Annotated in this window: 97 protein-coding genes and 3 pseudogenes (2 of these 100 cut by a window edge); 46 read left to right on the top strand and 54 right to left on the bottom strand. The window is 62.3% G+C overall.

Going from position 1 to position 115,343, the window contains the following annotated elements:
• Positions 1-275: the 5' portion of a nuclear transport factor 2 family protein gene (locus tag G5V57_RS10795; protein WP_165167500.1), read on the bottom strand. 109 nt of this gene lie to the left of the window's left edge; 275 of the gene's 384 nt are visible here — the first part of the coding sequence; its start codon is at positions 273-275; the stop codon falls past the left edge of the window.
• Positions 276-433: 158 nt separating this feature from the next.
• On the opposite strand from G5V57_RS10795, the gene G5V57_RS10790 reads away from it, so the two are divergent.
• The 3 genes from G5V57_RS10790 (at position 434) to G5V57_RS10780 (ending at position 3,964) form a co-directional block, all read left to right on the top strand.
• Entirely contained in the window at positions 434-1,108 is a 675-nt protein-coding gene (locus tag G5V57_RS10790) for an NYN domain-containing protein (protein WP_165167499.1), read from the top strand.
• A gap of 75 nt (positions 1,109-1,183) precedes the next feature.
• The gene (locus G5V57_RS10785) at positions 1,184-3,493 is read left to right on the top strand and encodes an adenosylcobalamin-dependent ribonucleoside-diphosphate reductase (RefSeq protein WP_165167498.1); all 2,310 of its coding nucleotides are present in this window, start codon (positions 1,184-1,186) and stop codon (positions 3,491-3,493) included.
• 72 nt (positions 3,494-3,565) lie between these two features.
• A complete protein-coding gene (locus G5V57_RS10780) occupies positions 3,566-3,964 on the top strand; it encodes a hypothetical protein (RefSeq protein ID WP_165167497.1) in 399 nt (132 codons plus the stop codon).
• A 168-nt stretch (positions 3,965-4,132) separates the two neighbouring features.
• On the opposite strand, the gene G5V57_RS10775 is transcribed toward G5V57_RS10780, so the two are convergent.
• Positions 4,133-4,660, bottom strand: coding sequence for a gamma-glutamylcyclotransferase (locus G5V57_RS10775; protein ID WP_165167496.1), 528 nt, complete (start codon positions 4,658-4,660; stop codon positions 4,133-4,135).
• A gap of 151 nt (positions 4,661-4,811) precedes the next feature.
• Between G5V57_RS10775 and G5V57_RS10770 the strand changes: the two genes are divergently transcribed.
• The gene (locus G5V57_RS10770) at positions 4,812-5,762 is read left to right on the top strand and encodes a DUF2125 domain-containing protein (RefSeq protein WP_165167495.1); all 951 of its coding nucleotides are present in this window, start codon (positions 4,812-4,814) and stop codon (positions 5,760-5,762) included.
• 1,010 nt (positions 5,763-6,772) lie between these two features.
• On the opposite strand, the gene G5V57_RS10765 is transcribed toward G5V57_RS10770, so the two are convergent.
• From G5V57_RS10765 to G5V57_RS34325, 12 genes and pseudogenes are all read right to left on the bottom strand, one after another.
• Entirely contained in the window at positions 6,773-7,693 is a 921-nt protein-coding gene (locus tag G5V57_RS10765; protein WP_165167494.1) for a prephenate/arogenate dehydrogenase family protein, read from the bottom strand.
• Positions 7,690-8,793, bottom strand: coding sequence for a histidinol-phosphate transaminase (gene hisC / locus G5V57_RS10760; protein ID WP_165167493.1), 1,104 nt, complete (start codon positions 8,791-8,793; stop codon positions 7,690-7,692). The genes G5V57_RS10765 and hisC overlap by 4 nt, the downstream gene beginning before the upstream one ends.
• A complete protein-coding gene (locus tag G5V57_RS10755; protein WP_165167492.1) occupies positions 8,790-9,578 on the bottom strand; it encodes a chorismate mutase in 789 nt (262 codons plus the stop codon). The genes hisC and G5V57_RS10755 overlap by 4 nt, the downstream gene beginning before the upstream one ends.
• A gap of 330 nt (positions 9,579-9,908) precedes the next feature.
• The gene (locus tag G5V57_RS10750) at positions 9,909-12,407 is read right to left on the bottom strand and encodes a TIGR02302 family protein (protein ID WP_165167491.1); all 2,499 of its coding nucleotides are present in this window, start codon (positions 12,405-12,407) and stop codon (positions 9,909-9,911) included.
• Between the two features lie 667 nt (positions 12,408-13,074).
• Positions 13,075-14,205, bottom strand: a complete 1,131-nt coding sequence (locus G5V57_RS10745) for an isoprenylcysteine carboxylmethyltransferase family protein (RefSeq protein WP_165167490.1) — start codon at positions 14,203-14,205, stop codon at positions 13,075-13,077.
• Between the two features lie 666 nt (positions 14,206-14,871).
• Complete coding sequence (locus G5V57_RS10740; RefSeq protein ID WP_165167489.1) at positions 14,872-15,123, bottom strand: hypothetical protein; 252 nt, start codon at positions 15,121-15,123, stop codon at positions 14,872-14,874.
• Between the two features lie 202 nt (positions 15,124-15,325).
• Entirely contained in the window at positions 15,326-16,765 is a 1,440-nt protein-coding gene (locus tag G5V57_RS10735) for a response regulator (RefSeq protein ID WP_165167488.1), read from the bottom strand.
• 10 nt (positions 16,766-16,775) lie between these two features.
• Positions 16,776-22,235: a HAMP domain-containing protein gene (locus G5V57_RS10730; RefSeq protein WP_165167487.1), complete on the bottom strand. Its 5,460-nt coding sequence runs from the start codon at positions 22,233-22,235 to the stop codon at positions 16,776-16,778.
• Positions 22,236-22,381: 146 nt separating this feature from the next.
• Positions 22,382-22,633 (bottom strand): hypothetical protein, encoded by a 252-nt coding sequence (locus G5V57_RS10725; protein WP_165167486.1) that lies wholly within the window; start codon positions 22,631-22,633, stop codon positions 22,382-22,384.
• A gap of 526 nt (positions 22,634-23,159) precedes the next feature.
• Complete coding sequence (locus G5V57_RS35185; protein WP_371744814.1) at positions 23,160-23,813, bottom strand: helix-turn-helix domain-containing protein; 654 nt, start codon at positions 23,811-23,813, stop codon at positions 23,160-23,162.
• Between the two features lie 2 nt (positions 23,814-23,815).
• A complete protein-coding gene (locus G5V57_RS35180; RefSeq protein WP_165167485.1) occupies positions 23,816-24,193 on the bottom strand; it encodes an AraC family transcriptional regulator ligand-binding domain-containing protein in 378 nt (125 codons plus the stop codon).
• A 234-nt stretch (positions 24,194-24,427) separates the two neighbouring features.
• Positions 24,428-24,592: pseudogene (locus G5V57_RS34325) on the bottom strand (transposase); the annotation flags it as partial.
• Between the two features lie 339 nt (positions 24,593-24,931).
• On the opposite strand from G5V57_RS34325, the gene G5V57_RS10705 reads away from it, so the two are divergent.
• The 3 genes and pseudogenes from G5V57_RS10705 to G5V57_RS34820 all read left to right on the top strand — a co-directional run bounded on the left by G5V57_RS10705 (position 24,932) and on the right by G5V57_RS34820 (position 32,419).
• The gene (locus G5V57_RS10705; protein WP_165167484.1) at positions 24,932-31,276 is read left to right on the top strand and encodes a cadherin domain-containing protein; all 6,345 of its coding nucleotides are present in this window, start codon (positions 24,932-24,934) and stop codon (positions 31,274-31,276) included.
• Between the two features lie 44 nt (positions 31,277-31,320).
• Positions 31,321-32,190 (top strand): annotated as a pseudogene (locus tag G5V57_RS10700) (ABC transporter transmembrane domain-containing protein); the annotation flags it as partial.
• Between the two features lie 103 nt (positions 32,191-32,293).
• Entirely contained in the window at positions 32,294-32,419 is a 126-nt protein-coding gene (locus G5V57_RS34820; protein WP_256378662.1) for a hypothetical protein, read from the top strand.
• A gap of 61 nt (positions 32,420-32,480) precedes the next feature.
• Here the strand turns inward: G5V57_RS34820 and lysA are convergent, their stop codons facing one another.
• The 3 genes from lysA to G5V57_RS10685 form a co-directional block, all read right to left on the bottom strand.
• Positions 32,481-33,758: a diaminopimelate decarboxylase gene (gene lysA, locus G5V57_RS10695; protein WP_165167483.1), complete on the bottom strand. Its 1,278-nt coding sequence runs from the start codon at positions 33,756-33,758 to the stop codon at positions 32,481-32,483.
• A gap of 31 nt (positions 33,759-33,789) precedes the next feature.
• Positions 33,790-33,927, bottom strand: coding sequence for a hypothetical protein (locus G5V57_RS10690; RefSeq protein ID WP_165167482.1), 138 nt, complete (start codon positions 33,925-33,927; stop codon positions 33,790-33,792).
• Positions 33,928-34,280: 353 nt separating this feature from the next.
• On the bottom strand, positions 34,281-35,495 hold the full coding sequence (locus tag G5V57_RS10685; RefSeq protein WP_165167481.1) for an adenylate/guanylate cyclase domain-containing protein: 1,215 nt from the start codon (positions 35,493-35,495) through the stop codon (positions 34,281-34,283).
• Positions 35,496-35,886: 391 nt separating this feature from the next.
• Here G5V57_RS10685 and G5V57_RS10680 point away from each other — a divergent pair, with 391 nt between their 5' ends.
• A complete protein-coding gene (locus G5V57_RS10680) occupies positions 35,887-36,495 on the top strand; it encodes a hypothetical protein (protein WP_165167480.1) in 609 nt (202 codons plus the stop codon).
• Here the strand turns inward: G5V57_RS10680 and argH are convergent.
• Complete coding sequence (gene argH, locus G5V57_RS10675) at positions 36,381-37,763, bottom strand: argininosuccinate lyase (protein WP_165167479.1); 1,383 nt, start codon at positions 37,761-37,763, stop codon at positions 36,381-36,383. The genes G5V57_RS10680 and argH overlap by 115 nt on opposite strands.
• 27 nt (positions 37,764-37,790) lie before the next feature.
• Between argH and G5V57_RS10670 the strand changes: the two genes are divergently transcribed.
• A complete protein-coding gene (locus G5V57_RS10670; RefSeq protein ID WP_165167478.1) occupies positions 37,791-38,423 on the top strand; it encodes a TlpA disulfide reductase family protein in 633 nt (210 codons plus the stop codon).
• Between the two features lie 87 nt (positions 38,424-38,510).
• On the opposite strand, the gene G5V57_RS10665 is transcribed toward G5V57_RS10670, so the two are convergent.
• Complete coding sequence (locus G5V57_RS10665) at positions 38,511-39,386, bottom strand: 3-hydroxybutyryl-CoA dehydrogenase (RefSeq protein ID WP_206530242.1); 876 nt, start codon at positions 39,384-39,386, stop codon at positions 38,511-38,513.
• A 144-nt stretch (positions 39,387-39,530) separates the two neighbouring features.
• Between G5V57_RS10665 and G5V57_RS10660 the strand changes: the two genes are divergently transcribed.
• On the top strand, positions 39,531-40,706 hold the full coding sequence (locus G5V57_RS10660; RefSeq protein ID WP_165167477.1) for an MFS transporter: 1,176 nt from the start codon (positions 39,531-39,533) through the stop codon (positions 40,704-40,706).
• Between the two features lie 44 nt (positions 40,707-40,750).
• On the opposite strand, the gene G5V57_RS10655 is transcribed toward G5V57_RS10660, so the two are convergent.
• The 4 genes from G5V57_RS10655 to G5V57_RS10640 all read right to left on the bottom strand — a co-directional run bounded on the left by G5V57_RS10655 (position 40,751) and on the right by G5V57_RS10640 (position 44,166).
• Positions 40,751-41,692, bottom strand: coding sequence for an electron transfer flavoprotein subunit alpha/FixB family protein (locus G5V57_RS10655; protein WP_165167476.1), 942 nt, complete (start codon positions 41,690-41,692; stop codon positions 40,751-40,753).
• A gap of 1 nt (position 41,693) precedes the next feature.
• Positions 41,694-42,440, bottom strand: a complete 747-nt coding sequence (locus G5V57_RS10650; RefSeq protein WP_165167475.1) for an electron transfer flavoprotein subunit beta/FixA family protein — start codon at positions 42,438-42,440, stop codon at positions 41,694-41,696.
• A 203-nt stretch (positions 42,441-42,643) separates the two neighbouring features.
• The gene (locus G5V57_RS10645) at positions 42,644-43,411 is read right to left on the bottom strand and encodes a FadR/GntR family transcriptional regulator (protein ID WP_165167474.1); all 768 of its coding nucleotides are present in this window, start codon (positions 43,409-43,411) and stop codon (positions 42,644-42,646) included.
• A complete protein-coding gene (locus G5V57_RS10640) occupies positions 43,381-44,166 on the bottom strand; it encodes a creatininase family protein (RefSeq protein WP_165167473.1) in 786 nt (261 codons plus the stop codon). Before G5V57_RS10640 ends, G5V57_RS10645 begins: the two co-directional genes overlap by 31 nt.
• Positions 44,167-44,356: 190 nt before the next feature.
• Here G5V57_RS10640 and G5V57_RS10635 point away from each other — a divergent pair, with 190 nt between their 5' ends.
• From G5V57_RS10635 to G5V57_RS10620, 4 genes are all read left to right on the top strand, one after another.
• Positions 44,357-45,640: an ABC transporter substrate-binding protein gene (locus G5V57_RS10635; RefSeq protein WP_165167472.1), complete on the top strand. Its 1,284-nt coding sequence runs from the start codon at positions 44,357-44,359 to the stop codon at positions 45,638-45,640.
• Between the two features lie 175 nt (positions 45,641-45,815).
• Entirely contained in the window at positions 45,816-46,703 is an 888-nt protein-coding gene (locus G5V57_RS10630) for a carbohydrate ABC transporter permease (protein ID WP_165167471.1), read from the top strand.
• Positions 46,700-47,587, top strand: coding sequence for a carbohydrate ABC transporter permease (locus G5V57_RS10625; protein WP_165167470.1), 888 nt, complete (start codon positions 46,700-46,702; stop codon positions 47,585-47,587). Before G5V57_RS10630 ends, G5V57_RS10625 begins: the two co-directional genes overlap by 4 nt.
• 27 nt (positions 47,588-47,614) lie before the next feature.
• The gene (locus G5V57_RS10620) at positions 47,615-48,688 is read left to right on the top strand and encodes an ABC transporter ATP-binding protein (protein ID WP_165167469.1); all 1,074 of its coding nucleotides are present in this window, start codon (positions 47,615-47,617) and stop codon (positions 48,686-48,688) included.
• Here the strand turns inward: G5V57_RS10620 and G5V57_RS10615 are convergent.
• From G5V57_RS10615 to G5V57_RS10605, 3 genes are read right to left on the bottom strand one after another with little or no spacing between them, the layout of a single operon-like run.
• The gene (locus G5V57_RS10615) at positions 48,683-49,372 is read right to left on the bottom strand and encodes a rhomboid family intramembrane serine protease (protein WP_165167468.1); all 690 of its coding nucleotides are present in this window, start codon (positions 49,370-49,372) and stop codon (positions 48,683-48,685) included. The two genes, G5V57_RS10620 and G5V57_RS10615, sit on opposite strands and share 6 nt — an antisense overlap.
• The gene (locus tag G5V57_RS10610) at positions 49,372-49,956 is read right to left on the bottom strand and encodes a cob(I)yrinic acid a,c-diamide adenosyltransferase (protein ID WP_165167467.1); all 585 of its coding nucleotides are present in this window, start codon (positions 49,954-49,956) and stop codon (positions 49,372-49,374) included. Before G5V57_RS10610 ends, G5V57_RS10615 begins: the two co-directional genes overlap by 1 nt.
• A 20-nt stretch (positions 49,957-49,976) precedes the next feature.
• Positions 49,977-50,828, bottom strand: coding sequence for a LysR family transcriptional regulator (locus G5V57_RS10605; RefSeq protein ID WP_206530302.1), 852 nt, complete (start codon positions 50,826-50,828; stop codon positions 49,977-49,979).
• 109 nt (positions 50,829-50,937) lie between these two features.
• Between G5V57_RS10605 and G5V57_RS10600 the strand changes: the two genes are divergently transcribed.
• Positions 50,938-52,455 (top strand): MFS transporter, encoded by a 1,518-nt coding sequence (locus G5V57_RS10600; RefSeq protein WP_165167465.1) that lies wholly within the window; start codon positions 50,938-50,940, stop codon positions 52,453-52,455.
• 222 nt (positions 52,456-52,677) lie between these two features.
• On the opposite strand, the gene G5V57_RS10595 is transcribed toward G5V57_RS10600, so the two are convergent.
• Genes G5V57_RS10595 through G5V57_RS10585 form a run of 3 tightly spaced genes read right to left on the bottom strand, consistent with a single transcriptional unit; the run spans position 52,678 to position 55,867 of the window.
• The gene (locus G5V57_RS10595; RefSeq protein ID WP_165167464.1) at positions 52,678-53,121 is read right to left on the bottom strand and encodes an FtsX-like permease family protein; all 444 of its coding nucleotides are present in this window, start codon (positions 53,119-53,121) and stop codon (positions 52,678-52,680) included.
• The gene (locus tag G5V57_RS10590) at positions 53,118-55,187 is read right to left on the bottom strand and encodes an ABC transporter permease (protein ID WP_165167463.1); all 2,070 of its coding nucleotides are present in this window, start codon (positions 55,185-55,187) and stop codon (positions 53,118-53,120) included. Before G5V57_RS10590 ends, G5V57_RS10595 begins: the two co-directional genes overlap by 4 nt.
• A complete protein-coding gene (locus tag G5V57_RS10585; protein ID WP_165167462.1) occupies positions 55,184-55,867 on the bottom strand; it encodes an ABC transporter ATP-binding protein in 684 nt (227 codons plus the stop codon). The genes G5V57_RS10590 and G5V57_RS10585 overlap by 4 nt, the downstream gene beginning before the upstream one ends.
• A gap of 85 nt (positions 55,868-55,952) precedes the next feature.
• Here G5V57_RS10585 and G5V57_RS10580 point away from each other — a divergent pair, with 85 nt between their 5' ends.
• The 4 genes from G5V57_RS10580 (at position 55,953) to G5V57_RS10565 (ending at position 58,317) form a co-directional block, all read left to right on the top strand.
• Positions 55,953-56,579, top strand: a complete 627-nt coding sequence (locus tag G5V57_RS10580; protein ID WP_165167461.1) for an arylesterase — start codon at positions 55,953-55,955, stop codon at positions 56,577-56,579.
• Positions 56,580-56,659: 80 nt separating this feature from the next.
• Positions 56,660-57,202, top strand: a complete 543-nt coding sequence (gene thpR, locus G5V57_RS10575; protein WP_165167460.1) for an RNA 2',3'-cyclic phosphodiesterase — start codon at positions 56,660-56,662, stop codon at positions 57,200-57,202.
• 2 nt (positions 57,203-57,204) lie between these two features.
• Positions 57,205-57,498, top strand: a complete 294-nt coding sequence (locus G5V57_RS10570) for a 4a-hydroxytetrahydrobiopterin dehydratase (RefSeq protein ID WP_165167459.1) — start codon at positions 57,205-57,207, stop codon at positions 57,496-57,498.
• Between the two features lie 81 nt (positions 57,499-57,579).
• Positions 57,580-58,317 (top strand): Bax inhibitor-1/YccA family protein, encoded by a 738-nt coding sequence (locus G5V57_RS10565; RefSeq protein WP_165167458.1) that lies wholly within the window; start codon positions 57,580-57,582, stop codon positions 58,315-58,317.
• An 83-nt stretch (positions 58,318-58,400) separates the two neighbouring features.
• Here the strand turns inward: G5V57_RS10565 and G5V57_RS10560 are convergent, their stop codons facing one another.
• The gene (locus tag G5V57_RS10560) at positions 58,401-58,703 is read right to left on the bottom strand and encodes a DUF2794 domain-containing protein (RefSeq protein WP_371744765.1); all 303 of its coding nucleotides are present in this window, start codon (positions 58,701-58,703) and stop codon (positions 58,401-58,403) included.
• A gap of 688 nt (positions 58,704-59,391) precedes the next feature.
• Here G5V57_RS10560 and htpG point away from each other — a divergent pair.
• Positions 59,392-61,287, top strand: a complete 1,896-nt coding sequence (htpG, locus tag G5V57_RS10555) for a molecular chaperone HtpG (protein ID WP_165167457.1) — start codon at positions 59,392-59,394, stop codon at positions 61,285-61,287.
• Between the two features lie 25 nt (positions 61,288-61,312).
• On the opposite strand, the gene G5V57_RS10550 is transcribed toward htpG, so the two are convergent.
• On the bottom strand, positions 61,313-61,642 hold the full coding sequence (locus tag G5V57_RS10550) for a hypothetical protein (protein ID WP_165167456.1): 330 nt from the start codon (positions 61,640-61,642) through the stop codon (positions 61,313-61,315).
• A gap of 189 nt (positions 61,643-61,831) precedes the next feature.
• Positions 61,832-63,022 carry a TMEM43 family protein gene (locus G5V57_RS10545; RefSeq protein WP_165167455.1) on the bottom strand — a complete coding sequence of 397 codons (1,191 nt, stop codon included), beginning with the start codon at positions 63,020-63,022 and terminating at the stop codon, positions 61,832-61,834.
• A gap of 191 nt (positions 63,023-63,213) precedes the next feature.
• On the opposite strand from G5V57_RS10545, the gene leuC reads away from it, so the two are divergent.
• The 4 genes from leuC to G5V57_RS10525 all read left to right on the top strand — a co-directional run bounded on the left by leuC (position 63,214) and on the right by G5V57_RS10525 (position 65,621).
• On the top strand, positions 63,214-64,617 hold the full coding sequence (gene leuC, locus G5V57_RS10540; protein ID WP_165167454.1) for a 3-isopropylmalate dehydratase large subunit: 1,404 nt from the start codon (positions 63,214-63,216) through the stop codon (positions 64,615-64,617).
• A gap of 226 nt (positions 64,618-64,843) precedes the next feature.
• Complete coding sequence (locus G5V57_RS10535; RefSeq protein WP_165167453.1) at positions 64,844-65,011, top strand: hypothetical protein; 168 nt, start codon at positions 64,844-64,846, stop codon at positions 65,009-65,011.
• Complete coding sequence (locus G5V57_RS10530; protein ID WP_165174008.1) at positions 64,999-65,406, top strand: metallopeptidase family protein; 408 nt, start codon at positions 64,999-65,001, stop codon at positions 65,404-65,406. Before G5V57_RS10535 ends, G5V57_RS10530 begins: the two co-directional genes overlap by 13 nt.
• Complete coding sequence (locus tag G5V57_RS10525; protein ID WP_165167452.1) at positions 65,406-65,621, top strand: hypothetical protein; 216 nt, start codon at positions 65,406-65,408, stop codon at positions 65,619-65,621. The genes G5V57_RS10530 and G5V57_RS10525 overlap by 1 nt, the downstream gene beginning before the upstream one ends.
• Here G5V57_RS10525 and G5V57_RS10520 read toward each other — a convergent pair.
• Both G5V57_RS10520 and G5V57_RS10515 read right to left on the bottom strand, forming a co-directional pair.
• On the bottom strand, positions 65,606-66,688 hold the full coding sequence (locus tag G5V57_RS10520; protein ID WP_165167451.1) for a nitronate monooxygenase family protein: 1,083 nt from the start codon (positions 66,686-66,688) through the stop codon (positions 65,606-65,608). The genes G5V57_RS10525 and G5V57_RS10520 overlap by 16 nt on opposite strands.
• Before the next feature lie 29 nt (positions 66,689-66,717).
• Positions 66,718-68,409 (bottom strand): NAD(P)/FAD-dependent oxidoreductase, encoded by a 1,692-nt coding sequence (locus tag G5V57_RS10515; RefSeq protein WP_210256115.1) that lies wholly within the window; start codon positions 68,407-68,409, stop codon positions 66,718-66,720.
• A gap of 242 nt (positions 68,410-68,651) precedes the next feature.
• On the opposite strand from G5V57_RS10515, the gene leuD reads away from it, so the two are divergent.
• The gene (leuD, locus tag G5V57_RS10510) at positions 68,652-69,257 is read left to right on the top strand and encodes a 3-isopropylmalate dehydratase small subunit (protein ID WP_165167450.1); all 606 of its coding nucleotides are present in this window, start codon (positions 68,652-68,654) and stop codon (positions 69,255-69,257) included.
• A gap of 34 nt (positions 69,258-69,291) precedes the next feature.
• On the top strand, positions 69,292-70,401 hold the full coding sequence (leuB, locus tag G5V57_RS10505; RefSeq protein WP_165167449.1) for a 3-isopropylmalate dehydrogenase: 1,110 nt from the start codon (positions 69,292-69,294) through the stop codon (positions 70,399-70,401).
• 81 nt (positions 70,402-70,482) lie between these two features.
• Here the strand turns inward: leuB and G5V57_RS10500 are convergent, their stop codons facing one another.
• Entirely contained in the window at positions 70,483-71,511 is a 1,029-nt protein-coding gene (locus G5V57_RS10500) for a GlxA family transcriptional regulator (RefSeq protein ID WP_165167448.1), read from the bottom strand.
• A gap of 85 nt (positions 71,512-71,596) precedes the next feature.
• Here G5V57_RS10500 and G5V57_RS10495 point away from each other — a divergent pair, with 85 nt between their 5' ends.
• On the top strand, positions 71,597-73,009 hold the full coding sequence (locus G5V57_RS10495; RefSeq protein ID WP_165167447.1) for an FAD-binding oxidoreductase: 1,413 nt from the start codon (positions 71,597-71,599) through the stop codon (positions 73,007-73,009).
• 105 nt (positions 73,010-73,114) lie between these two features.
• Here the strand turns inward: G5V57_RS10495 and G5V57_RS10490 are convergent, their stop codons facing one another.
• Positions 73,115-73,864 carry a TerC family protein gene (locus G5V57_RS10490; RefSeq protein ID WP_165167446.1) on the bottom strand — a complete coding sequence of 250 codons (750 nt, stop codon included), beginning with the start codon at positions 73,862-73,864 and terminating at the stop codon, positions 73,115-73,117.
• A 433-nt stretch (positions 73,865-74,297) separates the two neighbouring features.
• Here G5V57_RS10490 and G5V57_RS10485 point away from each other — a divergent pair, with 433 nt between their 5' ends.
• Positions 74,298-75,335, top strand: a complete 1,038-nt coding sequence (locus tag G5V57_RS10485; protein WP_165167445.1) for an aspartate-semialdehyde dehydrogenase — start codon at positions 74,298-74,300, stop codon at positions 75,333-75,335.
• A gap of 399 nt (positions 75,336-75,734) precedes the next feature.
• Positions 75,735-75,935 carry a hypothetical protein gene (locus tag G5V57_RS10480; protein ID WP_165167444.1) on the top strand — a complete coding sequence of 67 codons (201 nt, stop codon included), beginning with the start codon at positions 75,735-75,737 and terminating at the stop codon, positions 75,933-75,935.
• Here G5V57_RS10480 and G5V57_RS10475 read toward each other — a convergent pair.
• Genes G5V57_RS10475 through G5V57_RS10465 form a run of 4 tightly spaced genes read right to left on the bottom strand, consistent with a single transcriptional unit; the run spans position 75,928 to position 78,379 of the window.
• Entirely contained in the window at positions 75,928-76,872 is a 945-nt protein-coding gene (locus G5V57_RS10475) for a threonine/serine dehydratase (RefSeq protein ID WP_165167443.1), read from the bottom strand. The two genes, G5V57_RS10480 and G5V57_RS10475, sit on opposite strands and share 8 nt — an antisense overlap.
• Entirely contained in the window at positions 76,865-77,254 is a 390-nt protein-coding gene (locus G5V57_RS35175; RefSeq protein WP_371744764.1) for a DUF429 domain-containing protein, read from the bottom strand. Before G5V57_RS35175 ends, G5V57_RS10475 begins: the two co-directional genes overlap by 8 nt.
• Positions 77,200-77,571 (bottom strand): DUF429 domain-containing protein, encoded by a 372-nt coding sequence (locus G5V57_RS35170; RefSeq protein WP_371744763.1) that lies wholly within the window; start codon positions 77,569-77,571, stop codon positions 77,200-77,202. The genes G5V57_RS35175 and G5V57_RS35170 overlap by 55 nt, the downstream gene beginning before the upstream one ends.
• Positions 77,564-78,379 (bottom strand): PfkB family carbohydrate kinase, encoded by an 816-nt coding sequence (locus tag G5V57_RS10465; protein ID WP_165167442.1) that lies wholly within the window; start codon positions 78,377-78,379, stop codon positions 77,564-77,566. The genes G5V57_RS35170 and G5V57_RS10465 overlap by 8 nt, the downstream gene beginning before the upstream one ends.
• Before the next feature lie 456 nt (positions 78,380-78,835).
• Between G5V57_RS10465 and G5V57_RS10460 the strand changes: the two genes are divergently transcribed.
• Together G5V57_RS10460 and pbpC are read left to right on the top strand one after the other, a co-directional pair.
• The gene (locus G5V57_RS10460; protein ID WP_165167441.1) at positions 78,836-84,046 is read left to right on the top strand and encodes an alpha-2-macroglobulin; all 5,211 of its coding nucleotides are present in this window, start codon (positions 78,836-78,838) and stop codon (positions 84,044-84,046) included.
• A 131-nt stretch (positions 84,047-84,177) separates the two neighbouring features.
• The gene (gene pbpC, locus G5V57_RS10455) at positions 84,178-86,313 is read left to right on the top strand and encodes a penicillin-binding protein 1C (protein ID WP_165167440.1); all 2,136 of its coding nucleotides are present in this window, start codon (positions 84,178-84,180) and stop codon (positions 86,311-86,313) included.
• A 156-nt stretch (positions 86,314-86,469) separates the two neighbouring features.
• Here pbpC and G5V57_RS10450 read toward each other — a convergent pair whose 3' ends face one another.
• Positions 86,470-87,642, bottom strand: coding sequence for an FAD-binding oxidoreductase (locus G5V57_RS10450; RefSeq protein WP_165167439.1), 1,173 nt, complete (start codon positions 87,640-87,642; stop codon positions 86,470-86,472).
• A gap of 118 nt (positions 87,643-87,760) precedes the next feature.
• On the opposite strand from G5V57_RS10450, the gene G5V57_RS10445 reads away from it, so the two are divergent.
• The 3 genes from G5V57_RS10445 to G5V57_RS10435 are packed head-to-tail and all read left to right on the top strand — an operon-like array spanning position 87,761 to position 90,160.
• Entirely contained in the window at positions 87,761-88,633 is an 873-nt protein-coding gene (locus G5V57_RS10445) for a CoA ester lyase (RefSeq protein ID WP_165167438.1), read from the top strand.
• Positions 88,630-89,112, top strand: a complete 483-nt coding sequence (locus G5V57_RS10440) for a hypothetical protein (RefSeq protein ID WP_165167437.1) — start codon at positions 88,630-88,632, stop codon at positions 89,110-89,112. Before G5V57_RS10445 ends, G5V57_RS10440 begins: the two co-directional genes overlap by 4 nt.
• Positions 89,105-90,160 (top strand): MaoC family dehydratase, encoded by a 1,056-nt coding sequence (locus tag G5V57_RS10435; protein WP_165167436.1) that lies wholly within the window; start codon positions 89,105-89,107, stop codon positions 90,158-90,160. The genes G5V57_RS10440 and G5V57_RS10435 overlap by 8 nt, the downstream gene beginning before the upstream one ends.
• 3 nt (positions 90,161-90,163) lie before the next feature.
• On the opposite strand, the gene G5V57_RS10430 is transcribed toward G5V57_RS10435, so the two are convergent.
• The 5 genes from G5V57_RS10430 to G5V57_RS10410 form a co-directional block, all read right to left on the bottom strand.
• Complete coding sequence (locus G5V57_RS10430) at positions 90,164-91,342, bottom strand: hypothetical protein (RefSeq protein ID WP_165167435.1); 1,179 nt, start codon at positions 91,340-91,342, stop codon at positions 90,164-90,166.
• 85 nt (positions 91,343-91,427) lie between these two features.
• The gene (locus G5V57_RS10425) at positions 91,428-92,372 is read right to left on the bottom strand and encodes an AEC family transporter (protein ID WP_165167434.1); all 945 of its coding nucleotides are present in this window, start codon (positions 92,370-92,372) and stop codon (positions 91,428-91,430) included.
• A gap of 81 nt (positions 92,373-92,453) precedes the next feature.
• Positions 92,454-92,768 (bottom strand): hypothetical protein, encoded by a 315-nt coding sequence (locus G5V57_RS10420; RefSeq protein WP_165167433.1) that lies wholly within the window; start codon positions 92,766-92,768, stop codon positions 92,454-92,456.
• Between the two features lie 35 nt (positions 92,769-92,803).
• Positions 92,804-94,792 (bottom strand): protein meaA, encoded by a 1,989-nt coding sequence (locus G5V57_RS10415; RefSeq protein ID WP_206530241.1) that lies wholly within the window; start codon positions 94,790-94,792, stop codon positions 92,804-92,806.
• A gap of 42 nt (positions 94,793-94,834) precedes the next feature.
• The gene (locus G5V57_RS10410) at positions 94,835-95,158 is read right to left on the bottom strand and encodes a hypothetical protein (protein ID WP_165167431.1); all 324 of its coding nucleotides are present in this window, start codon (positions 95,156-95,158) and stop codon (positions 94,835-94,837) included.
• A 178-nt stretch (positions 95,159-95,336) separates the two neighbouring features.
• Here G5V57_RS10410 and ccrA point away from each other — a divergent pair, with 178 nt between their 5' ends.
• Together ccrA and G5V57_RS10400 are read left to right on the top strand one after the other, a co-directional pair.
• The gene (gene ccrA, locus G5V57_RS10405; protein ID WP_165167430.1) at positions 95,337-96,635 is read left to right on the top strand and encodes a crotonyl-CoA carboxylase/reductase; all 1,299 of its coding nucleotides are present in this window, start codon (positions 95,337-95,339) and stop codon (positions 96,633-96,635) included.
• A gap of 176 nt (positions 96,636-96,811) precedes the next feature.
• Positions 96,812-97,069 carry a TfoX/Sxy family protein gene (locus G5V57_RS10400; RefSeq protein WP_165167429.1) on the top strand — a complete coding sequence of 86 codons (258 nt, stop codon included), beginning with the start codon at positions 96,812-96,814 and terminating at the stop codon, positions 97,067-97,069.
• Here G5V57_RS10400 and G5V57_RS10395 read toward each other — a convergent pair.
• Positions 97,037-97,915, bottom strand: coding sequence for a YihY/virulence factor BrkB family protein (locus G5V57_RS10395; protein WP_165167428.1), 879 nt, complete (start codon positions 97,913-97,915; stop codon positions 97,037-97,039). The genes G5V57_RS10400 and G5V57_RS10395 overlap by 33 nt on opposite strands.
• Positions 97,916-98,052: 137 nt before the next feature.
• Positions 98,053-98,781, bottom strand: a complete 729-nt coding sequence (locus tag G5V57_RS10390) for a tellurite resistance TerB family protein (protein WP_165167427.1) — start codon at positions 98,779-98,781, stop codon at positions 98,053-98,055.
• Between the two features lie 90 nt (positions 98,782-98,871).
• On the opposite strand from G5V57_RS10390, the gene G5V57_RS10385 reads away from it, so the two are divergent.
• From G5V57_RS10385 to G5V57_RS10370, 4 genes are all read left to right on the top strand, one after another.
• Positions 98,872-99,762: a DMT family transporter gene (locus tag G5V57_RS10385; protein ID WP_165167426.1), complete on the top strand. Its 891-nt coding sequence runs from the start codon at positions 98,872-98,874 to the stop codon at positions 99,760-99,762.
• Entirely contained in the window at positions 99,759-100,730 is a 972-nt protein-coding gene (locus G5V57_RS10380) for an NADPH:quinone oxidoreductase family protein (RefSeq protein ID WP_165167425.1), read from the top strand. The genes G5V57_RS10385 and G5V57_RS10380 overlap by 4 nt, the downstream gene beginning before the upstream one ends.
• A gap of 16 nt (positions 100,731-100,746) precedes the next feature.
• Positions 100,747-101,154: an ACT domain-containing protein gene (locus tag G5V57_RS10375; RefSeq protein WP_246737588.1), complete on the top strand. Its 408-nt coding sequence runs from the start codon at positions 100,747-100,749 to the stop codon at positions 101,152-101,154.
• Between the two features lie 174 nt (positions 101,155-101,328).
• Positions 101,329-103,209: an adenylate/guanylate cyclase domain-containing protein gene (locus tag G5V57_RS10370; RefSeq protein WP_165167424.1), complete on the top strand. Its 1,881-nt coding sequence runs from the start codon at positions 101,329-101,331 to the stop codon at positions 103,207-103,209.
• Positions 103,210-103,350: 141 nt separating this feature from the next.
• On the opposite strand, the gene G5V57_RS10365 is transcribed toward G5V57_RS10370, so the two are convergent.
• Positions 103,351-104,865: a winged helix-turn-helix domain-containing tetratricopeptide repeat protein gene (locus tag G5V57_RS10365; protein WP_165167423.1), complete on the bottom strand. Its 1,515-nt coding sequence runs from the start codon at positions 104,863-104,865 to the stop codon at positions 103,351-103,353.
• A 142-nt stretch (positions 104,866-105,007) separates the two neighbouring features.
• Between G5V57_RS10365 and G5V57_RS10360 the strand changes: the two genes are divergently transcribed.
• A complete protein-coding gene (locus G5V57_RS10360; RefSeq protein WP_165167422.1) occupies positions 105,008-105,226 on the top strand; it encodes a hypothetical protein in 219 nt (72 codons plus the stop codon).
• Positions 105,227-105,231: 5 nt separating this feature from the next.
• Here G5V57_RS10360 and G5V57_RS10355 read toward each other — a convergent pair whose 3' ends face one another.
• The 4 genes from G5V57_RS10355 to G5V57_RS10340 form a co-directional block, all read right to left on the bottom strand.
• The gene (locus G5V57_RS10355) at positions 105,232-105,579 is read right to left on the bottom strand and encodes a YkvA family protein (RefSeq protein WP_371744762.1); all 348 of its coding nucleotides are present in this window, start codon (positions 105,577-105,579) and stop codon (positions 105,232-105,234) included.
• Between the two features lie 95 nt (positions 105,580-105,674).
• Entirely contained in the window at positions 105,675-105,863 is a 189-nt protein-coding gene (locus G5V57_RS10350) for a twin transmembrane helix small protein (protein ID WP_165167420.1), read from the bottom strand.
• A complete protein-coding gene (locus G5V57_RS10345) occupies positions 105,860-106,696 on the bottom strand; it encodes an SDR family oxidoreductase (RefSeq protein WP_165167419.1) in 837 nt (278 codons plus the stop codon). Before G5V57_RS10345 ends, G5V57_RS10350 begins: the two co-directional genes overlap by 4 nt.
• The gene (locus G5V57_RS10340) at positions 106,693-108,381 is read right to left on the bottom strand and encodes an acyl-CoA dehydrogenase family protein (RefSeq protein WP_165167418.1); all 1,689 of its coding nucleotides are present in this window, start codon (positions 108,379-108,381) and stop codon (positions 106,693-106,695) included. Before G5V57_RS10340 ends, G5V57_RS10345 begins: the two co-directional genes overlap by 4 nt.
• A 365-nt stretch (positions 108,382-108,746) precedes the next feature.
• On the opposite strand from G5V57_RS10340, the gene G5V57_RS10335 reads away from it, so the two are divergent.
• Both G5V57_RS10335 and rlmN read left to right on the top strand, forming a co-directional pair.
• A complete protein-coding gene (locus tag G5V57_RS10335; RefSeq protein ID WP_165167417.1) occupies positions 108,747-109,271 on the top strand; it encodes an invasion associated locus B family protein in 525 nt (174 codons plus the stop codon).
• 117 nt (positions 109,272-109,388) lie between these two features.
• Complete coding sequence (rlmN, locus tag G5V57_RS10330; protein WP_165167416.1) at positions 109,389-110,600, top strand: 23S rRNA (adenine(2503)-C(2))-methyltransferase RlmN; 1,212 nt, start codon at positions 109,389-109,391, stop codon at positions 110,598-110,600.
• Here rlmN and G5V57_RS10325 read toward each other — a convergent pair.
• Complete coding sequence (locus tag G5V57_RS10325; RefSeq protein WP_165167415.1) at positions 110,597-111,211, bottom strand: 2-hydroxychromene-2-carboxylate isomerase; 615 nt, start codon at positions 111,209-111,211, stop codon at positions 110,597-110,599. The two genes, rlmN and G5V57_RS10325, sit on opposite strands and share 4 nt — an antisense overlap.
• Before the next feature lie 58 nt (positions 111,212-111,269).
• Between G5V57_RS10325 and G5V57_RS10320 the strand changes: the two genes are divergently transcribed.
• From G5V57_RS10320 to G5V57_RS10310, 3 genes and pseudogenes are all read left to right on the top strand, one after another.
• A complete protein-coding gene (locus tag G5V57_RS10320; protein WP_165167414.1) occupies positions 111,270-112,493 on the top strand; it encodes an argininosuccinate synthase in 1,224 nt (407 codons plus the stop codon).
• Between the two features lie 334 nt (positions 112,494-112,827).
• The gene (locus tag G5V57_RS10315; RefSeq protein ID WP_165167413.1) at positions 112,828-113,982 is read left to right on the top strand and encodes an efflux RND transporter periplasmic adaptor subunit; all 1,155 of its coding nucleotides are present in this window, start codon (positions 112,828-112,830) and stop codon (positions 113,980-113,982) included.
• Positions 113,979-115,343 (top strand): annotated as a pseudogene (locus G5V57_RS10310) (efflux RND transporter permease subunit); it runs 1,822 nt beyond the window's last position. The gene G5V57_RS10315 and the pseudogene G5V57_RS10310 overlap by 4 nt, the downstream one beginning before the upstream one ends.

Here is a 115,343-nt window from a genome sequence, read left to right as displayed (position 1 = left end):
CAGACATGATCGCCCGGCCAGTCCTGCCGGCAATGTAGCACCACGAGATCGCCCTCGGCGATCACCCGTTTGAACTCGACACTTTTGCCCGGATAGTCGCGCGCCGCCTCTTCGAAATACGCGATGAAGCCTTCCTTGCCGTCGGCGACGCCCGGATTGTGCTGGGTATAGCTCGCGCCCGCATAACGTTCGATCGCCTCGCGCGGCCGGCACCGGTTGAACATCAGATCATAGAAGGCCACGACACTGCGCTTGTTGCGCTCCAGGTCGGGCATGGTCGCCTCCGATCAGGAAGGTGAGCACGGAGCGAAAAAAGAGGTCCATAAAAAATTAAACCCCGAGCCGAGGCCCGGGGGTTGCTAGCGGCGTACCGCATCGCGTTGACACCATGCTATATACGTTTTTGGCGCTGGTATGTCAAGGCTAAGAGGGCATGTTGAAAGCGGCATTTTACTATGATGGCTTCAATTTATACCATGCAATCAATGACTTGGGTGAACCGTATCTAAAATGGTGCAATCTCTGGGAGTTGGGTGAACGCCTCATCCCCAAGCAAACCGAAGAGCTCGTAAAGGCGGTCTTTTGCACCGCCTTCTACCCCGGCGACGAAAGAAAAAAATGGCGGCACCAGCAATATCTGAACGCGCTTGAGAATGTCGGAGTCACGACCGTCAGAGGTCACTACGTCCATGAGGATTTGGATTGCAGCAAATGCGGTCGAGCCTGGAAAAGGCCGACCGAGAAGGAGACGGATATCAATGTGGCCCTGAGCCTGATAACCGATGCTCAGGATGACGTATTCGATAAGGCGTATCTGGTAACTGCGGATTCAGATCAAGCGGCGACAGCGCGGATATTCAGGGATCGGTTCCCGAACAAGCAGCTGGTCACAGTCGCGCCGCCTGGCCGAAATTTCTCGGTGGATATAGCGCGCTACACCAATGGCAACAGACTTGCTATCACGAAAGACCATCTCGACTGGTGCGTTTTCCCCGCGATTGTCATGAGAGGGACTAACCCCGCCGGAAGGCGCCCCCGCGAATATGATCCGCCAGTGTGGTGGATCCCCCCACAAGATCGCCCGCAAAGTTCGGCTAGGGCAGTATAACATCGCCTAAAACAGGCATGTCCAAAACGAGAACAATACTATATACTGTGGCTTGGTCAGTTCAGCGAGCAGCCCATGTCCGTCACCGAGCGTCATGATCTTGATCCGATCTCGGCCGAGATCTGGGACATGAAATACCGGTTCAAGCGGCCGGACGGCGCCGCCGTCGATGCGACGGTGGAGGCGAGCTGGCAGCGTGTGGCCAAGGCGGTGGCGGAAGCCGAAAAACCGGCGGAGCGCGCCAGATGGGCGCGCGAATTCGAGGGTCTCCTGAAGGATTACCGGTTCCTTCCCGCCGGGCGAATCCTGTCGGGCGCGGGCACGGCGCGCACCGTCACGCTCTTCAACTGTTTCGTCATGGGCCGGATCGAGGATTCGCTTTCCGGCATCTTCGACGCGCTGAAGGAAGCGGCGCTGACCATGCAGCAGGGCGGCGGCGTCGGCATGGATTTCTCCACCATCAGGCCCAAAGGCGCCGCCGTCAAAGGCGTTGGCGCCGACGCGTCGGGCCCGTTGAGCTTCATGGACGTATGGGATGCGATGTGCCGCACCATCATGTCGGCGGGCTCGCGTCGCGGCGCCATGATGGGAACCTTGCGCTGCGATCACCCCGATATCGAGGACTTCATCGCCGCCAAGGCAGACCCCAAGCGCCTGCGCATGTTCAATCTCTCGGTCCTCGTCACCGACGACTTCATGAAGGCCGTGAAGGCCGACAGCGACTGGCCGCTCGTCTTCGCCGGCCAGACCTACAAAACGATCCGCGCCCGCCCGTTGTGGGACCAGATCATGCGCTCGACCTATGACTATGCCGAGCCCGGCGTGATCTTCATCGACCGCATCAACGCGCTCAATAATCTCTCTTATTGCGAGACGATCCAGGCGACAAATCCTTGCGGAGAGCAACCCCTGCCGCCTTATGGCGCCTGCCTCCTCGGCTCGATTAATCTCGCCGCGCTGGTGAGTGACCCGTTCACGGAGCAGGCGCGGCTCGACGAGGCCGAGCTGGCGCGGCTGGTGCCGCTCGCGGTGCGCTTCATGGACAATGTCGTCGACGTCTCGAACTATCCCTTGCCCGAGCAGCGCCGCGAAGCGCTGGCGAAGCGGCGCATCGGGCTTGGCATCACCGGGCTCGCCGATGCGCTCGCCATGTGCGGCCTGCGCTATGGCAGCGACGAGGCGTCGGCGCGGGCGAAGGACTGGATGGCCGGGATCGAGCGCCACGCCTATCTCGCCAGCGCCGCGCTTGCGGCCGAGAAGGGCGCCTTCCCGCTTTATGACGCGGAGGCCTATCTCGCCGGCGGGCATGTGAAGGGGCTTGGCCCCGACATCAAGGCGGCGATCGCCCGGACCGGCATCCGCAACGCACTCCTCACCTCGATCGCGCCGACCGGCACGATCTCGCTCTTCGCCGGCAATGTGTCGAGCGGTATCGAGCCGATCTTCAGCGTCGCCTATGAACGGAAGGTCTTGCAGCCCAATGGTGAGCGCGTCACCCAGAAGGTCGTGGATTACGCGGCGCGGCTCTGGCGCGGACTGAAGGGCGCGGACGCGCCGCTCCCCTCCAGCTTCGTCACCGTCAATGATCTCGAGCCGCATGAGCATCTGGTGATGCAGGCGGCGATCCAGCCGCATATCGATTCGTCGATCTCCAAGACGATCAACTGCCCGCCCGATCTCTCCTTCGAGGCGTTCAAGGCGGTCTATCTCGAAGCCTATGACCGGGGCCTAAAAGGCTGCACCACGTTCCGGCCGAACGAGGTGACGGGGGCGGTCCTGTCGCTCGGCGAACCTGCCAAGGCGGAGCCGGTGCAGGCCGCCTTGCCGCTCGAGGCGGTGCGCGATCCGGTGCTCCATGCCGAGCCCGGCGAGGTCGTCTACATGAAGCAGCCTTTGGCGCGCCATGAGGTGCTGCCGGGCTTCACCTACAAGCTCAAATGGGCCGATTCCGACCACGCCATCTACATCACCATCAACGACATCCTGCAGGACGGACGGCGCCGGCCCTTCGAGATCTTCATCAACTCGAAGAACATGGAGCATTTCGCCTGGACGGTGGCGCTGACGCGCATGATCTCGGCGGTGTTCCGGCGCGGCGGCGACGTCTCCTTCGTGGTCGAGGAGCTCAAAGCCGTGTTCGACCCGCGCGGCGGCCAGTGGATGGACGGACGTTATGTGCCGAGCCTGCTCGCCGCCATCGGCGGGGTCATCGAGCGCCACATGATCGACACCGGCTTCCTCAAGCCCGATGCGAAACCGGGCCTGGCGCTGGCCGTCAACGACCAGCAGCGCGGCGCCCAATGCCCGCGCTGTGGCGAGGCGACACTCGTCTTCCAGGAAGGCTGCGCCACCTGTCTCAGCTGCGGCTATTCGAAATGCAGCTGATTAGCCTCAGCCCTCGAGGGACAGGGTAACAACCCGATTGACAGTTCCGGCAGTTTGTTCTATATTCGTTCCATGTTGATTCATGGAACACCCCTGCAAATCCCGTTTTCCGGCGGCACCGAGACCGAGCCGGCCTTCTGGTACTGGCATGGTGCTTCTGGCCGCCGCTACATTCACTCCGTTTACTCGCCGGACAAGTGCGCGCCACTTCCCGGCGCTGTCTTCCTCGCGGTGCGCCGCTTCGGCACCTTGCGCACTGTTCTAGGGGCCGGCCGTTTCGCCGGCTTTTGGGACATCAATCTCGCCACCGGGGACGCGGCGCATTGGCGCGATCTCGGCGCCAACGAGATCCATGTCCATCTCCTGAGCCGCGACGCCGAGGAGGCGCAGGTCATCGCCGCCGATCTCAAGGCCGCGCTCAAGGACGGCACCGCGACACCCATCTGCGAGCCGGGCAAGCTCGCGGCCTAGCGCAAGCGGATTTTAGTTTTCCCGGTTGATCATGCGCCGGCAGGAAATGCGTCAGTTGAGTTCAGCGTAGTCAAGAGGGTGGGATGCACATTCCGCCCTCTTAAATTTTTGGCACTGATGTGTGTCTGGATTGAAGAGCGGCGAAGCTCGCTGATCTGCATTGGCAGCTCATATCCGCATCAGCGCATGCGCCAGCTTCTCCAGCGGGTGGTCGCGAATGCCGGCCTCGCGCAGATGCTGCACCGTGCTCAGCACATAGTCGCTGCAGGCGCCGGACTGGCCATGGCCCTGGCGCACATGATGGAGCTGCTCCTCGAGACTCAAACGACCGGCATATTGCCGGTGCGTGCGGTCGACCGCATAGGTCAGCGCCGGCACCCTCTGGGCCTCATCGCCGATCAGCCGCACCGGCTTGACCAGCTCGTGATACATGTTCGTCACCTGCTCGCGGGCGCGCAGATAAGCGGTCGTCTGCGCCCAGTCCTCGTCCGCCACCCGGAAGGCGATGCCGTGGCAGGCGCCGCCGACATCGAGGCCGAGCACCAGGCCGGGTCGCTCCGGCGTGCCGCGATACATATGCGACAACATGCACAGGCTGCGGTGATAGCCATGGATCACCGCGCGCCGCCGCTCGGCGAAGCGGAAGCCAGGATTCCACATCAAAGAGCCGTAGCCGAAGACCCAATTTTGGTGCATGGAGCCGTCGATCTATAGCAAGCGCGGGATGCGAAAAAGTGGGTACCGGTTTTTCGCGAGAATCCCGCGCTAACTATGAGAACCGATCACGTTTATGAGTTTGGATCGAATCGATCCAAACTCATCGTGATCTAATGGACCGCAACACGCAATGGCCGACACGCCGAAACGCCCCTGGCCCATAATCGCGACCTTTGCCGGCATCGTCCTCCTCGTCGCCGGCTGGTGCGCCTATTGGTTCGTCGCCTCGAGCTTCGCCCGCGCCACCTTCGACCGCGAGCTGGCGAAGCTTGCCCAGCAAGGCGTCAGCCTCGACTGCAAGGCGGCGAACTGGGGCGGCTTTCCCTTCCGCTTCGAGCGCGACTGCCTCCAGCCCAGGCTCGCCGTGGAGAACGACGAGGTCGAGGCGCAGCGCCTGCTGCTCGTCATCCAGGCCTATATGCCCAATCGCGCCGTCGCCTTGCTCGACGGTCCGATCGTCACCCGCTCCGGCCTCACCATCACGCATGAGCGCGCCATCGCCAGCGCGCGCTACTCCGGCGAACGCGACTGGCTCGCCTCCCTCGAGCTGCCGAAGCTCGGCGCTCCGCCCTACGGACGCGCTGACCGCCTGCTGCTGAGCGCCCGTGACACGGGCGGCGAGCGTATCGACGTGGCGGCGGACGCGACACTGGCCGAAGCGCTCATCGGCCCGGGCATACTCGTCAAGGTGGACCAGGCGGCTCTCAACGCCAATCTGCCGCGCGAGGCGCTCGGCCGGGATCTCCTCGCTTTTCTGGCCGAGAGCGGTCAGAAGGCCGGCATCGTCGATCTCACATTGAAGAAGGGCGGCCTCGCCATCACCGCGTCGGGTGAGATCGGCCTCACCGCGCAAGGCCAACTCGACGGCAATCTCAAGACCACCACCAACCGTCTCGATCTGCTGATGGATGAGCTCAAGCAGAATTTCGGCCTGTCGGAGAAGGACGCCCAGACCTTCACCACCATGATCGGGCTCCTGCAGCCCGGCAAGACGACCGATGTCACGCTCGACCTCATCGCCAAGGACGGTAAGCTCTATTGGGGACCGGTGAAGCTCACCGAACTGCCTCCGCTACTGTGAAGGCACTGCCCGCGCTGAAAGATTTTATTCAATCCCGGCTTTCCGCCGCAATGACGATATAGGTAGCGCCTCGCTCCTTCGGGCGTAGGGCCTATCGGAAGCGGCAGAAGCTCTCTCATCCGTCATCCCGACGCAAGTCGCTATCGTATGCACACATCTCATAAGAGATGCGGTTCTCCAATCGCCCCGCGAAAGCGCCGGGGTGTCCGGGAAGAGTAGCGTTCTCCATGATGAGACTCAGAACTCACCCTCATTCCCCTTCTCCCGCTTGCGGGAGAAGGTGCCCGATAGGGCGGATGAGGGTGTTGGTTCAGTGCACGAAAGCTCTTCAAGAGAACAAGATGACGAAGCTTGGACACCTACGCAGGCTTGCGGCGATAAAGAAGCTGAGAGAACACCCTCATCCGGCCTTCGGCCACCTTCTCCCGCAGGCGGGAGAAGGGAAAATCGATAAGGCCTTGCGTGGCTCGACGCGGACGCCTTCGTGAGATCAGGGCTTCGCCGGGGGCGGTGGGATCAGTCTCCGTTCCTGCGGCGTGACGGAGGATCTGGTCGTTGAATTGACTGCGCCCCCCATACCGTCATCCCGGCTTTCGCCGCTGCCGTATTCACACATCTGCTTTTTCCCGTGCGGGCAGTGAGCAGCCCTCTCGTTTCTGCTTCTGCGCGCTTGCGGCGTCGCTCTTCCCTGCTCGGACAACGGGGTTCTGTCACACAATCCACAACCAATGCAATGAGTTGTGCCGAATAGCGGGTCTGGAGAAAGCCGTTCTTCGCAACTACCCTGTATCTACCCTGTATCCGAGCCGGGGCGGGACGTGGGTGAGCAGGTGGGGCCCCGGACTTTGGCCGGGCCGGGGGAGCCGCGTTCCCCACAAGGGGACGGAGGAAGATGTGTGAATCCGATAGCGACGCAAGTCGGGATCCACTGGATAAACCCAAGCGGGCGGTGCTGGTGCCCGCACTGAAAGGCTCTATTGGATCCCGGCTTTCCGCCGGGATGGAGCGCCTCACTCCTTCGGGCGGCGGCCGAAATCGGGAGCAGCGGTTTCTTGGCCGGCGGCGATGATGCTGCGGCGCACCTCGCGCGAGCGGGTGAAGAGATTGAACAGCGTGTCGCCGTCACCCCAGCGGATGGCCCGTTGCAGAAGCGCCAGATCCTCCGAGAAGCGGCCGAGGGTCTCGAGCACCGCCTCCTTGTTGTTGAGGAAGACGTCGCGCCACATGATGGGATCGGAGGCCGCGATGCGGGTGAAGTCGCGGAAGCCGCCGGCCGAGAACTTGATCACCTCGGAATTGGTCACGTCCTCGATATCGGCGGCGGTGGCCACGATGTTGTAGGCGATCAGATGCGGCAGATGGCTGGTGATGGCGAGCACCATGTCGTGATGCTCAGGTGTCATCTTCTCGACATTGGAGCCGCAGGCGCGCCAGAACGCCTCGAGCCTCGCCACCGCCGCAGCGTCGCTGTCCGGCAAGGGCGTCAGGATGCACCAACGGTTGAGGAACAGCTCGGCGAAACCCGATTCCGGCCCTGACTGCTCGGTGCCGGCCACCGGGTGGCCGGGGATGAAATGCACATTGGCCGGCAGATGCGGGCCGACATCGCGCACCACGGCGCTCTTTACCGAGCCGACATCGGTGACGGTGGCGCCGGCTTTCAGATGCGGGCCGATCTCGGCCGCGACCTTGCCATAGGCACCGACCGGCGTGCACAGAATGACCAGATCGGCATCCTTCACCGCGGCGGCGGCGCTTTCATGGATCTCATCGGCGAGGCTGATGCGCCTGGCGACGGCGCGCGTCGGCGCGCTCTTGGCATAGCCGGTGATCCGGCCGGCCAGCCTCTCGCGCCGCATGACATGCGAGATCGACGAGCCGATGAGGCCGAGGCCGATCAGCGCCACGCGCTCGTAAAGAATGCCGGTCATTTCAGGAACTCGCGCAGGGCGGCGATGACGGCGCGGTTGGCTTCCTCGGAACCCACGCTCATGCGCAGGGTCGCCGGCAGGCCGTAGCCGTCCATGCGGCGCAGGATGATGCCGCGCCCGGTCAGGAACGCATCGGCCGCGGCGGCATTGCGCTCAGGCGCGGTCGGGAAGTGTATCAGCAGGAAATTGCCGACACTCGGCGTCACCGTGAGGCCGAGCTTCTCGAGTTCGGCCGTGAGCCAGGCGAGCCATTCGCTGTTATGGGCGAAAGCGCGCTCGACATGCGCCTTGTCGGCGATCGCCGCCGCGCCGGCGGCGAGAGCCGGCGAGCCGACATTGAAGGGTCCGCGAATGCGGTTCAGCACATCGGCGATATGGGCCGGGCAATAGGCCCAGCCGAGACGCAGCGAGGCCAGGCCGTAGATCTTCGAGAAGGTGCGCGTCATCACCACATTGTCGGAAGTGGCGACAAGCTCGATGCCCGATTCATAATCGTTGCGCCGCACATACTCGGCATAGGCCGCGTCGAGAACGAGCAGGCAGGTCTTCGGCAGGCCGGCATGCAGGCGCTTCACCTCGGCGACCGGGATATAGGTGCCGGTCGGGTTGTTGGGATTGGCGAGGAAGACCATGCGCGTCTTTGCGGTGACGCAGGCCAGCATCTGGTCGACATCGGTGCGGTAGTCGCTTTCCTTCGCCACCACCGCCTTGGCGCCGTTCGCCGCGATGGCGATCGGATAGACGAGGAAACCATGCTGCGAATAGATCGCCTCGTCACCCGGGCCCAGATAGGCATGGGCGAGAAGCTGCAGCAATTCGTCGGAGCCGGCGCCGCAGACGATATTGTCGGTCTTGAGCCCGTAACGCGTGGCGATCGCCTCGCGCAGCTCATGCGCCGATCCGTCGGGATAGAATTCGAGCGCATCCGCCGCCTGGCGATAGGCCTCGATCGCCTTCGGACTGGCCCCCAGCGGCGTCTCGTTGGCGGAGAGCTTGTAGACTTTCTGGCCCTTGGCCCCGGCCTTGCCCGGCACGTAGGGCGCAATGTCAAGAATGCCCGGCTTCGGCATCGGCCGGGCGGCAGCGGAAACGGATGTCATGATCTTACCTCGATGGGGCTCGGGTAGCGCCCCAGGACGGAGAGCGCAAGTGAGCCGTTCGAACGGGTGAGCCCGACCAGCGGCGCGCTGTGCTCGGACAGGAAGCCCGGCAGGCTGGTGAGCTGGAGCGCGCCGGTCCGCATCTGCCAGAGCGGCTGGAGCGCAAAATCACGCGGCAATTGCCCATCGGTCAGGACCAGCGTCTCGTCGGCGCCGGTCGCCTCCGGCGTCGCGTGGCCGAAGATCAGGAGCCGCGGCATGGGCGATGGGCTGAGGAAGGGGAGGACGCCAATGACCTGGGCCGGGCCGGCATGGCCCTCGAGCCAGGCCTTGGCCCATGGCCCGTCGAGCGCCACTGCGGCGAGATCGCCCGAATTGCCGGAGAGCGCCCGCAAGGCCTGAGCCTCGCTGGCATGATCGGCGAAAGCGGTAGGGCCGAAATATTCACGCAGGTAGGCCTGCGATGCTGCGGAGGCGAAGAAGTCGGCACTGCCATGGATGCGGATCGGCGCCTGCCTCAGACTGGCGGTTGAGATCAGCGCCCGCCAGATGCGGAAGCACAGATCGGCCGGCACCTTGTCGCCCGCCTCTGCGATCAGCCGGCGCAGGATCTCCGCCTCGCGGCCGGGGCGGATGGGGGAGGTGGCGAGGCTGCCGGTCACGGCTTTGTGGGCGCGCACCCGGTCGACCATGTCGAGGCGGGCGGCGATCAGCGCCAATATGCCGTCATCGATCCGGTCGATCTCGCGGCGAATTTCGGCAAGGCTTTCCTGAGGCGGCGGCATTCGCTGTTCCATGCGGGCGTTATTCATAAGGAGCCGGCCCCGCAAAAGCAAAGGGTTAGGATAAACCGCCCTCGCCCCCACGCGAGCGCTTGTTCCCCTCCCCCTGTGGGGGCGAGGCGCCGCGGCGAAGCCGACAAAAAGGTCCAGTGGACCTTTTTGAGCGACGAGCGCCCGGAGCGCAAGCGAAGGGCCGGCTGGGTTAGGGGTGGGGGGTGGTTCGCGCGATCAAACGAGTGTCATTGGACTTGCTGGAGAGACCACCCGACCCCCACCCCGACGCTGCGCGACGACCCTCCCCGCAAGGGGGAGGGTAAAAGGGAGCGAAGGTGGTCAGTAAAGCCCGCGCAGCAGGCGCTCGATATAGTCCTTGTCGATACGCGGCAGGTCCGGCTTGTTGGCGCGCTCGCGCAGCATGTCGAGGATCTCGCGCGCCCGCCTGATCGCCGCCTCACCCGGCAGCATGTTGCGCTCAGGGCCGTAATCCTCGCCGCGCGTCGAGCGCGGGCGGCCGAGCGGATCGCGGTCGTCGCCTCGCGCCTGGCCGTGGCGGCCGTAATTACCGGTATTGCCCTGACCCTGCTGCATCATCTGACGCGCCATCGACTGGGCGCCTTCGCGCAGCGCGTCGAGCGCGTCACTCTGCTGGCCGAGCGCGGGATCGCGGCGGCCCTGCTGGAGCTCCTCAGTGGCGCCTTGCATGGATTTGCCGGCCTGGCCGAAGGATTGCGGCGCCGACATGCCCTGCTGGCCGAGGCGTCCCATCAGCTCATCCAGCATGCCGCGCAGCGCTTCCTGCTTCTGCGACAGCGACTGGCCTTGCGGGCTCCCGCCCCGGCCCGCCTGCGGCTCGCCACTCTCGCCGCCTTCCTGCGGCTCGCCATTGGGATCGCCCGGCAGGCGCATGGTCTCGTCCATCAGCTGTTGCTGGCGGCGCATCAATTCGGAAAGATCGCCCAGCATCTCGGACATGGGTGATTCACCCTGCGGCTGCATCTGCGCCGACATGCCGGGCTGCAGGTTGCGCAGCAGGTTTTCGAGCTGCGAGAGCATTTCCTGCGCCGCCTCATTGGCGCCGCTCTCGGCGAGCTTCTGGATCGTGTCGAGCATCTTCTGCAGGTCGTCCTGGCTCAGAAGCCGGCTCGGATCGACGGGCTGCGGCTGCATGCCGTTCTGCTGCATGCGCCGCATGGTCTCTTCCGCCATGGACTGCAGATATTTGTTCATCGCCTCGCGCAGCTTTTCCATCAGCTCGGCGATGCGTTCCGGACTGGCGCCTTCGGCCAGCGCCTTCTGCAGCTCCTTGCGCACCGCGTCGAGCTCGGCGCGCGCATCGGCGAGATCGCCTTCCTCGATGGCGAGCGCCAGCTTCCACAGATCGTCCACCGACTGCTTGATGTCGTCCTGATCCTTGGCGTTGGCGATATGCGACTGGATCGCGGCGATGGCGATATGGATGCCGCTCTTGTCGATGAGCCCTTCGGGATAGAGGAGGAGGCTTTCGAGCATCAGCTCGACATTGCCGTGATCGTCGGGATCGTGGATGAGCGCCTTCCTCTGCTCGATCAGCGCCTTGGCGAGCGGCTTGATAAAGAGCCGTTCGGGCAGCGTCACCGTCTTGATCTCGGACTTGGCCGTCTTGCCGGCCTGGTCTTTCGCTTCGAGCGTCACATCGACATTCAGCCCGGCCCAGGGATGGGCGGTGAGATCATTGGTGCTCGTCTCCTCGACCTCGCGCGGGGCGGCCCGCTTCAGCGTGATTGGGAACGCCGGGGCGTCATAGAGGAACACGCCATTGGTGGCGAAGCCGGGCCCGTCGGCCTGCGTGTCCGAAAGCGCGATTTTGGCGCTGACGCCGGCGAGACCATAATCGTCGCTGGCTTTCCAGGCGAGTGACAGGGCGCCGGCCGAATCCGATGCCGGATCGCCGGTGAAGGCGATCTCGGGCGGCAGGTCGGGAATGACCGAGAGGCGCCAGCGGGCGAGCTCGCTCGTGCCGTCAAAGACACGGATCTCGGCCGGACGGTCGAGCCGGGTCTCGGCGGTGAAGGCGCCGCCCGACGTGGCGATCTTCGGCGTGAGGCCGGAAATCTCCTCGCCGCCGATCAGGTCGAAGAACGCGAGCCGCGGCTCTTGCGCGCCCGACAGGCGCAGGACGAAGAGGCTCGCCTCCGGCACCAGCAGATCGCTTTCGCGCGCCAGCCGCTCCTTCAGTACCTCGCTGGTGAGCAGCAGCGGCGGCTTGGCGGTATAAGCGGGGGGGCGCACCCAGGCATCGAGCGACAGCGCCACTTGCGCGGGGGGAGCTGTGACCCGCACCGCGTCGGCGAAATTCGACACCGGGTCGCCGCGATAGAGGAAGAGGGCGGCGATGACGCCGAGCAGACCTAAGAGCCGCAGGGCGTAAGGATCGCGCCATTTGAGATCGGAGCGCGGTGTGCCGGCCTTGAGATGGGTGAGCTTGGCGAGCTGGCGGGCGACATGCGCCTCCCAGATGGCGGAAGCCGCCGCACCCGGATTGGCAGGCTTGTCCTCCGAGGCCGAGATCGGGCGGTGGTCGAGGGCGGAAGCCCGCTCGATGCGACGCAGCGCCTCGCCGCGTTGCGGGAAGACGAGACGGAACAGAGGGCGCAGCGTCCACAGGAAGGCGAGCCCGAAGGCCGCCAGCGCCGCATAGCGGACATAGTCGGGAAGCAGCGCCAGGAAACCGGTCAGCACCGCGATGACGAAGACGGCCCCGAGCATGACCAAGGGGTAGGACGCCGCCCACAGGCGTTCCCACAACAGCGCCAACTTGGCGCGCCAGATCGTTCTTTGCAGTTTCGCTGACATCGCTCGTGATGATCCTAACATAAAACGGCGAAATAACGCCCGTCCTAATTGCGAGGGTAAAGGCGGATCCCCCCATGTTTCGGGCCTTTCACCCCCGGCTCGCGCAGATGTGAAGAGGGTTGCGGGCTCCAGAATAACCGTCACCCCGGCGAAAACCGGGGGCCTCGATCAGCGCCGTCCGGAAGGTGCTACCGGGGTGATTCTATTCAGTGATGACCGGCCTGCCGCTTTACCCTCGCCCTGCAAGCGAAGCGCAGCGGGGAGAGGGAAGGGGGCCCGACGCGCAGCGGCGGGAAGGGTGAGGGGCACGGCCACCGACACGGCGAGGGCATTCTTGTTGCGAGGGCATTCAGTTGTCTGAGGTCGCACTCAATCTCGCAAAGGCCCCTCACCCTCCCATTGCTACGCAATGGGCCCCTCCCTCTCCCCGCTAAAGCAGGGCGAGGGTAAGGGCGCATCCCTCACGAGATGTGTGCATATAATAGCGGCTTTCGCCGGGATGACTATCAGAGGACGGCTAGCAGCCCCCTATCTCCGGTTCTTTTCCTGCCACCGCGCCAGGTGGTCGAGGCTGATCAGGTTTCTCTCAAGTCTGGCGCGACCGCACGCGCAAGGGACCCACAGATGGGGAGGGTAAATCAAGCCTGTCTTCCGCTCGTTTCGGAAATCATTTGGGCGAGGGGCTATCGGATTCGGGTGGTCGCCAACAGCGCATAATGGGGATCAGCCTGCCGACCCAGCGGAATATGCCATTTTCCTCGATCCAATCTGCATATTGGACGTAGCGGGGCTCCTCTGACAGATGCAGCTCTTCGTATTTGGCTCTGAAGAAGTAGATCAGCCCGATCGCCGCCAATTGCAGTGAGTTCTCTACCGCGAACGATATCCCCGCGGGGGAAACAAAGGGAACCGCTATGAGCCACCAGAACATGTTCTTCGAAATGTAGGATGGATGCTTCGAGAAGCGAAACGCACCATCGGTTACTATGCCTCGATTGGTCAAGTTTGAAAATAGCAACCCGAATGGCGCATTCGACCAGATCCAGGTAAATTTCAGAGCAAGAATAGCCGTTCCCCAGATGGCCAGGAGGATCGGACTTCCGTCGAGCCATGTCGTCCAATAATATCCGTCATCATCGTAATTCAAGAAAGCGCGATATAGAAAACCATAGAACGGATAGTAGCATATCAGCGTTACGAGCCAGGCTATTGGGTAAGGTGAGCATGAGCGGATCTGCCAACCGAATAGCCGCAATGTGGCAAAGTATCCCGTTGCGGCGATGCATAAATCCCAGAAATAAATCACTGCGACCAGCATCTGGTATGCGTGCAACTGTCCAACCGTGTTGCTCCTGAGCGCGGTGTCTACAGCCTGTATCGCCATATTCAGTTCCCAGAACATTATGGGAATGAAGAATAATTTTATCGTCCAGCTCAAGACGAAGTGCTTGATCTGAGACCAATCAACAATCGAAAGATCTCCCACAAGGAGGCTGCCCATGTGGAAGAACTCATCCTTCTGGTTCTGTTGCAGGGCGTGCACCGTGCACATGTATGGAACAGCTAAAATAAGAAGAACCGGCCATGCCATTTCAAGAAATCGGGTTATCGGAGCCCATCGCGCCAAGCCGAGATTCTGGGCGAAGTAAAGACCGATCGCGACAACCGCCGCGAGCCCAGAAACCGCGATTAATTTACGAAAGACAACTCTATCAATAGCAATGTTCAACGACGGTAGGATAGTCGATCCGCGTCGCACCGCCTCGTACCCTATTTGAGGGAGGGCATAGACAAGCATGCTCAATCCGGCTCTGGCGACCGTAGAAATTCCAAGACCCGCCGAGGCAAACACAAAAACAGTGCCTAGACCCAGGCCGACGAGAGCAAGCAGAAACTGTCCTTCGGACTTTGGTCGTCCGATGACTTCAGATCGAGAAGCAGAATATTGTGAGTCCAATTTCTGACCCTCAGCAATAAACGCGGCGTATCAGGTTAGGGTTTATTCATTGCATCGGCAGCACGAGGTATCCTGCGGACATAGGCGTGTGCGGGCGCCTTCCCTCCTTCTCACAAGGAATCCGCATCCGACTTCGCAGACGGTTTACTCATATGCTGAATTTATCCAGCGTAAAGTCAAGTCAGATTGCCGTTGGCTTGACCTAAAAGCAGAAAACCCCGCCAGGCGGCGCCCGAAGCGGAGTTATCTTTGTCTTCTCGCGAACAGAAACTCGCGGATACGGGTCGCTTCTACGAACATGTAGACGCAGGCGATGATGATGCCCCATATGACCGGGATGGCGTCTAAGTTGCGCCTCTCATGGGACGGAACCGCGATCGCAGAAAATCTCGCGGCCATCGCATGTCTCGATATCGTCAATCGGGGTGGGAGCTGTCCACCGCGTCTGCATTTTGGTTCCTGTCTATAGACGATCAAGCGTCATCACGCCTCATCATCTTCGTTTGATCATTCCCTCTCCGACAGCCAATGTCTGCCGTCTGATCCATCGGACATCGATGAAATATCGATTGAATGATCGATGCGAGATTCATCCGAATCCAGACCGTCCGCATCCGGGTTATCGCCCCAGGACGACTCGCTCACGTAGTCGGCCGGGTAGATTCGGGTCAACCCGATTGTCCTTTGCGCCTCCAGATCTTCGAGTTCGGCGTCTAAGGGGGAAACCGGGGCACGAGATGCAAACGGCCTGTCAGCCATGTATTTCTCCATTGCATCGATAACCGCCGTGAACGCAAAACGTTCCAATTGCGGGGCAATGGAAGGACTCTAGGCCGAGGGTGACTACGTGATGGACGAGGCCGAAGCAGATGGTGTCTTGGACACCTGTCGCCTCGGATTGGGGAGGCCGGGCGAGAAGCCCGTGGCTGCACATGCATCGCCAAAGGCCCGGGAATGAAGGCTATAGAAGGGAGACATCCTCCAAGAATCTCTGAACAGCTTGGGCTTCGATCGGTTTCCGCAGCACGTCAACATTGGAGAACCGGGACTCCAGTCCTTCTGATTCATACCCGGTCATGAACAGGAAGGGAACCTGGCGAGCGGACAGGATATCCGCCAGAGGAAACACGGATACTCCATTGAGATTGATGTCGAGGATCGCTCCGGCGAGATATGTTCCGTCAATCGCCCGCATAGCTTCATTCAAGGCAGCGTAAGGTCCGGCAACCGAGAAACCCTGATTCACAATGATTTCCTCGATCATGAGCGCTACGAGGGGCTCGTCCTCGACCAGCAGAATTGTCCGGATCGGACCATCGCCATAGGCTTTTGATATCTTTCCTCCGCCCGTGTCGGATAGGTCCGAAACGTCCGGAATCTCAAGAGTGCAATGCAATCCGTCACTATGCCACTCATAGTGTGCTCGACCGCCCAGTTGAGTCTCTATGGTCAAATTGATCACTTTTGTGCCGAAGCCGAGGCTGGCGGGCGCCCGAATATTCGATACCCCGCTTTCGCGCCAGCAGATCGTGAGCGGATCCGCCGACTCCCAGGACAGGCTTAGTCTGCCGGATTGAGCTGCAAACGCTCCATATTTGGCGGCATTTGTAGCCAGCTCATGCAACGCCAGGGCGATTCCTTGAGCACTTGCCGGTCGCAACAGAATATCCGGACCACTGACGGCGAAACGTGGGGCGTTGGTTCCGCCATAAGGCGCAAGCTCTTCGTCAACGATAGTGCTGAGGCTCGCGCCCTGCCAGCGCGAATCCGACAGCAGCGCATGGGCGCGCGCCAACGCGCTTATGCGGCCTTCGATGGCAATGATATAATTATCGATAGTGTCGGCATGCGAGAGTCGAACGATGGCTTGCGCAACCGCCAACGCATTCTTGGCTCGATGATCGACCTCACGCGCAAGGATTGTCTGCCGTTCATTGGAGATGCGCAGTTCCTCTGTCCGCGCGGCAACCCTCTCTTCCAATTCGCTATTCAAGGACTCAAGCTGCTTGGTCTTACGATACAGGTCGGTAAACACCTTGACCTTCGCCCGCAATACCTCCGGAACGACGGGGGCAGAAACATAGTCGACGGCACCCATTTGATAGCCACGAACATAGTCGTCTTCGCTGAGATGGACTGCCGAAACGAAAATTATCGCAGTCTGCTTATACCGTGGGTGATCCCGGATCATTGATGCCAGTTGGAATCCATCAAGATCGGGCATGCTCACATCCATGAGGATGACGGCTACATCGAACCGCAGCAAGCGGTCCAATGCATCGCGCGCCGAAGATGCCTTAATCAAGTTCTCGCCGAGACTTTCCAGCACGACTTCGTAAGTCATCAGTTTGGCGGGCTGGTCGTCAACCAGCAGAATATCGATCTTTCCTGGTTCATTCATGGCGGACACGCTAACGGTGGAGCCAAACACGCAAGGCGGCGATAAGCTGTTCAGTGTCGACCGGTTTGGCCAGATAATCGGAAGCCCCGGCCTCGAGGCATTTCTCACGATCGCCCTTCATCGCCTTTGCGGTCAGCGCGATGATGGGAAGCCTTCGCAGATCAGGTCGCGCGCGAATAGTCTCAATCACCTGGTACCCGTCCATTCCAGGCATCATGATATCCATAAGGATGATGGCAATTTCGGGTGTCGCGTCCACGATACCCAGCGCTTCGCGGCCGTTCGTCGCCGTCAGTACCTTCATTTGACTGCGTTCCAGAACACTGCTCAGCGCGAATATGTTGCGGGCGTCATCATCGACCACAAGTACTGTCCTTCCGGCAAGGTCTGCATTGGATCCGTGCAACCGCTGGATCATATCCTGCTTGTTCTTCGGCAAATCGCCGATCACGCGATGCATGAACAGGGCGGTTTCATCGAATAGCCGCTCCGGTGACTCGACACCCTTGACAACGATGCTTCTGGCCATTGTGCGCAAACGATCGTCCTCTTCGAGAGAAAGCGGCCGACCGGTGAAGACGACCACCGGCAGGTCGGACAGATGATCGTCGTTTGCAATATGCTCGAGGATTTCGAAGCCGGACATATCGGGAAGCTTCAAATCGAGCACCACGCAGTCCCATGGTTCGTCGGATAGCTTCGCGAGAGCGGCAGATCCGGTCGTCGCCGTTGCAATCGCGATATCGTCATACTCAAGCAGCGCTTTTATGCTCAGCTGCTCGGCAGGGTTATCTTCCACGATCAGCAGACGTTTTTGTCCAGATTCGGCGCAACGTTGCAGTCGCCCCAGCGCGGCATCGAGGTCGTTGCTGGAGGCAGGCTTGTTCATGAAGGAAAACGCACCCTTCGCCAGGGCTTGCTGACGGTCCTCATCGAGGCTGACTATTTGCACGGGAATGTGCCTAGTCAGCGGATTCTTCTTGAGGTGACTGAGCACGCCCCATCCGAGTATGTCCGGAAGGAAGATATCGAGCGTTATGGCCGTCGGCTGATACTGTGTGGCCATTTCGATCGCTTCGACGCCAGTGGGTGCGACCAGCACCTTGAACCCACGACGCCGCGCAGTATCCATGACAATCTTCGCATAGCCGGGATCATCCTCGACGATGAGCAATATGTCGTCATTCGGCACGATTGACATTCGATCGTCGGAAATCGGCTCGACGGTCCGTACCGTTAGGCCGATCGAGCGCGCCGGTGCCACCTCAGTGCTGGTTGATTGCGGGATCAATGGCCCGGAAAATCTCTGGGTGAGGTAGAACGTGAACGTGCTGCCGGTCCCCACAGCGCTGCGAACCTGGATTTCACCGCCCAAGAGCGCCGCCAGCTCGCGGCTGATGGCAAGGCCCAAGCCTGTCCCGCCGTAGCGCCGGCTGGTGCTGGCGTCTGCTTGCTGGAATGCCTCAAAAATCAGCTTCTGCTTGTCGACCGGAATGCCGATGCCAGTATCGGAGACTTCGAACGCAAGCACGCTGGGGGCCTCGTTCAGAACCCGATTGTCGCTGTTCCAGCCGCTTTCGGCTGCGAAGACCCGTAAACAGATGCCGCCGCGCTCGGTGAACTTGAAAGCGTTCGAAAGCAAATTCTTCAGGATCTGCTGCAATCTTTTCGAGTCGGTGAACAGTGTTCCCTTGATTCCCGAATCAACCTTGACTTCGAAAGACAATTGCCGCGTATCGGCTTCATGTCTGAAAGGCCTTCCAACCACTTCGACAATCTTGTCGACCAGAAGCTCTTCCGCCTCCACCGTGACGGTGCCGGATTCAATCTTCGACAGGTCAAGTATGTCGTTGATGAGATTCTGTAGATCGCTGCCAGCTCCTCGAATCGTGCGCGCGAACTCGACCTGCTTCGAAGTTAGATTGCCGTCAGGATTCTCACTCATCTGCTGGGCCAGAATGAGGATGCTGTTGAGCGGAGTGCGCAGTTCGTGCGACATGTTGGCAAGGAATTCCGACTTGTACTTGGATGTCAGCGCCAGCTCGGACGCCTTGTCCTCCAGGGCGCGGCGGGCCTGCTCGATCTCCTGATTTTTCTTCTCGACTTCGACGTTGCGCTCGGCCAGCTGCTGAGCTTTCATGCCCAACTGATCATTTGTCTGCTGCAACTCTTTTTGCTGGGTCTGCAGTTCGCCGGCGAGCTCCTGCGATTGCTTAAGCAGGCCTTCAGTCTGCATCGTCGCCTCGATACTGTTGAGGACGATTCCGATGCTTGCGGTTAGCTGCTCGAGAAAAGTCTTCTGCAGTGCCGTGAATTTTTCCAGGGATGCCAGTTCGATAACGGCCTTGACGTGATTCTCGAACAGGATTGGAAGCACGATCACGTTGCGGGGCAGGGCCTTGAACACGGCCGATCCGATCGGGATGGCGGCGGCCGGAAGCTTGTTCAACAGAATGGCCCGCTTGTCGGCGGCGCACTGACCGATCAAGCCTTTGCCAACAGGCAGAATTTCCGGATATCCCCGTGTGCTGTCGTCGGCGTATACCGACAGCAGCTTGAGCCGCGGCGTCGCGATGTTCTCCATCTGGTAGAGCGCGCCAAGCTGCGCGTTGACCAGTGGTGCGAGCTCGGAAAGCAACAGCCGGCCGACCGTCGCCAGATCGCGCTGTCCCTGAAGCATGTTCGTGAAGTTCGCCAGATTGGTCTTCAGCCAATCCTGCTCCGTATTGTGCTCAGTGGTCAGTCGCAGATTGCCGATCATGGTATTGATATTGTCTTTGAGCTCGGCGACCTCTCCGCGCGCTTCCACTTGGATCGAGCGCGTCAGATCGCCCTTGGTCACCGCGGTCGCAACCTCGGCGATGGCTCGCACCTGCGTAGTGAGATTTGCAGCGAGGAGATTGACGTTGCCGGTAAGATCCTTCCAAGTACCGGCCGCGCCGGGAACGTTGGCTTGTCCGCCGAGCCGCCCTTCGACGCCAACTTCGCGCGCCACCGTCGTCACCTGATCCGCAAAAATAGCGAGTGTAGCGGTCATATTGTTGATCGTTTCCGCCAATGCCGCCACTTCGCCCTTGGATTTGACAGTGAGGTTCTGGGCGAGGTCGCCATCGGCAACCGCTGTCACGACCTTCACAATGCCGCGCACCTGTTCGGTGAGATTGGCCGCCATCACATTGACGGTATCGGTGAGGTCCTTCCAAGTACCCGCCACGCCCGGGACTGTGGCTTGACCACCGAGCTTTCCTTCCGTTCCGACTTCGCGGGCGACGCGTGTGACTTCGGAAGCAAAGCCATTCAATTGATCGACCATCGTGTTGATCGTGTTTTTCAGCTCGAGTATCTCGCCCTTCACTGGAACCGTGATCTTGCGTGAAAGGTCACCGCGCGCGACTGCGGTCGTGACCTCCGCGATGTTGCGGACTTGCGTGGTTAGATTGGCGGCGAGGAGATTGACATTGTCCGTCAGGTCCTTCCACGTCCCGGCGACGCCTGGCACCTGCGCCTGGCCGCCCAATTTCCCGTCCGTTCCGACTTCGCGTGCAACGCGGGTAACCTCGGCCGCGAAAGAGCGAAGCTGTTCCACCATTGTATTGAGTGTTTCCTTGAGAAGGAGAATCTCGCCGCGAACATCGACGGTGATTTTCTTGGAGAGATCACCGCCGGCAATGGCGGTTGCGACCTCGGCTATACTACGCACCTGGGCGGTGAGGTTGCTCGCCATTGAATTCACGTTATCGGTGAGGTCCTTCCAGGTGCCGGCAACACCGGGAACCTGAGCTTGGCCACCCAGCTTTCCTTCCGTTCCGACCTCGCGCGCCACACGTGTCACCTCGGAGGCAAAGGCATTGAGCTGGTCGACCATCGTATTGATGGTATTCTTCAGTTCCAGAATTTCACCTTTGACGTCCACCGCGATCTTTCTGGAAAGGTCGCCGCGCGCGACCGCCGTCGTGACCTCGGCAATATTGCGCACCTGGGCGGTAAGGTTGCTTGCCATGGAGTTCACGGAGTCGGTCAGGTCCTTCCACGTTCCAGCCACGCCGGGAACGGCAGCCTGGCCGCCGAGCTTGCCGTCGGTCCCGACTTCACGTGCGACGCGTGTCACTTCCCCGGCAAAGGCATTCAGCTGATCGACCATCGTGTTGATGGTTTCTTTCAATTGCAGGATCTCGCCGCTCACATTGACGGTGATTTTCTTGGATAGATCACCGCCGGCGATAGCGGTCGAGACTTCGGCAATATTGCGAACCTGTGCCGTCAGATTGCTGGCCATGAAGTTGACATTGTCAGTGAGGTCCTTCCATGTTCCGGCGACGCCGGAAACCTGCGCTTGCCCGCCGAGTTTTCCTTCCGTACCGACTTCACGAGCGACCCGGGTCACCTCGGACGCGAACGCGTTCAGCTGGTCAACCATCGTGTTGATGGTGTCCTTGAGTTCGAGAATTTCGCCGCGGACATCGACGGTGATCTTGCGGGAGAGGTCGCCACGGGCGACGGCCGTGGTAACTTGCGCGATATTACGGACCTGGTCGGTGAGATTGCCGCACATGGCATTCACGGAATCGGTGAGATCCTTCCAAGTGCCGGCGACGCCGGGCACCAGTGCTTGTCCGCCCAGCTTGCCGTCGGTGCCAACTTCGCGAGCCACGCGGGTAACTTCCGAGGCGAATGATCGCAGCTGATCGACCATGGTATTGATCGCCTCTTTCAGCTGCAGGATCTCGCCGCGAACATCGACGGTGATTTTCTTCGACAGGTCGCCATTGGCGACAGCGATGGTGACATCGGAAATGTTGCGCACCTGCGCAGTCAAATTACTCGCCATCTGGTTGACGCTTTCCGTCAATTCCTTCCAGACGCCGGTAACCTCCGGGACCTGGGCCTGGCCGCCAAGTTTGCCCTCCGTTCCGACCTCCCGCGCCACGCGGGTGACCTCGGATGTAAAAACGGCCAGCTGCTTGATCATGGTGTTGACGATGGAGGCAGACTGGAGGAATTCGCCCCGCAGCGGGCGGCCGTCGACATCGAGGCGCACGGTGTGCAGCAGATTGCCCTGGGCGACGGCAGCGATCGCGCGCGTCACTTCCGCGGTCGGCCATAGAAGGTCATCGATGAGCGTATTGACCGATGACTCCATTTCGACCCAGGCGCCCTGCTGGACACCAAATCTTACCCGCTGGCGGGTTCTGCCTTCCTTGCCGACGACTGTGCCCACCTGTTCGAGCTGCTGGGCTATGCGCTGATTGGTTGCGCAAATATCATTGAAGGTCTCGGCAATTCTCCCGACGATACCGGGACTATGGACTGGCAACCGGACGGTAAAGTTCCCGTTCCGCATTTCCATGAGTGCATCAAGGAGATCGTTCAGTTCGCGAGTCACCGCCCCGTTCGTTTCCGCCGTGACATTCAATGATTTTATGGGTCGACGCTCGCGCTTGACCGGTTGATCTGATCCGACGCCCCGCATTAATCCCCTCCCAAAAGAGTAACGAAGGCTTAGGTGCGATGCACCACGAGCAATCGTAACCCACCGTCAATTTTTGCTAACAACGACGGAAGAGGAAAGTTCCGTGCGAAAAGGACGAGGAAAAGATCGCTGGTTCGGGTCGCTTATCAGGGCCAGAACAAAGGCAGAACAAATACAAAAAAGCAGGCGATCACGCCCACTAGAAGCAGGGTGGCGTCCAAGCTGCGCCTCTCATTGGCGGGAACGCATTCGTTGAAAATGTCCTGGTTTTCGCAGGCCTCGATATCGTCAAGGGTGTCGAAGTTGTTCAGCCGCGCTTCAGTGTCATGGTTCCTGGCGTGCTCCAAAAACGCGCGAGGATTTCCGCTGAGAAGTGCTGCAATAGGTGACTGAGTCATAACGCATTCCGTTGATCGCCCCACGTCTGTCAAACGCGGGGTCGGCTTTTCGGCTTCCTCTCATATGGGTGCGCTTTGACGAGGACACTTGAGGCACTCGGCCAATTGTCTGCTTTTAGCCGTCAACGGGACAACACCAAAGGCGTTAAAACGTTCCGTTACTTTGAACGGCAACGCGGAACCTTTGGACGCAATCGGCGGCGTGCGACGGTGCGTGTCTATCCCCCTGCCAGGAGGAAAGTAATCAGGCCTATCGCCGGTTCTTTTCCTGCCGCTGGGCCAGCTGATCGAGGCCGATCAGGTCCTCATAGATCTGCCGGGCCGAATTTCCCATCCCCTCCCTCTTGCGGGGGGTTAGGGGTGGGGTCGGTGGCGCTCGCCCAAGCTCAAATCGCCTTGCAGACTTCCCAACCCATGGCAAACTTTGTTCGGCTGCTCCTTCTCGAGTCCATGCAGTTCAAGTATTCCTTAGTGTCTATCCGTTTTCGCGCTTTATCACGATTTATACATGTCGGACGAGAATTGATCACAAGATTTGCCCGGTATCCTGCAGGCGGGACCTCAGGTCGCGTGGCGCCTTGCCCGTCCAACGACGGCACGCGGTACTAAAGGCGCTCTGGCTCGAGTAACCCAGAAAAAGGGCGATTTGCGAGAGACTCACGTCCCGCTGGGGCAAATACTTCCTGGCGAGGTCATGTCGCAGACGGTCCACGATATCGGCGAAGGAAGTGTTTTGATCGGCAAGTCGGCGCACCAGGGTGCGCTCGCTCATGCCGAGTTCAGCAGCAACGATCTTGATTCGCGCCTCGCCAGTGGGAAGAAGCTCGATCAATCGCCGCTCCAGCCTGTGAATGAGATCAGGACCCTGCTTCGGGCGGCGGCGGAGTATTTCTTCGGCGTATGTGTGCAGAATTGCGAGAAGCCGGTCATCAGCGGAAGTGATCGGTGTGGCAAGCTCCTTTCTGCTGAAGATGATCCGCTCGTGGCCTTGGCCAAACTTCACCGGGCATCCGAAAAACTCTACTAAACTGGCGATCCCAATGCGGCGCTGATGAATGAAGTGGACGGCGAGCGGCGTTATTCGCTTGCCCGTGAAGGACCGACAGGCGAGCACGATAAGCGAGTGTCTGAACTCGGACGCCTGACAATATTCGGAAAGTGACCGGTGCTGAGCCCTAATGTTCAGAGTGCCCGAACTGTCATCGAGCTCGAGCTCGACCTGGACGCCTCAGAATACACCCTTGAGTAGCGGGCCATGTTTCGTAACGCCGCTTCGACTGTGTGCGAAGCAACGCCCAGATAGGCGAACACATCCCCGTCGCGCACATTGACTCTCTGGGCCAGGGTCATCCCGTAACAGTTGTTCTTGAGCTCACGAGCAGCGATTTCGAATAGCTCGGCATGTCGCACAAACGGTATCCATCCCTCGGCCTTGTTAAGCGAATGCCAATCAAGGCCGGACGCAGAAAGTGCGGCCCCGACATCCGCTCCCTCCTTCTTCAGCTCGGTAGCAATGCAGCGCGTCCAGAGGGGTCTAACCAAGAAAGAGACGCTTGCCATGAAGACCCTTCATCTCTCCGTCCAGCGAGAGTTGTGGCGCCGTCCAACTGAGTTAAGGCCTTTTGGCGCCAATTCGCAAGATATAGGGCGGATAGGCGTTAAGTATTTCTGATGCGGAGCGTTTTCGCGATAGAGCCGGTTAATGCCTGACGGCTCGCCCTCCCACCTGAGCATGGCGGTTGGCGGCAGTGTCGCTACAAGCGATAGCCTCGCGCTGCCGCTTCAGCTGCCCCTCTCGTCTTCCAGAGCCTTCCGCCGGCGCGCTTCCGACACATCCAAGACAACATCCTTGGCCTTCCAGTTGTATATCGTCGCTTCCAAAATGCCGTGTCTGCCGGCCAGGCAGGCTTTAGTCCCAGCCTCTTGCGTACTCTTCCGTGAACCGCTTCCCCTCATCATCCGTCTTCTTCCCCAGGGCCGGACTCTAACTGCAACAAATCTTCAGGGGTGGGGCCCTTCGAAAGAATATCTCTTATCCTTCTTCTAAAGCTTTCGAAAACCGCCTTCGCCGTGTCGGATATACTTTTGGCGATACGCCAATTTCCTGTGATTTAACGCCAGCTGGCCAATCTTCATATCGAGCGGCTTGCATCATTAAGGGCTCTTCATTAACTCGTTGCCACGGCGAAACGGACGGCGAATAACTTTCGACTGTGAAATCGAAAACCCGCATGACGCCAGGCTGTGCGTATGGACGCGCAGACAATGGGTATTTGTCAAAATTAGGAAACAAAGATTATGGCTACGTTTTATGTCGGGTCTGTCGCCGGTTCTTATCTCACGATCCAGGCTGCCATCAATGCAGCGAGTGAAGGCGATATTATCGTCGTGAGTGCCGGATCCTATGACGAGGATCTGGTTATTGACAAAGCTGTTACCATCCTGGGGGCCCAGGAGGGAGCCGGCGCGACGGGTGCTGGCCGGGACGCGGTCGGGGGCACTGGGGAAACCACGATCGTTGGCCACCATTCCATAACGGCGGGCGGCCAGGTCGTTATTGACGGGGTGCGTTTCCTCAATGACGGGACGACCACGGGCGGTGGTGCCAGCGATCCCACGCTGGAGATCATGACAAGTGGGCCCGCGGGCCATCCGCACATCGTCACCAACAGCATATTCTACTCTACCGCTCAGGGCGGCGCCGCGGATGACCGCGCCATATCGATTTCCCCGATCGCGTCGGGTGAGATCGCGATCACCGACAACTACTTTACCGGCAACCAACAGGGTCTGTTCGGCACTGCCTCGTGGGGGCGCGCCGTATGGCTGGATGGCGGCGGGGTGGACATCACGATCTCGGATAACAAGATTGAATTCGCCCGCACCGGCATCAATGCCGATTTGTCCGGAAACTCGCATCTGGATGTTGCCGGCAATGCCTTCGTTTCGACCGGCACAGCCGTCTCCGGCGGCATCAACACCGACAACCTGAACATCACCGACAACGACTTCCAGAATGTCGGCACCGACTTCAACTTCAGGAACTTTACCACCGGTGTCTCGTTTGACGCCGAAACGGCAGTGGACCATCTCACGCCGGTCAGCTCTGCCAATGACTATGTTGTCGTCCTGGGAGGATCGGGAGACGATACGCTGTCCGGCACCGACTATGCCGATGTTCTCGATGGAAACAACCATCCGAGCCAGGGTTCGGCCAATGACAGCGACGTCCTCAATGGCCGCGGCGGCAATGACTTTCTCTATGGCCGTGGCGGCAACGACGTCCTGAATGGCGGAGCTGGAAACGACATCATCCATGGCGGCGATGGCATCGACACTGCGGTGGTATCGGGCGACGTGCACGCAGCAACCGACATCCATTACAACGTCGGTGGCGCGACATGGACGGTGACCAGCGCCGACGGAACCGACACGCTGGACGGCGTCGAGGTGCTCGAGGATGCGGTCGGCGGCAAGACGCTCCTGGTCGGCGGCGGCGGCTTCGCCACCATCCAGGCCGCGCTCGACGCGGCGGCCGACGGCGACACCATCATGCTGGCCGCCGGAACCTTCGGCGGGCCGCTGACGATTGACAAGCAGGTGACCATTCTGGGTGCGGACGGCGCTGTCATCAGTGGCGGCGTGCTGGTTACCGCAGACCACGTCACCATCGACGGCGTCGACTTTACGGGCGCCTACAATTTCGGCGGCCTTGATCGGCCCTACGGCCTGTTCGTCACCGGCGACCATGTCAGCATTGCCAACGCCGTCTTCACCGGCTCGGCCGAGGACACGCGCCCGTTCGGCGTCGGCGGAACGGCAGCCGACTTCAGCCTCAGCACCAGCCAGATCACCGGCTGGAGCGAGGGCGCCTACCTCGTGCAGGGCGCGCAGGGTGCCATCACCGACAACACTTTCCAGGGCAATGGCAACGGCATCGTCACCGAAACGGTCGACGTGACCATCACGGGCAACAGCTTCTCCAACTCGGACGGGGCGCACATCGTCTCCCTGCCGTTTGTGGACACGAATGTCGGCAGCACCATTCACGACAATACGTTCCTCGACCAGGATCGTCCGATTTCCATCTACCTCAACGGCGCGGCCGACGTGGTGACGGGCAGCGACGCCGGCGAGACCATCCACGGCGAGTATGTCGCGGGCCCGGTCACTCTCAATGGTGCCGGCGGCAATGATCGTCTGGTCGGCAGCCACGGCAACGACATCATCCATGGCGGCGATGGCATCGACACCGCGGTGGTCTCGGGCGACGTGCACGCAGCAACCGACGTCCATTACAACGTCGGTGACGCGACATGGACGGTGACCAGCGCCGACGGAACCGACACGCTGGACGGCGTCGAGGTGCTCGAGGATGCGGTCGACGGCAAGACGCTCCTGGTCGGCGGCGGCGGCTTCGCCACCATCCAGGCCGCGCTCGACGCGGCGGCCGATGGCGACACCATCATGCTGGCCGCCGGAACCTTCGGCGGGCCGCTGACGATTGACAAGCAGGTGACCATTCTGGGTGCGGACGGCGCTGTCATCAGTGGCGGCGTGCTGGTTACCGCAGACCACGTCACCATCGACGGCGTCGACTTTACGGGCGCCCACAATTTCGGCGGCCTTGATCGGCCCTACGGCCTGTTCGTCACCGGCGACCATGTCAGCATTGCCAACGCCGTCTTCACCGGCTCGGCCGAGGACACGCGCCCGTTCGGCGTCGGCGGAACGGCAGCCGACTTCAGCCTCAGCCACAGCCAGATCACCGGCTGGAGCGAGGGCGCCTACATCGTGCAGGGCGCACAGGGTTCAATCACCGGCAACACTTTCGAGCACAATGGCAACGGCATCGTCACCGAAACGGTCGACGTGACCATCACGGGCAACAGCTTCTCCGATTCCGACGGCGCCCACATCGCGGTGCTGCCATTTGTCGACGCGAACCTCTCCTCGATTGGCTCGGACAACACCTTCCTCGACCAGGCACGTCCGATTTCTGTCTATCTCAACGGAGGGGCCCAGACCGTCACCGGCAGCGAGGTCGGCGAGTTCATCACCGCCGCATATGTCAGTGGTCCAGTCACCCTCGATGGCGCCGGCGGCAATGATCGTCTGGTCGGCAGCCACGGCAACGACATCATCCATGGCGGCGATGGCATCGACACTGCGGTGGTATCGGGCGACGTGCACGCAGCAACCGACATCCATTACAACGTCGGTGGCGCGACATGGACGGTGACCAGCGCCGACGGAACCGACACGCTGGACGGCGTCGAGGTGCTCGAGGATGCGGTCGGCGGCAAGACGCTCCTGGTCGGCGGCGGCGGCTTCGCCACCATCCAGGCCGCGCTCGACGCGGCGGCCGACGGCGACACCATCATGCTGGCCGCCGGAACCTTCGGCGGGCCGCTGACGATTGACAAGCAGGTGACCATTCTGGGTGCGGACGGCGCTGTCATCAGTGGCGGCGTGCTGGTTACCGCAGACCACGTCACCATCGACGGCGTCGACTTTACGGGCGCCTACAATTTCGGCGGCCTTGATCGGCCCTACGGCCTGTTCGTCACCGGCGACCATGTCAGCATTGCCAACGCCGTCTTCACCGGCTCGGCCGAGGACACGCGCCCGTTCGGCGTCGGCGGAACGGCAGCCGACTTCAGCCTCAGCACCAGCCAGATCACCGGCTGGAGCGAGGGCGCCTACCTCGTGCAGGGCGCGCAGGGTGCCATCACCGACAACACTTTCCAGGGCAATGGCAACGGCATCGTCACCGAAACGGTCGACGTGACCATCACGGGCAACAGCTTCTCCAACTCGGACGGGGCGCACATCGCGGTGCTGCCGTTTGTCGACGCGGATATCCCGTCAATCGCCTCGGACAACACCTTCCTCGACCAGGCACGTCCGATTTCCATCTACCTCAACGGCGCGGCCGACGTGGTGACGGGCAGCAACGCCGGCGAGACTATCCACGGCGAGTATGTCGCGGGCCCGGTGACGCTCGACGGTGCCGGCGGCAACGACGTCCTGAATGGCGGAGCCGGAAACGACTCAATCGACGGCGGAGCCGGCATCGATGCCGCAAACTACTCCGGCGACCTGTCGGCTGCCGACTTCACCTATGATGTCAGCAATGGCTGGCAGGTCTCAGCTGGAGCCGACGGCAACGACAGCCTGAAGGGCGTCGAGAAGGTCGTCGATGGCAACGGAGAGACGTTCTTCCTAGTCGGTGGCGACAGTGAATATACGACTTTTGCCGCAGCACAGGCCGCGGGCGGGATCGCCACGACCATTCTCACACCGGATATTCTGCCAATCGGTCTGGTAGACTCGAATTCCGCTACCAACGCCGTGGCGGAAGGTGCCGCGAGCGGTTCGAGCACAGGTGTCATCGCCCACGCGGCAGATAGCACGGGCACGGGAATATCCTATTCGCTCGCTGACGACGCCGGCGGTCGATTCACGATCGATCAAGCGACCGGTGAAATCACTGTCGCAAATGGTAGCCTCCTCGATTTTGAGACCGCGACGACTCACAATGTGACCGTGCGGGCCACGAATGGCTTCAATCATTCGGTCGATACGACCTTTATGATCGAAGTCACAAATTCGGCTCCGATCTTGGTAGATTCATTTGCTCCAATTGCGGAGAACTCGACTATATTGGGCTCGGTTCTGACCGGCATTGATTGCGACGATCTCACCTTCGCCGTCGCCGGTCCGGATGCGGCGAAATTTCAGATCGACAAGAACGGCATTCTTTCCTTCAGGACGGGGCCGGATTTCGAGAACCCGACTGATATCGGCGGTAACAATGTCTACAATATTGTGGTCGTGGCCGCCGATCCATCGTCAGCCTTCATTACCAAGAGCTATGCGATCACGGTGACCGACGTGGCTCCCGGCGCTCTCTCGGATGGCAATGCAAGCGCCAACACGGTCGCCGAAAATGCAGCCACCGGGGCCACCGTTGGCATAACGGTTGTATCGGCGACTGGCGGTGACGCCGTAACCTACACATTGCTCGACAATGCCGGTGGCCGGTTTGCGATAAATCCGACAACCGGTGTAATCACAGTCGCCAATGGGGCACTGCTCGATTTTGAGACGGCAACCAGTCACGAAGTCACGGTCGTCGCTACCGACGGAGCATCAACCGTTCATGAAAACTTCACGATCAATGTCGGTGATCTTGCGGGCAACACCGTAACAGGCACATCGGCCGCCAATGTCATTGACCGCACGCAAGGAATTTCCGGCCGGTTTGCAACCGACGAAGACGACATCATCAATGGCGCGGGTGGCAATGACAAGATTTCAGGCCTTGGTGGCAATGACAATCTGACAGGCGGAGCGGGAACCGACACGATCAGTGGCGGTGATGGCAATGACACATTCAATGTGTCGGGCGCCAATGACACGTATGACACTCTCTCCGGCGATGGAGGTGTGGATACGCTCAAGATCAACACCGCTGCCGCTCTAACTTTGGCCAAATTCAATGCCACCACCCAAAGCATTGAAGTCCTTCTGGGTACGAACAACAACGCCATAAACGGTACGGGCGCTGCAAATACGCTTGATTTCAGCGGTCTTACTGCCAAATCGGGTGTGGGCGTCATCAGTGGCCTTGAGGGTAACGACACCCTCATCGGCTCGGCGTTCGCCGACTCGCTCAGAGGCGGTGCCGGCGTGGATAGCGTCATGGGTGGCGACGGCGATGATACGCTTCTCGTCACGGGGACTAGCGACTCCACCGACATTCTTAACGGCGGAAGTGGGACAGACACTCTCAAGGTTGAGGGAACCAGCAACCTGACCTTGACCAATTTCAATGCCAGCAGTCAGAGCGTTGAAAACTGGGCGGGCAATAATCATGGCCTGATCGGTACGTCTGCCGCAAATACCTTGGACCTGTCCGGGCTTCAGTCGGTGAATGGGCTTACATTTGTCGACGGTAGCGGTGGCAATGACACCCTCATCGGATCCGCATTCGCCGACTCGCTCAGAGGCGGTGCCGGTGTGGATAGCGTCATGGGTGGTGACGGCGATGATACGCTTCTCGTCACGGGGGCTAGCGACTCCACCGACATTCTTAACGGCGGAAGCGGGACAGACACTCTCAAGGTTGAGGGAACCAGCAACCTGACCTTGACCAATTTCAATGCCAGCAGTCAGAGCATTGAAAACTGGGCGGGCAATAATCATGGCCTGATGGGTACGTCTGCCGCAAATACCTTGGACCTGTCCGGGCTTCAGTCGGTGAATGGACTTACATTCGTCGATGGCAGCGGTGGCAATGACACGATCCGCGGGTCGAATTTCAATGATGTCCTGCGCGGCGGGGCGGGGGATGACACGATCGGCGGCAATGCGGGCAATGATACTCTCACAGGCAATGCGGGCGCGGATACGTTCATCTTCGCCACGGGCGGTGACGCGGATATCATCACCGATTTCGTCGCGGGAACCGACCAGATCGACCTGACCGGCGTGGCAGATGTCGATACCTTCGGCGACCTGCAGATGACTCAGGTCGGCTCCGCCGTGGTGATCGATTTCGGCGGTGGCGATAAGCTTACGGTCAACAACATGACCATCGCTACCTTGGTTTCCCACCAGAATGACTTCCTGTTCTAAGTCGGAGGCAATTGTCAAACGAGTCCATCGTGGCTGAAACTTCTGTGTTAACCTCCTCTACACCGCCGCGACTAACCCTCGCGGCGGTGCTTTCTTCATTTCGAACTGCGTTTTGCGGGATAGGCCTCATGAGTGGGGCCGTGAATATCCTCGCCCTGACGGGCTCATTCTTCATGTTGCAGGTCTATGATCGTGTGGTACCGGGCCGCAGCGTACCGACCCTGATGGGACTTGTCCTGCTGGCGGGCTTGCTCTTCGCATTCCAGGGCGTGCTCGAATTGCTGCGATCCCGGCTTCTCGTCCGCATCGGCATCGCTCTGGACGCGAAGATGAGCGGCCAGGTCTATTCAGTCGTGATGCGGCTCCCTTTGCGCAGCAAGGTTTCGGGTGATGGGCTCCAGTCGCTACGTGATCTGGATCAGGTTCGCTCTTTCCTGTCGTGTGCGGGACCGACAGCGCTCTTCGACCTGCCCTGGATGCCCCTCTATGTTGGCATCTGCTTCCTCTTCCACTTCTGGATCGGCATTACTGCGCTGGCTGGCGCGATAGTGCTTTTCAGTCTCACGCTCCTGACCGAGCTACGTACGAAGGAGCCAACCAAAGCGGCGGGAAAGTACGCCGCAAGCCGAAGTGCCCTTGCCGAAGCGACGCGCCGAAATGCGGAAGCCATGCAGGCTATGGGTTTCGGATCACGGATTGCCGATCGCTGGTCAGACGTCAACCAGGAATATCTTACCGCTCACGCCAATGCTAGCGACGTCGCCGGCTCATTGGGAACCATCTCCAAGATCATAAGGCTTGCACTGCAATCGGGCATGTTAGCGATCGGGGCATATCTGGTGATTCATCAGGAAGCGACCGGCGGCATCATGATCGCGAGCTCGATCATAACAAGCCGTGCCCTCGCTCCGATCGCTTGGTCGTAGGCATCTCAGTTAGGCTCTTATCGATATCGTTTTCCGAATAGGCGACCTCGAACTCGGCCCGCAGGTCGTCGTAAACGTGGGCGCCGATGGGATGGGCGCTGCGGTTGGACTTGGCCTCGCTTTGGCGCGCCGGACCGCGGCATTTAGTGGAGACCCGGATAACGGCTATGCCTATCGCGCGCCGGGCGGCGTGCCGCCGATCTCGGATCTGCCTTAGACTTCCCGACCCCCACCGCGGCGCTGCGCGTCGACCCTCCCGGAAGGGGGGGTAATCAGGCCTATCTCCGGTTCTTTTCCTGCCACTGGGCCAACTGGTCGAGGCCGATCAGGTCCTCATAGGTCTGGCGCGGCCGCACGATGGCGAATTTCGAGCCCTTGACCAGCACTTCCGCGATGAGCGGGCGCGAATTGTAGGTGCCGGACTGCGCGGCGCCATAGGCGCCGGCGGTCATCACCGCCAGAAGATCGCCCTGTTCCATTTCCGGCAGCTTGCGGTCGAGGGCGAAATAGTCGCCGGTCTCGCAGACCGGGCCCACCACGTCGCTGATCAGTTCCCGCCCGCCCTGCGGTTCATCCACGGGCAGGATCTCGTGATAGGCATCATAAAGCGTCGGGCGGATGAGGTCGTTCATCGCCGCGTCCTGGATGATGAAGTTCTTGGCGGTGCCATGCTTCACATAGATGACGCGCGAGACGAGGATGCCGGCATTGCCGGCGATCATGCGGCCGGGCTCGAGCACCAGCTTGCAGCCCAAGTGCCCCAGCGTGCGCTTCACCATCGCGGCATATTCGTCCGGGTGCGGCGGCACGTCATTGGTGCCGCGATAGGGCACGCCGAGGCCGCCGCCCAGATCGATATGGCGGATGTCGTGGCCTTCGCTTTTCAGTTCGGCGGTGAGTTCCGCGATGCGCTTGAAGGCCTGCTCGAAGGGCGCCAGCTCGGTGATCTGGCTGCCGATATGGGTGTCGATGCCCGACGCGTCGATGCCGTCGAGCTGGCGCGCCTTGGCATAGACGCGTTTGGCGTCGGCGAAGGCGATGCCGAATTTATTCTCGGCCTTGCCGGTGGTGATCTTGGCATGCGTCTTGGCGTCGACATCGGGATTGACGCGCAAGGACACATTGGCGCGGGTGCCAAGGCGGGTGGCGACGGACGCCAGCAGCTCGAGCTCGGGTTCGGATTCGACGTTAAAGCAGGCGATGCGCTCCTTCAGCGCCAGCGCCATTTCCCGCGCCGTCTTGCCGACGCCGGAAAAGACGATCTTGCGGCCGGGCACGCCCAGAGCGAGGGCGCGGCGCAATTCGCCTTCCGAGACGACGTCGATGCCGGAGCCGAGATCGACCAGGGTCTTCAGCACCGCCTGGTTGGAATTGGCCTTCATCGAATAGCAGATGGCGTGGTCCTGGCCCTGAAAGGCCTCGTCATAGACACGGTAATGGCGCTCGAGCGTGGCGGTCGAATAGCAATAGAAGGGGGTGCCCACCTCCTCGGCGATGACCTTGAGGCTCACCTCCTCGGCATGGAGATGGCCGTCTTTATAGGCGAAATGGTGCATGGGCGGCCGGACCGGTCTGGCGGGAGAAAGATTACTGGATCAGCGGATCGAGAACGATGGGCTCGTTCGTCTTCTTGGCCCCTTCGGGCTTCTCGGGCGCGCCTCGGACGCCGCAGGCGGCCACAAGGCCGGCGAGAAGGAGGCTGACTAGGAGGGCACGAATGGTCATGGGCCAAGGATTAGACCAAGGCGCCGGGCGGGGGAAGGGGGTAAGAGCCGAGCTGGCCATGGCCGATCCCTCGCCTTGCAAACATCACGCGCATAGCCGCTCCGCCCGTTTGCATATTTCAGTGAAGAGCCTCGGCATCGTCGAGGCCTTGGCCGAGATAGTGGGTGACGCCCCCGCAATCGAATGCGATCTCATATTTGGGTAAGGTGCTACCGAACTGGAAGATGCCGGTCGGAGGTGGCGCGAGGCGCAAAATCGCCGCTCGCCATGATCGCCGTCCTTGTCGCCTATGCATCGGCATGGGCTCGAGTGGCTAGGCGAATGGATCGGCGGGCGCCGGTCCAGCCGGCGTTTCACCCTCGCACCAGTTCCGGATCGATCGTATAAAGATCCTGCGCCCGGCTGACGCCCCGGAGCGCGAAACGGCCGACCGAGACGAGGCGGGAGCGCTCGGGCTCGGGCGTGGCGGCGACAAAATCGGACGAAAAGAGATTGTCGCGGTCGACCGAGCGGCACAGCGCCACGATGCGGCTCACCTCGTTCACCGCCGGGCCGATGACGGTGAAGTCGAGCCGCGTCGTCGAGCCGATATTGCCGTAGAAGACATCGCCGATATGGAGGCCCAGATTGACGCCCGCCAGCGGGCGGCCTTCGGCTTTCCGCTTGTCGTTGAGATCGGCGATGCGCTTTCGCATCTTCGCCTCGGCGAGCAAGGCGCGGCGGCATGTTTCGGCGGGCTCGGCGCCGCCGAAGATCGCCAGCACGCCGTCGCCGATCAGCTTCAGCACATCGCCGCCCTTGTCATGGATGGCCGAGATCACCGCATCGGCGTAGTCGTTGAGCAGCGGAATCACCTCGTCGGGCGGCGCCGCATCGGTGATGGTGGTGAAGTCCTTGAGATCGGAATACCACAGCACCGCGTTGATACGGTCGGCGACGCCGCGTACGATTCGGCCCTTGAGGACGCGGGCACCGGCATCGCGGCCGAGATAGACCTCGGCGATCGTCTCAGCGACGCGGGTCACCGATGAGGTCTTGAGTGCCAGCGCCAGCAGCGGCACAAGCCGGCGCAGCGCCGCAAGCTCGGCGTCGTCGAAACCTTGCACCTTCCCCGTCGACCAGTGGGTGTAGATGCAGTCCATCTCGCCGATGACACCCTCGCGGTCGAAACGCTGCAGGAAGGCGACATAGTCGGTCTGGTTCTGCTCCTCGAGCTTATTGAGAAAGTCGAAATCGCGCGGTGTTCCGTCATCGATGCGGCGGCGCAGTTCGTCGCCGCCCGTCTGCATCAGATGATAGAAGATGCTCTGGCGCCAGTTCTCGTCCGAATAGCTGGTCGGCGTATATTCGGTGACCTCGCGCTCCACCTGGCCGTCGGCGCGCCAATGAAAGGCGCGGCCCTCATGGATCGGATGCAGCGTGTCGATGACGGCGATGCCCATGGCGAGATCGAGCCCCGCCGCATTGCAGTCCGCGCAGAAGCCCTGCAGCAGCTCGATCTCCGATTGGCCACCAAGCCCACGCGCGATGATGGCGGCCGAGATGCGTTCGATTTCGGCGTCCTTCATAGGGGTACATCCGTCGCTTCGATGCGGAAGGCCAGCAACACGAACTCGGTCAGATGCCTGGCGGCGTCGGTCTTTGCAAGCGGCACGTGTCTCGATCCCGGCGTTGAAACAGCGGATGGCCTCGGCCACGATATCGGGCTCATCGAACTGACGCTAGTGTGCTGAACGCGAAGTTCCTGATCAGTTCCTCGGTCTGTTCAGATGATCCCGCTTGCTATTGTGGGCGGATTCGTTGGAAATCGACATGCTGCGCCGCGATGGGCGATGCCGCCGATCAAGCGTCTAGGCGGGTAGCGCTGGCGGAGCAAAGGGCCCTGACGTCTGGGGTGCTTTCGAAGCGGCCGAAGAGCGGAGATTGCTGATGAGCCTGACAATACTTGAAAGTATCAGGATGCTTCAAAGAAAGCTCTATTCCAAGGCCAAGGCGAAGCTTGGTTTCCGTTTCTATCAGCTCTGCGACAAGATCTGGCGGGCGGGCATGCTTGCCCATGGTCTCCTGCGCCGTGGCTGCACGGATATGGTGGACGCCGATCTGTCCAAGGACGTCGACACGTTCCCGCACGCGCAACCGATGCCATCGGTGGCACGGCGTATCGTCGACCGGCAGGTGCGGGATAGGGATGGAACGGAGCGCATGAACGGTGGCAAGGACACGGACCGCGCCACGCCGCAGGGCGGGGTGATCAGCTCCCTGCTTGCCAATCTCTGCATGAACCGCTTCCTGAAGCATTGGCAGGGCAGCGCAAAGGGTGAGACGTTCCGGGCCCACATCTCCGTCACGCAAAAGCGTGCAGCGGGTCAAGGACAAGGCAGCAGCCGTCCTGGCTATATGTCCCCACGTAAATTTTGCGCCTGCAATTCTCTGCAAAGGCAGGCCAAGCAGGATTACTTGCCGAGCTGCTTCAGCCAGCGCGCCGCTTCGCGCGCCACATTCTTCGGCGCCGTGCCGCCCAGGCTAGTGCGCGAGGCGACCGAATTTTCGACCGACAGCACCTTGTAGACATCGGTGGTGATCTTGTCGTTCACGCTGTGCATGTCGGTGAGGCTCAAGGAGGCGAGATCGCAGTTCTTCTTCTCGGCCAAGGCGACGAGTGCGCCCGTCACGTGATGCGCCTCGCGGAAAGGCAGGCCCAGAGCGCGCACCAGCCAGTCGGCGAGATCGGTCGCGGTGGCGAAGCCTTGCGCCGCCGCAGCGCGCATCACCTTGGCATTGGGCTCGAGGTCCTTGACCATGCCGGTCATGGCGGCGATGGCGAGCGAGAGATTGTCGATGGCGTCGAAGGCCGGCTCCTTGTCTTCCTGCATATCCTTCGAATAGGTCAGCGGCAGTCCCTTCATCACCACGAGCAGGGCTGAGAAGGCGCCGAGGATGCGGCCCGGCTTGCCGCGGATCAGTTCGGCGGCGTCGGGATTGCGCTTCTGCGGCATGATCGACGAGCCGGTGGTGAATTTGTCGGAGAGCGTCACGAAGCGGAATTGCGCCGTGCACCAGATGACTATCTCTTCGGCGAGCCGCGAGAGATGCATCGCCGCGATCGACGCGGCGGCGAGCAGCTCGAGCACGAAATCGCGGTCGGCCACCGCATCGAGCGAATTGCGCATCGGCCGGTCGAAGCCCAGTTCCTTCGCGGTCATATTGCGGTCGATGGGGAAAGAGGTGCCGGCGAGTGCGGCGGCGCCGAGCGGCGATTCATTCATGCGCTTCCTCGCATCCGCGATGCGGCCGCGATCGCGCGCCAGCATCTCGACATAAGCGAGAAGATGATGACCGAAGGTAATGGGCTGCGCCACCTGCAGATGGGTGAAGCCCGGCATGATGGTCGCGGCATGGGCTTCCGCCTTGGTCGCGAGCGCCAGCTGGAGCTCCTGCAATTGCCTGTCGAGATGGTCGCAGACGTCGCGGATATAGAGACGGAAGTCGGTCGCCACCTGGTCGTTGCGCGAGCGCGCGGTATGGAGGCGCCCGGCCGCCGGACCGATCAGATCCTTGAGGCGCTGCTCGACATTCATATGGATGTCCTCGAGGGCGCGCGAAAAAGTGAAGGCGCCGCTTTCGATTTCGCCTTGCACCTTCTCCAGGCCACGCCTTATTTCAGCCGCGTCGGACTTGGAGATGATGCCTTGTTCGGCGAGCATCTTGGCATGGGCCAGCGATCCCTTGATGTCCTGCGCGAACAGCCTCTGGTCGAAGCCGATCGAGGCATTGATCTCTTCCATGATGGCGTCGGGTCCGCTGCCGAACCTGCCGCCCCACATCTTGTTGGTCATGACCCGCCTCGCAAATGGAATTCCCGAATGACTGAAAAAGCCCGCAACCTGAAGCCCGCAGTCCTGGTCGTCGTGCTCGCCGCGATCGCCGCAGCCTTCGGGGTTTACTTGAAGGGGGAAGGCGATGGCAAGGTCGGGCCGACCGCTGCGGTGACGACCGCCGCCCCGCAAGGCGCCGTCACCAAGGCGCTGTCGACCGGCACCATGACCGCCTTCGTGGTCAAGCCCGAGCGCAAGGACGTGCCGGAGATCAGCTTCCTCGCGGAGAATGGCGCCGCAACGTCACTGGCGCCCTGGAAGGGCCGCGTCATCCTGGTCAATCTGTGGGCCACCTGGTGCGCGCCCTGCCGTGAGGAGATGCCGTCGCTGGCGCGCCTGCAGAGCGAGATGGGATCGCCCGATTTTGAAGTCGTCGCCATCGCCGTCGACCGCAAGGGGCTCGAAGCGTCGGGCAAGTTCCTGAAAGAGGTCAACGCCACGGCGCTCAAACTCTATGCCGATCCTTCGACCGAGGCGCTCGGCAAATTCCAGGCGGTGGGCCTGCCGTCCTCGATCCTCATCGACCGTCAGGGCCGCGAGATCGGCCGCCTCGCCGGCCCCGCCGAATGGGACTCGCCCGAAGCCAAGGCGCTGATCACGGCGGCGACCGCGGAGAAGTAAAATACCCTCTCCCCTCTTCGAGGGGCGAGGGGGTCATTCTCGCGCATCACCTTATCCGAAAAGTCTGCAACTTTTCGGGGTGATGCGTTACCTCGTCGGTACCGGCTTCTCGCCGCGATAGTCGTAGAAGCCGCGATTGGTCTTGCGGCCGAGCCAGCCGGCCTCGACATACTTCACCAGCAGCGGGCAGGGACGATATTTCGAATCGGCCAGGCCTTCATAAAGCACCTGCATGATCGACAGGCAGGTATCGAGGCCGATGAAGTCGGCGAGTTCGAGCGGGCCCATCGGGTGATGCGCGCCGAGCTTCATCGACAGATCGATGGCCTCGACATTGCCGACACCCTCATAGAGCGTATAGACCGCCTCGTTGATCATCGGCATCAGGATGCGATTGACGATGAAGGCCGGGAAATCCTCGGCGACGGCGATGGTCTTCTTCAGCTGCAGCGAGAATTCCTTCACCGAATTGAAGGTCTGCTCGTCGGTGGCGATGCCGCGGATGAGCTCGACCAGCTCCATGAGCGGCACCGGATTCATGAAGTGGATGCCCATGAATTTTTCCGGCCGGTCGGTCGAAGCGGCAAGCCGGGTGATCGAGATCGACGAGGTGTTGGTGCCGAGCACCGCTGAATCGGAGAGATGTGGACAGACCGCGGTGAAAATCTTGCGCTTGACCGCCTCGTCCTCGACGGCGCTTTCGATCACCAGGTCGCAGATGCCGAAATCCTCGTAGGAGGCCGCCATGTTGATGTTCTTGAGCGCCGCGTCGCGCTGCGCCTCGGTGATCTTGCCGGACCTGACCTGACGCGAGAGATTGCCGTTGATAGTGGCGAGCCCGGCCTCGATCTTCTCCTTGCTGAGGTCGTTGAGAAGCACCTGGAAGCCGGCGAGGGCGCATACATGGGCGATGCCGTTGCCCATCTGACCGGCGCCGATAACGCCGACTTTGTTGATCTGCATGTTAATCTACTACCCATTTGGTAAAGGCGTGGGAGCCTATATCGTGCCTGTTCCTTGGGCAAGTGCATTTCGCATGTGCGAGATCGGGTCTGACATGTCGCGGCGGCGATTTACCGCGCCCCGGCGACCCGGCCATAGTCCGGAATGACTCAAGATTCGCACCGGCTGGCGCTGTGGGCTCTGTTTGCCGGCAATTTCATCATCGGCACCGGGATCATGCTGCCCGCCGGCATGCTGAACGATCTGTCGGCGGGGCTTGCGGTGACGCCTGCCACGGCCGGCCTCCTGCTGATTGCCGGCGGCCTCATCATCGGTTTCGGGGCTCCGTTCTTCGCGACCTTCACCAGCCGGCTCGACCGGCGCGTGCTGCTGGCCGGTTCACTCGCCTTCTACGCGCTGGGCCACGCGCTCTCCGCCCTTGCTCCCGATTTCACCAGCCTCGTCATCCTGCGCGCCGTGACCGTGATCTCGGCCGGGATCTTCACACCGCAGGCAGCCGCCACTTTGGGCCAAATGCTGCCGCCGGAGAAACGCGCCGCCGCCGTCGCCTTCATCTTCATCGGCTGGTCGATCGCCTCGGTCGCCGGCATGCCGTCGGGAAGCCTCATCGCCGCCTTCGCCGGCTGGCGCGTAGCTTACGCGCTGATGGCCGTGCTGGCGCTCGTCTCCGCTTTCTTCGTCTGGCGCACGCTGCCCAAAGGACTACGCACGCCGCCTTTGTCGCTTTCGGCCTGGCGCGCGGTTTTCTTCGATCCCGTCCTGATCCTCATCCTCCTGGTGACGCTCGCCAGCGGCTCGGGGCAGTTCACGCTGTCGGGCTATCTGGTAGTGATCTACAAGGAGGTGCTCGGCGCCTCGCCTGCCCTCATCGCCCTTCTGCTCTCGGGCTTCGGCATCGCCGGCGTCGCCGGCAACTTTCTCGCCGCGCGCCTCGTCGGCAAGCTCGGCGTCGAGACCCTGATCGTCGCGGCGCTGGGCGCCATTCTTCTCGGCCTCATTGTCTTCGGTTCGACCTTCGGCCTCCTGGCCGGCGCCGCCGTCAGCGTGGCGCTGTGGGGGCTCGGCACCTTCTCGTCCAATTCGTTGCAGCAGAGCCGGCTCATCACCCATGAGCCGGCGCTCGCCGCTGCCTCGGTCGCGCTCAACACCTCGACCATCTATCTCGGCCAGGCGATCGGCGCCGCCTCCGGTGCGCGGCTGATCGCCCATCATGAGCTTTTGTATCTAGCGCCGGTCGCCGCCCTGTTCCTCACTCTCGCCATCGCGCTCAGCCTGCTCGCCGGCCGGCTCACGCGGCGGAGAGTACGCGCGCAAAAATAAAGGCCCGCGCGAAGCGGGCCTTTGATCTCGCGACTTGTGTGGCCTTACTTCCCCAGCTTGCCGAGCTCGGCTTCGAGCTCGGGCACCGCCTGGAAGAGATCGGCGACGAGGCCGTAATCGGCGACCTGGAAGATCGGCGCCTCCTCGTCCTTGTTGATGGCGACGATCACCTTCGAGTCCTTCATGCCGGCGAGATGCTGGATGGCGCCGGAAATGCCGACCGCGATATAGAGATCGGGGGCGACGACCTTGCCGGTCTGGCCGACCTGATAGTCGTTCGGCACGAAGCCCGCATCGACGGCGGCGCGCGAGGCGCCCACCGCGGCGCCGAGCTTATCGGCCACCTTGTCGAGCATATGGAAGTTCTCGCCATTCTGCATGCCGCGGCCGCCGGAGACGATGATCTTGGCCGAGGTGAGCTCGGGCCGGTCCGTCTTCGACAGATTCTCGCCCTGATAGGAGGAGAGGCCTGGATCGGCGGGACCTTGCGTCTTCTCGACCGTAGCGGAACCGCCTTCGCCCGTCGCCGGGAAGGCAGCCGTGCGCACGGTAATAAGCTTCTTCTTGTCGTTGGACTGCACCGTCTGCACGGCGTTGCCGGCATAGATGAGCCGCACGAAGGTGTCGGGTGACTTCACTTCCGAGATGTCGGAGATCTGCATGACATCGAGAAGGGCCGCGGCGCGCGGCATGTAGTTCTTGCCGTTGGTGGTGGCGGGCGCCACGATGTGGTCATAGGGACCGGAGAGCGCCACGATGAGGGCGGCCATCGGCTCGGCCAGCGGGCGCTCGAATTGCGGCGCGTCGACATGCAGAACCTTGGCGACGCCTTCAAGCTTCGCGGCATGGGCCGCGGCGGCGTCGGCATTGTTGCCGGCGACGAGCACATGCACGTCGCCGCCGAGCTTGGCGGCGGCGGTGAGCGCCTTGTGGGTCGCGTCCTTGAGATGAGCATTGTCGTGCTCGGCGATGAGAAGAACAGCCATCTCAGATCACTCCCGCTTCCTTGAGCTTCGATACGAGTTCGGGCACCGACTTCACCTTGACGCCGGCCTGGCGCTTCGGCGGCTCGGCGGTGTTGAGGACCTTGAGGCGCGGCGCGACATCGGCGCCGTAATCGGCCGGGGTCTTCTCCTCGAGCGGCTTCTTCTTCGCCTTCATGATGTTGGGGAGCGAAGCATAACGCGGCTGGTTGAGGCGCAGGTCGGTGGTCATGATCAGCGGCATCTTGACCTTGATGGTCTGCAGGCCGCCGTCGATCTCGCGCGTCACGGTCGCTTCCGCGCCATCGATCTCGAGCTTGGAGGCGAAGGTCGCCTGGGCCCAGCCGAGGAGAGCGGACAGCATCTGACCGGTCTGGTTGCAGTCGTCGTCGATCGCCTGCTTGCCGAGAATGACGAGATCCGGTTTCTCGGCCTCGATGACACCTTTCAGGATCTTGGCAATGCCGAGCGGTTCGACATAGTCGTCACTCTTCACGAGGATGCCGCGGTCGGCGCCCATGGCGAGCGCGGTGCGGATGGTCTCCTGAGCCTGGGTCGGTCCCACCGAGATGGCGACGATCTCTGTCGCCTTGCCGGCTTCCTTGAGACGCACCGCTTCTTCGACGCCGATTTCGTCGAAGGGGTTCATCGACATCTTCACATTGGCGAGCTCGACACCCGAGCCGTCCGCTTTGACGCGAATTTTCACGTTGTAATCAACGACGCGCTTGACCGCGACCAGGACCTTCATGGGCACTCCTCATGGGGTTGCCGCCCTTATGTGGCGGCGCACAAATCGGGCGCGAAACTAGAGATCACACCCCGTGGAGTCAACGCCGATACCGGCAAAACCATGCCGTCTGCGACGCTACGACCGGTGATTCCGGCTGCTCCTGTCGCCTACATGACAAATGGTCATAAGCGCGATGAGCCGTGGGACCCTGTCAGCCACTGTCACTGCCAGATATTGATGGTGGCGAGGGTGCGCATCAGGTGGTCCGAGACGAGCTCCTCGGCGCGCTTGCCGTCGCGTTCGGCAATGGCGTCGACGATCAGCTCGAGGTCCTTGTGCGTCTGCCGGCGCACCGCATCGGGCGCCGGCTTGTCGGTGTCGCGCCCGTCGAACTGGACGGCGCGGCGGTCGTCGAGGATGCTGTTCATGATCTGGATCATGAATTTGTTCTTGGTGCTGGCAAAGATCTGGCGGTGCAAGGCATAGATGCGCTCCTTGAACTCCCGCCAGACCGGCGCCTCCAATATGTCGGCCAGGATGGCGCGCATTTCGGCGATCTCGGCGTCATCGACGCGGCTCACCACCAGCCGCATCATCGCCGGCTCGAACAGAAGGCGGCCCTCGATGATCTCGGCGAAGGACGGTACGTCCTCATGTTCATCGGCCGCCGTCTGGTCCATGCGCTCGAAGACATCGTCGGCGTCATCGGTCAGATAGGTGCCGCTGCCCACCTGGCGGCGCACCAGGCCCTGGCGCTCCATCATGGCGAGCGCGCTTCGCACCGCCGTGCGGCTGGTGTTGAGCTGCTGGGCGAGCTCGTACTGGTTGGGCAATTTGGCGCCCGGCACCATCAGGCCGGACTTGATGCTGCGCAGAAGGGCGCGATAGACGAGCGAGGGCGTGGCGCGGTCATTGGTGGCGATGTTCGCCGGTGGACGGGTCGGAGCTGTCGCCTCGCTCATGTCCGGTTTTCCGCTGTTATCGGCCATCTGGCAAAATCCTCCATGAAGCGGACAAGCTCGGCCACGACCGCGGCGAAGAACTCGGCGCCCATCTCCGGATTTGCCAGAGACGGGTCGCCCAATGTCCCATGCGGCGAGAGATCCTTGAAATCGAGATAGGTCTTGACCGCCGATCCCTTCAGAAGATCGGTGCTGAGATATGCCGAGCCAGGATCCGGATAGGTGATCTGCGCCCTGTCGGCCGCCACCAGATCAGGGCGGAGATGCATGATCATGGAAGTCTCGAATTCGCAGGCATGGCCCATGCCGCCCTCGCGCGAGCGGCGCAGCCGCGCGATCGCCGGCGCCGCAAGGGCGAAATAGGTGAGGCCGGCGATGCGCATCCGGCCATAATGCCGCTTGCCCAGGACCGCGGCCAGCACGTCCACGACGCCGCCATTGCCGCCATGGCCGTTGATGAGCAGCACGCGCCCGAAGCCATGCTGGGCGAGCGAGGCGACGATGTCCTCGACCATCGCCATCAGCGTGGTGTGGCTGAGCGTGATGCTGCCGGGAAAGCGCATGTGATGGGCCGAGAAGCCGTACCAGGGTGGCGGCAGGACGACCACCTGGCCTTCCATTTGTGCGGCCGCGGCGAGGCAGAGCGCGTATGCGAGCATCGTGTCGGTGCCGAGCGGCATGTGATGGCCATGCTGCTCGACCGAGCCGAGCGGGATGACGAGGACGGTTTTCTCGCGATCGAGGGCGTCGACCTGAAGCTGGCTCAGCTCTTCATAACGCATAGGGGCTGATGTTTTCTCCGCTCCCGGCCGTTCATCCAGAGGAGGCTGCCAGGATGGTCAAAAGTGGTTGCAAGTGATCACAATCGGTCACTATAGTACCGGAGCTGGCCTCACTCAACGAACAATAAAAGGCCGCGACCGCCCCCGTTCCCCGAAGGGCGGCACCATCAGGAGAGGAAAGGGATATGCGATGAAAATCATCAAAAAGCTCCTTGCCGGCATGGCCATCGCCGGCACCGCCGCGCTCGCCCAGCCCGCCTGGGCCGAAGATCTGACACTGGAATTCGTCGTCTGGAACTATTCGCTGGACACGATCCAGGACAATGTCCGCCAGTTCGAGGCGGCCAATCCCGGCATCAAGGTGAAGGTGACGGACTATACATGGCCCGATTACCAGGACAGCCTGATCCTGCGTTTCCGCGGTAACACGCAGACCGACGTCATCTATGGCGGCCAGGACTGGCTGCCGGCCTGGGCCGCCGCGGGCTTCGTCGCGCCGCTCGAGGACATCGCGCCCAAAGGTGCGGTCGATGATCTCAAGAAGGACATTGCCGGCTTCGCGCTCAGCGACATGACGTACAAGGGCAAGCTCTACGGCCTGCCCTATTACGCCGACACGATCTCGTTCATTTACAACAAGAAGATCCTGGACGATGCGGGCATCAAGGTGCCCGAGACCTGGGAAGACGTGACGGCGGCGGCCGAGAAGCTGAAGGCTGCCGGCATGGAGCGCCCGATCGTCTATGAGTATAATCAGGAGCTGCCGAACTTCTTCGACGCCTTCGTGGCGCAGTCCTATGGCCGCGGCGCCGATCTCTTCGATGCCGAGCAGAAGGCCGTGTTCAGCGATCCGCAGAACGGCGCCTACAAGCAGCTCGAATGGCTGGCGGATGCCTTCGCCAAGGAGCTGGTGCAGCCGGAGACGCATGAATCGAAGATCATCCCGGCGATGAATACCGGCAAGCACGCCTTCACCGTCGTCTACAATTACGTGTTGGCGGCGATGAACAACAAGGCCGACCAGCCGCGGGCGGGCGAATTCGCGCTGGCGCCGATGCCGGGCTCGGCCCATTCGACGCTCGGCTTCTCGAAATTCTACGCGGTGACCGCCAAGACAGCGGCCGACCCCAAGCGCGCCGAAGCGGCCTGGAAATTCATCAACTTCATGGCCGGCAAGCCCTATACGGTGGCGAAACGCTGGGCGGCTGAAAAAGGCCTGGGCTTCGGCCAGCTTCCGCTCTTCGAAGATCCGGCCGTCATCGAGCCGTGGGGCAAGTGGATCGACGTGCCGACCTTGAGCAAGCAGGTGGCGACCGCCAAGGCCGGCACCTGGACGGAATGGAGCGCCGTATGGTCGGCCTATTTCCGCCCGCTGCTCGCCAAGGCGATGGTCGGCCAAGCGAGCGTCGCCGACACGATGAAGGATGGCGCTGAGCGCTGGAATACGCTTCGCGATCAATTCGCCAAGCAGTAGCCTTACCGGGCGCGGGATGCGAAAAAGTGGATACCGGTTTTTCGTACGAATCCCGCGCTAATATATAGGAATCGATCACGTTTATGAGTTTGGATTGTTCCAATCCAAACTCATCGTGATCTAGAGGACAGCCTTCCGGCCGTCCCCCGTCCTTTCGCGAGCAGGCCGCCGTCCCATGTGGAGCATCCATCGCTATCCGATCGCCTGGCTGCTGCCGGCGCTTCTGCCGGTCGCCTTCATCACCATCTATCCGATCGCGCAGGCGTTATGGACCAGTCTGCATCAGGTGATGATCCTGTTTCCGGCCGAGCCCTATGTCGGTCTCGACAATTACCGCCGTGTGGTGACGAGCGACTATTTCGCCGACGCGTTGAAGAACTCTCTGCTCTTCACCGCCATCGCGGCACCCTGGGTGGTGATCCTCGGCGTCGCCATCGCGCTCTTCCTGCAACGCCGCTTCTTCGGTTCGCAGGTCATCCGCTCGATCGTGCTGCTCCCCTGGGTGCTGCCCGGCGCCATCAGTGCGGTGCTCTGGATCTGGGTGTTCCATCCGAGTTTCGGCGTGCTCAACGGGCTGCTCAGGAGCCTCGGCCTCATCGATGAGTCGATCCCCTGGCTCACCTCGCCCCATCTGGCACTTTATGCGGTCGTCGTCGCCCATGTGTGGACGCAGATCCCCTTCGCCGTGGTGCTCATCATGGCGGCGCTCTCGGCCATCAATTCGGAAGTGCTGGAAGCGGGCCAGCTCGACTGCCGCAGTCCCTATGGACGCTTCCGCCATATCGTCTTCCCCGAGATCAAGGCGATGGTGGTGGTGCTCCTCGTCTATAACGCGCTCACCGCCTTCACGAGCTACGATCTCGTCTATGCCATGACGGGCGGCGGTCCCGGCACGGCGACGACCCTGCTGTCCTTCCAGATCTGGCGCGAGAGCTTCTCGATGTATGATTTCGGCGCCGGCTCGGCCGTCGCCTTCATCGTCGTCCTCATTTCGGGCGCGCTCATCATCGCCATCACGCGTGCCCTTCCCTCCGATCTCTTCGCCAGGGAGGAGGTCCCGTGAAGCGCCGGCACAACCCGATCCTCACCTTCCTCTTCGCCGGCCTCATCCTTTTGTTCACCGGCGGCCCCGTGGCCCTGTCGCTGATCGGCAGCGTGGTGCCCGACCGCGTGCTTCTCAATTCCGATGCCGGCCTCTTCGACGAGGGCATCAATTTCGAGACCTATCGCTATGTCTTCACCGGCGAGCTGCCGTCGGCCTATCTCACCGAAGGCGCCAACCGGGCGATGATCTCGGATGCGGCGCGGCAGGTGCCGCAAAGCCTGTGGAACAGCACCGTCGTCGCCTTCGCCGCGATGATCCTCAATCTCCTGCTCGGCGCCCCCGCCGCTTTCCTGTTCGCGCGCTACACGTTCCCGGGCAAGAAACTGAGCTTCCTGTTCCTGATCCTCAGTCCCCTGGTGCCGACGGTGGCGCTCGTGACACCCATCTATATGAGCCTGCAGGCGGCGGGCCTCGTCGGCACGCAGCTCGGCATCATCCTGGTGCACACCGCCAAGGCGCTGCCTTTCACGGTGCTGATCCTCTCGGTGTTTTTCCGCAAGATGCCGGCCGAGCTCTTCGAGGCGGCGATGCTCGATCACTGCTCGCGCTTCCAGGCTTTCACCCGCATCGCGGTGCCGCTGGCGCTGCCTTCGATCGGTGCCACCGGCCTCTTCGCCTTCATGCTCTCTTATTCGGAATACATGTTCTCGATGGTGCTGTCGGGTGATGCCCAGACGCGGCCCGTCTCAGTCGTCATGGCGGCGCTCGCGCGCAACACGGACGTCTCCTGGAGCCTGCTCAATACCGGCATCTTCATCGCCATCGTGCCGACCTTGCTGCTGGTGGCGCTGATCTGGCGCTTCGTGGTCGAGGACCTGCTCAACGGCTCGGTCAAGGGATGAGGACCGTCAAAACTGAGGAATGGAAGATTGGCATCGGTTGAACTCGAACAGGTGAGCAAATCCTTCGGCAAGACCGAAGTGATCAAGGACATGTCGCTCACCATCAAAGAACGTGAGCTCGTCGTCTTCGTCGGACCGTCCGGCTGCGGCAAGTCGACCTTGTTGCGGCTGATCGCCGGGCTCGAGGATATGAGCGCCGGCACCTTGCGCATCGGCGGCAAGGTCATGAACGACACGCCGGCTGCCGATCGCGGCGTCGCCATGGTGTTCCAGTCCTATGCGCTCTATCCGCATATGACGGTCGCGGAAAATATGGGCTTCGCGCTCAAGATGATCGGTACGGCCAAGGCGGAAATCGACCGCAAGGTGGAAGAGGCGGCCGATATTCTCGATCTGCGCGATCTCTTGCAGCGCAAGCCGCGGCAACTGTCGGGCGGACAGCGCCAGCGCGTCGCCATCGGTCGCGCCATCGTGCGCAAGCCCGACGTTTTCCTGTTCGACGAGCCGCTTTCCAATCTCGATGCTGAATTGCGCGCCCGCATGCGGGTCGAGATCGCGCGCCTCCACAAGGATCTTAAAACGACGATGATCTATGTGACGCATGACCAGGTCGAGGCGATGACGCTCGCTGACCGCATCGTGCTCCTGAACAAAGGCCGTATCGAGCAGCAGGGGGCGCCGCTCGAGCTCTATGAGGCGCCGGCGAACAAATTCGTCGCCGGCTTCCTCGGCCAGCCGAGAATGAACCTCATCGCCGTCACCACGGCTCGGGAGAATGGCGGCACGGCTCTGCGTCTCGGGGATGCGGTCATCGGAAGCGTTTCCGGCGCCGCGGACAAGGCGGTGACCCTGGGCCTGAGGCCCGATGCGGTGGAGCTTCACACGACCGCGCGGGCCGGCGCCATTGCGGGCCGGGTGATCGTCGCCGAGCAGCTCGGCACCAGCACGCTGCTGCATGTCCAGCTTGCGGGTGTGACTGAACTCGTTACCGTCGAATGGCGCGGCAAGTCTGCGCACAAGGCCGGCGCCGATATCTGGCTTGCGCTCGACCCTGCCAAAGGTCATCTCTTCGACGCCAACGGCAAGCGCCTGGCTCTATAACGATGTTTTGACCAGGAGCCGCGAGCGCAACACGAAGGTGAGGATGAGGCCGGCGAGGAAGCCGCCGATATGGGCCCACCAGGCGACCTGGAGCTCGTCCTCGCTGGCGATGAAGATGCTCAGAAGCTGCAGCGCGAACCAGCCGCTCAAGGCCCAGAAGGCCGAAATGGGCAAAGGGATACGCATGAAGAGCAGGATCCAGACACGCGCTCTGGGATAGAGCAGCAGATAGGAGGCGAGCACGCCCGATACCGCGCCCGAGGCCCCGATGAGCGGCGCGGCCGAGTCCGGCTGCATCAGCGTGTGCAGCATGCCGGCGGCGATGCCGCACAGCAGATAGAACAGCAGGAAGCCGAAATGACCGAAGGCGTCCTCGACATTGTCGGCGAAGACCCAGAGGAAGGCCATGTTCGATATCAGATGCATCCAGCCGCCATGCAGGAACTCATAGGTAATGAGAGTGAGCGGCTCGGGCACCGGATTGTTGAAGGGGCCGGTATCGACCGCATGAAGCAGTTCGACCGGCACGACGCCATAGCCCGTCGCCATCGCCCACAAGGCCTGCTCACCGGTGAAGGCGCCGGTGATCAGGAACATGGTGACATTGATGACGATGAGGGCGCCGGTCACATATTGGAACCGGATGACCCGCAACGGCGTATTGTCATGAAGCGGAACGAACATCAGCGATTGGCGCCCTTGACCCAAAGCACGTCGCCGTCACCTTGCGCGTTCACCCAGCGGCTGGCGACGAAGAAGAAATCCGACAGACGATTGACGAAGGTGAGCACGCCATCGCTCACATCCTCTTTGGGGTCGGCTGCGAGCTCGACGATGAGCCGCTCGGCGCGCCGGCACACGGTGCGGCAGAGATGCAAGTGCGCGGCGGCAGGATGGCCGCCCGGCAGCACGAAAGAGCGCAAGGGCTTGAGGCTGGCATTCAGCTCATCGATCTCGGCCTCGAGCCGCTCGGTCTGGTGCGCCGTCATGCGCAAAGGCTCATAGCCCAGATCCTGGCCGGTATCGGGCACGCAGAGATCGGCGCCCAGATCGAAGAGATCGTTCTGGATGCGGCCCAGCATCGCATCGAGGCGGGCGAACTGCGCCTCCCTGGTGTGGAGCCGGGCGATGCCGAGCGCGGCGTTCGTCTCGTCCACCGTGCCATAGGCCTGGATGCGCAAATGCGTCTTCGGCACGCGCTCGCCGGAGCCGAGCGCTGTGTCACCCTTGTCGCCGGTGCGCGTATAAATGCGGTTGAGTACGACCATGCTATTCCCTTGTCAGCCCCTCATACTACCCGATGTTCGCGAAAGGCAGTGGCCAGAATCTTGAGGGCCGCGCGCGACCTCGCATCGATCAGGGTCGAATGAAGCACGATCTGCGAGGAGGGCAGAAGCGGCAGACCGAGTTCCCTGCCCACTTCGACGATACCCGCGGGGGCCACGCGGTAAGTCAAAGGCGCCACGGCGAGGCCGGCCGATACGGCAGCGACGATCGCAGGTATGCCGCCGCCGACGAATGTCTCGGTCCAGGCGATGCCGGCCGCATCGAGGGTGCGCGTCGCCATGATCCGTTCCAGACAGGTCGGCGCGAAGGACGCGAGACGCAAGGGCGTGCCTTCAGGCCAGGTGAAGCCCGGCGCGGCGAACCAGCCGAAATGCTCCTGCGTCAGCACTTCGCCGTCACGCCGGTCATCCTCGCGGCGCACGATCACCGCATCGAGGACGCCCTTGTCGAAAGCATCGATCAGATTGCGCGACACGTCGATCCTGACTTCGATCACAAGCGAAGGATCATGGGCATGCAGCCTCGCCAGCAGAGTCGGGAATTCGGCGCCCGCCACATGATCGACGAAACCAACTGCGAGCCGCCTTGGCGTCGCCGACAGGCCGGCGACGGCGCGCTCATGGGCGGCGATGAATTCGCGCGCGGCGCACAGGAAGGCGGCCCCCCTGACGGAGGGGCGCACCAGGCGCGGCGTCCTTTCGATGAGCCGTAAGCCGAGCCGGTCTTCCAGCCGCTTGAGCTTCACGCTGATCGCTGCCTGGGTGGTGCCCAATGTCTCGGCCGCTCTTGTAAAGCTGCGCAGATCGGCCACCATTACGAAGGCCTGCACCGATTCCACATCCAGCGTTACCATTCTATTCATGCTGATTTGTTATCTCTGAAATAGGTAATCATCCTATTTTTATATAGTCAAGGTCCGACTATCTCTCCCCCACCGCAGCTTTCGAACCGGGGGACACCGCATGAGCCTTGATCAATCCCGAAACAACATGATCGCGCTGGCCGCCACCTGTCTGGCGGCTCTGATGGTCGGCCTGGAGATATCCAGTGTGCCGGTGATCCTGCCGACGCTCGAGCGGGTATTCGGCGCCGACTTCCAGGACATGCAGTGGATCATGAACGCCTACACGATTGCCTGCACAACCGTGCTGATGGCGACCGGCACGCTGGCCGACCGGTTCGGGCGGCGGCGCGTTTTTGCCGCAAGCACACTTGCCTTCGCCGTCACGTCGCTGCTCTGTGGCGTGGCGCCCAACGCTTTCCTCCTGATCGTTGCCCGGTTCGCACAAGGCATGGCCGGCGGGGCGATGTTCATCTGCACCATCGCGGTCCTGTCGCATCAGTTCCAGGAAGGCCGGGAACGCGGCCGGGCCTTTGCGATCTGGGGCGTCGTCGCCGGCATCGGCCTGGGCTTCGGGCCGGTCATTGGCGGCGTGATCATCGCCCTCTCGACTTGGCAATGGGTCTTCCTGGTGCATGTGCCTTTGGCGGCCGTGACGCTGATCCTGACCCGGGCCGGCGTGCGCGAATCGCGCGATCCCGAAGCCAAGCATCTCGATATGCTCGGCATCGACACGCTGACAGCGTCCGTTTTCTGCCTGACCTTCTACATCACGCAAGGCGCCGATCTCGGCTTCGGCAGCCTCTCAGGGCTTGCCATTCTCGCGGTGGCGGCGGTGAGCTTCGTCGCCTTCATCTTTGCCGAGAACCTCAATCCCCATCCGATGTTCGACTTCTCGGTGTTCAAAGTGCGCAATTTCTCCGGCGCAATCATCGGCTGCATCGGCATGAACTTCAGCTACTGGCCGTTTATGATCTATCTCCCGATCTATTTCACCATCGGTCTCGGCTATGACAGCACCGTCACCGGCCTGGTGCTGCTCGCTTACACGGTACCGTTCCTGGTCATGACACCGGTGGCGCAATATCTGCTCCATCGGTATGGCGCGCGCACCGTCATTCCGCTCGGCCTGTTTACCATCGGTCTGGGTTTCCTGCTGATGCGCTTCGGCAGCGCCCTTCTCGAGGCCAGCTGGCTGACCATACTGCCGGGCGCCTTGCTGGCCGGCATCGGCATCGGCCTGACCAGCACGCCCGTCACCGATACGACCACCGGATCGGTCTCGGCCGACCGCGCCGGCATGGCGTCCGGCATCGATGCCAGCGCCAGGCTGATCGCGCTCGCCATCAATATCGCCGTGATGGGCTTCGTGCTGGTGGAGGGCGTGCTCGCTCACTTGAAGAGCGCGCTGCCGCCCGCGCTCGATGCCATCGAATTGCGCTCGCTTGCGCGAGGCATCGCCGCGGGCAGCGTGACGTCGCTGGATCAGAAACTCCCCGTCGCACCGGACGCCCTCCTGAATGAGGCGCTGACCCATGGCTTCGGCTGGGTCATGCTCTATGGCGGAATCGGCGTCTGGATCCTGGCGGCGCTCAGCTTCGTGATCTTCAGCCCGGCGAAGAAGCGCTGCCCGCTCTAGCTTAGCGCGGGATGCGAAAAAGTGGATACCGGTTTTTCGCAAGAAGCCCGCGCAAACATATAGGAATCGATCACGTTTATGAGTTTGGGTTGGTTCAACCCAAACTCATCGTGATCCAAAGCGTAATGCCCATGGAAGGAGCCGCCATGACGCTTTTCCTTTGCGCATGATCTTTCCGGAAAACCACTTGGCACTCTTCCGGATCATGCTCCCTGAAAGATGTCACTCGTCCCTGAGGATCGGCGCCGGCTTGGCGGTGAGCGCCCGCCAGGTGACCGCGAGGCCCGAGGCAATCGCCAGCACCATGGCGAGAAGCGCGGTCGAGATCGCCGTCAGCCAGGAGAAGCTCCACGGCATCTCCAGGATCCAGAAGCTCAGGAACCAGGAGGCGAGCGCTCCCACCGTGATGCCGAAAAGCGCGGAAGCCAATCCCAATATGCCGTATTCGATGATGAAGGCCTGGATGAGCTCGATCCTGGTCGCGCCATAAGTCTTGAGCACCACGGCGTCATAAAGCCGCCCGGCGAGACCGGCGCTCAGCGCGCCCGCCAGCACCAGGATGCCGGTGACGAGGGTGAGCGCATTGGCGCCGCGGATGGCGGCGAGCATCTGGGTCAGGAGTTCGGTGACGGTCGCCACCACGTCCTTGACGCGGATCGCGGTCACGGTGGGGAATGCCCGCGACACGGTGTTGAGAAGCTGGCCCTCGTCTCCCCCGACATCTCGACGGTCACGATGTTCTGATGCGGCGCCTTGCTCAGCGTGTTGGGCGTGAAGATCATCAGGAAGTTGATGTCGAGCGAGCGCCAGTTCACCTTTCTGAGGCTCGCGATCTTCGCCGTGATATCGCGGCCCAGCACATTGACGGTGATGTCGTCGCCGACTTTGAGATCGAGGCCCTGGGCCACTTCATCGACGAAGGAGACGAGCGGCGGTCCTTGATAATCGGCGGGCCACCACGCCCCATCGGTCAGCGTCGAGCCCTGCGGCAAGTCGCTCGCATAGGTCAGGCCGCGATCGCCGCGCAGGGCCCAGGCGGTATCGGGCGATGACTTTACCTTGTCGACGGTTATCCCCTTCACATTAGTGATCCGTCCCCGGAGCATCGGCGCCGTCTCGACGGCGGTGACGCCCGGCTGCTTCGTCACGAGATCGAGAAAGGCCTGCTTCTCGTCATTGCGGACATCGAGGAAGAAGAAGGAGGGAGCGCGGTCGGGAATGCCGGATGTGAGCTCGGTCGAGATGGTGCGGTCGGTGAGCGCCAGCGTCACGAAGAGGGTGAGGCCGAGACCCAGCGCGAGAATGACCGAGATCGCGGCCGAGCCCGGGCGGTGCACATTGGACAGCGCATAGCGCCAGATGGCGCTTTTCGGCCGCGGCAGCTTGCGGGTCAGCTGGACGATCGCGGCGGCGAGGCCCAGCAGGACGATGAAGCTGCCGGCAAGCCCGCCCAGATAGATGCTGGTGATGCGGGCATCGGCGAAGCTCGCATAGACGAGCCCGGCCAGAGCCGCGAGGGAGAGCACGATGGTGATCAGCGCACCCCAGCCAGGCCAGCCGCCGAAGGCCACCACATGATGACGGAAGAGGGCGGAGGCCGGCACGTGGCGGGTGCGGGCGAGTGGCCACATGGTGAAGGCGATGGTGACGAGAAGGCCGAAGATGGCGGCGAGCGCCAGAGGGCGCGGCTCGATGCCGGCCGTCAGCGGCAACGGGATCAGATCGCCGATCGTCGCCTTGGCGATGGCCGGCGCCACGGCGCCGAATGCCAGGCCGATGGCGATGGCGAGCACAGCCACCGCCAGGATCTCGGTCAGATAGATGCCGGTGATCAGGCGCTGGGTAGCTCCTAAGCATTTGAGCGTGGCGATCGATTCGGTGCGGCGGCTGATGAAGGCACTCGCCGCATTGGCGATGCCGGCGCCGCCGATGATGAGGGCGGTGAGGCCGACGAGCGTCATGAAATAGGAAAGCCGCTCGATATATTGATCCGCCCCCGGCGCGGCGCTGCCGCGGTTGCGCACCCGCCAGCCGGAATCGCGATGATCCTCCTGCGCCTCGCGCACCACCTCGCGCACCTCGGCGAGACTCGTGCCCTCCGGCATCTTCACGCGGTATTTCCAGGTGATGAGACTGCCCGGTTGGATGAGGCCGGTGGCCCGCAAGGAGGCCTCGCTCATCAAAACGCGCGGACCCAAAGCCAGACCATCCGAAATGCGATCGGGTTCGGTTGTGATGGTGGCACGGATCGCGAAATCCTTGTCGCCGATGCGGAGCCGATCGCCGGTCTTGAGGCCGAGCCTTTCGAGCAGGATCGGATCGACGGCGACGCCGTCATCGGCGACGAATTTCCCGATGTCGCCGGAAGGAGAGAGAGCGAGTGCGCCATAGAGCGGATAGAGATCGTCGATGGATTTGATCTCGACCAGCGTCGTCATGTCGTTGCCGCGCGCCATGGCGCGCAGAGAGCCGACTTTCGAGACCGTGCCCTTGCTCTGCAGGAAAGCCATTTCGGCCGGTGTCGTCTCGCGGTGGATGAGCGCAACTTCGACATCGCCGCCGAGCAGCGGCTGGCCCTGCTCGACGAGGCCGCGATCGATGGCGGCGCCGAGCGATCCGACGATGGCGATGGCCGCGGTGCCGAGCGCCAGGCAGATGAGGAAGATCCAGAAGCCCTGGAGCCCTGAGCGCAGGTCGCGCCAGGCATAGGTGAGCCAGAGCTTCGGCCTCATGGCTGGGCGCCCGACACGATGCGCCCGTCGCGCACGGAGGCGACCCGGTCGCAGCGCTGCGCCAGAGCCGGGTCATGGGTAATGAGGATGAGCGTCGTGCCGTCCTCCCGCTTCACCGTGAAGAGCAGGTCCATTATGGCCTGGCCGGTGTCGAGATCGAGATTGCCGGTCGGTTCGTCGGCGAGGATGATTTTGGCGCCCGACGCCAGAGCGCGGGCGATGGCGACGCGCTGCTGCTCGCCGCCGGAAAGCTGGCTCGGATAATGCGTGAGCCGATGGCTTAAGCCTACCCGCTCCAGATGCGTCCTGGCCAATGCGAGAGCGTCCGCCACGCCCTTGAATTCGAGCGGCACGGCGACATTCTCGAGCGCCGTCATGGTCGGGATCAGATGGAAGGACTGGAAGACGATGCCGATCGTGTCACGGCGGAAGCGGGCCAGCGCGTCTTCGTTCTTGCCCACGAGCGCCGTGCCGTTGACGGTGATGGTGCCGGAGCTCACGCGCTCCAGCCCGGCGATCACCATCAGCAAGGTGGTCTTGCCGGAACCGGAAGGCCCGACAATGCCCAGCGCTTCGCCGGGTGCTACGGATAGGTCCATGCCGCGCAGGATCTCGACGGGACCGGCGCGGCTGGCAAGGGTGAGGCGGACATCTGCAAGGGAAACGATCGGAGTGGGCATCCGGCCTAGATGGGAGAAGAGGCCTGAATTGTCCATACGAGGTCGTGACTTGCCGTTGTCACAAGGCGTTCCTACCTAATCAGGCATGCGATTCGGGTTCCTCGCCTTCTGCCTCAGCCTCATCCTCGCCTACTCCCCGCTGCAGGCGCAAACGCTCCGTATCCTGGCTTTCGGCGACAGCCTGACCGCCGGTTTGGGTGTAGATCCGGCCGACGCCTTCCCGGCCAAGCTCGAAGCCGCACTCAAGGCCCGCGGTCACGATATTGTGATCACCAATGCCGGGGTATCCGGCGACACCAGCACGGCCGGAGCCGAACGCCTGGACTGGGCGCTGGACGGCAAGATTGACGGCATCATCCTCGAGCTCGGCGCCAATGACGCCTTGCGCGGAATAGATCCTCAGCAGACGGAAAAGGCGCTCGATCAGATCCTCACCGAGCTTCAGAAGCGCAAGCTGCCGGTGCTCTTCGCCGGCATGCTGGCGCCGCGCAATCTCGGTCCCGACTATGGGAACAAATTCGACGCGTTGTTCCCGCGCCTCGCCCAGAAACATGGCGTGCTCTTTTACCCCTTCTTCCTCGACGGCGTCGCCGCCGAGCCGGCGCTCAATCAGCCGGACGGGCTCCATCCCAACAGCAAAGGAGTGGACATGATCGTCTCTCGAATCCTTCCGATCACGGAAGACCTGCTCAAGCAGGTTTCCTCCAAATAACCCCTTTTTTTCTGCACGAATCGCGTTAGCGTAGGACTGCTTACGCGACCAACGAGCTCCGCATTGAAAGGAGGCCCGCCATGCCGCGACTTTTTACTGGTGTCGAAATCCCGACCGACGTTGCCTTCGAGCTAGAGCTCATGAAAGGCGGCATCTGGGGCGCACGCTGGATCGACCGGGACTCCTATCACATCACTCTGCGCTTCATCGGCGACATAGACGACGGATTAGCCCGTGAAATCGCGGCTGAACTCGATGCCGTGTCGGCGAAGCCCTTCACGCTGAGGCTGAAAGGCATCGGCGCATTCGGCGGCAACAAACCGCATTCGCTTTATGCGAGCGTGGCGGAGTCGCCGGAGCTCAGACGGCTGCAGAGCACGCATGAGCGTATCTGCCAGATGCTTGGGCTTCCGCCCGAGCAGCGCAAGTTCACGCCGCATGTCACACTGGCGCGACTGCGCGATACGACGCTTGATCACGTGCATCGCTTCATCGCGGCGCACAGCCTGTTCGCCAGCCGCTTCTTCGAGGTCGATCGCTTCGTGCTGTTTTCATCCAGACCATCGCGCGGCGGCGGACCTTATGCGGTCGAGGAGGCCTATGCGTTGGGCGCTGCCTTCTAGCCATGCGTGACAGACTATCGCCCGAACAACGCACGCAGGCCCTGAATAGCCTTCCCGGCTGGAGCCTGGTCGAGGGCCGCGAGGCAATCACCCGGAGCTTCAAGTTCAAAAACTTCAGCGAGGCCTTCGGCTTCATGGCGAGAGCGGCGCTCGAGGCGGAGAAGATGGACCACCATCCGGAATGGTCGAACGTCTACAACAAAGTGGACGTGGTGCTCGCCACCCACAGCGCCGGGGGTGTCACGGAGCTCGATATCGAGCTTGCCGGAAGGATGGACCTGATCGCGAAGTTGTGAGAGAGTTCAATGTCTTGACGGTGGGGTGGGGAGACCCCATATGCGAGCCGTGTTACGATTTTTCCTGGAGGGAGCACCTAAATGGCTGATGTGAGATTTCAAAACCAGGCGCCGACCCGCGCCGGTACACAGGCCGAGATAGATCAGGGCCTCAGGTCCTATATGCTCGGCGTTTACAACTACATGGCGTCCGGCCTCGCGGTCACGGGCGCGGTGGCGGCCGGCACCTTTATGCTGGCGGTGCAGAACGGCCAGCTGACCCCCTTCGGTCAGATGCTGTTCGCCTCGCCGCTGATGTGGGTGTTCGTCCTGGCGCCGGTGGCGCTGGTGTTTTTCCTGTCCTTCCGCATCCATGCGATGAAGGCAGCCACGGCCCAGCTCACCTTCTGGATCTATGCGGCCCTCAACGGCGTCGCCTTCTCGACCTTGGGCCTCGTCTATTCCGGCAGCAGCATTACCCGGGTGTTCTTCATCTCGGCGGCGACCTTCGGCGCCTTGAGCCTGTGGGGCTATACGACCAAGCGTGACCTCACCGGCTGGGGCTCATTCCTGTTCATGGGCCTCATCGGCATCATCATCGCCAGCCTCGTCAACCTGTTCTGGCCGAACGGGGCTCTGCAGTTTGTGATCTCGGTGGTCGGCGTCCTGGTCTTTGCGGGCCTCACCGCCTATGACACCCAGAAGATCAAGGAGATGTATCTCGAGGCCGATGATGGCGAGACCATGAGCAAGAAGATTCTCATGGGCGCGCTCAGCCTCTATCTCGACTTCATCAACCTGTTCCTCATGATGCTCAGGCTGTTCGGCAATCGCGAATAGTCCTGACCCAGACGTTGAAACGGCCCCGGATGGAAACATCCGGGGTTTTTTTGTTGGCTGCGAAGTTAGAGAGCCGGTACGACTCACACCGTCACGAGCTTGGGCCGGCCGAACAGCACGCGCAGCACCTGCGCCAGGTCATGGCCACGCCTCAGGATCATGCCGCTCTGGGCAATGACAGCATAGGCGCCCTGGCGGCGGGCGAGCGTCATGTCCTTGACGATGCGGTAGAGCGGCATCTCGCTGGTGCGCCGGTAGATCGAGAAGGTCGCGGTATGGATGTCGAAATCCATCGCGTAGTCGCGCCATTCGCCTGCGGCGACTTTCGATCCGTAAAGATTGAGAATAATATTGAGCTCTTTCCGGTCGAAGGCCGTCTTCTTCACCGGCGGGCTGGTGTCCCGAGGTTCCGGACGCGGGCCAGCTGCACGCGACCGGAAGGAAACTATCGGCTCGAAATCGCTCACCTTGATGTCCGCGACTCCTTTCAGTAACCCAAATGATGGACCGGGATCACCGGCTTGGCAAGCATGCCGTGCTCGCCCTCAATCAACTTGTTGGAATCGATGAGTTTCAGACGTGTTGGAGCGGTGAACTTACCTTAACTGCCGGCAATCAAAGTTTCACATTGCCGCCGCAATCCGGCCCTTTCGGAGACATGTTGGCTGGGCACACTCCAATCGTTGCCTCAATGGCCCGGCTGGTGCGAAGCATCGGAAATCTCAGCCCCCCAGCCCCCCGTAGCCAAGTGCCGCCGGGCCAATACCATCTCCCCTTCTGTGAGTAGAGGCGTAGTTGAGAGTTCGCGGCCGGTGGAAACACTGGCCGCTTCTTTTTTGCGATTAGCCCCGCTAGAGCGTCGGACGCTCACATGGAATCGGTCCGGCGCTCTAACTCTTTGTTTTGCGCATCGGATTATCCGAAAACCGCTTATCACTTTTCGGTCCGATGCTGTAGCCAGCACATCGGCCCGAAAAGTGATAAGCGGTTCTTGGGGAAGCCGACCAAGTCATGACTTGACGGACAGCCGGCTCTTCCCCAAATCCCTGCCGAAAATCCGCAGAAGGGCTGAAAATGGCTGAGAAGAAGAAGGCGAAAGCCGGCGAGACACATTCCCACAATTTCCAGGCGGAAGTCGCCAAGCTCCTGCACCTGATGGTGCATTCGGTCTATTCCGACCGCGACGTCTTCCTACGCGAGCTCATCTCCAACGCCGCCGACGCCCTCGACAAATTACGCTACGAGGCAATCGCCAAGCCGGAACTCCTTGCCGGCGCGCCCGACCTCGCCATCACCGTCACGCCCGACAAGACGGCCAAGACTCTCACCGTCGCCGACAATGGCATCGGCATGAGCGAGGAGGAGCTCGTCGACAATCTCGGCACCATCGCCAAGTCCGGCACCCAGGCTTTCATGGAACAGGCCAAGGCCGATACGGACAAGGGCGGTATCCATCTCATCGGCCAGTTCGGCGTCGGCTTCTATTCGTCCTTCATGGTGGCGCAGAAGGTCGAGGTGATCTCGCGCAAGGCGGGCGCGGACGAGGCCTTCACCTGGACGTCGGATGGCAGCGGCACCTTCACCGTGACGCCGGTCAAGCCGGAAGAGGCGCCTCAGCGCGGTACGACCATCGTCCTCCACCTCAAGGAGGATGCGCTCGAGTTCCTCGAGGACTGGAAGATCGAGGAAGTGGTGCGCGCCTATTCCGACCATATCGCGCATCCGATAAGGCTCGCGGCGGGACCGGAAACGACGCGCCAGATCAACGCCGCCTCGGCGATCTGGACGCGCGCCAAGGCCGACATCACGCCCGATCAGTACAAGGAATTCTTCGGCCATATCACCGGAGCCTATTCCGATCCGGCGCTGACGCTGCATTACAAGGCGGAAGGGCGCAACGAATATACGGTGCTGCTCTTCGTGCCGGGCGAGAAGCCCTTCGACCTCTATGATCCGGAGCGGCGCGGCCGCCAGAAGCTCTATGTGCGCCGTGTCTTCATCACCAGCGACGCCGAGTTGCTGCCGGCCTACTTGCGCTTCGTGCGCGGCGTCATCGACAGCGAGGACATGCCGCTCAATATCTCGCGCGAGATGCTGCAGCACAACCCGCAAGTAGCGGCGATCCGCAAGGCGGTCACCAACAAGGTCCTGGCCGAACTGAAGAAGTGTTTCGAGGCCGAGCCCGAAAAGGCAGCCAAGATCTGGGAGGCCTTCGGCCCGGTGATCAAGGAAGGCCTCTATGAAGACATGGAGCGGCGCGATCAGCTGTTCGAGATCGCGCGTTTCAACACGACGAAGCGCGAAAACGTGACACTCAAGGACTATGTCGCCGATCTGAAAACCAACCAGACGGCAATTTATTATCTGACCGCCGAGGATATGGCCAAGGCCAAGGCCAGCCCGCAGCTCGAAGGATTCCGCGCCCGCGGGATCGAGGTCCTGCTGCTCACCGACGCGGTGGACAGCTTCTGGGTTCGCATGGCGCTGGGCTTCGACGGCAAACCCTTCAAGTCGGTGACGCAAGGGGCGGCCGATCTCGATCTCATCCCGCTCGAGAAGGAAACGCCGAATCCGGACACGGATGAGGGCGCCACCGCCGCCCTCATCGCCGTCATCAAGCAGACGCTTGGCGACCAGGTCGCCGACGTCCGCAAATCGGCGCGCCTCACCGACAGCCCGGTTTGCCTCGTCGCCAGCGACCAGGGCCTGGATCGCACGCTGGAGAAATTGCTCACGCGCCAGGGCACGACGGATGTGAAGGTCACCGCGCCCATTCTCGAAATCAATGCCGGCCACGCGCTCATCCAGGCGCTGGCCGAGACCGCGAAGAAGAACGGCGCCTCGTTGGAACTCGGCGATGCTTCGGGCCTACTCCTCGATCTCGCCCGCGTCATGGATGGCGAGCGCGTCGCGGACCCGGCAAAATTCGCCGGTTCGGTCAGCGCGCTGATGCAGAAAGCCTACGGGTGAGCCTCAGCGTAAAGCTGATGCGCGGTCAAAGACTGAAGGGGGTGGGGCCGGTGTTCCGCCTTATGAACAGGATCTTCTCGAACCGGATGCCGCCGCCGCCGATCTTGTGACCGCAGAATGGCAACTTCCCGTTGGCGGGAGTGAACTGGCTGATGGTCGTCGCGATGTCGCGGGGAATGTCCCCGTCGCCATCAGTCCTGGCGAAGACCGGCATGTCGGGCCGCAGCTGGGTCAGACCTGAGCCCAGGACGGATTGAGCGACAGCGGTCAGCCGAGGGGCTGCGAGGGAACCGACAATTGAGGTAGCGCCGACAAGGCCGGCTAGCGACAGGACGATCAGATGGCGGGGAATCATGGATCCGATAAGGCCACGGCATTGTGGCGGACTTGCGATGGGCCCACCCGGCGTTTAGCGCGGGATGCGAAAAAGTGGATACCGGTTTTTCGCAAGAATCCCGCGCCAATATAAGAATCGATCACGTTTATGAGTTTGGATTGACGCAATCCAAACTCATCGTGATCTAGGCCGGGTGGGGTGCCGGGATCAGCTTGCAGCAAGTGCCGGTGCTGATTTGGCGCGCGCCTTGCCGCGATACCAGAGGAAACCGGCAATGAGGACGCCTGTGGCCAGGATCGCCAGGCCCCAGAGCGGGCGGTAGTAGAACCAGCCCAGCGCGATGGCGAGCGAGCCGAGGAGTGCCGTCAGCAGGAAGGCGATGAGCCCGGTGCCGAAGCGCACCACATCGCCGAAGACCGGGATCACGTCGCCAGCGACACCGAAGATGCGCAGGATGAGCGAGAAGCCGATCAGCAGCAGCACCAAGCCCGCCGCGCGCAGGACCCAGGTGACGATCGTGTTGCCGGTCTGCGCATCGGCGAACATCTGCGCGGCGCTCACAATGCCGGCCTGGGTCAGGAAGATCGTCTGGCCGTTCGAGGTGACATAGTCGGTGAAACCATTGCCCTTCTGGGCGCCGGCGGCGCTGACTTGCGGAAGATGGGCGGCGTCGTAGGAGATGCGCAGATCGCCGATCCAGGGCTGGTCGAGATTATAGCCGATGAAGACCCGGCCCTGATCGATGCGGGCCGAACGGGTGGGCGCCACGCGGTCCTTGATGCGCGCCGCATCGGCCTCGGCCAGGGCAATCGCCTTGCGCTCGCCGAGGCCGCCGATCTGTTCTCCGGTCAAGCTGAAAGCGCCGAGATCGCCCGACGCCACCGGGAAGTCACCCGACTTGATCGGCATCGCCGGATTGCCATGGCCGTCCGGCACCTTGAATTTCGAAGAATCGACCGGCTCGCTCGACCAGTCCTTGCTGTATTCGTATGTCGTGACGGTCTCTTCGCCGCCACCGAGCTTGGTCTTGGTCTCGGAGCGTGACGTTTCCTGCCACTGATACATCTCGACCTTGCGGATGAGACGCACGGCGCCTTCGGCCGAAACACCGAGATCGGCATCGGCTGGCGTGCCTTTGGGCGCGAAGGCGCCGGCAATATGGACCAGCCTGCCCTCATTGGCGGGGTCGACTCTGGCCACATCGATGGCGATGATCGAGCCCGCCCCTTCGGTCAGGGCACGGTAAGTCTTGATCGCCCGGCCCTCGTTCCAGAACAGGAGAACGAGTGACGCGGCGACGAGGACGAGGCCGACCAGAATGCCGGTCAGTGCCTCCTTCAGCCGTCCGAACCAGGAGGTCCTTGTGGTCTCGCGAAAGGTGTTGTTGGCTTGCGCCATGATTTCTCCCTGGGAATCACTTCCGCCCCGTTCGGGCGGGGCGCTGTCTTTGCAGCAGAAAATGGCGTAGGGGAAGCAGGAGGACGCCCATGCGGCGGCGGCAGGCTTGCTTCCAGGCTTTGGGGGTTTGACTCCCTGAGTCCAGGCGCTAAATACCCGAAAAACACCCTAACCCCCGGACAGGCAGGCCAATGGCACCGCGCACGCTCTACGACAAGATTTGGGACGATCATCTGGTGGATGAGCAGCCGGACGGCACCTGTCTCCTTTATATCGATCGCCATCTCATTCACGAGGTGACGAGCCCGCAGGCATTCGAAGGACTGCGCATGTCGGGCCGGAAGGTCCGCCACCCGGAAAAGACGCTGGCCGTGGTCGACCACAATGTGCCGACCACTGACAGGAGCCACGGCATCGCCGAGCCGGAAAGCCGCGTCCAGGTCGAGACCCTTGCGCAGAACGCCAAGGATTTCGGCATCGAATATTACAACGAGCTCGACCGCCGCCAGGGCATCGTCCATGTGGTCGGCCCGGAGCAGGGCTTCACGCTGCCCGGCACCACCATCGTCTGCGGCGACAGCCATACCTCGACCCATGGCGCCTTCGGCGCGCTCGCCCATGGTATCGGCACGTCGGAGGTCGAGCATGTGCTCGCCACCCAGACGCTGATCCAGAAGAAGGCCAGGAACATGCTGATCCAGGTGGACGGCAAGCTGGCCCCGGGCGCCACCGCCAAGGACATCATCCTCGCCATCATCGGCGAGATCGGCACCGCCGGCGGCACCGGCTCGGTTATCGAATATGCCGGCGAAGCGCTGCGCGATCTGTCGATGGAAGGCCGCATGACGATCTGCAACATGTCGATCGAGGGCGGTGCGCGCGCCGGCATGATCGCGCCGGACGAAAAGGCCTATGCCTATCTGAAGGACCGGCCGAAATCGCCCAAGGGAGCCGACTGGGATGCGGCGCGCCGTTACTGGGATACGCTCAGGACCGATGACGGCGCCTTTTTCGACCGCGTGGTGAAGCTCGATGCGGCAGCGCTGCCGCCGATCGTCTCCTGGGGCACGAGCCCGGAGGACGTCGTCTCGGTCGCGGGCGCCGTGCCCAATCCAGACGATATCCAGGACGAGGGCAAGCGCCAGTCGAAATGGCGGGCGCTCGACTATATGGGCCTGAAGCCCGGCACGAAGATCACCGACATCCCGCTCGACATGATCTGGATCGGCTCCTGCACCAATGGCCGCATCGAGGATTTGCGCGCCGTCGCCCGGATCGTCGAGGGCCGGAAGATCCATGACCGGCTCAAGGGTATGATCGTCCCGGGCTCCGGCCTCGTAAAAGTCCAGGCCGAGCAGGAGGGGCTCGACAAGATATTCCTCGCCGCCGGCTTCGAATGGCGCGAGCCAGGCTGCTCGATGTGCCTCGGCATGAATCCGGACCAGCTCAAGCCCGGCGAGCGCTGTGCTTCGACCTCAAACCGGAATTTCGAGGGCCGCCAGGGTTATAAGGGCCGTACCCATCTGGTATCGCCGCAAATGGCGGCGGCGGCGGCCATAGCCGGTCACTTCGTCGACATCCGCAGCTGGAACTAAGTTCCGGCTCGGGCCTCAGGATTTGCTCCAAGATATTGATTTGGCGCGAGTCCTTTTGGGCGAAGTAATTCGACTTCGCCGGGATGCGCGCCAGGTAGCAGCTTGGTAACTGTCCCGTCGATTAACGGTTGATGAACGGGTTATTAAGGGTTATGTCATCGCCGAGGCGCTAAGGTTGATTCCACGTTCAACCTTTTTACTTCTGGGTGGCGGGGAGTTTCTTCAGGTGATTACTTCACAATCGGCGGACGCGCAGTTTCTGCGCAGGGTCCTCATAGGTCTTGTCATCCTGACGCTGGTGACCGGCTTCGTCGCGGCCTATACAACCGTGAACGCCATGACCGCCGAAGGAATAGACCTCTGCGAAGCCACCGGTTTTCTCTGCATGAGCTGAAGAGCCTCGAAGCGCCTTCGCTCGAGGACTTCGACGCGCTGGCCCAAGAGGCCTATGCGCGCCTGCCGCAGACCTTCCATCAGCTCACGGGCAATGTGATCATCCGGGTCGAGGATTTCCCGGAGGACGACGTGCTGCGAGATCTGAAGGCCGAAAGCGAGTTCGACCTGCTCGGCCTGTTTCAAGGCGTCGGCCTCGCGCATGGCGAGGAACTGGCCCATACGGGCGTGCTGCCCAATATGGTCTTCCTCTATCGCCGCCCCATCCTCGACTACTGGGCCGAGCACAAGGAAACGCTCGGCGCCGTCATCAGCCATGTCCTCATCCATGAGATCGGCCATCATTTCGGCCTCTCGGACGCCGATATGGAGCGCCTCGAGCGCGAGACGCCGTGATGAAGAAGAGCGATCGCGAAACAGAAGCCCGCGCGAGCCTGGATCGCCTTCACCAGCAGTCGGAGAAGCTTCTCGGCGCCGAGCCGCCGCCGCAGCAGCAGAACGAGCCGGACGACAAGATCGAAATCCTCGGCAAGCGCATCGCGCGCGTGCTGTCGATGATCATCATGATCGGGCTCATCCTCTATCTGTGGCGCACTTATCTCAGCGGCTGATCATTGAGCCTCGCGAAGACGGCGGCCGCCTCCGTCACATAACGCTCGACAAGTTCGGCCGCCGGCAGTTCCCGGTTGAGACGTGCCGCTTGTCCATAGAGCATGAATGACAGCTGGGCCGGTGCGGCTGCCGGCTGGAGAAGCGGTTCGCTCAGGTCATACATGGAGGGGAAGTCGGGAAGGCCGGTGCGCAGCCGCTCCATTTCGAGGGCGTAGTCGCTGCGGACCGCACGGGCGGCCCGGCCGGAAAAGGCGTCCGTCATCATCGTATCGGTCTCGGCCGCCTGGCGCAGCATCGCCCGTCTCGCCGCGTCGGTGCCGGCTTCCGGACAGGACAGGAAGCCGGTGCCGATCTGAACGCCACAGGCGCCGAGCATGAAAGCAGCGGCGATGCCTCTTCCATCGCCTATACCGCCGGCCGCCACCACGGGCAGGCGGACGGCATCGGCGACCTGCGGAACGAGGGCCAGCGTTCCGATGCCCTCGGCGGGTGCGCGCGGTGTGTGCGATCCGCGATGGCCGCCCGCTTCCCAACCCTGCGCGATGATCACATCGACGCCTGCCTGTTCCAGCGCGCGTGCTTCGGCGATGGTGGTCGCGGTGCTCAGCAACGTGATGTCCGCCGCCTTGAGCGCGGCAAGCAATGCCTTGTCAGGGACACCGAAATGGAAACTCACTACTTTGGGTTTGAGGCCAAGCACCAAAGCCAGGCGGTCGCTGTCAAAGCCCGGCCCGTGCGGCGCCTGCGTGACCACCGGCTCGGCGAGGCCGAGACGCCGATACCAGGGCAATAGCCTCTCACGTGTTCGCACGAAGACGTCCGAATCGGCGCGTGGTGCGGGATGCGCGAAGAAATTGAGATTGAAGGGGCGGTTGGTGGCGGCGCGCAGCGCCGCAACCTGCGTGGAGAGCTCGTCCGACGTCATCTCGGCGCAACCAAGCGATCCCAGCCCGCCGGCATTGCTGACCGCGGCGGCGAGTCCCGGGGTGGCCGAACCCGCCATGGGTGCCTGGATGATCGGATGTTCTATTCCAAGCACGTGACATAGACGGCGATCGGGCCACATGACAGCCTCCCCAGCCTGCAATGGTCTCGTCAGTCGGGCAGTTCGATCGGCTTCAACTCGTCATAACGGTCTCCGGGACCGGGATTGTCCTTAGGCGTCTCGCCACCCAGATGCCTGACGATGCCCCAGACCGCATTGAGCCCGGTCTGCACCGCACCCTCCACCCAACCCGGCGTCCAGGACACGCCGTCGCCCGCCATGAAGATTCCTTTCTCGTCGGGCGGCAGATCGTCCTGCATGAAATGGCAGTACATGCGGTGATTATAGCGGTAGTGGCCGGGCAACGCACCTTTGAAGGCGCCGAGAAAATTGGGGTCCGATTCCCAGGAAACCGTAATCGGATCGCCGATGATATGGCTTTCGATGTCGAGCCCGGGATAGACGCGCTTCAAGGCATCGAGCGCCAGCTTCACCCGCTTGTCGACGGGCAGCGGCAGCATCTTCATCGCATCGCTCATCCACGAATAGGAAAGGCAGATGACGCCGGGCTTGTCGTCGCCATTGTCGAACAGATAGGTGCCGCGGGTGAGGCGGTCGGTGAGCGTCATGCTCATCAAATCACGTCCGGTCCGCGGGTCCTTGTCCTTCCAGAAGGGCCGGTCGACCATCACGAAAGTCTTGGCCGACTGCATGAAACGGGTGCGGTCGAGCGCCATCCAGAGCTTCGGCGAGAAGATGCGCTCTTCGACCTGCATGTAAGTGGTGAGCAGCCAGCTGTGACAGGTGACGAGACAGGCGTCGAAGAACTTGGTGGCGCCCCAGCGGTCGGTGATGGCGAGATGGCCGGAGGGCGAGCGCGCGATCCTGACCACCGCCGGGCGCGGCGCTCCGGCATGGAGCTTCTCAAGCGACGTGCCTTTCGGCCAATGCACCAGCTTCTCCGGCGCGCGCTTCCACAGGCCGCGCGGCACCTGCTCGACGCCGCCCTGAATCCAGCGCTGGTTGTCGTCGCAATTGGTGACGACGACGCGCAGGATCTCCAACATCGAATTGGGATAGTCCGAATCCCAGCCGCCGGTGCCGAAGCCGACCTGGCCGAATATCTCGCGGTGATGGAAGGAGCGTTTGGCGAAAGCGGGCGAGGTGGCGACGAAATCATAGAAGCTGCGGTCGTCCCACAAAGGCACGAGCTTGTCCCAGATCGCCTTCAGGGCCTTGGCGTCGCGAGCGCGGATCGCCTTCTGCATGGCGCCGAACTGGGCCGAGTCCTCGAGCGCCTCGTACCAGGCGGCCGCCACTTCCTGGAAGATCGGCGGCAGGTCCGACTGCTTCTCGGCGTAATAGGTCTCGCCTTCGAGATCGATGACGGTCGAGGGCGATGCCTCGACCAGCGGATTGGGGAAGGGCTTGGATTGGAGACCGAGCAGGTCGGCATAGTGATAAAAACCGGTGCCCGAGACCGGGAAACGCATGCCGCCCAGCTCGGCGATGATGCCTTCGGCGCCTTCGAAGCTTTGCGAGCGCAGGCGTCCGCCGATGCGGCCGGCCTCGTAGATCACGGGCTTGAGCCCCATTTTCATGAGCTCATAGGCTGCCAGCATGCCCGACATGCCGGCGCCGATAATCGCCACTTCCTCGCCATGGCGGGCCTGCGGGATGCGCGCGAGCCCCGAGGGATGCTTGATCCAGTCGTCGAAGGGGAAGGGGAAATCCGGGCCGAACACCGTGATCGGGCGTTTATCGCCCGTTTCGGCCATTTGGGGAGCGTGGGGAGCCGTCATGCAGGTACCTCAATGGCCCATGCTAGCGCGCATCCCGGCGAAGTGGAATCACTTCGCCGAAAAGGATCTGCGCTAAATCAATATGTTGGAGCAAGTCCTCATTGCCAAAGTCTTCAACTTTGGCGGGATTTGCTCTAGCGTTGGGAACCACTAAAAACAAGGAACCGCAGGGGCTTGACGCGCCGGGGCTTCCCCCGCAGAAAGCCCCTTTCTTTCCGGCCCTTCGCAAGCGGAGCCTACTTATGCAGAAATTCGATACGCTAACGGGCGTCGCCGCCCCGCTCAACATCGTCAATGTCGACACCGACATGATCATCCCCAAGCAGTTCCTGAAGACGATCAAGCGCACCGGGCTCGGCAAGTCGCTGTTCTTCGAGATGCGCTATACCCAGGACGGCAAGGAGCTGCCCGATTTCGTGCTCAACAAGCCGGCCTATCGCAAGGCGCAGATCCTGGTCGCCGGCGACAATTTCGGCTGCGGCTCATCGCGCGAGCATGCGCCCTGGGCGCTGCTCGACTTCGGCATACGCTGCGTCATCTCCACGAGCTTCGCCGACATCTTCTACAATAACTGCTTCAAGAACGGCATCCTGCCGATTCAGGTTTCGGCCGAAGAGCTCAAGAAGCTGATGGACGACGCCGAGCGCGGCTCGAACGCCACGCTGTCGATCGACCTCCAGGCCCAGGAGATCCGCGGCCCCGACGGCGGCTGCATCAAGTTCGAGATCGATCCGTTCCGCAAGCACTGCCTGCTCAACGGCCTCGACGATATCGGCCTGACCATGGAGAAGAAGGCCTCGATCGATACCTTCGAAAGCAAGGCCGCGGCCGCCCGGCCCTGGCTCTGACCTCGTTTTTGATAACTTAAACGGAAAGTCCCGCATGTCCTCCTTCAATGTTCTGCTGCTGCCGGGCGACGGCATCGGCGCCGAAGTCGCCGGCGAAGTCGAGAAGATCATCACCTGGTTCTCGGCACAGGGCATCGCCAGGTTCGAGCTCGACCGCGGCCTCGTCGGCGGATCCGCCTATGACGCGCATGGCAAGGCCATTTCGGAAGCGGACATGGACAAGGCGCAGGCCGCCGATGCCGTGATCTTCGGCGCGGTGGGCGGACCCAAATGGGACAAGGTGCCTTATGACGTGCGCCCGGAAGCGGGTCTCCTGCGTCTGCGCAAGGATCTCGGGCTGTTCGCCAATCTGCGCCCGGCGATCTGCTATCCGGCGCTCGCCGATGCGTCGTCGCTCAAGCGTGAAGTGGTGGAAGGCCTCGATCTCCTCATCGTGCGCGAGCTCACGGGTGGCGTCTATTTCGGTGAGCCCAAGACGATCACCGATCTCGGCAACGGCCAGAAGCGCGGCGTCGATACGCAGGTCTATGACACGTTCGAGATCGACCGCATCGCACGCGTCGCTTTCGAGCTCGCCCGCACAAGGCGCAACAAGGTCTCCTCCGCCGAGAAGCGTAATGTGATGAAGACGGGCGTCCTGTGGCACGAGGTCGTCACCCGCCTGCATCAGGAGAGCTACAAGGACGTCGAGCTCGAGCATGTGCTCGCCGACAATTGCGCCATGCAGCTGGTGCGCTGGCCCAAGCAGTATGATGTGATTGTCACCGACAATCTGTTCGGCGACGTATTGTCGGACGTAGCGGCGATGCTCACCGGCTCGCTCGGCATGCTGCCTTCCGCGTCATTGGGCGCCACCGACGTCAAGAGCAAGCGGCGCAAGGCGCTTTACGAGCCGGTGCATGGCTCGGCGCCCGACATCGCCGGCAAGGGCCTCGCCAATCCGATCGCCATGATCGCGTCGTTCGGAATGGCGCTGCGCTATTCCTTCGGCCTCGGCGAATGGGCCGACAAAGTCGATCAGGCGATCGCCCAGGTCCTGGCCAAGGGCCTGCGCACCAAGGACATCGCGCAAGGCGCGGAGAAGACGATCGGCACCACCGAGATGGGCGCGGCGATCCTCGCCGAGCTCAAGGCAGCGGCTTGATTCGGGTCTCGATCTAGTGTGCTGAACGCGAAGTTCGCTTGGAAGGTCCCGCTGGCTGCGGCGAATTTCGGATTCGGGACACTAGCCGGTCTTCAGGGCCCGGTGGAGGGAGCCGAAGCGCAAGCGGTATTTTGCCGGGGTGAGGCCGACCTTGCGGCGGAAAAGGCGGCCGAAGAAACTCGCATCCTCGTAGCCGACCTCGTTGGCGATCGCCTCGACTCCGAGGTCGCCGGTTTCGAGCATCTGCTTGGCTTCCTCCAGCCTCAGCCCATGGATGTAGTCGAGCGGCGTTAGTCCCGTCGCTTGCGAAAAGCGGCGCACGAAGGAACGTTCGGGCAGGCCGGACAAGGCTGTCATCGCGGCCACCGGCGAGTGAGTCAGGTAGTTCAGCGCCGCCCAGTCCTGGCATTTGTTGATGACTGCATCATTGGTCCGCCGGAATCCCATGAGCGCGGCGAAAGGCTGCTGGCCCTGATCGTGCCATTGCAGCATATAGACCCTGGCGACTTCCATGGCTTTGCGGATCCCAACGAAGCGGGCGATGAGATAGAGCGTCAGGTCCTGCCAGCTCGTGCCGCCGCCTGCCATGATGATCCGCTGCGCCTCGCCGCTCAGTACCAGCGACTGATGCGGCTTGACCTTCACGCCGGGATAATTGGCGAGCGAGGCGACATAGGCCCAATGAATGGTGGCGTCGCAATTTTTCAGCAACCCCGCCTCGCCGAGGAGCACCGCGCCGGAACAGGCACTGGCCAGCATCGTGCCTTCGCCATGGATGCGCTGCAGCCAGCGCGCCTCGGCATCATACTGTCCGGCGACGCTCTCTCCCGGCATCACGAAGAAATCGGGAATGCAGACGATGTCTGGCCGCGGGCAATCCGAGAAATCATGATCAGGCCGGACCGGGACGCCATTGGCGGCGCGAAATTCATCACGCGAGCGCGCCACAATGAAGGGACGCATGCGCTGCTCGCCGGCAATGCCTCTTGTAATGAACGGGAAATCGCGGCCCGGAGACGAAAACAGGTCAAACATGCCGTAGAGCGTCGAGGCGGTGACCTCCTGCACTCCCAGCAGCGCGACATTGAGAGGCTCCTGCTGCGGACTCATGGCAGAAATGACCGCTCTTAAGCAGTTTTGACTTTAGCGCTCCTCCTGGCGCGGCGCTAGGCTCCGCGAAGATGCGAGGTTAACCATGGCAAATGATGTGATCCTTTCCACCCCTCAATTGGACGTCGACGACCTGCGGGGCAAGCTCAGGGGCGACGTGCTCGTACCCGGGGATGCGGACTACGATGCGGTCCGCATCGTCTGGAATGGGATGATAGACCGCAGGCCGGCGCTCATCGTCCGCTGCCGCAATGCCGCGGATGTCGCGGCGGCGGTCGGCTTCGCCCGCGACCATCGCCTCGTCCTCTCCATCCGCGCCGGGGGCCACAACGTGGCGGGCTACGCAGTCTGCGATAACGGGCTGATGATTGACCTGTCCTTGATGAATGGCGTGCGCGTGCCGCCGTCCCTGGACCGCGTGATCGTGGAGGGCGGCGCCGTCTGGGCCGATGTCGATGCGGCGACCACCGCCTTCGGGCGGGCAACTCCAGGTGGTCTCATCTCGGCCACCGGCGTCGCAGGCCTTACATTGTCGGGCGGCATCGGGTGGCTGCGCGGCTCGCACGGCCTGAGCTGCGACAATCTCCTCGCTGCTGATGTGATAACCGCGCAGGGCAGTCTGGTCAGGGCCAGCGACAGCGAAAATCCGGATCTGCTCTGGGCATTGCGCGGCGGCGGCGGCAATTTCGGCGTGGTGGTGAGCTTCGAATTCAAACTGAACCCGATCGCATCCGAGTTGTTCTTCTGCGGGCCGGCTTATCCCGAGGAGCGCGCCGGCGAGGTCCTGCCTCTGTGGCGCGATTTCATGGCGACGGCGCCCGATGAACTCAGCGGCCTTGCCGAATTCTCGACCATTCCTTCCGATCCAAGCTTTCCCGAAAATATCTGGGGCAGGCGCGTGGTGACCCTCGCGCATGTCTATGATGGGCCCGCGCAGGCCGGCGAGCAGGTGACGGCACCCTTGCGCAATTTCGGCGGCGCTCTGATCGATTTCAGCGGCGCCATGCCCTACCGGACGCTGCAGGGCATATATGATGCCTTGTTCCCCAAGGGGCGCGACCGCAACTACTGGAAATCTACGTACCTCAAAGAGCTCGACGGCGACGTCATCCGGGATATCCTCGCCGGTATGTCAAAGCGACCCTCCGACATGACCTACGCCTCGATCTGGAAATTCGGCGGGGCCGTGCAGCGGGTGTCTGCCGAAGCGACCGCGTTCGGCGATCGCTCCATGCCATTCATGCTGAGCCTCGATGCGATCTGGTCGAAGCCGGAGAACGACCGTGCCAATATCGATTGGGTGCGAACGCTGTGGACCGGCATGCAACGCCATTCGACCGGGAGGCTCTATCTGAACTTTCCCGGTCATGGCGAAGGCGAGCATCTCGTTCGTGACGCCTTTGGCCACGCAACCTATGCCCGGCTGCAGGAGATCAAGCGCAAATACGACCCCGATAATCTCTTCCGCATGAATCAGAATATCATACCGGGGCCTTAGAGCGCCGGGCGTTTCTCATGGAATCGCCTCGGCGCTCTATCACTTTGATTTTGCGCATCGGCTTATCCGAGAACCGCGCGCACTTCTCGGGCCGATGCTCTGGTCTTATGGCTGCTCGACATCCGTCTTGTCGATCTTGCTCAGACGCTGGCGCTTGTTCTTGACCAGAATATTGAGCGTCTCGACGCCGAGCGAGAAGGCGATGGCGAAGTAGATATATTCGCGCGGGATGTGCATGCCGAGGCCGTCGGCGACGAGCGCCACGCCGATCAGCAGGATGAAGGCGAGGGCCAGCATCTTCACCGTCGGATGGCGGGCAATGAACTGGCTGACGCTGTTCGCCGACATGAGCATGACGGCGATAGCGATGACATTCGCCGCGATCATCACGGGGAGGAAGGTGGTCATGCCGACCGCGGTGATGATGGAATCGAGCGCGAAGACGAAGTCGATCACCATGATGAGGGCGATGACGCCGAAGAAGCTTGCCGCATAGCCCTGCTTCGGGCCCTCCCCGCCGCCTTCCATCTCCTCATGGATCTCGGCGGTGCCCTTGTAGAGCAGGAACAGGCCGCCCAGGATCAGGATGATGTCGCGCCAGGAGAAGTCGAAACCGGCGGCCGAGAAGACCGGATAGGTGAGCTTGGTGATCCAGACGAGCAGCGCCAGCATGGCGATGCGCAGACCCAGCGCGCCCATGAGGCCGATCTTCTGCGCGATCGGCCGCTGATGCGGCGGCAGCCTCTGGGAGGCGATGGACAGAAACACCAGATTGTCAATGCCGAGCACGATCTCGAGGATGGTTAGCGTCAAAAGGCTCATCCAGCCTTCGACCGTGAAGAGCCATTCAAACATTGGGTCCCCTTTTGCCCTTTAAAACAACACAAAATCGCGCATGACCGTGGGTAAGGTTTTTACCCATCCGTCCCTGCGCGTACAATAGATTGAGCCGGATCAACCGTTTCCGACTCCGTTCAGGCGAGATAGGAAGCCCGGCGCCCGGCTTCAAGGCGGATTGACTTAAAGTCCCGATTTGTTAGAACCCGCCCCGAAACCTCGAACCACGGTCCCCGATGTCTTATTTTATCGACAGCATCGCCTGCCGCCCGCTTTCCGCGGATGCGCTTTGCCGTGGCCTGGGGATGCTCAAAACGACGAAAACGACGAAAACCGTTTGAGCCTTCTCCCCCGGTCTCGTCTCCCGCGGGGGAGATGGCCGGAAGCAGCGCGCCCCAGGCAGAACCGCCAAGGTTCACGGGAGAGGGCGAGGGATAAAGGATAAAATTCAATGGGTTACAAAGTTGCAGTGGTCGGCGCGACCGGAAATGTCGGCCGTGAAATGCTCAATATCCTGGAGGAACGCCAGTTCCCGGTGGACGAGGTCTTCGCACTGGCGTCGCGCCGTTCGCTCGGCACCGAGGTCTCCTTCGGCGACCGCGTCCTGAAATGCCAGGACCTCGAGACCTTCGATTTCCGCGGCATCGACTTCGTGCTGATGTCGGCGGGCTCGGCCGTCTCCAAGGAATGGTCGCCCAGGATCGGCGCCCTGGGCCCGATGGTCATCGATAATTCCTCCTGCTGGCGCTACGACGCGGAAGTGCCGCTCATCGTGCCGGAAGTGAACGCCCATGCGCTCGAGGAATATATGAGACGCAAGACGAGGCGGAACATCATCGCCAATCCGAACTGCTCGACGGCGCAGCTGGTGGTGGTGCTGAAGCCCCTGCATGATCTCGCCAAGATCAAGCGCGTGGTGGTCTCGACCTATCAGTCCGTGTCGGGTGCCGGCAAGGACGCCATGGACGAATTGTGGAACCAGACCAAGGGCGTGTTCGTCACCGATGCGCCGGAACCCAAGAAATTCACCAAGCAGATCGCCTTTAACGTCATCCCCCATATCGACGTCTTCATGGAAGACGGCTTCACCAAGGAAGAATGGAAGATGACGGCCGAGACGAAGAAGATCCTCGATCCGAAGATCAAGCTCACCGCAACTTGCGTGCGGGTGCCGGTCTTCGTCGGTCATTCGGAAGCGGTCAATATCGAGTTCGAGCGCCCGATCACGGCAGAGGAAGCGCGCGAGACGCTGCGCGAGGCGCCGGGCGTTCTGGTCGTCGACAAGCGCGAAGACGGCGGTTACGTCACGCCGGTCGAGTGTGTCGGCGATTTTGCCACTTTCGTGTCGCGCCTCCGCGAGGACGGTACGATCGAGAATGGCCTCAGCCTGTGGGTGGTCTCGGACAATCTGCGCAAGGGCGCCGCGCTCAACACGGTGCAGATCGCCGAAGCCCTGATCAATCGCGGCCTTCTGAAGAACGCCGCCTGACAAGATATGGGGTGGCCCGCATGGGTCACCCCATTCCCTGTGGCAGGATTGTCACGTTCTGTCAGTATAAAGAGCGAGTGCGCAAGAATCCCCCTGTCGGAGGCGCTCGACTCATGCTATCTAGCCCGTCCCTGAACACAACACATGGAGACCGTCATGATGACAGCACGTAAGGAGCGTCGTTTACCGTGATCTCCGGGCCCCCGGGCTCGGTCCCGGTCTGGCCTTTCCGCTTGTGTTCTCGAAATCCCAAAGCCTGAAGACCATTTGACCGGGACGTGACTCTCGTCTCATGCGCGTGACGCGCATGCGCGGGACCGTCACGCATCACGATTCTTTCCTTTCTACATTCATTTCTCAAACGCGCACGGAAATCCGTGTTTCGTGAAAGGAAAAGTCATGTCCGCTTATCAGAAATCGCTGCCGTGGTTCAGACGCCCGGCACGCAGTCTCATCGCCGCTCCGGCGGCCCGGCTCCTCGCCGGCCATAAGAGGGAACGGCGCGTCCCGCACGATCCGCGCGAGATCGAAAGATTCCGCATCGAATTGGAGCTGAAGCGCGCCAGCCTCGATCTCAGCTACCGCTTCAAGGTCATGTAATCATGACCTTGGAGAAGGTCAGGGGATCGGTATTGGATCCGCACAGGACGACGCAGACGCGTTCATCCTTGTGCGGCCGATATGCACCAGACAGAAGCGCAGCGAAGGCTGTGGCTCCACCCGGTTCGGTAACGATCCGCGCATGGTCCCACAGCCAACGCTGCGCCATCCTGATTTCCTCATCCATCACGAGCGCCATGCGCTCGATGTATTTTTGCGCCAGCGGGAACATCAATTCGCCGGCGAAGGACGCGCCAAGCGAATCGGCGGCGATCCCCGACGGCGTCACCGTCACGCGCTCGCCCTTGGCCAAGGACGCGTGAAGCGCGTTGCAGGTCTCGGGCTCGACGCCGACGATCCTGACATCGCCCCGATACCAGCCGGCAATGCCGCCGATCAGACCGCCGCCGCCCACCGCCACCAGTAGCGTATCGATCTCGGGCAGTTGCTCCTGAATCTCTCTGCCGAGCGTGCCCTGACCCAACAAGGTCGGCTCCGCATCATAGGCATGAACCGACAAAGCGCCGGTCTCGGCGATGAAGCGGGTACATTTCTCCAGCGCGTCATAATAAGTAGCACCGTCCTGGTCGATGATCGCGCCATAGCTCTTGATCTTGGCCACCTTGGCGGGCGCGGCGACCGCGGGCACGAAAATATGCGCCGGCACGCCCGCAATATAGGCCGCATAGGCGGCTGCCGCGCCGTGATTGCCACCCGAGGCCGCGGCAATGCCGGCCTTGGGAAGGTCGCGGCCGAGCACCGTCGAGAAAGCGCCGCGCGCCTTGAAGGAACCGGTATGCTGGAAGAGCTCGAGCTTGAGCGCCACTGGCTGCGCCACTTTGGACAGCGTCACCTCCATGACCGGCGTGCGGCGAATATAGGGGGCGATCTTCGAGGCGGTCGCCTCGATGGCGGAACGGGTGATCGGGTCAGGCATTGATTTCCATCCTCAGGCCTCTGGCGTTGCGCGGCGGATCTTCCGGAAAACGCATAGACCGGCCGGTCAGGATACGCCATGCCACAAAAGCACAGGCGCAGGCATCGAGAAGATCATCGGCGCCGACATCGCGGCGGCGATACTCATGCGTGAGGCCGTCGATCGGCAGGCCGGACTTGCGCCGCAGCGCGCGTCTGAGATCGAGGCCGGGTTCATAGGGCTGGCTCTTCACCTTTTTGGGCAAGGCGAGCGGCGTCTCGCCGTTCATCACCCAGAAAGCGAGCTCGGGATACGATTCATGGATGCGCGCCTGAAGCTCGGGCGTGATCAGCGCATCGATTTCGCGCATCTTGGGGAAGAGATGGAAACATTGCTTTGACACCTTCTTCGGCGGATCGGAATGGGGAGATTCACCCGGCAGGCTTGCGCATAATCCTCGCAGTAAACGGCTATCTCCGATGGCACCGCGAAGACGCTGGACTGGCGGCCGCCGAGCCGCGAGCGTACCGCCCGTTCAGGTGGCCGGCCCGAGCGTTGCGGCAGACCGATCGGCATGTCGACGGCAATGATCGTGGCCGGAAGCGCCATGACATCGCTGAAGCGTGCGCATAGGCGCGAAGAGATCGATGCACCGCCATCCCACATCACCGCGATCCACCCAGCGGGGCAGCCGTCGATGCCGGCGACGAGATCACGCATGCGCGACGGGGAAGGCATCTATCCGGGCGGCCTCCGTGAGTCCGGCGGCTAGATCGAGGCTCAAGGTACCGAGGCTGGCAGCAATGACATGTTCGGTCGCGGCGACGGCGAAGCCCAGGCTCTCGGCGAAGGAACGGCCAAGCGCCAATTGCCCGACGAGATAGGCGGAAAGCAGATCTCCAGTGCCGTGCGGGACGGGATCGAGCTTCGGCCGGGTGACGGTGAATGCCTGGTTGTTTCGGAACAGGGCGGTCTTCAGGGCGCCCTTGTCGGGAATGGAGGTCACCACCAGGTCTTTGTCCGCGAAATGCCGGCCGGCAGCGCGTGCCGTGGCGAGATCGCGGACATCGCTTCGGGTCAGCCAGCCGAGTTCGAAGGCATTGGGTGTCAGGCCGTCCGCCAAAGGCACCAGCTTGTCGCGAATGGCGTTGGCCACACTATCGGCGACATAGACGCCCGTATGGGTATCGCCCAGCACCGGATCGCACAAATAGTAGGATTTGCGCAGCCGGGCGATGAGCGGGGCCAAGGCCTCGACCTGCTCTGCATTGGCGAAATAGCCGGTGATGACTATGACGTCGTCCTTGAGGAGGCCAAGCGACACGAGGCGCTCGATCATGGCCGCCAATCTCTCCGCCGGCACGGCAAGGCCCTCCGGGCGCGCATGGCCCGGGTGGTTGGAAAGCATGATGGTCGAGAGCGCGACCGGCGTGACACCCTGTGTCAGAAGGGCCGGCACGATCACCGAATTGCCGACCAATCCTACCGCCACATGCGATGAAATGGTGAGGACCTGGCGGGGGGCCATGCCTATGCTCCTGCCCGCAAATGAGAGGATGCCGATCCAGATTCGTGTTTCATGCTCAAGTCCCGCGTAGCCAGACCTTGCCTCTACCATCCGGCCCGTGGAGGCGAAAGACAACTGCTCGGATTTTAGTTGGCACAGCGCGGCCACAGATGTGGGCAACAATTGCCAGAATCTTCTGGCATTGGATTGCCGGACCACGGAAAGCCACCTACCATATCCGGTCGAAGCTTAGGGCCGGCAATATGTCAGCGCCGCGCGAGTGTCATGTGCCCACGGGGCGCAACGATGTCGTGCGGCCGGCGCTAGAGCGCTTCCCGCGAAAGTTGCTCGACTTTCGCGACAAGGAAGCGCTCCAGATATATGTAATCGAGCATTTTTATCCCGTTTTGATCGAATCGATTGATTCGATCAAAACGGGAAAGGCTCTAAGCCGTGAAAAGACAAGGGACGATCCTGATGACCGCGCGTTTCACCAACACCAGCCACTTTATATATGTCTATCGACTGTTGATCGTCCTCGCGCTGATCGGGATCATGGCCGCGCCCACGCGCGCCGCGGCGCCCTTTGTCGTCGACAACTACGCCTATGCCGCCGACAACTACAAAGACACGATCGCCAAGATCGGCAAGACTCTCAAGAAGACCCTACCCGAGCTCCAGCAGGAGCTGGATGCGGCGGTCGCCCAGGGCAATAACCGCGCCGCCGCCCAGGTGGTGGAGCAGATCCTGGCGCTCAGTCCCGATGACCAGGCCAACTGGCAGAAGCTCGCCGATCTCCTGCTCGTCGCCGAGCCCTTCAATTCCCAGGACGGCTATGAACTGCCCACGTTGGCGCTCGGCGCCGCGATCCGGGCCTATCAGCTCTCCGTCACCAACGAGCAGAAGGCGGCGGCGCTCAATGATGTCGCCCAGGCGCTGGTGAAACGCCAGGACTGGCGGCCAGCGCTCAATGCCTACCGCGCCAGCCTCGATCTCGTCGAGAATGCCGATATCCGCAAGACCTATGAGGAGTTGCGCAAGACCTACGGCTTCCGCATCACCGACTATACGGTGGAGAGCGATGCGCCGCAGCCGCGCCTGTGTTTCCAGTTCTCCGACCCGCTCGCCAATTCGGTCAGCGATTTCGCCCCCTATTTCACGCAGGATCCGGGCCCTGTCTCGGCCGTCACGGTCGACGGCACCAAATTGTGCCTCGAAGGCCTGACGCACGGCGAGCGCTACAAGGTCACCGTACGCCAGGGCCTGCCTTCGTCGGTGGATGAAAGCCTGCTCGATGACGCCGACTACGAGGTCTATGTGCGCGACCGCACGCCCTCGGTGCAGTTCGTCGGAAAGTCCTATGTGCTGCCACGCACCGGCCAGAGCGGCATCCCGCTGGTTTCGGTCAATACCAGCAAGGCCAAGCTCGAACTCTATCGCATCGGCGACCGTAGCCTGCTCTCCGCGGTGGCGGGCTCCAACTTCCTTGACCAGCTCTATGGCTACCAGGCGGCCGATATCGCCCGCGGCAAGGGCCAGAAGGTCTGGGAAGGCACCATGGATGTGGCCGGCAAGGCCAATGAGGATGTCACCACCGCTTTCCCGGTCGATGAGGCGCTCGGCCGGATCGAGCCTGGCCTTTATGTGATGACGGCGCGGGCGGCCGATGTGGTGAGCGATGACTATAACCAGGTCGCCACGCAGTGGTTCGTGGTCTCCGATCTCGGCCTGTCGACGCTCAAAGGCAAGGATGGGCTGCATGTCTCGCTGCGCTCCATCGCCTCCGCCGATCCGCTCGCCAATGTCACCGTCAGGCTCATCGCCCGCAACAATGAGATCCTCGGCAGCGTGAAGACGGATGCCAAGGGCGCGGCCTTCTTCGATTCCGGCCTCACCAAGGGCGAGGAAGGACTCGAGCCGGCGCTCGTGGTCGCGTCCGACGACAAGGACGACTATGCCTTCATCGACATTTCGCGGCAGGCTTTCGATCTCAGCGATCGCGGCGTCACCGGCCGCGACCCGCCGGGCGCGGCGGACGCCTTCGTCTATGTGGAGCGTGGCGTCTATCGCCGCGGCGAAACCGTCCATGCCGCCGTCCTGTTGCGTGACGGCAACGCCAACCAGCTGGCCCAGGTGCCCGTCACCCTCGTCGTGCAGCGCCCCGACGGCGTCGAATATTCGCGCACTGTGCTGAATGACCAGGGTGCCGGTGGGCGCACCCTCGATATCCCGCTCATCGCGTCGGCTGCCGGCGGCACCTGGCGCGTGTCGGCCTATACCGACCCAAAGGGCCCGTCGATCGGCGATACCAGCTTCCTCGTCGAAGACTACATTCCCGATCGCATCGAATTCGACCTCAAGGCCAACGGCACGCGCATCGACCGCAATGTCGGCGCCAGCCTCACCGTCGACGGGCGCTATCTGTTCGGCGCGCCGGCCGCCGGTCTCGATATCGAGGGCGATGTCGCCGTCTCCGCCGACAATCAGCCCTTCGAGCAATGGAAGGACTATGTCTTCGGCCTGTCGGACGAGGGCGTCGATACGGTCCAGAACACCATCGGCGATCTCGCCCAGACCGACGACAAGGGCCATGCCGAGATCACCATGGCTTTGCCGCAACTGCCGACGACCTCGCGTCCGCTGAAGGCGAATTTCACCATCCGCATGAAGGAAGCCGGAGGCCGTGGCGTGGTGCGCACGGCGTCCCTGCCGATCGCCGCGACCGGCAATATGCTGGGCTTGAAGCAGGAAGGCGAAGTGGGCGAAGGCCAGCAGGCCGTCTTCAGCGTGATCGCCGTCGATCCTCAGGGCAATGCCGTTGCGGTCAAGGGCGCCAATTTGGTGCTCAAGCGCCTGACCACCAGCTATCAGTGGTACAAGACCGACAACCGCTGGAGCTATGAGGCCGTCACCACCGCCCGCAAGGTGACCGGCGGCACGGTCGATATAGCGGCCGACAAGCCGGCGCAGATCAGCGCGCCGGTACAATGGGGCCAGTACCGGATCGAAATTGCCGGCGATGGTCTCGCGCCGTCTTCGACGAGTTTCTATGCGGGCTATTACGTCTCCGAAAAGGCCGACACGCCGGACATGCTGCCTGTGGCGCTCGACCGGACGTCGGTCAAATCGGGCGACACGCTACAGGTCAAGATCGACGCCCGGTTTGCCGGCAAGGCGTCGGTGCAGGTGGTCGGCGAGAAGCTTTATGCGTCGCAATTGGTCGATGTGCCGGATAATGGCACTACGGTTACCGTGCCCGTCGGCGACGGCTGGGGCACCGGGGCCTATGTCGTCGTCACCCACTTCCGGCCGATGGATGTCGCCGCCAAGCGCATGCCGACGCGTTCGATCGGCCTCGCCTGGTTCGGCATCGACCGCGATGAGCGCACGCTCAAGGTCGCGCTGACGCCGCCCGAGGTGATGAAACCGCGCCAGACGCTGAAGGTGCCGGTGAAGATCGGAGGTCTCGCGGGCGAAAAGGCCTATGTCACGATCGCCGCCGTCGATGTCGGCATTCTCAACCTCACCGGCTACAAGCCGCCGGAGCCCGAGACCTATTATTACGGCCAGAAGCGCTTGTCGGCCGAGCTCTACGACATCTATGGGCAGTTGATCGACGGCATGGACGCCAATCGAGGGCCCATTCGCAGCGGCGGCGATGGCGGTGCCGGCAATTTCCAGAGCCCGCCGCCGACACAGGCGCCGCTCGCTCTGTTCTCGGGCATCGTCGAGGTGGCGGCCGACGGCACCGCCGAAGTGCCCTTCGACATTCCGGCCTTCAACGGCACGATCCGCGTGATGGCGGTGGCATGGACGCCGACCAAGGTCGGCCATGCCGCGGTGGACGTGATCGCGCGCGATCCGGTGGTGATCGCCGGCACGCTGCCGCGCTTCCTGGGCTCCGGCGATCAGTCGCGCCTGCGCCTCGATCTCCTCAATGCCGAGGCCGAGCCCGGCGACTATAGTCTGGCGGTCGCCGTCGACGGCCCGATCGGCACCGACGCCGCGACGCTCAACCAAACGGTGAAGATCGGCGCGGTGGGATCGCGCATACCGGTGAATATCCCGATCACCGCAACGGGCATCGGCACGGCGCGCTTCACGGCGACGCTCTCAGGGCCGGGCGACGTGCAGATCGACCAGAGCTTCACCCTCGGCATCGAGCCGGCCAATCCGCCGGTGACGCGCCGCTTGGTGCATACGCTCGAGCCCAATGGCGGCATCACGGTGAGCAAGGATCTGATCGCCGAGATGGTGCCGGGCACCGGCGTCGTGTCGCTTTCGGTGGGCCCGCTCAGCGCGCTCGACGTCCCGGGCCTGCTGCGCGAACTCGACCGCTACCCCTATGGCTGCTCCGAGCAGTTGGTCAGCCGGGCCATGCCGCTGCTCTATTTGTCGGAGCTTGGCGGCAACGACATCGATCTCGACGGATCGGTGAAGGACCGGCTTGCCGACACGGTGCAGCGTCTCTTGGCGCGCCAGGACAGCAATGGCGCCTTCGGCCTGTGGAACTCCTATAGCGGAGACCTGTGGATGTCGGCCTATGTGACCGACTTCCTGCTCAGGGCCCGCGAAAAAGGCTATGCGGTGCCGGAAGGCGCGCTGACCCAGGCGGTCGATTACCTGCGCAACCAGGTCGGCAATTCGCCTTATGTGGAACAGGGCAAGGGCGAAGACGTCGCCTACGCGCTCTACACGCTGGCGCGGGCCGGCCGGGCGCCCGCCGGCGATCTCAAATATTTCGCCGACACCAAGATCGGCCAGTTCGGCACCGCCATGGCGCGGGCGCAGATCGCCGCCGCTCTCGGCATGCTCGGCGACAAGCCGCGCGCCGGCGAAGCCTTCCAGGCGGCCGCCGACGCGCTGCAAAGCGAGGTTGACGGCACCGCCACGGCGGCCTGGAAATATTATGGCTCGCCCTTGCGCAACGCCGCGGCCATCGTGGCCTTGGCGGAGAACGGTAATGCCAGCCCGCCGGTGATCCAGGCTGCGCTCAAGGTCATCAGCGATGAGCGCGCCAAATCCCGCTACGCATCGACGCAGGAGATGACCTGGATGGTGCTGGCGGCGCGCAACGTCGTCGATCAGGCCCGCTCGGTCGAGCTCAATGTCGACGGCTCCGTCCATCAGGGCGCTCTCTACAAGGTCTATCGCGGCGATAATCTCGAGGCGGCGCACAAGGTCAGCAATCTCGGCACGACGCCGCTGCAGGCCGTGGTCGCGGTCTCGGGCGCGCCTACGGTGGCGGAGCCCGCCTCTTCCAACGGCATGACGCTGTGGCGCACCTACCACACCTTGGACGGCACGCCGGTCGATCCTGCCGAGGTCAAGCAGAACACCCGACTGGTCGTGGTGCTCAATGCCAGCCGCGACGGCAATGATCAGAGCGGCAATTTTCTCATGGTCGACCGCCTGCCGGCCGGCCTCGAGATCGAGAACCCGACGCTGGTCGCCACCGGCAATACGGGCAGCTTGGCTTGGCTGAGCGACCTCACCGACGTGACCTATTCCGAATTCCGTGACGATCGCTTCGTCGCGGCGTTCAGGGATCAGAGCGCCAAAGTCGCCTATATCGTCCGCGCCGTGGCGCCGGGCCGCTACACGCTGCCGGGTGCCACCGTCGAGGACATGTACCGGCCAGAGCGCAATGCCGTGCTCGCCACCACGACAATGAGCGTGACGGAGTAAACACTAGCGCGGGATGCGAAAAAGTGGGTACCGGTTTTTCGCAAGAATCCCGCGCTAACACATAAGAATCGATCACGTTTTTGAGTTTGGGTTGATTCAACCCAAACTCATCGTGATCTAGAGGCAACGCGATGCGGAACGACAGCGAAAAAACGAAGCGCGCACGAAGCCGGCGCTTTGATATTCTCTGTGCTCTGGCATTCACGGCCATCCTCGTCGTGAATGCCGGAGGCTTCGCGCTGTCACAGGCGATGAAGCGGCTAGGGCCATTGCCGCTTGGCGAAAGCTTGAGCTATTCGCCGCTGGTGCTCGATCGCGACGGCAGATTGCTGCGGCCCTTCACGACCTCGGAGGGTTATTGGCGGCTTCCGTCCAAACCGCAGGATGTCGACCGGCGTTTCCTCGCCATGCTGATCGCCTATGAGGACAAGCGCTTCTATTCGCACTACGGCGTCGATCCCGCGGCCATGCTGCGCGCCGCCTGGCAGATCGTGCGCCATGGCCGCGTTGTCTCGGGCGGCTCGACCATCACCATGCAGGTGGCGCGCCTGCTCGAGCCCCGGCCCGACCGCACGCTCGCCGCCAAATTTGCCGAGATGATCCGCGCCGTGCAGCTCGAGAGCCGGCTGAGCAAGGACGAAATCCTGTCGCTCTATCTGGCGCTGGCGCCCTATGGCGGCAATCTCGAAGGCACGCGCGCCGCGGCGCTTGCTTATTTCGGCAAGGAACCGGCGCGCCTGTCCACGGCCGAAGCCGCTTTGCTCGTGGCCTTGCCGCAGGCTCCGGAAACGCGCCGGCCGGACCGTTTCCCGCGCGCGGCGCGCGCCGCCCGCGACCGGGTGCTCGATCTTTTGATGGACAAGGGCATCATCAACGCGGATCAGGTCAAGGCGGCCGAGCTCGAGCCGGCGCCGGACGGACGCAAGCTTTTCCCTCTCCTTGCCGCGCATCTCGCCGAGCGCCTGGTGAAGCAGGACCGCATCGCAAAGAGGAAGGTCAATCTCGTCGAGACCACGACGATCTCGCGGCCCTTGCAGGAACAGCTCGAGGCGCTGGCGCGCGAACGCGCTGTGGCGCTCGGGGCTAAGATCTCGGTCGCCATCATCGCCGTCGACAATGCCACCGGCGAAGTCCGCGCCCATGTCGGCGGCGTCGGCTATTTCGACAAGGGCCGGGCCGGGCAGATCGATCTCGCGCAGTCGCTGCGCTCGCCGGGCTCGACGCTCAAGCCCTTCATCTATGGCCTCGCCTTCGAGGATGGCCTCGCTCATCCGGAGACGCTGGTCGACGACCGGCCGATGCGCTTCGGCATCTACCGGCCGGAAAATTTCGACGAGTCCTTCCAGGGCACTGTGACCATGCGAAGGGCGCTGCAGCAGTCGCTCAATGTGCCGGCGGTGCTGCTGCTCAATGCGATGGGGCCCAATCGCCTGATCGCGCGCATGAAGAATGCCGGTGCGGCGCCGAAACTGCCGGCCGATGCGGCGCCGGGCCTCGCGGTCGGCCTCGGCGGGGCAGGGGTGAAGCTCACCGATCTGGCGACGCTTTATCTCGCTCTGGCGCGCGACGGCGAAGCCTTGCCGCTGATCTGGCGTCCTAAAGATCGTGCCACTGCCGCAGCGCCACGCCGCCTCTTCGACAAGGCCGCGGCCTGGCAGGTCGGCGACGTGCTGATCGACGCGCCGCCACCGGTCAATGCGCTGCCGGGCAAGATCGCCTACAAGACCGGCACGTCCTACGGCTATCGCGATGCCTGGGCCGTCGGCTATGACGGCGCCCATACCGTGGCCGTCTGGGTCGGGCGGCCGGATGGCGAGCCGGTTTCCAATCTCATCGGGCGCACCGCCGCGGCGCCGATCCTCTTCGATGCCTTCACGCGTGTCGCCGAGAAACGCACACCCTTGCCGCCGGCCCCCGACGGCGTCGTCTTCGCCCGCACCTCCGATCTGCCGCCGGCCTTGCAACGCTTCCGCCCCGACAGCCTGCCCGAGATCGCCGCTTCGGGGCCGGGCGACGCGCCGCTCGTGATTTCCTTCCCGCCTAATGGCGCCAGGGTCGATATTTCGGGCGAGGCCAGCGATATCGGGCTGGCGCTCAAGGCCATGGGAGGTGCGCCGCCTTTCACCTGGTTCGCCGACGGCCTGCCGATCGTGATCGGCGAAGCCCGCCGCGAAACCTGGTGGGAGACGCCGGGCAAGGGCTTCGCGCGATTGTCGGTCATCGACGCGCAGGGACACACGGCCAGCGTGCAGGTGCGGCTGGATTAGCGCCTCCTAACTCAATCCATTACCCTCACCCTGAGGTGGCCGCGAAGCGGCCCTCGAAGGGTCCCCTGCGGCATTCTCACTCTATCCGGTTGGATGCTTCGAGGCTTCGCCTTCGGCGAAGCACCTCAGCATGAGGGGTAGAGAGCTGTTGTCGCCCTAAATCACATTGCGCTCGAAGAGCGGCGCCTTGTCGGCGATGCGCGCGAAGCCGAGGCGAGCGAGATCGATGCTGCGATAGCCGCCATGGATCACCAGTTCGGCGATGGCATTGCCGGCACCCGGCCCCTGCTGCAGGCCGTGGCCGGAGAAGCCGTTGGCGAAGAGGAAGTTCGAGAGATCGGGATGCGGCCCGATCACCGCATTCTGGTCGAGCGCGTTGTAGTCATAGTGACCGACCCAGGCATTTACGACCTTGATCGCCTCGAAGGCCGGCACGCGGCCTGCGAGCCTTTCCCAGATATGCTCCTCGAACCAGGTATAATCGACATCCCAGCTGAGATCTTGAGGTTCATCGGCTTCGTCGGGCGAGAGGCCGCAAATGAACTGCTGGCCCTCGGGGCGGAAATAGATGCCGGAAATATCGACGGTGAGCGGCGCCCTATGCAGGGCCTCGCTGGCGCCCGGGCAGTCGAGCACATAGACATAACGCTTGCGCGGGCCGACCGGCAGGTCGATGCCGGCCATGCGCGCGAGCGCGCCCGCGCCCGTGCCGCCGGCATTGACGAGGGTGCCGCAGCCGACCTCACGGCCATCGCCGAGCGTCACCGATGTCGCCTTGCCGGCAACGGTCTTCACCTGGGCGACCTCGCCCGCGATGATCTCGACACCTTGCGTGGCCGCGGCTTTGCGGAACAGGCTCATCAGCGAATAGGGATCAAGCCAGCCTTCGCCGCTCTTGCCGAAGCAGCCGAGCGCCAGCCCGTCGGTGACGAGCCAGGGGAATTGCTTGCCGAGACCTTCCGCGTCGAGCAGCACATTGTCGGCGCCATGCGCGATCTGCACGGCGTGGTTTTCCTCCAGAATGGCGCGCCCGTTCTCGGAGGCCAGGATCAGATAGCCTTGCTCGCGGAAGCCGACATCGGCCTCGGGGCCGAATTCGGCCTTCAGGTTGCGCAATACACCGAGCCCGAATTTCGACAGCTCGATATTCTCCGGCGTCGAGAATTGCTGGCGGATACCGCCGCAGGAGCGCGCCGTGCAGCATTGCGCATAGGTCGTGTCGCGCTCGATGAGCGCGATCGACCCGGTAAAGCCGTGTTTCTTGAGGAAATAGGCCGCACTGCTGCCGACAATGCCGCCCCCGACGATCACTACATCATAGGTCTTCATGGTGGCGGCACTCTGCCCAAAGCGCGCGCCGTGCTCAAGTCCCACGTGCTTTCAATTGGCTTGGCAGATATGAAGAGAATGAATAGGGTCACGCCGCAAAAGTCAGCGAAAGGTGACCATGACGATCAGACCTCGCCGCAGTGTTCTCTATATGCCGGGCGCCAATGACCGGGCGCTGGAGAAGGCCCGCTCGATTGCCGCCGACGCGTTCATCCTCGATCTTGAGGATTCGGTCGCCCCGGAGGCCAAATCCCAGGCCCGCGACAAAGTGGTCCAGGCGGTGAAAAGCGGCGGCTATAACCGGCGCGAGCTCGTAATCCGCGTCAATGCGCTGGAAACAGGCTGGGGCATGGACGACCTCAAGGCCGCGGCTTCGGCTGGGCCCGATGCGATCCTGGTGCCCAAGGTCTCGCATCCTGGCGACATCATCAGCGCCGCCAAGGTGCTGAAAGCGTGCGGTGCTCCCGCCAGGACACGGCTGTGGGCGATGATGGAGACGCCGCTCGCCATCCTCAACGCCCGCGACATCGCCGGCGCGGCGGCCGATGCGGATCAGCGTTTCTCCTGCCTGGTGCTCGGCACCAACGACCTGCTCAAGGAATCGCGCGCCCGTGCTCTGGGCGACCGTTTCGCCATCGTTCCCTGGCTCGCGATGAGCGTGCTGGCGGCCCGCGCCTTCGGCCTCGATGTCATTGACGGCGTCTACAACGACTTCAAGGATGACAGGGGCTTCCGCGCCGAATGCGAGCAGGGCCGCACGCTCGGCATGGACGGCAAGACGCTGATCCATCCCTCGCAGGTCGAGCCCTGCAACGAGATTTTCTCGCCGGGCGCCGACGAGGTCCAGTGGTCGCGCAAGGTCATCCAGGCCTTCACTCTGCCGGAACATGCCGGCAAGGGCGTCATCACCGTCGATGGCCGCATGGTGGAGCGCCTGCATCTGGCGATGGCCGAGCGCGTCGTCGCCATTTCGGAGGCGATAGCGACGTGACTTCGTCCAGTCTGATTGACCCCTTGGAGGTCGCCGATCTGCTCGCCGGAGAGATATCCGGCAGCAACGATCTGCCCGGCGACATTTCGAGGCTCATTCGCGCTCTCGATACGCTGGCCTATGCTATTCACTTCACCAGCCCGGAAACTCCGGATGGCAAAACGGGCGAATCGGATTCGCCACGACTTGACTATCGCCAGGTCTATGACGCCGTCAAAGAGCGCTATCCCCCTCTCGGGTGCTATTGGGTGGCGCTTCATCCCGTCATGCAGGATGGAGTCGAGGGAGAGGTCGCCGTCGCCGACGCGATCGACGATCTGGCGGATATTCTCATCGAGCTGAGCGACGTGAGGAGGATCCGTGACGGCGGCGGTCGAAAGGATGCGCTTGCGGCCTTGCGGGCGAGATACGATATGCATCTGTGGATGCATGTCCATTCCCTCCGCCAGTATCTCGAAGAGGTGAATCGCGATGACTGACAGCAAGACCAATCAGGGCAAGTTCTTCGAGGATTTCCGTATCGGCCAGGTTATCCGGCATGCTACGCCGCGCACGCTGACGGCGGGCGACCAGGCGCTCTATACGGCGCTCTACGGGCCGCGTTTCGCAGTCCAGTCCTCGGACGAGTTCGCCCGCGCCATCGGCTATGCCCAGGCTCCTGTCGATGATCTCCTCGTCTTTCACATCGTCTTCGGCAAGACGGTGCCCGACATCTCGCTCAATGCCGTGGCCAATCTCGGTTATGCCGAAGGCCAGTTCCTGAAGCCCGTCTATCCGGGCGACACGCTCAGGGCTCAGTCCGAAGTCATCGGGCTCAAGGAGAATTCCAACCGGAAGACCGGCACGGTCTATGTGCGCTCGACCGGCTTCAACCAGGCGGGTGAGCCGGTGCTGAGTTATGTGCGCTGGGTGATGGTGAGGAAGCGCGACGAGGCGGCGGATGCGCCGGAAACGCGGGTGCCGGACCTGGCGCCGGCGGTGTCGACTTCGGTGTTGGGCGCCGGTTGTCCCAAGATCGCCGGCAAATTGTGGGACGAGGCGCTCTCGGGCTCGTCGCATCGCTTCAAGGATTACAAAGCCGGCGAGCGCATCGATCATGTCGACGGCATGACGGTCGAAGAGGCCGAGCATATGCTGGCGACGCGGCTCTATCAGAACACCGCCAAGGTGCATTTCAACCAGTTCAGCGAGGCCAAGGGCCGCTTCGGCCGCCGGCTCATCTATGGCGGCCATGTCATCTCGCTTGCCCGCGCGCTTTCCTTCAACGGTCTCGGCAACGCCTTCCATGTCGCCGCCATCAACAGCGGACGCCATGTGGCGCCGCTTTTTGCCGGCGGCACGGTCTTCGCCTGGTCTGAAGTTATCGAGACCGCCGATGTGCCGGCGCAGTCCGATGTCGGCGCCTTGCGCATCCGCACAAGGGCGACGCGCGACCTGCCCTGCGGCGATTTCCCGGTGGCGGACGCGACGGCCGAGGAGCCGGGCATGATCCTCGAGTTCGACTATTGGGCGCTCATCCCGAGATAAGTCTCAAAGTAGAAGCAGCTTTTTCACGACCGACAAGAGCTCCTTATAGGGCAGCAGGGTCGCGCCGGCGGCGGCGAGCGGCAGCAGCGCCGCCGCGCCCAGCGGCACAAGAGCCGACCGGCTGAGCAGGAAGACCGACAATTTGCGCGCCGCCTCATAATGCTTGCTGGGATCGGCGATCTCTTCCGGCGCCTTCCCGTCCTCGGCTTCGGGAACGGCGACATTGACGCCGAGCAGCTTGCGCTCGGCGAGCCGCAAGGCGCGCGTCGCCTGGGCGCCGCTGGCGGCGAGCGTCCTGGCCTTGAGCGCCGACAAAGGTGGTGTAAAGACGAGCAGCGGCAATGCGAACAGCCCGAGCACGATGATCAGCCAGGCCGCCATGGCATAGCCATAGGTCGAGATCGCCAGAGTGTTCTTCTGGAGGAAATGGGCAAGCGCCGCGCCGACGACGCAGCTCATGCCGAACATGAAAACCGCATAGGCATTGGGATAGCGGCCGATAAAAGCCAGGCCGGCCTTGCCGTCGGGATGCGTCGCCACCAGTCTCAGCTTCTGGCGCGACAGGCCACGGAGCAGCATGGCCCAGACGAGATGGCGCCACAGGCCGCGGGCCAGCAGGAACCAGAAGATCGGACTGCTCACCACCAGGCACCACCATCCGGCGAGCGTGAGGCCGCCGTCGCCCGGTGGACCGCGCAGCGCCCAGGCGGCGGTGTCGCTATTCGCCAGGTTGAAGTAGGACAGGAGAGAGGCGAGGGCGGCGAGCGCCAGGCAAACCGCCTCGGCGAGGCCTGAATTGCGCCGCCTCAGGGCAGTCGTAACGAGCGCCGCCGCCTTGGCGGTCGAGTCCGGCGCGATCAGCGGCGCGCGGGTGAACTGCGCCAGGGTGGCGCGCAGTTGCACCTCGACCTGACGCTCGGCGAGGACGAAGGCGCCCACGGCAATGAAGAAGCGCGTCCAGACGCCGGGATCAAAGAGAAAGGGCGTTCCGGCACCCCGGACCAGATTGCCCTCGATGATGCTCAACAGAGCGGGGACGCCCCAGGCGAGGCCGACAAAGATGACAGCGCGCCGCTCCACCTTGAGCGCCTGTTCCTGCAGCAGGCCAAGGCGGCGCTGCAACTCAAAGAACGGTCCGCCATGGGCCGCGAGAAATTCACCGATTACCGTCTTGTCCGGCATGAGGCTTGCGCCCTTGTGAAGCTCAATCTGGGCAAGACTAGACTAGTCTCATCCGTGGCGGCCGGCGCGATGGACCAAGGTCCAACTAGATGAGCCCGGCATCCATGAGCAGGAAGAGACCGCTCAGGGATAAAAGCGACAAAGCGGTGCCGAGCGCGATGGCGCCCGAAACGGCGGCGGTGCCGGTATCGTAGCGCTGCGCGAACAGATAGGCATTGGCCCCGGTCGGCATGGCGGCGAGCATCAGCGCGATATGGGTCCAGAACGGATCAAGCCCGACCACGTAGCGCGCGATCAGCCAGACGACCACCGGCAGACAGATGAGCTTGAGTGTCATGAGCGTGAAGATGGCGTGCCACTGGCCCTTCAGGCTGTAACCGGCGAGCGACAATCCCAACGCCACCAGTGCCATCGGCACGCCCGCCTCGCCCAGCATCTCGAGAAAGCGGTCGGGCACCGGATGGAGACCCAGGCCCGTGACCCGCCACAGGGTGCCGAGAAGCAAAGCGACAACGATCGGGTTGCGGATGAGCTGGGTCGCCAGTTGCCGCAGCACCGCCATAACGGAGGGGAGCCGGCCTTGCCCCGAGGCTTCGATATGGATCACAGCGGCGAGCCACAGCATGGGGGCGTGGATCGAGAGGATGAGGCCAACGGGCAGCGCGGCGCGGTCGCCGAAATGGGCGAGCGCCAGCGGGAAGCCCAGCATCGCCAGATTGCCGAAGCTCGCCCCCATGGCGGCGGAAGCGGGCGCCGCCTCGATCAGGTTCGTGGTGCGGGCAATGAGGGTGGTGGCGATCCACACGATCGCGATGCCGCCGAACAGAGCGGCCCAGAGCGGCCAGGGCGACAGGCTCTGCTGGTCGATCACCGCCACGGTGCGGAACAGAAGCGCCGGCATGGCGAGGTTGAACACCACCTGGCTCAGCCCCTGGCCGGCGGCCGGGCCGATGAACCTGGTGCGCGCGCAGATGAAGCCGAGTGCGATCAGGCCGAAGACGGGCAGGATAGTGGTGAGGATGGAGGACATGGAAGGTGCCGGCACAGTAAAGCCGCTTCAGCCGGATGAAAACCGGATTCCGCAAAGATCGCTAGTGCCATCCACCCCAAGCTATCTTGCGGGGGCGAGGCTGTAGTTCTCGCCGAACCAGAGAAGCGAATGTTCATAAAGAGAGATTACGTCGCCCGTTGCGGGCGGCTGCCAACCATTCCAACCCTCGACCATGATTGTTTGGCCATCGGGAAGGTCGACGAAAACCTTGACCAAGGGTGGCCCTCCTTGATGGGATATGGCGGCCCAGCGGGCGAACCGGCCTTCGACAATCTGCGTCGAGACCGGCTCATTGGTGAACCACACGCCCATGAGGGCGGCCCCGAGACAGACAAAAATGAGGACGTTGCGATTGCGTCGGACGAAATCGCGCATAAGCCAAAGTCTGAAGCGCAGATTGCTCGGACGCCTCACGCCGCCTGCTCGCTGGCGCGCGCATCGATGAGTATAACGAGATCGCTCATGATCCGGTTCAGGTCGAAGTCCTTGGGCGTATAGACCTGGGCGACACCCAGTTGCTTGAGCACCAGCACATCCTCGGGAGGAATGATGCCGCCCGCCACCACCGGCACATGGCCGAGGCCCGCAGCGCGCATGCGGTTCATCACATCGCGCACCAAAGGCACATGCGAGCCCGAGAGGATCGAGAGGCCGACGACATTCACCTTTTGCTCGAGGGCGGCGCCTACGATCTGTTCCGGCGTCAGGCGGATGCCATCATAGGAAACCTCGAAGCCGCAATCGGCGGCGCGCACGGCGATCTGTTCGGCGCCGTTGGAATGGCCGTCGAGACCAGGCTTGCCGACCAGGAATTTCGGCGTCGCGCCGAGCTTGGCGGCGAGCGCTTCGACTTGTTGCCTAACCTCGGCGATCGATTGCGAGGCATCGCCGCGCATCAGAAGCGTGACGCCGGTGGGGGCGCGATATTCGCCGAAGACGCGGCGCAGGGTCTCGCCCCATTCGCCGGTGGTGACGCCGGCGCGGGCGCAGGCGATGGAGGGCTCCATGACATTGCGGCCCTCGCGCGCCGCCGCTTCGAGCGCCTTGAGCGTCGCGGCTACCGCCTTGGTATCGCGGGCGCTGCGCCAGGCCTTCAGTTTTTCGATCTGCTCATATTCGACCGTCTCGGGAACGGTGAGAATCGACTCGCCGTCCTCGGAGGCGAGCGGCGAGGGCTCACTCGACGTGAAAGCGTTGACACCGACGACCTTGGTCTCGCCCGCCTCGATGGCGATGAGGCGCAACGCGTTGGAGTCGACCAGCGCCTTTTTCATATAGCCGGTCTCGATCGCGGCGATAGCTCCGCCCATCGCGAGCACGCGGTCGAGCTCGAGACGCGCCTCGATCTTCAACTGCTCGACCTTCGTCTCGATCTCCTTCGAACCGTCGAAGATGTCGCCATAATCGAGAAGATCGGATTCATAGGCGACGATCTGCTGCATGCGCAAAGACCACTGCTGGTCCCAGGGACGCGGCAGGCCCAGCGCCTCGTTCCAGGCGGGAAGCTGCACGGCGCGGGCGCGGGCATTCTTCGACAGCACCACCGCCAGCATCTCGAGCAGGATGCGATAGACATTGTTCTCGGGCTGCTGCTCGGTGAGGCCCAGCGAATTCACCTGCACGCCATAGCGGAAGCGGCGCAGCTTCTCGTCCTTGACGCCATAGCGCTCGCGGCAGATCTCATCCCACAATTCGGTGAAGGCCCGCATCTTGCAGATTTCGGTGATGAAGCGGATGCCGGCATTGACGAAGAAGGATATGCGGCCGACGACCTCGGGGAATTCGTCCGCAGGGATCGTGCCGCTGGCCTTGACGCCGTCGAGCACCGCAATGGCGGTTGCGAGCGCAAAGCTCAATTCCTGCACCGGCGTGGCGCCCGCTTCCTGCAGATGATAGGAGCAGACATTCATCGGATTCCATTTCGGCAGTTCGGCGGCCGAGAAGGCGATGGTGTCGGTGATGAGCCGCATCGACGGCTTGGGCGGGAACACATAGGTGCCGCGCGAGAGATATTCCTTGATGATGTCGTTCTGGGTGGTGCCGGAAAGGCTTGCGCGGGCCGAGCCTTGCTCATCGGCGGCGGCGACATAAAGCGCCAGCAGCCAGGCCGCCGTCGCATTGATCGTCATCGAGGTGTTCATCGAGGCGAGCGGGATGCCTTCGAAGAGTGTCCGCATGTCGCCCAGATGCGAGACGGGCACGCCGACCTTGCCGACCTCGCCGCGCGCCAGGATATGGTCGCTGTCATAGCCGGTCTGGGTCGGCAGATCGAATGCGACCGACAGGCCCGTCTGGCCCTTGGCGAGATTGGTGCGGAACAAACGGTTGCTTTCGGCCGCAGTCGAATGGCCGGCATAGGTGCGGAAGATCCAGGGGCGGTCACGCGTCATACCCGGCATGAAAGCATGGCTTATGTTGCGGCGCAACAAGCCTCTGTCGATTCAGAGGCGCCGGAGCAACGCCATATTGACCAGTCCCATGACGGTCATGCCCGAAAACATGGCGAGAATGCCGTTGGTGACAAGATCGAGGGGCGGTGACCAGTTGGGGAACAAGAAGAGCCCCAGGGTCGCACCCACCGCCAGGGAGCAAAAATTGCCGACCATGCTCGGCAGATCTGAGACACCGGTCAGGAAATTGAGAATCATGGTGGCAAACAGCAGCAGGCACAGAAAGAAAAATGCGTCGCCATCTGCCAGTGGCGCACCAAGCCATGTCCATAAATGGGTAAGGAGATCTGACATGCGCCAACCCAGACTATCCATGAGATTATCAACTCGACGCCCGGTTGCGTAAAGTCCGGGTTGAGAAAGTCGTTAATCCGGCTTCTGCCCAAAACTGCGGCAAACTGTCATGATGGGGCTGTGAGCAGACGCAATGTGCTTTTGTTGCAATGCGAAATGACATAGCCTCATCGCTGAATTGGGGAACGGAGGAATACCCATGAGCGCCAAGCCCAAGACGAATGTCAGCGCGCCAGCCAATGCCAACCAGCCGGTGAAGGATCTTTACGAGATCGGTGAAATCCCGCCGCTGGGCCACGTGCCGGCGAAGATGTATGCCTGGACCATCCGCCAGGAGCGGCACGGGCCGCCGGACAGCGCCATGCAGATCGAGGTCGTGCCCACCTGGACGATCGGTGAAGACGAGGTGCTGGTGCTCGTGATGGCGGCCGGCGTCAATTACAACGGCGTATGGGCGGCGCTCGGCAAGCCGATCTCGCCGATCGACGGCCACAAGAATCCCTATCACATCGCGGGCTCCGACGCGTCCGGCATTGTCTATGCCGTCGGCTCGAAAGTGAAACGCTGGGCGGTGGGCGATGAGGTCGTCATCCACTGTAACCAGGACGATGGTGATGACGAGGAATGCAATGGCGGCGATCCGATGTTCTCGCCCTCCCAGCGCATCTGGGGCTATGAGACACCGGACGGCTCGTTTGCGCAATTCGCCCGCGTCCAGGCGCGCCAGTTGTTGCCGCGCCCGCGGCATCTCACCTGGGAAGAGTCGGCCTGCTACACGCTGACCCTTGCTACCGCCTATCGCATGCTGTTCGGGCACCGGCCGCATACGCTGAAGCCGGGACAGAATGTGCTGGTGTGGGGCGCCTCGGGCGGCCTCGGCTCGATGGCGGTGCAGCTCATCGCCACCGCCGGCGCCAATGCCATCGGCGTCATCTCGGATGACGACAAGGCGGAGTTCGTCATGTCGCTCGGCGCCAGGGGCGTCATCAACCGCAAGAACTTCAAATGCTGGGGCGAGATGCCGAAGGTCGGCACGCCCGACTACAATGAATGGCTGAAGAACGCGCGCGATTTCGGCAAGGCGATCTGGAACCTCACCGGCAAAGGCAACAATGTCGACATGGTGTTCGAGCATCCGGGCGAATCAACCTTCCCGGTCTCGGTGCTGGTGGTGAAGCGCGGCGGCATGGTGGTCATCTGCGCCGGCACAACCGGCTACAATCTGACCATGGATGCGCGCTATCTGTGGATGCATCAGAAGCGCGTGCAGGGCTCGCATTTCGCCAATCTCATGCAGGCCGCCAATGCCAACAAGCTGGTGCAGGCGCAACGCATCGATCCCTGCATGTCGGAGGTTTATGCCTGGAGCGACATCCCCAAGGCGCATATGAAGATGTGGAAGAACGAGCACCGGCCCGGCAATATGGCGGTGCTGGTGTCGGCGCCGCGCACAGGCCTCAAGACCTTCGAGGATGCGATCGAGGCGGCGCTCATTTGAACCCCCCTTCTCCCGCTTGCGGGAGAAGGTGGCGCGAAGCGCCGGATGAGGGTGTACTTCGCGCTGGGCGCGAGAAGCCTCACAGAGGATGCGTTGTTGGATCGAGCACCCTCACCCGCCCTATCGGGCACCCTCTCCCGCAGGCGGGAGAGGGGGAATATTTGGAGGGGCAGGTCATGAGCGAAGACCGAATGCCGGTCGCGCGACTGCGTAATCTCGGCCCCAAATCGGCGATGATGCTGGCCGAAGCCGGCATCAGGACCATCGCCGAATTGCGCCTGCTGGGTGCCGCCAAGGCCTATCGGCGGGTGAAGGACAAGGCGTCGCTCAATCTGTTGTGGGCGATTGCCGCCGGCCTCGAGGATCGCGACTGGCGCGATCTCGACGCGGATGAGAAAGCCTCACTCCTTGCTCAGATCCGCCGCCTCGGTTGAGGCTTCCTTGTTGTATTTGCGCGCCAGCACGATGACGCGGTTGAGCTCGCCGCCGAGGATGAGGGCCAGGGCGGAGAGATAGATCAGGAACATCGCCGCGAAGAGACCGGACAGGCCGACATAGGTCGAGGCAAAGGTCGCGAAATTGGCGAGGAAATACGAATAGACGCTGGAGAGGATGAGCCAGACGCAGACGGTGAGGATGACGCCGGGCATCAGGTAATAGAGCTTCACGCGCCTCGCGGGGAGAATCAGATGGGCGAGGAAAAGGCCCACCACCATGATGACGAGGGCCAGCGGATAGCGATAGCGGTCAAAGGTGGCGATGAGATCGTCGAAGGCCGGCGCATAGATGCTGATGAAATGGATGGCGGTCGGCGCGAAGACAATGAGCACCGCGAGCGCCAGCAGCAGCACGGCCGAGCCCACCACGAACAGCGCCATGAGGCCGTAAAGCAGGAAGGCGTTGCGGTCCTCGGTCAGGCCATAGGCGCGGTTGAGCGCGACGCGCACGCTGTCGACGCCGCCCATGGCGCTCCATATGGTGATGACGGCCGATATGCTGAGGAGGCCGGTGCGCGGCCGGGTCAGCAGCGAATTGATCTCGGGCGCGATCGGCCCCACGAATTCCTTGGGCGCCACGCTCAACAGATAGGTCACGACGCGCGAGGCGAGATCGGCGCTGCCGAAGAAGCCCGCAAGGGCGGTCAGGAAGATCAGGAAGGGAAAGATCGAGAACAGGACACGGAAGGCGATATTGCCGGCCAGCGGAATGGCCTCATCGGCGAACAGGCGCCGGATGGCTTCAAAAACGAGGAAAGGAATGGTCGGCCGCGGTTCGGTCATGCGCAAGCCATATCAGGGGCGAGGATTCGGTGAAAGGTCAGCGGCTCTCGCCCGTACTTCAATCCCCAGGATTGACTGGCATTTTCCCCACCTCCCGCAGGCGGGAGGGGGCAACCGCATAGAGCTGGGGCTAGACGTTATCCCGCGACGGACAGCTTGCGCGCTTCCGCATCGACGCTGGCCCTGAGGCCGGGATCGAGCTTGAGGCGCGAGGCCAGCATCGCCAGATAGGCCTGCTCGGCCGGATCGTCGGGATCGATGGCGAGCACGGATGCGGCGTAGATTTCGACGGCGCGCTCAGGGCTCGTGGCTTCCTTCACAACCGCGTCGATATCGAGTGGCTTGCGCAATTCGTCGATGACGAAGGCCTTGGCGTCATTGTCGAGGGCGAATTCGTCGAGCTTGTCGAAGATCGCCTTCTGTTCCGCAGCATCGATATGACCGTCGGCCTTGGCGGCAGCGATCATGGCGCGCAGCAGCACGAGGCTCAACTCGCTGCGTTCCTGAGGGGCTGACGGCAGGAACACGGTGCCCTCGGCCTGGGGCGTGATGTCCTTCATCGGCTGGTTCACCGGCGGCACCGTCGACTGGGCGCCCTTGGTCGCCTGGTAATTCTGCCAGGCCTTGTAGGCGAGCCCGCCCAGTACCGCGACGCCGCCCACTTTGAGCGCGCTGCCCGCGAGCTTCTTCCCGCCTTTCGAGCCGAGGAGGATGGAGACGAGGCCGCCCGCGGCGGCACCGCCGGCGAGACCCTTGAGCATGTCGGGCGAGAATCCCGATCTGCTCTTGGCCGGGGCATTCTGGCCCTGCTGCTGCTGTCCCTGGCCGCCCAGGAACTGTTCAAGAAGCTTTTGCGGATCGAACATATCTGCCCTTCTCAAGTCTTGCTCGCCAAACTCTCAGAAGGCGGGCAATACAACTCTCCCGCCTTCCACGAAAATGACCGACCCGACACTATGGCATCAGATAAACCACAGCCGAACTGGATTGCCGCCGCGTCCGCGTCATTCGTGGTGATATGGGCAACCGGCTTCATCGTTGCAAGGCTGTCGGCGCCCCATGTCGAGCCTTTGACGTTCCTCAGCGTCCGTTTCAGCATTGCCGGCCTGCTGCTGGTGGCCCTGGCGTTCGCCTTCAAGGCGCGCTGGCCCGGTCGTTCCGCTGCGTCATACGCCTTCATTGCAGGGACCTTGCTGCATGGCGGCTATCTGGGTGCCTGCTATTGGGCTGTGGCGCATGGCCTGCCGGCCGGCATCGCCGCCCTGATCGCCGGTTTGCAGCCCATCTTCACCGCGCTCCTCGCTGGAAGATTCCTCGGCGAACGCATCAGCTTGCGCCACTGGCTGGGCCTTGCCATCGCGCTGGCGGGCGTCGGCCTGGTGCTGGCCCCCAAGCTCGACTTCGCGGCCGTTCACGGCATCACCCCCGCCACGATCCTCGCCATGACCTTCGGCGCGCTGTCGATGACGCTCGGCAGCATCTATCAGAAGCGCTACGTCACTCATGTCGATCTCCTTGCCGGGACGGCCTGGAAATATGCCGGAGCCCTCGTCGTCGTTCTCCTCGGCGCCCTGCTGACGGAGAGTTTTCGCTTCGATGCGACTGCCGATGCCTGGATCGCGCTCGGCTGGTCGGTGATCGTGATGTCGATCGGCGCCATTCTTCTCCTGATGGCGCTCATCAGGCATGGTGATGTCTCGAAGGTCTCGGCCCTCATCTTCCTGGTGCCCGGCGTCGCCGCCCTTATGGCCTGGGGTTTGTTCGACGAGACATTGACGCCCGTACAGATCCTTGGAATGGCCGTCTGCGCGGTGGGTGTGCTTTTGGTCACACGGAGGAAAAGATGAAAGCGGTCCTGTGCAAGGTCCTTGGCGGACCGGAGACGCTCATCGTCGAGGAGATCGCAGCGCCGGAGCCCGGACCCGATGAGGTGGTGGTGAAGGTCAAGGCGGTCGGCCTCAATTTCTTCGACACGCTGATCATCGAGGGCAAATACCAGATCAAGCCTGACCTGCCCTTCTCGCCGGGCGGCGAGATTGCCGGCATCGTCGGCAGAACCGGCGCAGAGGTGCGCGGCCTCACGGAAGGCGACCGCGTGATGGGATATGTCGGCCATGGCGGCGCGCGCGCCGAGATCGCCGTGGCGGCAACGAAACTGGCGCGCATCCCCGACAGTCTCCGTGACGAGGCGGCGGCCGGCCTTTCCATCACCTATGGCACGACGCTCCATGCGCTGAAGGATCGCGCAAAAATCAGGCCCGGCGAGAGGCTGGCCGTGCTCGGCGCCTCGGGCGGCGTGGGGCAGGCGGCGATCGAAATCGGCAAGCTCCTGGGCGCTGAGGTGATCGCCTGCGCCTCGTCCGACGACAAGCTGGCTTTCTGCCGGGAGCTCGGCGCCGATCATTTGGTGAATTACACGGAACGCAATCTGAAGGAGGCGCTGAAGTCGTTGGCGCCGGGCGGGGTCGATGTCGTCTATGATCCGGTGGGCGGCGACTTCACCGAGCTTGGCGTGAGGGCGCTTGCCTGGAACGGCCGCCATCTGGTCGTCGGCTTCGCGCAGGGCGGCATCCCGAAGCTGCCGCTCAATCTGGTGCTGCTCAAGAGCGCCAATATATTGGGCGTCTTCTGGGGCGCGCATATCGATCGCGAACCGGAACGCCACCGCGCCAATATGGACCAGCTGCTCGCCTGGGCGGCTGAGGGCCGTCTCAGGCCTCATGTCCACGCCGTCTATCGTTTCGAGGAAATCGCCGGCGCGCTCAAGGCGATTGCCCGGCGCGAGGTGAAGGGCAAAGCGATACTGGTGCCTTGAGAGAGAGAGAACAACCGTGCCCGATGTCATCCGCGATACGCAGGCCATGCTGGCGAACATGACGCCGGTCCTCGAGCCGGGCGAGTTCGTCTTCTGCACGACGAGGGATGCGGATGTGCTGTCGCGCGCGCTGCCCTTGGCCGAGGGCTGGATCAAGGAGGAAGAAGGCACCACGCTGATCCTCGCCCGCGCCGATGCCGCGGCCTTCAGCTTCGATACCGCGATGCCGATGCGTCGCATCGTCCTCACGGTGTTCTCGGCGCTCGATGGCGTCGGACTGACTGCGGCGGTCGCTGGCGCGCTTGCCGCTAATGGCATCCCCTGCAACATGGTCGCGGCCTTCCATCACGATCATGTCTTCGTCCCGGCAGCGATGGCGGAGCGCGCCATCGCCGTCCTGCGCGATGTGCAGAAGCGCGCCTGACCCACAAATCTGCCGGCCGAGCGGCTCGCCAGAGTCCGCCATGCCCCGATACCGGCCAAATTCCGGAGCGCCGCGAAATGACGCGCTGGGCCATAAGCGATCATTGCGGCGCCCCGCTTGATCTTATGGAATTTTCGGGAAATTGGCGCTACCTTCTGTGTCGAGGTGGCTCTCATGGAACGCAGACTCACTGCCATCCTGATTGCTGATGTCGTCGGCTACAGCAGGCTCATGGGACTGGATGAGGAAGGCACTCTCCGTCGTCTCAGCGTGAACCGACGCGACATTATTGATCCAAAAATATCTGAACATCACGGTCGTCTCGTCAAGACCACTGGCGACGGTTTGCTTGTTGAATTCGCCAGTCCGGTTGAAGCAGTGCGCTGTGCAGTCGAGATTCAAAGATTAATGATCGATCGGAATCTCGGTTTGCCGCCTGACCAGCGAATTGAATTCCGAATGGGAGTAAACCTTGGGGATATTATTATTGAGGGAAATGACATTTATGGAGACGGAGTCAATGTCGCCGCAAGATTAGAGAGTCTGGCTGGGCCAGGTGGGCTTTGTATCTCAGGCATGGTTCGCGATTTAGTCCACGGGAAACTTGCATATTCTTTCGAAAATGCCGGGGAGCAAACGGTAAAGAACATCGCCCGCCCCGTACAGGTATATTCAATAAATCAAGCGGCCATTTCTGCGCTGGAAACCTCCGAGCCGCAAAATCGATTGAGCGTTCGTAAGACTGGGGCCCGTTGGGCGGTCGCCGCAGCAGCTATAGTAATTTCCCTCGTTGGAGTTGGCCTTTGGCAGTTTCTGGGCAACAGACATACGTCTGGTGAAAGCGCCCCCAGATATTCAATCGCTGTTCTCCCGTTTGCCAACCTGAGCAACGATTCGCAGCAAGATTACTTTGCTGACGGCATTACCGACGGTTTGACGACCGATCTATCGAGAATTCCGGATGCTTTTGTGATCGCGCGCAATTCTGCCTTCACTTACAAGGGAAAGGCTATTGATGCAAAGCAAGTCGGCGCCGAGTTAGGGGTGCGGTACCTCCTCGAAGGCAGTGTCCAGCGAAGTGATGATCAAGTTCGTGTGGATGCGCAACTGATAGACGCAGAGACCGGTGGCCAACTTTGGGCCGACCGTTTGGACTACAGCCTTGGAAATCTCTTCGAGCTGCAGAGCGAAGTCACCGGGCGGATTGCACGAGCGCTTGATCTGGAGTTGGTAGACGTTGAAAGCCGCCGTGGACTTGAAGAACGACCAGATGATCCAGACGCCGTAGATCTCGCATTGAGGGGGTTGTCGATATTCAATAAACCGAGGTCGCGAGAGAACAACGTCGAAGCGCGCCAGCTATTCAATCAGTCGCTTCTGAAGGAGAAAGATAACCTCAATGGTCTGCTGGGGCTCGCGGTAGTCAATGTAAATGACATGTTCAACAACTGGTGCGATAAACCCGACGAGCAGCTGCAACAGGCGCGTGAGCTGCTCAACAGGGCGCTGTCAATCGACCCGAAAAGCGCCCAAGCGTATTTTATCAAGAGCAGCGTTCTCACGCTGGAGAAGAAGCCTGAGGAAGCCGTGGATGCTGCTGAAATGGCTATTTCACTTAATCCCAGTCTTGCGCCGGCTTATGCATGGATCGGCAATCTGCAGATCCGATTGGGGCACGCAGAACAGACGGTTATGCATGTAGAAAAGGCGCTGCGACTCAGCCCGCGCGATCCAGCGTTAGCCAACTGGCTGTCATTTATCGGCAGGGCTCAATTCTATCTTGGCCGTGATAATGAGGCGATTGACACTCTCCACAGGGCAGCTGCTGCAAGTGGGACGGTCTCCGGAACCTACCTTCATCTTGCCGCGGCGTACGCGCTCACAAGTCGCTCTGCCGAGGCACACGACGCATTGGCAGAATTCGAAAAGCTAGAACCAAATACAACGATTTCGATGATTAAGGATGAAACCAAATCACAGTCTGACAATGCCACGTTTTTGAAGCAGCGCGAGCGCCTCTATGATGGCCTTCGGAAGGCCGGAATGTCGGAATGATTCTGTAATCACCATGCATAGCAATGTCTCAGTTGGGTCATTTGCTACCAGGTCGAACCGGCGGCAAGTCCGGCGATGTCGGCTTTGCCCAGATAGCGGCGGAATTTCCCCGGCGTAGCGAAATGATGCGAAGGGTGAGGCTTATTCTTCCCTTTCGACGCGCTTCAAAACTTCGCGGTAGCGGCTGCAGATCGCCGGGTCCTCAAAGAAATCCAATTCATTATCAGTGATCTCGTCGATGAGGAGTCCGGGCCAGTTTGCCTTGAGCCTCGCCAGGGTGTCTTGCGCCTGCTTGATCTCGCCCAACTCGAAATGGCAGACCGTGAGATGAGCGAGCGACCACGATGTTACAGCTTCCATTTTCGCGTAGCAGGCTGTTGCCTCGCGATATCGTCCAGCCGTCGTCAGTATGATGCCGCGAAAGTCCTCGTACCAGCCCAAGGCGAACGGGTCACGGCGCTGGGCTTCGTATATTTCACGAAGCCCCTCTTCCGGCCTGTTCGTGTAATTGAGCAGAAGAGCGCGGATGCTCAGAATGAATGGGTCGTTCGGGTTCAAGGCAACCGCACGGTCAAGACTGATTTCCGCCTGCCTGAATCGATGCAAATACAACAGAGCAAAGCCGGTGGCCAGATGTCCGTAGGCTTCGTCAGGGTCAAGCTGCAATGCGGTTTTTGCCATCTCCAACCCGGCATGCAGATGATCCGGATTGCAGTAGACCCAGTAGAACTTGATGGACTCGACAAAGCCGAGCATGGCGTGGGCCGCAGCAAACCGGGGATCGAGCTTTACGGCTTGGCGCAGAAAGGGTTCCGCCTTGTCAACCGTGTCGTAAGTGGCTGCCAGTTGCAGCGCCCGCAGGTAAAGGTCATAGGCCGACATGTTGTCGGTCGGTCGGGCCCTGGCGTGCGACGCAATCGCGGTTCTGGCCTGCCGGGCCAAGCGGGCCGCAATCATCTGGGTGATTTCGTCCTGGATGGCGAAAATGTCGGTGAGTTCACGGTCGTAGTGCTCGCCCCAGACATGGGCCGCTGAGGAGGCGTCGATCAGCTGCACGGTGACGCGGACCCGATTGCCGATCTTGCGCACGCTGCCTTCGACGACGTACTGGACGCCAAGCTTCTTCGCCACCTCGGCCACATCATTCGCCTTGCCGCGGAACCGGAAGGACGAGTTCCGCGCAATGACCAGAAATTCCCTGAACTTGCCAAGTTCGGCGATGATGTCTTCGGTGATCCCGTCGCTGAAATAATCCTGCTCCGGGTCGCCGCTCATGTTGTCGAAGGGCAGGACAGCTATGGACGGTTTGTGCGAGATTGGTTTCTCGCTTGCCGCCTCGGCCGCATCATTTGTCGCCTGAGCCAAGACAGGCCTCGGGCCGGCATACTTGTATCCGCGGCCGTGCACGGTCATGATCATGCCGGTCTCAAGCGCCTTGCGCAGCGCCGATATATGCACCTGGAGCGTGTTCTCCTCCACCACCATGCCAGGCCAGACCGTATCGAAGAGTTCAGTTTTGCCGATTACCTGGTCAGGCCTCTCCAGCAACAAAGCGAGGATGTCGAAGGATCGCGCCGAAAGCTCCACCGGCCCGTTGGGCCCCAGCAGCAGCCGTTCGGCACGCTTCAGGCGATAGCTCCCAAACTGCAAGTCCATTTGCCGAGAACCCGTTCCTAGGTGGGAGGATAACCTAAGTCGGTCCTGAAGGCGAACATCAGGGCCTTTTCAGAACTTTTCAGGTCCGAGCCAAGGACCTGAGTGGGAGGCGGTGTCATTCTTGTAATCACAGGAGGATGCCATGACCGACATCGTTCCCACTGCCCCGATATCCATCCGCTCCTCAAGCCTGCCACGGCTGCGCTTACCGAGAATTGGCATAGGCGCATCGCTGGACGCAATCGCCAGGCTTTTCGGCCACGCTCTCAATTTGGCCTATGTGGCTCCCTACACCAGCCGCGAGCGCCAGCCGCAGGTCATTCCGGACAATGACATCGAAGGCCGCGATCCAAATTGGTGAACTGCTCAGTCGGCGAGCGTCTCGCCACGCTTGAGGCGCGCCAAGGTCTCGCGCGCCCGGTCGTAATGGGCGGGCTTCATATGGGCGCGGATCATGCCGATGGCGGCGACGAGCACCGCCATGTCGTCGGTGAAGCCGAGGCCGAGCGCGAAATCGGGAATGGCGTCGAGGGGCAGCACGAAATAGGCGAGCGCGCCGAGGAGAATGCCCTTCGCCTTGAGCGGCGTGGCGCGGTCGAAGGCGCAGTAATACGCGGCGACAGCGTCCTCGGCGAAGGGGACCGAGGCCGCGACCCTGCCGAGCTTCGGCCAGAAGCCGGAACGCACTGTCTGCTCATTGCTGGTCAAGACCATGGGAGATCCCCTCATTTGCCTCAATCGCGCGTCGATATGGGAAAGGAAGTGTGGATTTTCAAGGTCACCTCCCCTTTGTCGAGGGGGGAAATCAGCTACCGTCCCGCGAACCAGATCGCGCCCATGATGATGATGATCGCGACGAACTGCAAAATCACGCGCCAGCGCATGAATTGCTGCGAGACATTGCCGGGGCCGCCGCGCATCATGTTCCACAGCCCCAGGCACAGGACAATGAAGACGGCAGCGATGGAAATCGGGACGAGATAGTCGAAGATATTCATTGGTCGGATGCCCTGTGGAGAAGCCGGTCGAGGGCCGGCGGCGGCAACAGCCGTCTGGCCCAGGCCATGACATAAGTCGGCACTGTCACATAATATCGCCGTCGCGGCTTGCGGCTTTCCAGCGCATGCAGGAGCTTGCGAGCCACCGCCTCGGGCGGAAGCTTGAAGCGCTTGGTGCCGCCGCCTGACAGCCGCCGGCGTTGGCCTACATAAATTTCCCTGTAATTTGAAAGCGTCTCGTCGACATTGCGGTCGAAGGCCTCGATCGCGTGCTCGACGAAGCGTGTGGCAATTGGCCCCGGCTCGATCAGCGACACATGTATATTGGTGCCCTGGAGCTCGAGCCTGAGAGTGTCGGACATCGCCTCGATGGCGAATTTCGTGGCGCAATAGGCGCCCCGCCATTTCATCGCCGTCAGCCCGAGCACCGAGGAGTTGTTGACGATCCGGCCGGCGCCATTGGCGCGCATCAGCTTCAGGCAGTCGCGCGTCAGCTCATGCCAGCCGAAGACATTGGCCTCGAACTGGGCGGTGAGTGCGGCGCGCGATATGTCCTCGAGCGCCCCCGGCTGGCCATAGGCGCCATTGTTGAAGAGCCCGAAGAGCTTGCCGCGCGTGCGTTCGGAAACCTCGGCGACGCATTCGGAAATGGTGATCGGATCGGTGTAGTCGAGGCGGAGCGTCTCGAAGCCTTCGCTTTCGAGACGGACGAGATCGGCGTCCTTGCGCACCGTCGCGAAGACGCGCCAGCCCTTCTCCTTCAGCAGCTTGGCCGAGGCATAACCTATCCCCGAAGAGCAGCCGGTGATCAGAACGGTGCGGTTGTCGCTCAATTGCCGCCCTCGAGGAGACGCCTGGCGATGACCTGCGCCTGGATCTCGGCGGCGCCCTCGAAGATGTTGAGGATGCGCGCGTCGCAGAGAAGGCGCGAGATCTGATATTCGAGCGCGAAGCCATTGCCGCCGTGGATCTGCAGCGCATTGTCGGCGGCGGCCCAGGCGACGCGGGCGCCCAAGAGCTTCGCCATGCCGGCCTCGAGATCGCAGCGCCGGCCGGCATCCTTCTCGCGGGCCGAGTGATAGACGAGCTGGCGCGCCGCCATGATCTCGGCCGCCATCAGCGCGAGCTTGTCGGCGATACGCGGGAAGGCGACGATCGGCTTGCCGAACTGGATGCGGCCCATGGCGTAGTCGAGGCCGACATCGAGGGCGTTCTGCGCCACGCCCAGAGCCCGCGCGGCTGTCTGGATGCGGGCCGATTCGAAGGTCTGCATCAATTGCTTGAAGCCCTGGCCTTCCTCGCCGCCTAAGAGATTGGCGGCCTTGACCTCGAAATCCTCGAAGCGGATCTCATATTCCTTCATGCCGCGATAGCCGAGCACCTCGATCTCGCCGCCCGACATGCCGTTGGCCGGGAAGGGATCGGCATCGCTGCCGCGCGGCTTCTCGGCGATGAACATCGAGAGGCCCTTGTAGCCGGGCTCATCCGCATTGGTGCGGGCGAGCAGCGTCATGATGTCGGCGCGCACCGGATGGGTGATCCAGGTCTTGTTGCCGGTCACCTTGTAGACGTCGCCGTCCCTGACCGCGCGGGTGCGCAGGCTGCCGAGATCGGAACCGGTATTGGGCTCGGTGAAGACGGCGGTCGGCAGTATCTCGCCCGCGGCGATGCGGGGAAGCCACGCCTGCTTCTGTGCCTCGGTGCCGCCGCCCAGTATGAGTTCGCAGGCGATCTCGGCGCGGGTGCCGAGCGAGCCGACGGCAATCCAGCCGCGCGACAATTCCTCCGAGACGACGCACATGGATTCCTTGCCGAGGCCGAGCCCGCCATATTGTTCGGGCAGCGTCAGCGCGAAGACGCCGAGCGCGGCCAGTTCCTCGACGATCTCCATCGGCACATAGGCGTTTTCGAGATGCCATTCATGCGCATTCGGTTTCACCTTGTCCTCGACAAAGCGGCGCATGCTGGCGCGCATCTCGTCCAGCGTGTCGTCGAGGCCGCAATCGCCATAGGTCGAGGCGCCCTTGGCCGCGATCATCAGCTCCACCAGGCGGGCCCGGGCCGGCGCCGTGTTGCCAGCGGTCATCAGGGACTGGACCGCCCGGCTCTCGAGCTGGGCGAGATCCGCCCGGGTGAGACCCAGATCACCGAGGCGGGCGAATTCCGACTGGTTCATCGGGATGCCGCCGGCGATCTGGTTGAGATATTCCCCGGCGGCGATCTGAACCAGGAGCTGCTCCAGCTCGCCGAATTTCTGACCTTGGGTCAGGCGTTCGGCATAGAAGGACAGCTCCCGCAGCACCGCTTCATAGGTGGCGAGCCAGGCGAGGCCATGGACGGCATGCTGCTCGCGGTCGATCAGATGGGAGGAGAGTTTGCGCTCGGCGGTCACCCGTGCCTGGACGCGCGCCCGGGCGAGCCCATAAAGGGCGCCGACGGCCCCGTGGGCCTCCGCCAGCGGACGGGTGAGATCTGCCAAAGCAGGTGTTCCGGGCGTGTTTTCGGCGGCAGCAACCATTCAGCAAGCTCCAAGCGCTATGAATTATCGGTTACATGAGCGCAACTGGTTGCGCAATCTGGCGAATTGGCTAGATCGTTTCACGTTCTGATTGAATCACCTGATTCGATCAAAACCGGTGGAAAAGGCTCGAAAACACGCTTATTTGGCGTGATTTCAAGGCCCCGAAGCCGCGTAATAGTGGCGGCAAGCGATCAAAAAGAATCGCCCAATTCCGGTCAGAATGTTCACGCAGTTAGTTCGCGAAAACGAGGCCGGCTCCGGTTCTTCCGGCCATTGGGACGTTACGATTGATCTCCGCAGGGTTTCATGGAAAAGGCCTGATCTTTTCGGGACATAGCGGTGGTGGGAATGAGGTTGTTCAGATGAAATTCAAGCCTGCGGCATGGGCCGTCGCCTTGGCGCCCTTCACGTTTCTGGCCGGGCTCGCGCCCGCTTTCGCGCAGACGCCCGAGCCCACCGAGCTCGGCAAATTCGGCGACTGGGCGGCCTATACCTACAAGTCGCAGGGCGGCAAGGTCTGCTACGTTTCCTCCCAGCCCAAGACCCAGACGCCCAAGAACGCCAAGCGTGATCCGGCCTTCCTGCTCGTCACCCACCGCCCGGGCCAGAGTGTCCGCAACGAGGTGTCGACCATCATCGGCTATCCGTTCAAGAAGGACGCTACCGTCCAGCTCTCCATCGACACGCAGAATTACGAGCTCTTCACCAATGGCGATGGCGCCTGGGCCGACACTACCGCCAAGGACAAGGAGATCGTGACGGCGATGAAGAAAGGCCAGAAGCTCACCGTCAAGGGCGCTTCCTGGCGCGGCACCGAGACACTCGATTCCTATTCGCTGAAAGGCATCGCCCAGGCGCTCGCCAAGATCGACGCCGCCTGCAAATAAACCCGTTTGTCAAAGCGCGGCCGAGTTCCCATATTCGGCCGGTCATTAGTTTGAGCGCTGACCGCCGAACGGCGTCCGCTTTGGCGGAGAGCGCGCCTGTGTTATGAGACCGTCACCATGACCGCCGTTACGCTGGATATCGCGCACAAGCCGCGCCCCGAAGCCCAGAGCCTTGACCCCGTCAAGCTGCCGCTCATCGGGCTGACACGCGCCGAGCTGACCGATGTGCTCGCCAAGGCCGGCGTGCCGGAGAAGCAGCGGCGCATGCGCATGCGCCAGATCTGGAGCTGGCTCTATCATCGCGGCGTCACCTCCTTCGCTCAGATGAGCGACATCTCGAAGGATCTGCGCCAGACGCTCGATGAGGTTTTCGTCATCGATCGCCTCGACGTCGTGACCGAACAGATATCGAGCGACGGCACGCGCAAATGGCTGCTCAAGCTGCCGCGCGACGAGCGCGGCCAGCGCCATGAAGTCGAGATGGTCTATATCCCCGAGGAAGACCGCGGCACTCTGTGTATCTCGAGCCAGGTCGGCTGCACGCTCACCTGCACCTTCTGCCACACCGGCACGCAGAAGCTGGTGCGCAACCTCACCGCCGCCGAGATCGTCGGCCAGGTGCTCATCGCGCGCGACCGGCTGCAGGAATGGCCGCATCAGCTCAGCGCCAATCCGACGCCGCCGATCGGCGGGCGCTATGTCACCAATGTCGTGCTGATGGGCATGGGCGAGCCGCTCTACAATTTCGACAATGTGAAGAACGCGATGGAGATCGTCTCCGACGGTGAGGGCATCTCGCTGTCGAAGCGGCGCATCACGCTGTCGACTTCGGGTGTCGTGCCGGAGATCGTGCGCGCCGGGGCCGAAATCGGCACCATGCTCGCCATCTCGCTGCATGGCACGACGGACGAGATCCGCACCAAGCTCGTGCCGATCAACAAGAAATATCCGATCAGCGAACTGCTCGACGCCTGCCGCGCCTATCCGGGACTCTCCAATGCGCGCCGCATCACTTTCGAATATGTGATGCTGAAGGACGTCAACGACACGCTCGACGACGCGAAAAGGCTGGTGAAGCTGCTGAAAGGTATCCCGGCCAAGGTCAATCTCATTCCGTTCAATCCCTGGCCCGGCACGCAATATGAATGCTCCGACTGGGACACGATCGAGCGCTTCGCCGAGGTGCTGAACCGTGCCGGCTATGCCTCACCGGTCCGGACGCCGCGCGGACGCGACATCATGGCCGCCTGCGGTCAGCTCAAATCGGAAAGCCAGCGGATGCGCGCCAAGGAACGCCTGGCAATGGATGCGGCGGCCGCTTCCGCCTAGCTTACCCCCTTGCCACCACGCGCGGCCCAGTCGAGCGCCATTTCCAGCCGGTCATTGCCCCAGAAGATCTCGCCGTCGGAAGTGACGAAACTCGGGGCGCCGAAAAGCTGCAGGCTCATCGCTTCATCCGTCGCCCGGCGCAGGCGCAGCTTCACCTTGTCCGAACGGGCGGCGTCGAGAATGCCGCGGTCGTCGAGATCGAGGCTTCGCAATATGCGGGCGAGCACGGCCTCGTCGTCGATCCGGGCACCTTGCGCGAATTCGGCGAGAAATACCCGGCGTGAATATTCGGCGCGGCGGGTCACGAGCTGATCGGTCAGGGCGATGCGCGCCGCGAGCAGGCTCGATTGCGGGAACGGGTCGGGCCTGTGGAACTCGAGACCTTGCGCGTCGCAGAGCCGTTGCAGGTCGCGCCACATATAGCTGCCCTTGGCCGGAAACAGATTGAAGGGCGACGTATTCCAGCCTTGCGCCTTGAAGACCGGCCCGAGCAGGAAGGGCCGCCAGGCGATGTCCACCTTTCGTTCCTTGGCAAGACCTTCGATCCTGAGTGCGGCCAGATAAGAATAGGTCGAGGCGAATTCGTACCAGAAATCGAGCTTTGGACGCATTGTGTTTGGCCTGTCCATCAGTATAGTGCCGGCGATTTTCACGGAAACGGATTACATCATGTCCAAACGCGGCAGCGTCAAGAAAGTCGTGCTCGCTTATTCCGGCGGCCTCGACACGTCGATCATCCTCAAATGGCTGCAGACCGAATATGACGCGGAGGTCGTGACCTTCACCGCCGATCTGGGCCAGGGCGGCGAGATCGAGCCGGCGCGCCAGAAGGCGCAGGCGATGGGCATCAAGGAAATCTTCATCGAGGATGTGCGCGAGGAATTCATCCGCGACTTCGTCTTCCCGATGTTCCGCGCCAATGCGCTCTATGAGGGCGTCTATCTGCTCGGCACCTCGATCGCCCGGCCGCTCATCGCCAAGCGGCTGATCGAGATCGCCAAAGAGACCGGTGCCGACGCCATCGCCCATGGCGCCACCGGCAAGGGCAATGACCAGGTGCGCTTCGAGCTCACCGCCTATGCGCTCAATCCCGATATCAAGGTGATCGCGCCCTGGCGCGAATGGGAGTTCAAGAGCCGCACCGACCTCATCGATTTCGCCGAGAAGCACCAGATCCAGGTGACCAAGGACAAGCGCGGCGAAGCGCCCTTCTCGGTCGACGCCAATCTGCTGCACTCCTCCTCCGAAGGCAAAGTGCTGGAGGATCCGTGGGTCGAACCGCCGCCTTATGTCTATCAGCGCACCATTTCGCCCGAAGAGGCGCCCGACAAGCCGACCTCGATCGAGATCGAATTCAAGAACGGTGACCCGATTGCGCTCAACGGCAAGGCCATGTCGCCGGCGACGCTTTTCACCGCCCTCAACGATCTCGGCCGCGACAATGGCATCGGCCGGCTCGACCTGGTCGAGAACCGCTTCGTCGGCATGAAGTCGCGTGGCGTCTATGAAACGCCGGGCGGTACCATCTTGCATGTGGCGCATCGCGCGATCGAGTCGATCACGCTCGACCGCGAGGCGGCGCATCTGAAGGACAGCTTCATGCCGCGTTATGCCGAGCTCATCTATTACGGCTTCTGGTTCGCGCCCGAGCGCGAGATGCTGCAGGCGATGATCGACAAGTCGCAGGAGAATGTCGAAGGCACCGTCCGGCTCAAGCTCTATAAGGGCAACGTCATCGTGACCGGACGCAAGTCGCCAAAGTCGCTCTACTCCAACGAGCTCGTCACCTTCGAGGACGATCGCGGCGCCTATGACCAGAAGGATGCCGCCGGCTTTATCCGTCTCAATGCGTTGCGCCTGCGCACGCTGGCGGCTCGCAAGCGGCTCGGCTGAGGCGGTAACGCTCCAGTTACTTGGTTTCACGCATTGGCAAGTTTGTATGGCCGCCTCAAAAGGGCGGCCATGGACTTTTCGGGTGGGTAAATTTGCGCATCGGCTGATCCGAAAGCCGCATCACACTTTTCGGGCCGATGTTCTCAATTTGCGCATCGGCTTGTCCGAAAGCCGCTTCGCACCTTTCGGGCCGATGCGTCTGACCTCAACGTCAGCTGACAGTTCCAAACATTCGACATCAATGGGGTGTTGACAATGAGTGTGCGGCTGCACACTTATCGTTGTCCTGATTTTGCCACTACACTGCCTGTCTTCGGCCATCTGGGACCCTAACATGTTCGTTCATGCCGCGCCGTTCACGCGCTCCGCCGTCGCCCTGATCTTCCTCTGGGCGGCCGCCGCCCCCGCTTTGGCCCAGGCCCCCGGTCCCGTGCCGGTCACCGTGGCCAAGCCGATCACCCGCGAGATCGTCGAGGACGACGAGTTCATCGGCCGCTTCGAGGCGGTGGACGAGGTCACGGTGCGCGCCCGCGTCGGCGGCTATCTCGACAAGGTGCATTTCCGGGATGGCGCCATCGTCAAGCAGGGCGACCTGCTCTTCACCATCGACCAGCGGCCTTTCCAGGCGGCGCTCGATGAGGCCAAGGCGCGGCTCGACGTCGCCCAGACACAGGTCGATTTTACCGAAAGCCAGTTCAAGCGCGCCGAAAAGCTGACCCAGACCGGCAACATCCCGACCGCGACGCTCGATGACCGGCGGCGCGAATATCTGGCGGCGCTGGCCGCGGTGCAAGGGGCCAAGGCCTCGCTGATCAGGGCCGAGCTCGATCTCGAATATACCGAGATCAAGGCGCCGCTTTCGGGGCGCATCGACCGCCGCCTCGTCTCGGTCGGCAATCTGGTCCAGGCCGACCAGACGGCGCTCACCACCGTCGTGTCGCTCGATCCGATCAATTTCTACTTCGATGTCGATGAACGGCAGTTCCTGGCCTATGCGCGTGACGCCCGCATCCGCAAGCAAAGCCTGCAGGAAGGTGCCGGCGGCATCGATGTCACGGTGCGGCTCGCCGACGACGCGGAATCGCCGGTCAAGGGCAGGCTCGATTTCGCCGAGAACCGCATCGACCAGGCGACCGGCACCATGCGCATCCGTGCCCAGATCCCCAATAAGGACCTGATCCTGCAGCCGGGCCTCTTTGGCCGGGTCAACATGCCAGGATCGCTGCCCTACAAGGGCATCCTCGTTCCCGACGACGCGATCGGCGCCGACCAGGACCGTCGCATCGTCTATGTGGTCGACGAAGCCGGCAAGGTCTCGGCCAAGCCGATCCGCATCGGGCCAAAAATCTACGGCTATCGCGTCGTGCGCGAAGGTCTTACCGGCGACGAGACGATCATCATCAACGGCTTGATGCGCGTGCGGCCCGGCGCCACCGTCAAGCCCGAGCTGGTGACGCTGCCCGACCAGGCCGGCGGAGCCGTCCAATGAGATTTTCACATTTCTTCGTCGACCGTCCGATCTTCGCGACGGTGCTCTCCCTCGTGCTGCTGATCGTCGGCGGCATCGCCTACACGCAGCTGCCGATCGCGCAGTACCCTGAGATCGCCCCGCCCACCATCGTCGTAAGAGCGACCTATCCGGGCGCTGACGCCGATACCGTCGCCAAGACCGTCGCCACGCCGATCGAGCAGGAAGTCAACGGCGTCGAGGGCATGCTCTATATGTCCTCCTATTCGACGGCCGACGGCGCCATGACGCTCACCATCACCTTCCGTCTCGGCACCGATCTCGATCAGGCACAGGTTCTGGTGCAGAACCGCGTGTCGATCGCCGAGCCCCGGCTGCCGGAAGAGGTGCGCCGCCTCGGCGTCGTCACCGCCAAGAGCTCGCCCGATCTCATGATGGTCGTGCATATGCTGTCCCCGGACGAGACCTACGACCAACTCTATGTCTCGAACTATGCCCGCTCCAGGGTGCGCGACGTGCTGCTGCGCCTCGACGGCGTCGGCGATCTCATCATCTTCGGCGAGCGCGAATATTCGCTGCGTATCTGGCTCGATCCCGACAAGCTCACCGCCTATGGCATGACGGCGAGCGACGTCGTCCAGGCGCTGCGCGAGCAGAATGTGCAGGTCTCGGGCGGCTCGATCGGCGCCCCGCCGAACCCCGGCAACAACGCTTTCCAATATACGGTGACGACACAGGGGCGCTTCGAGGACGCCCGCCAGTTCCGCTACATCATCGTCAAGTCGACCGAGCAGGGCCGGCTCATCGAATTGCAGGACGTGGCCCGCATCGAGCTCGGCGCCAAGGACTATGTCACCAATTCCTATCTGAACGGGAAGCCCGCGGTGGCGCTCGGCATCTTCCAGCGCCCCGGCACCAACGCGCTCGCCTCCGCCGCCGAGATCATATCGACGATGGAGCGGCTGAAGGCCGACTTCCCGCCCGGCCTCGCCTATCAGATCGTCTACAACCCGACCGAATTCATCTCGGACTCGATCAACGAGGTGTACAAGACGATCCTCGAGGCGGCCCTCCTTGTCGTCATTGTCGTGCTCGTCTTCCTGCAATCCTGGCGCACCGCCATCGTGCCGATCGTCGCCATTCCGGTGTCGCTCATTGGTACCTTCGCCGTCCTCTACGCCTTCGGCTTCTCGCTCAACATGCTGACCCTGTTCGGCCTGGTGCTCGCCATCGGCATCGTGGTCGACGACGCCATTGTCGTGGTGGAGAATGTCGAGCGCAATATCGGCCTGGGCTATGATCCGGCGACGGCGGCGCACCGCACCATGAACGAAGTGGGCGCGGCGGTCATCGCCATCTCGCTGGTGCTGATCGCGGTCTTC

Origin of the sequence: Nordella sp. HKS 07 (genome assembly GCF_011046735.1) — a bacterium.
GTDB lineage: Bacteria > Pseudomonadota > Alphaproteobacteria > Rhizobiales > Aestuariivirgaceae > Taklimakanibacter.
The sequence above is the reverse complement of the archived record's forward strand: the minus strand, read 5'-3'. Positions and strand labels throughout refer to the sequence as shown.

Coding starts and splice junctions, on each gene's coding strand:
- G5V57_RS10480 (WP_165167444.1), top strand. CDS start 75,735: ATGTCCGCTTATCAGAAATCGCTGCCGTGGTTCAGACGCCCGGCACGC.
- G5V57_RS10335 (WP_165167417.1), top strand. CDS start 108,747: ATGAAATTCAAGCCTGCGGCATGGGCCGTCGCCTTGGCGCCCTTCACG.
- G5V57_RS10430 (WP_165167435.1), bottom strand. CDS start 91,342: ATGCCGGACAAGACGGTAATCGGTGAATTTCTCGCGGCCCATGGCGGA.
- G5V57_RS10765 (WP_165167494.1), bottom strand. CDS start 7,693: ATGACCGGCATTCTTTACGAGCGCGTGGCGCTGATCGGCCTCGGCCTC.
- htpG (WP_165167457.1), top strand. CDS start 59,392: ATGGCTGAGAAGAAGAAGGCGAAAGCCGGCGAGACACATTCCCACAAT.
- G5V57_RS10685 (WP_165167481.1), bottom strand. CDS start 35,495: ATGAAGGACGCCGAAATCGAACGCATCTCGGCCGCCATCATCGCGCGT.
- leuC (WP_165167454.1), top strand. CDS start 63,214: ATGGCACCGCGCACGCTCTACGACAAGATTTGGGACGATCATCTGGTG.
- G5V57_RS10610 (WP_165167467.1), bottom strand. CDS start 49,956: ATGGTCGTACTCAACCGCATTTATACGCGCACCGGCGACAAGGGTGAC.
- G5V57_RS10515 (WP_210256115.1), bottom strand. CDS start 68,409: ATGACGGCTCCCCACGCTCCCCAAATGGCCGAAACGGGCGATAAACGC.
- G5V57_RS10650 (WP_165167475.1), bottom strand. CDS start 42,440: ATGAAGGTCCTGGTCGCGGTCAAGCGCGTCGTTGATTACAACGTGAAA.
- G5V57_RS10670 (WP_165167478.1), top strand. CDS start 37,791: ATGACTGAAAAAGCCCGCAACCTGAAGCCCGCAGTCCTGGTCGTCGTG.
- G5V57_RS10655 (WP_165167476.1), bottom strand. CDS start 41,692: ATGGCTGTTCTTCTCATCGCCGAGCACGACAATGCTCATCTCAAGGAC.
- G5V57_RS10770 (WP_165167495.1), top strand. CDS start 4,812: ATGGCCGACACGCCGAAACGCCCCTGGCCCATAATCGCGACCTTTGCC.
- G5V57_RS10545 (WP_165167455.1), bottom strand. CDS start 63,022: ATGGCGCAAGCCAACAACACCTTTCGCGAGACCACAAGGACCTCCTGG.
- G5V57_RS10565 (WP_165167458.1), top strand. CDS start 57,580: ATGGCTGATGTGAGATTTCAAAACCAGGCGCCGACCCGCGCCGGTACA.
- G5V57_RS10460 (WP_165167441.1), top strand. CDS start 78,836: ATGACCGCGCGTTTCACCAACACCAGCCACTTTATATATGTCTATCGA.
- G5V57_RS34820 (WP_256378662.1), top strand. CDS start 32,294: ATGGGCGCTGCGGTTGGACTTGGCCTCGCTTTGGCGCGCCGGACCGCG.
- thpR (WP_165167460.1), top strand. CDS start 56,660: ATGCCGCGACTTTTTACTGGTGTCGAAATCCCGACCGACGTTGCCTTC.
- G5V57_RS10705 (WP_165167484.1), top strand. CDS start 24,932: ATGGCTACGTTTTATGTCGGGTCTGTCGCCGGTTCTTATCTCACGATC.
- G5V57_RS10660 (WP_165167477.1), top strand. CDS start 39,531: ATGACTCAAGATTCGCACCGGCTGGCGCTGTGGGCTCTGTTTGCCGGC.
- G5V57_RS10690 (WP_165167482.1), bottom strand. CDS start 33,927: ATGACCATTCGTGCCCTCCTAGTCAGCCTCCTTCTCGCCGGCCTTGTG.
- G5V57_RS10600 (WP_165167465.1), top strand. CDS start 50,938: ATGAGCCTTGATCAATCCCGAAACAACATGATCGCGCTGGCCGCCACC.
- argH (WP_165167479.1), bottom strand. CDS start 37,763: ATGACCAACAAGATGTGGGGCGGCAGGTTCGGCAGCGGACCCGACGCC.
- G5V57_RS10640 (WP_165167473.1), bottom strand. CDS start 44,166: ATGCGTTATGAAGAGCTGAGCCAGCTTCAGGTCGACGCCCTCGATCGC.
- G5V57_RS10465 (WP_165167442.1), bottom strand. CDS start 78,379: ATGGCCCCCCGCCAGGTCCTCACCATTTCATCGCATGTGGCGGTAGGA.
- G5V57_RS10475 (WP_165167443.1), bottom strand. CDS start 76,872: ATGCCTGACCCGATCACCCGTTCCGCCATCGAGGCGACCGCCTCGAAG.
- G5V57_RS10395 (WP_165167428.1), bottom strand. CDS start 97,915: ATGACCGAACCGCGGCCGACCATTCCTTTCCTCGTTTTTGAAGCCATC.
- G5V57_RS10525 (WP_165167452.1), top strand. CDS start 65,406: ATGAAGAAGAGCGATCGCGAAACAGAAGCCCGCGCGAGCCTGGATCGC.
- G5V57_RS10360 (WP_165167422.1), top strand. CDS start 105,008: ATGACCGACATCGTTCCCACTGCCCCGATATCCATCCGCTCCTCAAGC.
- G5V57_RS10350 (WP_165167420.1), bottom strand. CDS start 105,863: ATGAATATCTTCGACTATCTCGTCCCGATTTCCATCGCTGCCGTCTTC.
- hisC (WP_165167493.1), bottom strand. CDS start 8,793: ATGACATCCGTTTCCGCTGCCGCCCGGCCGATGCCGAAGCCGGGCATT.
- G5V57_RS10630 (WP_165167471.1), top strand. CDS start 45,816: ATGTGGAGCATCCATCGCTATCCGATCGCCTGGCTGCTGCCGGCGCTT.
- G5V57_RS10355 (WP_371744762.1), bottom strand. CDS start 105,579: ATGGTCTTGACCAGCAATGAGCAGACAGTGCGTTCCGGCTTCTGGCCG.
- G5V57_RS10605 (WP_206530302.1), bottom strand. CDS start 50,828: ATGGTAACGCTGGATGTGGAATCGGTGCAGGCCTTCGTAATGGTGGCC.
- G5V57_RS10740 (WP_165167489.1), bottom strand. CDS start 15,123: ATGGCTGACAGGCCGTTTGCATCTCGTGCCCCGGTTTCCCCCTTAGAC.
- G5V57_RS10550 (WP_165167456.1), bottom strand. CDS start 61,642: ATGATTCCCCGCCATCTGATCGTCCTGTCGCTAGCCGGCCTTGTCGGC.
- G5V57_RS10400 (WP_165167429.1), top strand. CDS start 96,812: ATGAGCGAAGACCGAATGCCGGTCGCGCGACTGCGTAATCTCGGCCCC.
- pbpC (WP_165167440.1), top strand. CDS start 84,178: ATGCGGAACGACAGCGAAAAAACGAAGCGCGCACGAAGCCGGCGCTTT.
- G5V57_RS10445 (WP_165167438.1), top strand. CDS start 87,761: ATGACGATCAGACCTCGCCGCAGTGTTCTCTATATGCCGGGCGCCAAT.
- leuB (WP_165167449.1), top strand. CDS start 69,292: ATGTCCTCCTTCAATGTTCTGCTGCTGCCGGGCGACGGCATCGGCGCC.
- G5V57_RS10745 (WP_165167490.1), bottom strand. CDS start 14,205: ATGCTTGTCTATGCCCTCCCTCAAATAGGGTACGAGGCGGTGCGACGC.
- lysA (WP_165167483.1), bottom strand. CDS start 33,758: ATGCACCATTTCGCCTATAAAGACGGCCATCTCCATGCCGAGGAGGTG.
- G5V57_RS10415 (WP_206530241.1), bottom strand. CDS start 94,792: ATGCCGGGTATGACGCGTGACCGCCCCTGGATCTTCCGCACCTATGCC.
- G5V57_RS10755 (WP_165167492.1), bottom strand. CDS start 9,578: ATGCCGCCGCCTCAGGAAAGCCTTGCCGAAATTCGCCGCGAGATCGAC.
- G5V57_RS10380 (WP_165167425.1), top strand. CDS start 99,759: ATGAAAGCGGTCCTGTGCAAGGTCCTTGGCGGACCGGAGACGCTCATC.
- G5V57_RS35180 (WP_165167485.1), bottom strand. CDS start 24,193: ATGGCAAGCGTCTCTTTCTTGGTTAGACCCCTCTGGACGCGCTGCATT.
- G5V57_RS10485 (WP_165167445.1), top strand. CDS start 74,298: ATGGGTTACAAAGTTGCAGTGGTCGGCGCGACCGGAAATGTCGGCCGT.
- G5V57_RS10665 (WP_206530242.1), bottom strand. CDS start 39,386: ATGCAGATCAACAAAGTCGGCGTTATCGGCGCCGGTCAGATGGGCAAC.
- leuD (WP_165167450.1), top strand. CDS start 68,652: ATGCAGAAATTCGATACGCTAACGGGCGTCGCCGCCCCGCTCAACATC.
- G5V57_RS10325 (WP_165167415.1), bottom strand. CDS start 111,211: ATGCGTCCAAAGCTCGATTTCTGGTACGAATTCGCCTCGACCTATTCT.
- G5V57_RS10500 (WP_165167448.1), bottom strand. CDS start 71,511: ATGAGTCCGCAGCAGGAGCCTCTCAATGTCGCGCTGCTGGGAGTGCAG.
- G5V57_RS10785 (WP_165167498.1), top strand. CDS start 1,184: ATGTCCGTCACCGAGCGTCATGATCTTGATCCGATCTCGGCCGAGATC.
- G5V57_RS10750 (WP_165167491.1), bottom strand. CDS start 12,407: ATGTCAGCGAAACTGCAAAGAACGATCTGGCGCGCCAAGTTGGCGCTG.
- G5V57_RS10495 (WP_165167447.1), top strand. CDS start 71,597: ATGGCAAATGATGTGATCCTTTCCACCCCTCAATTGGACGTCGACGAC.
- G5V57_RS10635 (WP_165167472.1), top strand. CDS start 44,357: ATGAAAATCATCAAAAAGCTCCTTGCCGGCATGGCCATCGCCGGCACC.
- rlmN (WP_165167416.1), top strand. CDS start 109,389: ATGACCGCCGTTACGCTGGATATCGCGCACAAGCCGCGCCCCGAAGCC.
- G5V57_RS10775 (WP_165167496.1), bottom strand. CDS start 4,660: ATGCACCAAAATTGGGTCTTCGGCTACGGCTCTTTGATGTGGAATCCT.
- G5V57_RS10450 (WP_165167439.1), bottom strand. CDS start 87,642: ATGAAGACCTATGATGTAGTGATCGTCGGGGGCGGCATTGTCGGCAGC.
- G5V57_RS10425 (WP_165167434.1), bottom strand. CDS start 92,372: ATGTCCTCCATCCTCACCACTATCCTGCCCGTCTTCGGCCTGATCGCA.
- G5V57_RS10390 (WP_165167427.1), bottom strand. CDS start 98,781: ATGTTCGATCCGCAAAAGCTTCTTGAACAGTTCCTGGGCGGCCAGGGA.
- G5V57_RS10590 (WP_165167463.1), bottom strand. CDS start 55,187: ATGAGGCCGAAGCTCTGGCTCACCTATGCCTGGCGCGACCTGCGCTCA.
- G5V57_RS10410 (WP_165167431.1), bottom strand. CDS start 95,158: ATGGATAGTCTGGGTTGGCGCATGTCAGATCTCCTTACCCATTTATGG.
- G5V57_RS10615 (WP_165167468.1), bottom strand. CDS start 49,372: ATGTTCGTTCCGCTTCATGACAATACGCCGTTGCGGGTCATCCGGTTC.
- G5V57_RS10725 (WP_165167486.1), bottom strand. CDS start 22,633: ATGACTCAGTCACCTATTGCAGCACTTCTCAGCGGAAATCCTCGCGCG.
- G5V57_RS10340 (WP_165167418.1), bottom strand. CDS start 108,381: ATGGTTGCTGCCGCCGAAAACACGCCCGGAACACCTGCTTTGGCAGAT.
- G5V57_RS35170 (WP_371744763.1), bottom strand. CDS start 77,571: ATGCGTGATCTCGTCGCCGGCATCGACGGCTGCCCCGCTGGGTGGATC.
- G5V57_RS10315 (WP_165167413.1), top strand. CDS start 112,828: ATGTTCGTTCATGCCGCGCCGTTCACGCGCTCCGCCGTCGCCCTGATC.
- G5V57_RS10645 (WP_165167474.1), bottom strand. CDS start 43,411: ATGGCCGATAACAGCGGAAAACCGGACATGAGCGAGGCGACAGCTCCG.
- G5V57_RS10420 (WP_165167433.1), bottom strand. CDS start 92,768: ATGCGCGATTTCGTCCGACGCAATCGCAACGTCCTCATTTTTGTCTGT.
- G5V57_RS10580 (WP_165167461.1), top strand. CDS start 55,953: ATGCGATTCGGGTTCCTCGCCTTCTGCCTCAGCCTCATCCTCGCCTAC.
- G5V57_RS10585 (WP_165167462.1), bottom strand. CDS start 55,867: ATGCCCACTCCGATCGTTTCCCTTGCAGATGTCCGCCTCACCCTTGCC.
- G5V57_RS10730 (WP_165167487.1), bottom strand. CDS start 22,235: ATGCGGGGCGTCGGATCAGATCAACCGGTCAAGCGCGAGCGTCGACCC.
- G5V57_RS10680 (WP_165167480.1), top strand. CDS start 35,887: ATGCTTCAAAGAAAGCTCTATTCCAAGGCCAAGGCGAAGCTTGGTTTC.
- G5V57_RS10735 (WP_165167488.1), bottom strand. CDS start 16,765: ATGAATGAACCAGGAAAGATCGATATTCTGCTGGTTGACGACCAGCCC.
- G5V57_RS10365 (WP_165167423.1), bottom strand. CDS start 104,865: ATGGACTTGCAGTTTGGGAGCTATCGCCTGAAGCGTGCCGAACGGCTG.
- G5V57_RS10435 (WP_165167436.1), top strand. CDS start 89,105: ATGACTGACAGCAAGACCAATCAGGGCAAGTTCTTCGAGGATTTCCGT.
- G5V57_RS10320 (WP_165167414.1), top strand. CDS start 111,270: ATGTCCAAACGCGGCAGCGTCAAGAAAGTCGTGCTCGCTTATTCCGGC.
- G5V57_RS10520 (WP_165167451.1), bottom strand. CDS start 66,688: ATGTGGCCCGATCGCCGTCTATGTCACGTGCTTGGAATAGAACATCCG.
- G5V57_RS10490 (WP_165167446.1), bottom strand. CDS start 73,864: ATGTTTGAATGGCTCTTCACGGTCGAAGGCTGGATGAGCCTTTTGACG.
- ccrA (WP_165167430.1), top strand. CDS start 95,337: ATGAGCGCCAAGCCCAAGACGAATGTCAGCGCGCCAGCCAATGCCAAC.
- G5V57_RS10385 (WP_165167426.1), top strand. CDS start 98,872: ATGGCATCAGATAAACCACAGCCGAACTGGATTGCCGCCGCGTCCGCG.
- G5V57_RS10370 (WP_165167424.1), top strand. CDS start 101,329: ATGGAACGCAGACTCACTGCCATCCTGATTGCTGATGTCGTCGGCTAC.
- G5V57_RS10790 (WP_165167499.1), top strand. CDS start 434: ATGTTGAAAGCGGCATTTTACTATGATGGCTTCAATTTATACCATGCA.
- G5V57_RS10570 (WP_165167459.1), top strand. CDS start 57,205: ATGCGTGACAGACTATCGCCCGAACAACGCACGCAGGCCCTGAATAGC.
- G5V57_RS10780 (WP_165167497.1), top strand. CDS start 3,566: ATGTTGATTCATGGAACACCCCTGCAAATCCCGTTTTCCGGCGGCACC.